The organism is Streptomyces venezuelae, from assembly GCF_008642315.1.
Taxonomy (GTDB): domain Bacteria; phylum Actinomycetota; class Actinomycetes; order Streptomycetales; family Streptomycetaceae; genus Streptomyces; species Streptomyces venezuelae_D.
In genome coordinates this window covers 849,541-964,883 of sequence record NZ_CP029192.1, presented here as the reverse complement: position 1 = coordinate 964,883, position 115,343 = coordinate 849,541, and the positions used below count along the sequence as shown (strand labels likewise).

Genomic DNA, 115,343 nt, shown 5'->3' with positions numbered 1-115,343 from the left:
CAACGTCCTGCTGCCCGGCCTCATCAAGCGCGACTTCCCGGCGAAGGCGGGACTGATGACCGGCCTGTACTCGATGTCGCTCTTCGGCGGCGCCGCGCTCGCGGCCGGTGTCACGCTGCCCGTGCAGCAGGCCAGCGGCATGAACTGGCGCACCACACTGGCCTGTTGGGGAGCGCTCGCGGTCGTCGCGCTGCTCGTGTGGCTGCCGCAGCTCCGCTCGCGCACGCGAGTCGGCGCGGCGGCCGCACGGCAGGCCGCCCACCCCGTACGCGGCCTGTGGCGCTCCCCGCTCGCCTGGCAGGTCACCGCGTACATGGGTCTGCAGTCCCTCAACTACTACGCGGCCGCCGCCTGGCTGCCGACCGTGTTCCAGGACGCCGGAATGGCTCCCGGCGACGCGGGCTGGATGCTGTCCTTCTCCTCGCTGCTCGGCATCGCGGGCTCCTTCCTCGCACCGGTGATCGTCGGCGGCAGGCTCCGCTCGGGCACGCTCGCCGCGCTCGGCGCCGTTCTCTGCGCGCTCGGTTACGCCGGTCTGCTCGCCGCCCCGGTCGGCGGCGCCTACCTCTGGATGACGCTGCTCGGCCTCGGCCAGGGCGCGGCCATCAGTCTGGCGCTGCTGTTCATCGTGCAGCGGGCGCCCGACGCACGGCACGCCGCGCAGCTCTCCAGCATGTCCCAGTGCTTCGGCTACATCCTCGCCGCCACGGGACCGACCCTCCTCGGCGCCGTCCACGACGTCTCGCACAGCTGGACCGTGCCGCTCGTGCTGCTGCTCGTCCTGCTGGTCCCGCAGGTCGTGGCCGGACTGGGCGCCGCACGCGACCGACACGTGGCGGGCATCGGCTGACGTCCGCTCGGGCAGGATGCACCCGGTGCGGTTCTCCACGGCCCACCGTGTCGGATCGAGAAGGGTGCAACGATGACGGATTCGGCCCCCGGGCGACTCGTGATCTCACGGGCGACGCCCGACGACTGGCGCGTGGTGACGGGGTGGGCGGCGGACGAGGGCTGGAACCCCGGCCTCGCCGACGCCCCCTCCTTCCACGCGCAGGACCCGGAAGGGTTCTTCCTGGGGCGGCTGGACGGCGAACCCGTCTCCGCGATCTCCGTGGTCAACTACGGCGACGACTACTCCTTCCTCGGCCACTACCTGGTCCGCCCCGACCAGCGGGGCCGCGGCTTCGGCCTCGCCACCTGGCGGGCGGGCCTCGCACACGCCGCGGGCAGAACCGTGGGCCTGGACGGCGTGCCGGACCAGCAGGACAACTACCGCCGCTCCGGCTTCGAGCGGCGGCACGGCACAGTGCGCCACGTCGGACCGCTGCCCGTGGTCGACGTGCCCGACCGGCACGTACGCCCCGTCGAGGCCGCGGGCCTGCGGGCCCTCTCGGCGTACGACAGCGCATGCCTGCCCGCCGACCGCCCCCGCTTCCTGGAGTCCTGGCTCGCCGCCCCGGGCCACCGCGCTCTCGCCCGTATCGTCGACGGCCGCCTGACCGGGTACGGAGTGCTCCGCCAGGGCCGCGACGCCCGCCGCGTGGGACCGCTCTTCGCGGACACCCGCGCCGACGCCGAAGCGCTCCTCGACGTGCTGGCCGCCGAGGCGGACGGCGCTCCCGTCTCCCTGGACGTGCCCGAGTCCAACGCGGAGGCCGTGGCGCTCGCCGAGGCGCGCGGCATGAAGCCCACCTTCGACACCGCCCGCATGTACACGGGCCCGGTCAGGGAGTACGCCCAGGAACGAGTTTTCGGAGTCACGTCACTGGAACTCGGCTGACCGTTACCCGAACGGGGCCGACGGGCGAGCGGGCCTTGACCTCAAGTTTAGTTGAGGTTCTAACCTTCCCGTATGAGCATGGAAACGACCGCGTGGACGCAGATGTACAGCGTCATGAACGCCCAGCAGGACCGCCGCCCGTTCGCCCGGGCCACCTTGCGCCGCATCGGCACCTTCGCGCGGCCCCACCGTCGACGTATCTGGCAGTTCGTGCTGCTGAGCATTCTCACCGCACTGCTCGCCGTGGCAACTCCCGTACTCGCGGGCAACGTGGTGACCGCCATCGTATCGGGCTCCGACTCCTCGACCGTGGTGAACTACGCCTTGCTCATCGCGGGGATCGCGCTCGCGGAGGCCGGACTCGGACTGCTGAGCCGGTGGCTGTCGGCGAACCTCGGCGAGGGCCTCATCCTCGATCTGCGCACCGCCGTCTTCGACCACGTCCAGCGCATGCCCGTCGCCTTCTTCACCCGCACCCGCACGGGCGCCCTGGTCAGCCGCCTCAACAACGACGTGGTCGGCGCGCAGCGGGCGTTCAGCAACACGCTGTCCGGCGTCGTCGGGAACGTGGTGACGCTGCTCCTGACCCTCGTCGTCATGCTGACGCTCTCCTGGCAGATCACCCTGCTCGCGCTGGTGCTGCTGCCGGTCTTCGTGGTGCCCGCACGCCGCATGGGCACGCGGATGGCCAGGCTCCAGCGCGAGGCCGCGCACCACAACGCCGCCATGGGCACCCGCATGACGGAGCGTTTCTCGGCGCCCGGCGCCACCCTCATCAAGCTCTTCGGGCGGCCCGGTGACGAGTCGGCGGAGTTCGCCGCACGGGCCCACCGGGTGCGGGACATCGGCGTACGCACCGCCATGGCGCAGTCCGCGTTCATCACCGCCCTCACCCTGGTGTCGGCCCTCGCCCTGGCTCTCGTGTACGGCCTCGGCGGGTACTTCGCGCTGGAAGGGTCCCTGAAGCCCGGCGCCGTCGTCTCGCTCGCCCTGCTCCTCACCCGGCTCTACGCGCCCCTGACCTCACTGGCCGGCGCGCGGGTCGAGGTGATGAGCGCGCTCGTCAGCTTCGAGCGGGTCTTCGAGGTGCTCGACCTGAAGCCCCTCATCGAGGAGAAGAAGGACGCGGTGCCGGTGCCCGAAGGGCCCGTCGCCATCGAGTTCGACGACGTCCGGTTCGGCTACCCCGCCGCCGACAAGGTCTCCCTCGCCTCCCTCGAAGAGGTCGCCTCGCTCGACACCCGCGGCGGCGACGAAGTCCTGCACGGCCTCTCCTTCCGCGCCGAGCCCGGACAGACCGTCGCCCTCGTCGGCTCGTCCGGAGCGGGCAAGTCGACCATCGCGCAGCTCCTGCCCCGCCTGTACGACACCGACGAGGGCACCGTACGCATCGGCGGCGTCGACGTCCGGGACCTGTCCGCCGCATCCATGCGGGCCACCCTGGGCATGGTCACGCAGGACGGCCACCTCTTCCACGAGTCCGTCCGCGACAACCTGCTCCTCGCCAAGCCCGGCGCGACCGAGGACGAGCTGTGGGACGTGCTGCGCCGGTCCCGCCTCGAAGACCTCGTACGCTCCCTGCCCGACGGTCTTGACACGGTCGTCGGGGAGCGCGGATACCGCCTCTCCGGCGGCGAACGCCAGCGGATGACCATCGCGCGCCTGCTTCTCGCGGGGCAGCGGGTCGTCATCCTCGACGAGGCGACGGCGCACCTCGACAACACCTCCGAGGCGGCGGTCCAGGAAGCCCTCGCGGAAGCGCTCGAAGGCCGCACCGCCGTCGTGATCGCCCACCGTCTCTCCACCGTGCGGTCCGCCGATCAGATCCTCGTCGTCGAGGCCGGGCAGATCGTCGAACGCGGCACGCACGACGAACTCCTCGCCCTGGAGGGGCGGTACGCGGAGCTGTACCGGACGCAGTTCGCCAAGGGCACGGGGGCGGTGGACCCGTCGGACGTGGTGGAGGCGGCCTGAGGGACGGAGGGGGACGGCGCTCCCGCAAATGATCACCCGTGTCCATTCGTCCACCAGGAGTTCATTGGTTCCCCACCATCGGTCCGCCTCCCCGTGAGAGAAACCCTCCATGTGCGATGACGAGTTGATACCGCCGAGCGCGGACCTGACCGAGGACCAGTGGCTGCGGGCCGAACCGGCCCTGGCGGAAGGGCCGGTGGGGGAGCGTGTCCGGGAGATGCGGGCGCCGCGGCGCCGGACCGTGCTGGGCGGCGTGGTGGCGGGCGCGGCAGCGCTGACCGTCCTCCAGGGCGGCGCGCAGCCCGCCGCGGCCGCCGCCCGCACCGGCAAATTCCCCCTGCCGACGCAGCCGAACCGGGCCGGTGAGTACGCGGTGCTCCTCACCGGCGACGCCGGAACGGGCGAGGACGCGCAGCACGCGGTGGCCGCCGCGGCCCGCGAGGTGTGCCGCGCGGAGGGCGTCGGCCTCGCGGTCGGCCTGGGCGACAACATCTACGAGAACGGCCCCGAGTCCGCCGACGACTCGGAGTTCCGCACCAAGTTCGAGGACCCCAACTCAGGCCTCGACATGCCGTGGCTGATGGTCCTCGGCAACCACGACTGCTCGGGACTGATCCCCGGCAGCGGCGGCGACCCCTCCCGGGGCGACCGCGAGGTCGCCTACGCCCAGGGCTCCCGCCGCTGGTACATGCCGAGCCGCTACTACAACGTCGCCCTGCCCGCGCAGGCCGGCGACGGCAGCGCTCCGGTGGTCGAGTTCTTCGCCATCGACAGCAACCCCGTCTCGTCGTACGTCGCGCAGATGGACCCGCACTACTGGTGGAACGGCCCCTACATGCGCGAGCAGCGCGCCTGGCTGGACGGCGCCCTCAAGGCGTCGCGGGCCCGCTGGAAGATCGTGCTCGGCCACCACCCGTACCTCAACAACGGCAAGCACGGCAGCGCCGGATCGTACGACGGATTCGTGATCGGCAACTACACCAGCGGCATCCACCTCAAGGAGCTGTACGAGGAGGTGGTGTGCGGACGCGCCGACCTGATCCTCTCCGGGCACGATCACACGCTGCAGATCCTGGAGCCGACCGCGCGCACCGGCGGCACCCGCCAGATCGTGTGCGGCGCCGCGGGCAAGGCGGGCGACGGCAAGGCGCACTTCGGCCACCCCTCGACCTGGCAGAACTTCTCCGACCACGGCTTCATGATCCTGAAGGTGTCCGGGCGGGCGATGACCGTCGAGGCGTACACGGTGGACGTCACCACCCGCACCGCACGCCTCGCCCACCGCACGCGTACGGCCGCACCAGTGGGGTGAAAGCCGCGAAAAGGGCGATTCGGGCTACTTTTCGGCCTTGGACGGGTACACCTCCTGTATGGAACCAATGGAACTGGCTGTCAGCCATACCGCGGCCCTGCTGATGTGGGTCGCCGGCGTCGTCGTGGTCGGCGTGCTCCTGGCCGCCTTCTTCTGGGGCCGGCGCGCCCAGGCGCGCGAGACGCGGACGGTGAGCCCGGAGGAGCAGCCCAAACGGCCGTACGACGGACCGGCCAGGGAGGAACGGGAGTACCGCGAGGCGGACGAGATGCCGCACGACGGCCGCCGCCTCCTGCCGCACGAGCTCCACAACGGGTACGGCAGGTCCAGCACGCACCCCAGTGACTCGCAGGATCCGGACGACCACAGGAAGGGAAACAGCGGCAGCTTCGGAAGCGGCGGACTCGGCTGAGTCCGTCCGGCCGTCGCCGGTCGATCCCCTCGGCGATCTGCTCCGGATCGGCCCCCTCCGATCGTCACCCGTGACGGCCCGTCGTGCCCTGCGGCGCACTGCGCCGAACGGTCTGACCTGAGGTCTGCCACCCCGCTCAGGGGGCACTCCTGGGACATGAGCGAGAAGCGGCGGCTGCGCACTAGCCACATCGACGGACCCGGGATCACCCGCGTTCGCTCAGGACGCGGATTCCGCTATACGGATGCCTCGGGCCGTCCCGTCACCGATCCGGCGGAGAAGGAGCGCCTGCGCGCGCTCGTCATCCCGCCCGCCTGGCGGGACGTCTGGATCTGCCCCTGGCCCAACGGGCACCTGCAGGCCGTCGGCACCGACGCCGCGGGCCGACGCCAGTACCTGTACCACCCGCGGTTCCGCGAGCGGCAGGAGACGGCGAAGCACGAGCACGTCCTGGAGGTCGCCGCCGCACTCCCCGAGGTGCGCGCGCATGTGGCGCAGGACCTCGCGGGCCGCGGCCTCGGCCGGGAACGCGTGCAGGCCTGCGCCGCCCGCCTGCTCGACCTCGGCTTCTTCCGCATCGGCAACGAGTCCTACCGGAGGGACAACGGCACGTACGGACTGACGACCCTGCTCAAGGAACACGTCACCTGTCGGCGCGGCGAGGTCTCCGTCACGTATCCCGCGAAGTTCTCCAAGACGCAGACACGCGCGCTCGTCGACCCGCCCGCCTGCAAGGTCCTGCGCGCCCTGCTGCGCCGCGACAGCGCGGGCCCACGGCTGTTCACCTACTGGGAAGGCCGCGCCTGGCACGAGCTGCAGGCCGCCGACCTCAACGACTACCTGCGGGACCGGGCGGGCACCGACATCACGGCCAAGGACTTCCGCGTCTGGCACGCCACTGTCCTCGCGGCGGTCGCCCTCGCGGTGTCGGTGCGGATCGCCGACGAGTCCAGGACGGCCCGCAAACGCGCCGTCGCCCGAGCGGTCCGCGAGGTCAGCGAGTACCTCCAGAACACGCCCGCCGTCTGCCGGGCGTCGTACATCAACCCACGCGTCATCGAGCTCTTCGAAGAGGGCCGCACCATCGCCGACGCCCTCGACCGACTGGGCGACGGAGCCACGTTCGGCCGCCCGGCGACCCAAGGGGCCGTGGAGGAGGCGGTGTTGCGGCTGCTGAACTGACCGGGTCCGCACGACCGCGCCCCGCGGCAGGTGTGCCGCGGGGCGCGGTCGGGAAGGGGAGCGCCCGATCAGTCATGACCGGCGCGGCTCATGCTCCTCCTGCCTCGGACGCCGTTCCTTCCGCCCGACGCGTCCGACTTGTCTCCCGCACGGGCGGCCGCGACGGCGGCCAGGGCGAGGAGAGCGGCCACGGCACCGGTGATGACGTTGTTCAGCACGGTCGTCCTGGTGGTGGCGTCACCCCTGATCACCCAGGGCGCCACGATCGTCCAGACGCCCAGCGCGCACGCGGCCCACGCCATCCCGTGGGTGCGCTCGTAGGCCCGGCCGAAGCCGCCGCTCATCAGGAGCGCGTACGCGACGCCGACGATGAGGTTGACGATCGACAGACGCTGGAACTGGTTGAAGCCCGCGATCCATGGGGACGCGGCCAGGTAGAGACCGGTGAGGAAGGCCAGCGCGTCGATGGCCTGCGCCTTCGGCGTGCTCGCCGCGCGCTCGGCACTCTCGTGACGGGCGCGCATGTCGACGATGTCGGGGTGCGTGTCCATGGAGGACGGCGCCCCGGACATGGGGGTGTGGGCTCCGGACATCGACGACGGGGCGCCGGCCGGCATTCCGGATGGGGACCTGGGGGACGTTGTCACTGCGTCCACCTCCAACTGGGTGGAAGGGCAGGCGTGATGGGCTCTCCGAAGAGAGTCAGGCCCTGGGAGAAGAGACGGGCCGCAAGGTGGAGCTTGTCGCCGCGCTCGGCGGCGGACCGCGCGTTCTCGCCCCACCAGAATACGCTTCGAACCCGGGCCGCGCCTCAGGACTCGAACCCCTGGAGCCACAGGCCCCGACACCCCGCTCGGCCCCTGAAAGGAATCCCCCGGACCCCCCCGAGAATCTCCCGAAAAAATTCTGTCGGCGATGTCGAGAACCAGCGGCTCGCTCCGTCCCAGCAGTGCAAGCGACAACGAGCGACCACAATGGCCGCACGAGCACCGAGGAGAACACCATGGCCAAGTACCTGCTTCTCAAGCACTACCGCGGAGCCCCGGAGGCGGCCAACTGCGTACCGATGGAGCAGTGGACGCAGGAGGAGATCTCGGCCCACATGAAGTACATGCACGACTTCGCGGCCCGCCTCGAGGAGACCGGCGAGTTCGTCGACGGCCAGGCGCTCGCCCCCGAGGGGACCTGGGTCCGGTACGACGGCGAGGGGCGCCCGCCGGTCACCGACGGACCCTTCGCCGAGACCAAGGACCTCATCGCCGGCTGGATGGTGATCGACGTCGATACGTACGAGCGCGCCGTCGAGCTGGCAGGGGAGCTGTCCGCAGCCCCCGGCGCGGGCGGCGAGCCGATCCACGAGTGGCTGGAGCTGCGCCCCTTCCTCGCCGAGCAGCCCACCATCACGGAGTGACGTCACAGGTGAACGAGGCACTGCTGCGCAGCCTCACCCCGAGCGTCCTCGGAATCCTCGTCCGCCGCGGAGCCGACTTCGCGGCGGCCGAGGACGCCGTACAGGACGCGCTCGTCGAAGCGGTCCGCGTCTGGCCGGACGACATGCCACGCGACCCGAAGGGCTGGCTGGTCACCGTGGCCTGGCGCCGGTTCCTCGACGCGACCCGGGCAGACGTGTCCCGGCGCCGACGCGAGGACCGGATCGACGACGAGCCCGCCCCCGGACCCGTGCCCGCCACGGACGACACGCTCCAGCTGTACTTCCTCTGCGCCCACCCCTCGCTGACGCCGTCCTCCGCCGTCGCGCTCACCCTGCGCGCCGTCGGCGGGCTCACCACGCGCCAGATCGCCCAGGCCTACCTCGTGCCCGAGGCGACCATGGCGCAGCGCATCAGCCGGGCCAAGCGCACGGTCTCCGGCGCCCGTTTCGACCGCCCCGGCGACGTCGCCACCGTCCTCCGCACGCTCTACCTCGTCTTCAACGAGGGCTACTCCGGCGACGTCGACCTCGCCGCCGAGGCCATCCGGCTCACCCGGCAGCTGGCGGCCGCCATCGACCATCCCGAGGTGGCCGGGCTGCTCTCCCTCATGCTGCTCCACCACGCCCGGCGCGCCGCAAGGACCGCGCCCGACGGAAGCCTGGTGCCGCTCGCCGAGCAGGACCGCGGCCGGTGGGACACCGGGACGATCGCCGAGGGCATCGGCATCCTGCAGACGGCCCTCTCCCGCGACCGGCTCGGCGAGTTCCAGGCCCAGGCCGCCATCGCGGCCCTGCACGCGGACGCGCCGACCGCGGAGGAGACGGACTGGGTGCAGATCGTCGAGTGGTACGACGAGCTGGCGGCCCTCACCGACAGCCCCGTCGTCCGGCTGAACCGGGCGGTGGCGGTCGGCGAGGCGGACGGCCCGCGCGCGGGCCTCGCGGCGCTGGCGGACCTCGACGACGCCCTGCCCCGCCACACCGCCGCGGCGGCCTACCTCCACGAACGCGACGGCGACCTGGTGGTCGCGGCGCGGCTCTACGCGGACGCGGCCCGCAAGGCCACGAACCTCGCGGAGCGCGCGCACCTGACGCGCCAGGCCGCACGGCTCAACGGGCGCCCGGAACTCCTCGGAAGCCGCGGCGCGGACCCTCGGCCTTCGTGCTCCTGACGAGGGTGGTGCGTCGTGTGACTGGAGTCGGCGTCGCCCCGTGGGTGGCTCTGGTGCGAGGGGGCTGGGCCGAGCCGGGGCCGTCAGTCGGTCGAGAGAGCCGCGATCAGGCGACCGGCCTCGGGCGCGTCGAGGGACTTCGCCGCGTCCGCGAGGGCGACCATGCCGACCAGGTCGGTGCCGTCGATCACCGGGAGGCGTCGCACTTTGTGCCGGGTCATGGTCTCGAAGACCTCGTCGACGCCGTCGTCCGCGCCGATCGTGACGGCCTCTCCCTGCGCCAGGGTGCCCGCCTCGACCTCGGCCGCGTCGAGCCCCTTGCCGAGCACCTTGACGGTGATGTCCCGGTCGGTCACGACGCCGACGAGACGATTGTTCTCACCACAGATCGGCAGGGCGCCGACCTGCCATTCCGCCAGTTTCCGTGCCGCGTCGAGCGCGCTCTCGTGCGCCTGTACGCACTGTGCGCCGCCGGTCATGATGTCGCGTGCCGTCGTCGTGGCCATGGTGATGCACCGTCCCGTCTCTGTGTCTGGGATGCTCCGATACCTACCTTGTGCCGGAGGCTGTCCCCCTCGGGTGACCGAGTCGGACGCGGTCGAAACGGGGAGGGGCGGAAGTTCGTCGCGGTGCGGTCGGCGTGTGTGCAGGGGGAGGATCAACACCGTTGCGGAGCCCGGACCCGCCAACTGACGGCGGCAGCCGCCGAGATGAGCACCGGGACGAGCACGAGCGCCTCCCGGCCATCCCGCACACCGGCAAACTGCGCGAACACGGCCGCCCCCGCCGCGCCGCCGACCATGTCGAGTGTGCTGAGCCAGGACATGGTCTCGGTGACCCGTCCGGCCGGTGCCAGCTCGCCTCCCGTGGTGCGCAGCACGGCGAAGAGCGACCCGATGACCAGACCGGCGACCGGGCACACCAGCAGGACGACCAGGGGTGAGACCCGTACGGCCGCGGCCAGAGCGGCGCAGCCGAGGGCGAAGAGGAACAGAAGGACCGGAAGCACGCGCTCCCGGGGCAGCCGCCCCGCGACCGCACCCAGGGCGAAGCTCCCCACGACGCTGCCGACCGCGAGACTGCCCAGATACGGGCCGGTCAGTTCGGCGGCGTGCGCCTGGCGTGCGTAGATCGGCAGGACGACGTCCACGGCCGTCACCGCCATGACGAAGAGGGCGTCGACGATCAGCAGACGCCGCAGCGGCGACGATGACCAGAGCCCCGACCGGTGGGCGGTCACAGTGCCCGTGGGCGGCGGCGGGAGCGTCCCGGCGGACGCGACGACCAGCGCGACGGAAGCGGTCGTCAGCACCGCGATGATCGCGTACGGCAGGAGGGGCGAGACCGACAGTCCGAGCCAGCCGGCGAGCATCGGACCGACGATCAGCGCGGCGCCCATCATGGAGGCGTCCAGCGCCATGGCCGTATCCAGGGTCGCGCCGGTGGTGATGCCGTGCCACACGGACCGCATCATGACGGCGACGGGCGGCGCGGTCGCGCCGACGAGGGCGGCGAGTCCGCAGATCAGCGGCAGCGCACTGCCGTTGCGCGCCGCCAGGACCACGGCGAGGGTCGCGCTCAGATGGGCGATGAGGCAGCCCGCGAGGACAGGGCGGACCGGGTGACGGTCGACGAGTCGTCCGCGCAACGGCGCGGTCAGGCCCTGGCCGAGGGTGGAGCAGCTCACCGCCAGGCCGGCGGCCCCGTACGAGGATGCACTGCTGACGAGGAGCAGCAGACTCAGGCCGCTCATGCTCGCGGCCAGCTTCGACGCGAGGGCGATGGTGGAGAGACGGCAGAAGTGGGGGAGGCGGGCGAGTGCTCGGTAGTCGGAGAGGAGCCGACTCCGATTCCGATTCTGGTTCCGGCTCCGGTTCTGTGTCCGGTTTCGGTTTCGGGATCGCTGGGACCGGTGCCGGGATGCTGTTCCCGCCGTCACCGCTGCGGCATCCGGACCCGGAGCGCCTCGACGGCCCAGGTGAGCGCGGGCTCCAGGCTGTCGGGTGCGGGCCAGCCGTTGATGACGGCCAGCAGGGAGAGGTACTGGTCGCGGCGCGGGTCGTTCATCTGCTCCAGAAGCGCGGCGAGGCGCCCGTGGAGGGCCGGGGTGTCGTGCGGGGCCTGGCTGCTGCCGAGGATGCGTGCGTAGTGGGCCGAGAGGGCGGCGACGATCGGGTCCGCGGCGGGCGATTCCGGTGCGGTGCCGTTCTCCACGGCCGGTGTCACCTGTGCCCGTACGGCCTCGGCGAGGATCCGGGGCAGAGCCGTTCCGTCGTCCGGGGCGCGGTCTACCGCGAGGTTGTGGGCCATGCCGTGCAACGTCGCGCGGAAGTCGTGGTCCTGGAGCAGTTCGGCCAACTCCACCCAGGCCTCGATCTGCTCGGGCTCGGGGTCGTCGGGCAGCAGAGGGGTCAGGGAACGGGTGACCGCCGCGAAGGCGGGGTGGTCGTGCAGGCCGTCGAACACGGCGCCGAGGAAGTCGTCGACCAGGTGCCGGCGTTGGGCTTCCGAGAGGCAGGCGAGCTGGTGCATGAGGTCGCTCTGGTCCGTTTCCCGACGGGCCGGGTCGCGCCCGACGATCGCCGTCAGCACGGCGCGGCGCTGTCGCAGGACGCGTATCTGTACGTCCAGTGCCTGGGCGTGCGTCTCCGCGACGTCCGGCAGCGACAGCTCCCTGTCCAACACCTTGCGTATCGTGGCCAGATCGATGCCCAGCTCGCGCAGGGTGCGTACGAGATCGATGCGCGCGACGGCATCGGCGCCGTAGCGGCGGTATCCGGCAGGGGTGCGGTCGGTCGGTGGTACGAGTCCGGTGTCGGCGTAGAACCGGATGGTCTTCACCGTCAGACCCGTCCGCCGAGCCAGATCACCGATCGAATGAAGCGTCTCGCCGTTCATGCCCCCACCTTGGTGTCTCCCCTTACTGGAGACTCAAGTCTGCGCGGTGCGGGAGGGCGGTGCCCTCAGTAGATGATGGACACGATCTGGCAGACGGCGACGCCGAGTTCACGGTCGCCGTCGATCCGCGCACGGGCGAGCGCGGTATCCGGATCGATGCCTCGGGTGCACAGCCGCCAGGCGGTCTCCGCGTCCAGGCGTACGAGCGCGGCGGGACGCACGGCGTCCGGTACGGCGAGGGACCAGCGACCCTCCTCCGTGGCGGTCACGGTCCACGCACCGCCCGCCGGCCCGTCGACCTGCACCCGGACTTGCGTGCCGGTCGGCGCGGTGACGTGGCGCAGGGTGTGGGGCAGTGCCCGCATGAAGGTGTCAAGGACGACGGCCAGAGCCTTCGGGTCGGGGTCGGTCTCCCGGCCGACGGCGTGGCGGATCTGCTGCCGGTGGGTCCAGAACTCTGTGAGGTCGCGGGCGCTGTCCAGCCACATGGGCGCGGGATCGACACCGGCCCAGGACACGCCCATGGAGGGTGAGTCGGGGTCGGCGGCCTCGAAGAACCGGGCCACCTGCCGACCGATCAGGTCGATCGTGTCGACGAGCGCGGCCGGGCTCACACGGGAGAACGAGTCCACCCACTCCTGATTGATGCGGTGGATGAACGCTTCGAGGGTCTCACCGGGTGCGAAGGCGGACCCGCCCCGATGCCCGTCGCGGTCCCGGCCGAGCCGCCCGTAGAAGTCCCCCAGAAGATGAGCGACGACATCCCGCACGCGCCACCCCGGCACCGCCTCCCGCTCCCAGTCGGCAGCCCCCAGACCGCGCAGCGTGGCCATCAGCGCGGCGTGCTCGGGGGCGAAGAGGGGGCGTGCGTCGATGGGCGAACCGAGCCACGAATGGCCCGACACGCCACTGAACTGGAAGTCCATCCCCCAAGTCTGCCAACCGACCCCCGCGCCGACCATCGATCAACACCACGCCGCACCGCACTGCGCTGCGCCGGATTCGGGCGGCCGAGGCGGTGGCGTGTGGCAGGCTCCCGCCTCGTGACCCATGACAATGTGAAAGACCAGCTGCACGCGAATCTGCGAGCGATACGCGAGGTGATGCTGTGGAAGCTCGACGGGCTCGGCGAGTACGACATCCGTCGCCCTCTCACCGCCACGGGAACCAACCTGCTCGGGCTGGTCAAGCACCTGTCGGTCTGGGAGGCGAGGTACTTCGGGGAGGTCTTCGACCGGCCATTCCCTGAGCCGCTGCCCCGATGGGACGACGCCGACCAGCGCGGCACCGACCTTTGGGCGACCGAGCACGAGACTCGGGCGGAGATCATCGGACGCTACCGTCGCGTGGCGCAGCACTCGGATGCGACGATCACAGCCCTCGCCCTCGACGCCCCCGGCCACGTGCCCTGGTGGCCGCGCCCCGACGTGCAGCTGAGCAACATCCTGATCCACTTGCTCAACGAGACCAGTCGACATGCCGGACACGCCGACATCCTGCGCGAGCAGCTCGACAACTCCACCGGCACAGCAGCCCAGCACGCGGACGCAGCACACGATGCGGAGAACTGGGAGGCTCATCGGGCGAAGATCGATCGGGCGGCCCGAGCGGCCGCAGCCCTCCCTGCGCCCAGCGCTCATCCGCGCCGCCACTAATGTCCCCTCCCATGGACAACGTTGAACTGAGCGAAGTCATAAGCGACTTCGCGGGTCTCGTCGGTCGCGTCGAGGAGACCGGTGAGCGCGTGTGTGTCGTCGACGGTGGGGAGCCGACGAGTGTGCTGCTGCCTGCGGCGGAACTCGCCGAGCTGGAACACTTCGCCCAACGGGCCCACGGCGGTGGGCACCGGCCCAGGTCCCGATCGGGGCTGGGGCAGCCGTTCGGCCCGGACCCGCAGGGCCCGTACGTCCGGTTCGTGCACGTCGACGGGGGACGGATGACCTTCGTGCGGGACCGGACCGTGGTCGCCGAACTGAGGTCCGTGGCGGAGCTCGAGTGGCTGGAGGACAGGGCGCGCACGGCCCGCCAGGGGTACATGCCTCCGAAGCAGGCGGCCGCGTTCGAGGAGTTCCTGGCCCGCCAGGGCCCGGTGGGCGACGGCGTGGCATGGATCGCCGGCAGTTGGCAGAACCAAGAGCCTTTCACGGAACTCGTGTTTATCAAGGGACGGGCCGCCGAGGACGTCGCCCTCGCCTATGGCGCCGACGCGCAGGACATCGCCGACGGGCTGCTGCTCCACCAGGTCGAGGAGCGGGACGCACGGGAGGGCACCGACGACCTCAGCCGCGTGCTGGTCTTCGGGGAGGAGAACGGATGGACGTGGCTGGGATACCACGACTTCGACCATGCCTTCTCGCGTTCCCTCGACCCGCCTCCCGAGCAGCAGATCACGCTCAACGCGACCATGGCCAAGGCCATCTACGACTTCAGCTACCTCGAGGACGGGGTGTACCAGAACCCCTTCCCGATCGAGGACGGCGCCGAGGACCGGCGGGACATGTACGAGCTCATCTGGTACACCCCGGGCGAGGCGCCGTTCGCCCCCGAAGCGCCGCTCTCGTTCCTCAACCTGCACCTCCGCATCGCGGAGAAGGCAGGCAACTGGACGGACAACATTGCGCTGTTCTTCGAAGGCCTGGAACGGGCCTTCGGCCTCGCCCTGCCCCGGGACGCGATCACCTCGGGGAACGTGCGCTGCGCCCGTCCGGCGGCCCGCCGCTGATCGAAGCAGCGAGCCGGCAACAGCAAGTCGGCGTCAGGAACAGTCCGAGCGGTAGGCGAAGGGTCTGTCGGGGCAGTTGGTGCATTCGAACAGGTAGATGCCGCCCATGTCGCCGAGCATGAGACCAGGAGGGCGTTGGATCTCGGTGCGTTGTTCATAGGGAAGGTCCCAGATCGTTCCCGTGGCCGGCGTGTCCTCGATGGGCAGCCACGTGCGCCAACTCTCGCCGTCGAACTCGCTGCTGCTGATCGTCAGGAGATGCTCCATGCGCACACGGCATGTCGGGCACGTCGGCCAGTCGGGGTCCTGCGTCCACGTCGGATACCCGCCGACCTTGATGCCTTCCGACACGGAGAGGTGGGACCAGTAGCTCCAGCCGGTCTCCTCCTCCAACTGGTCGAACCTGGCTTCGAGCGCGTCGGCGACCTCGTCGGGGAGGTCCCAGTTGGGGTAGTCGGTGACGCGCTCGGGGTGCAGGACGCACGGGTCGGGGAGGTAGTCGTCGCCAGCGCCGGCCGGGCGGGGCGGGTCGGCCGGCCGCAGGTCGCTCGGGTCCCCGCCCCGCCAGTAGATCTCGGGGCGGGGAACATAACCGTCCGCGTGATCGAAGGGGCACCACAGCACCTGCAGCAGATCGGTGGCGCCGGGGAAGGCCAGGTCAGGCACGTCGGCCGCGAAGAGCTGGAGGACCGGGACGAGCGGGACCGACCCCTGGGCGGGAGGGGAGAACGCCGTGCGCGGGTGCTCGTCCTCGCAGTGGGGCCAGGGCTCCGAGAGCGGCCAGAGCACGGGTCCGCCGAGCGAGCTTTCCCGCGCGCCCGGTTCGCCGAGGCGCGGATGCAGGCGAACGGCCGTCTTCCGATGGCCGGCCACCTCAGGGAACAGCGTCTCGACATCGACCGGACGTGGCGGGGTGGTGCGCGCCATCGGAGAGCTCCTCACAGACCCAACAGTTTTCTGCCTGGTCGCGGCCGGGGCCGCGGTGGGCTGAGAGTAGTCGCACGGCCTGTCGGATCGAGCGGTGGGCCCCGTTCCCGGGTACGGCGTTCGGTGATCACGAGGCCGCCGTCAGCACGATCTTGCCCTGGATGTGGCCCTGCGCGGCCCGCTCGTGCGCGCCGGCCGCCTCGGACAGCGGGTAGGTGCTGTCCACCCCGACCCGGAGCTCGCCCTTGTCGAAGAGACGGCCGATCTCGGCGAGCTGGGGGCCGTTGGAACGTACCTGGATGTTCGAGACGGTGATGTCCAGACGCGCCGTCTCTTCCGGGTCGTACTGGGCGAAGAACACCGGAAGCATGGTGCCTCCGCGCTTGAGCACGGTCAGGAAGCGTGAGCTGCCGGGGCCGCCGACGGCGTCGATGACCAGATCGATGCCGCTGACCACGTCCGCGGCCCGCGTGGTCGTGTAGTCGATGAGCTCATCGGCGCCGAGCTCGCGCAGGAACCGCTCGTGCCGGCCCGAGGCCACCGCGATGACGTGTGCCCCCTTCCATTTCGCCAGTTGCACCGCGAAGTGGCCCACTCCACCGGCGGCCCCGTTGACCAGCACGGTCATCCCCGGAGTGATCGGCACCGGCCGGTGCACCTGGCCCGTGAAAGGAGACGGCACGTCGTGGCCGAGATCGATCAGGTACTGCCAGGCCGTGAGCACGGCCATCGGCGCCCCGGCCGCCTGCACGTGGTCGATCGCAGCCGGCTTGTGCGCAAGATCGGACGTCGGCGCTGCCACGTACTGGGCGTACGTCCGGCCGTCGAATCCAGGGAACCGCAGCATGCCGAAGACCTCGTCACCGACGGCGAAATCCACGACGTCCGGAGCGACCGCCTGGACCACGCCCGACATGTCCGTGCCGGGGGTCAGGGGGAACTCCAGCGTCGGCCTGAGCTCGGCAGGCATGACCTTCATGCCCTCACGCAGATACCAGTCCGGCGGGTTGACGCCCACCGCGTGCACCCGGACGAGCACCTCGCCCGGACCGATCTCGGGGACCGGCACCTCGTCGTACCGCAGGACTTCCGGCCCGCCCGCTGCATGGAACTGGATCGCCTTCATCGCGCCTGTCGCTTTCTCGGGGAAACGTTGCTCCCTCAGTGAAGGCCCGGGGATGCACGGCCGTCCAAGACCGGTTCGGCAACCCGGTCATTCCGAAACGGCATGACGCGTACCCTGCAGAGGTGAACGATCTCGGACAGGACCTGGAACTGCGGCTCGTGCGCTACTTCACCGTGGTGGCCGCGCACCAGCACTTCGGCCGGGCCGCCGCCGACCTGCACGTGGCCCAGCCGGCGCTGAGCCGCCAGATCCAGCGGCTCGAGAAGTACCTCGGCGCACGACTCCTGGACCGCACGCCCCAGGGCGCCCGGCTCACTCCGGCGGGCCGGACGTTCCTCCCCCGGGCCCAGGCCCTGCTCCAGGCCGCGCGCCAAGCCGAACTGGCGGTGCGTGAACAGGCCCGTACCGAACGGATCGTCATCGGCTACGTCGAGGATCTGGTGATCACCTCCGCCGTGCGCGAACTGCGCCGCCGGCACCCGGACGCCGAGATCACCACCCGGTATCTGAACTGCGAGGGCGTCGGCGCACTGACCGACAAACGCGTCGACGCCCTGATCGCGCGCACCCCGCTGCCGCTCGTCGCCGACGACGTGGTCACCACGCCGCTGTACGAGGAACCCCGGATGCTCGTGGTCCCGCGCGACCATCCCTTGGCCGGCCGCGCGTCGGTGACCGCGGAGGAACTGGCCGGAGAAGAGGAGGCGCCGTGCGCGTTCGAGACCGCGGACTGGGCTTCCTACCGGATCCTCGGTTCCGGCGTGCCGCCGGTGGAGAGCTACGAGGACAAGCTCGAACTCGTCGCGAGCGGCGGGGCGATCGCCGTGCTGCCGGTCGGCGATCGGCGTAGCTCACTGCGCCCCGACCTCGTCACCGTCCCGGTCGAGGGCGCTCCCCCCAGCCGGGTCGTCCTGGTCAGCCGCAAGGGCGACCCGAATCCGATGATCGGGGACCTCCGGCTGGCTGCCCAGGCGGTCATGGCTGCCCAGGCCGTCGCGGCCGCGCCGGCGTCCTGACGGGGGGGGGGGGGCGGGTACGGGCGACGGCTGTGGACCGCAGGTGCGCCGCGGCCCGCGGGTGGTGAGGGGTTCGGGTCCGGGCAGGGCGACGACTAGACCGCCGCCCAGGACGGCCGCGACGACGGTCGCGCCGAGAACGCTGGAACGGCGGGAGCGCTCGGGCACGACCGCTGCCGTCCCCGCTGCCACGCCCGCACCCCGACGTCGCTCAAGCCATCCTGATCACCCTGGTCACCCGCAAATTCACCGCTTTCGGGCCACCGCCCCGAACTGCGGCAGCACCTCAGCCGTCGCCGACTCCGCGCGCCACCGCGAGCACGACACCAGGCCGGGTTCGAGAACGTCCAGTTCCTCGAAGAACGCGCTCACCTCCGCACGGCTGCGTGCGGTGATCGGAGGGGTCGCGTTCTCGTTCCAGAACTTCATCGCTTCTACGTTGCCCTCGCCACCGAGGTCGGTGTCGGTGGTCGGATGGGTCATGGCGAGGTAGCTCCCGGAGGGGAGCGGTGCCATGATCCGGCGCACGATGTCCTGCGCCTGTCCCGTGTCGAGGATGAAGTTGAGGATGCCCAGCATCATGACCGCGACGGGCTGCTCGAAGTCCAGAGTCACCGACGCACCCTCTATGACGGTGTGAGGATGGTGGACGTCGGCGTCGATGTAGTCGGTGGCTCCCTGGGGCGTGCCGACCAGCAGGCTGCGGGCGTGGACCAGCACGATCGGATCGTTGTCGACGTACACGATCCGGGCATCGGGTGCGATCCGCTGGGCGATCTCGTGGGTGTTGTCGAGGGTCGGCAGCCCCGTGCCGATGTCCAGGAACTGCCGCACTCCGCATTCGGCGGTCAGGAACCGCACGGCGCGGCCGAGGAACTCGCGGTCCGCGCGGGCCACGTCCCGGATGACCGGGAACATCCCGGCCACCTGTTCACCGACCCGCTGGTCGACCTCGTAGTGGTCCTTGCCGCCGATCCAGTAGTTCCACACCCGCGCGTTGTGTGCGACCCCCGTGTTCAGCCTGTCCGACACATCCGACGGCTGCAGTCTCCCGCTCACGTCTTCCCCTCTCCGCACCCACGCGCTGTTCCGGCAGCGCAGCGCCGCCTCCGTGGCGACGATGAACCGTGTGACCATTGTGACGGTCCTCGATCACGGTGTACGCGCATTCGACCGACCCGAGGGGGCACAGGCCGACGCGTACCGCGCCCGGTAGTGCGTGGGCGGCACCCCCACGGCGCCCCGGAAGGCGCGGGTGAAGTCGGCGGGGCGCGGGAACCCCCACCGGCTGGCGATGGAGTGGACCGTGAGGTGGCTCAGGGCCGGGTCGGCCAGGTCGCGCCGGCACTGTTCCAGGCGCCGTCGCTTGATGTACGCACTGACCGACGCGCCGTTCTGCTGGAAGATCCGGTGCAGATAGCGCAGCGATATCCCGTGGGCCGCCGCGATGGTGGCGGGCTCCAAGTCGGGGGCGTGCAGATGCTGTTCGATGTGGGAGGTGATCCGCAGGAACAGGACGCCCGGCGCCGACAACGAGGGTGCGAGCTCCCCGTCGAGGTGGTGTGCAAGGACGGCCGTGGCGAGGTCCAGCGCGGTGTTCCCCACACGCGCGGCGTCCCGCTCGGTGTACGTCATGTGGTCGTCGGCCAGGGTGGACAGGAACTGGGCGAAGAGGCGGCCGACGCCGTGCGTACCGGACATCGTCTCCGCGAGGAGTCCCGCGACCTTGGCCTCGGGCAGGGGCAGCAGCCTCTTGGGGAACTGCAGCAGCACCGACCGGGCCACTCCCTGCCCGGAGCCGACGGTGGCGTCGAAGGGGTGTGAACTGTCGTAGAGGACCAGTTCGCCGGGGCCCAGGAGAGCCTGCCGCCGAACCTGCTCGATGCCCTGGTACCCCCGGCGTATGTAGGCGACCTGGTACTGCTCCGGATCCGACTGCCTGATGAGTCGGCGCGTCCGTCGGGAGTGCAGTGGCCCGTACGACATCTCCGTCACCTGCACGGCTCCCAGTGCTGCCGCGTTCAGCCGGGCACCGAAGGTGTCCGGGTCCAGCAGGACGAAGTCCGTCCTGACGAGGGCCAGGGCCGTCGTCTCGATCCATGCCTCGGCACGGTCGGGGCCGGGTAAGTGCGCGGTGTCGAAAACCGTCTCCATGTCTTCCCCCACTCGTGGACACGCTGGTCGTGCGCGTCCTTCGGCCGTCGTGCGATCGGCGGCAAGCCTGCCCGAGGGGAGGGGGGAGAGGAAGAAGTGTGCGTCGAGCACGTACAAGAGTGCGCCGAGCGCTAACGACCCGTGCGGGGCGCGGCGGCAACATGACTGCCGGCCCACCCGCCGAGCCGGTCCGGCACCGGCCCGGCCCACGGGGCCGCGACCACCTGTCGCTGACACTAACGCGCTAGTACGGCGCGCTCACACAACGGAGGAACCCATGACCATGCGACTCACTCGTGCCCTGAAACGGGCGTCCGTGGTGACCACCACCATGGCCGCGCTCGGCGCGGGCGCCCTCACACTCGCCCCCACGGCGGGCGCCACCTCGTGGAACATCGACAAGTGGCCCTCGTTCTGGCAGCCGTGCGGCACCTACATGTGCCTGTACTACAGCCCGAACCTCGACAACGCGAGCTGGACGCCGACGTCGACCTCCGACAAGGACCTCGGCGGCAACAAGTTCGGCAACCACGGCACGGGCACGGCGGGTGCCGGCCAAGTGGTGCGCAACAACGCGGCTTCCATGGGCAACAACACCACCAACTGCCATGTCGCCACGTTCGTCTCGCCGAACTTCCAGGGCGACGCCAACTGGCTCCACGCCGGGCACGGGGGCAACCTCAACAGCACCCTGCGCAACAACGAGGCGTCGATCCGCGTGGACTCCTGCACCTGAGCGGCTTCGACCGCGGTCCGCCCCCGGATGGCCAGGGGGCGGACCAACCCGCACCGAAGGCCCCGAGGCACCGGAAGAACCGGAGACCCGCCATGGGTGAAGCGCCCGCCGAAGATCCGACCCAGACACACCGCACACACCGCACACACCGCGCGCCCGTCGGACGCCGTGGAGTGCGGCAGACCGCCCTCTGCCTCGGTGCCCTGCTCCTCGCGCTCCCGGTCACCACCGGCTGTGACACGGCACCGAGGATCTCGGCGGCTCCCACTCCGGTCCCGACACCTACACCGACGAGCATGGACCAACTGCGGCTGCCCGTAGACACCTTCACTCTGCGCCCCAAGCAGCAGGCCACCAGCGAATACCTCGTCTACCGCGCCCAGCAGGACTGCATGCGCAGGTTCGGATTCCGCTACCTCCCGCATCTGACCGAGGGATACATCGCTGAGGCAACGGCGACCCAACGCGAGTACGCCTCCCGCCGCTACGGCGTCAGCGACCGTGCCATGGCCGCCGAGTACGGATACCACCTCAGCGACGCGTCCACGGGGAGCCGGGCACCGCAGGCCGTCAACTCGCTCTCGGAGGCGGAACGTACGGTGCTGTCCGGCCGTACGAAGAGCGGCGGTGAGCCGGGCTCGGTCCGGGGCGAGCCCGTTCCTGAGGGCGGGTGCGTCGGAGAGGCGGCCCGTACCGTTCAGGGTGATACGTCGGTGTCGGCCCGCAAGGGGGACGCGCTGGTCGCGCGGCTGCGCCGTGAACTCTTCGTACGTTCGCGCACCGACCCGCGCGTCACCGCGGTGAACAAGAAGTGGGCCGCGTGCATGCACGAGCGGGGATTCACGTACCGCGATCCCGCCGCCGCGGTCGACGACCCCCGATGGGATCTCCAGAACACCGCCCCCACCCGTGGGGAGAGGGCGGTCGCCAGGGCCGACGTCGCCTGCAAGCTGCGGACCAACGTCCTCGGCGTCAACTTCGCCGTCGAATCGGAGCTCCAGAACTCGGCTGTGGCGGAGCACACGGACGAGCTGAACTCCCTGCGGGAGCAACGGGACGCGGAGTCACGCCGGCTCCCCGGACTCCTGCGCCGGTACGCTCGTACACCGCAGGACTGACCGGGCCCGGCAGGTGCCTGACCGGGCCCCGGAGCCTGCGGGAAGGAGCTCTCAGCGGGCGCGCCTGCGCAGCGGCGGAGGCTGGTGGGGCCGCGTGGGACCCGGCCGGTAGCGGAGCATCACGAACCTCGCGTCGATCTCGGGGAGCGGCGTGGCCGCGGACGCGACCACCCAGCCCGGCCCCTTGACGGCGTGGTCGATGCGGTAGACGGCCCCGTCGGGGTGGACGGGATGGAGCGTCGCCGTGGCGAGGTAGATGGGCCCTGCCACCGGATCGCGCCGGACCTCGCTCGCCAGGTCGACCAGCTCGGGGTCGGCGGGGCTCGTCGTGACCGCCTGTCTGAGGGCCGGGCAGGCTCCGCGCGCCCAGTCCTCGGCCCAGTTCAGGAGCGTACGCCGACGGGCCTCCTCGTCGAGCAGCATCCAGCGCATGAGGTTGGACGGTGCCCGGCCGCCCCGGAACAGGGTCTGGAACTCGGCGTTGTGCGCGAGGATGTTCCAGCGCTTGTCCGTGAGGTAGGCCATGGAGCCCGTGATGCCTTCGACAACCGTCCGCCACACCGTGTGCACCGGCACTTCCCCCTTCAAAACCCGCCCAGGCTGGCCGTACTTGCGCGAATCGACTCACCGCCGTGTGTGCCTGTTGGTCGACAGGCGTACGCGGCTCGCGGCCAAGCCTAGCCAGCACCGGAACCCGGGCCTCCGGGCCACCCCGTATCAGTCAAGCCGGAGGTGCCGCGGCGCCGCCGCGCGTCAGCCGGTGGCTGATGACCCGGGCCGTGGCCAGCACCCCCGCGACGAAGCGGTCCCGCATCGCGGTGCTGCGCGCGCCCTGATGGGAGACCAGGAGGCTGACGGCACCCGACACGGTCGAGCCCCGCCAGACCGGCGCCGCGACGATCTCCCAGCCCGCGAGGGGAGAGGGCCCGATCGCGAATCCCTCCTCGCGGATCCGGCGGAGGGGCGGTCGAGCCGCGGTCGAGTCTCCCAGGCAGGACTGAATGACCCACCCGGACGCGTCGGCCTCCAGCGGTGCGCTCCACAGCGCTTGCAGTGAGGCCCGGGGAGCCGCACTCAGCACGTCGGCGTGTGCGCCGAGAGCCGTCTCCGCCGACACGCGTTGCGGCCTTCCCAGGAGAAGCGCCGCATACGCCAGTGCGATTTGACCGGTCCGCGACTGTAGTGTGATCAACTCCGAACGAACTATGGGCAAACTGAGACCAGTTGGCTGTTCGTCAGGAAACTCGGGAGGGAAGTCGGAGACCAAATGCGGAGTTTCTACAAAGGCGTAGTGGCCGCGCGGGCCCTGGCGCACGACGGCGCCCTCGTCGAGCAGCGCCTGCAGATAGCGGTGCGTCGTCGCCGGCGGCAATCCGGCGCGCAGCGAGATGGCCGCCAGCGGATGCGCCCCGGGCCCCGCCTGACGCAGCGCCCGCAGAACGGCGAGCGTGCGCCCCACAGCGCGGCTCGCCCCCTCCGGCGGCGTGACGGCGGCACTGTGCAGCATCGCGAACTCCCCCTCGCGCTCGAGGACCGCCGCGCCTTTCGCAGTGCGGCCGGATCCGAGCGGCCATTGTCATGGTCGATCACCGGGGACCGCCAGGAACGTCTTTTTACGTGGCGAGAAATTCAGGAAAATCAACTTCCGGTATATGGCGTCGCGCATCTCGCGCTCCTCCGCGAAAGGGCGGAAGGTGGACAATAAGGCAGCCCTGCGCGAACTGCTGCAGTGGAAACGGAAACAGCTGGACCCCACCGAGCTGGGCTGGCCCCCGCGCCACGGCCGCGGCCGCCGGGCCCCGGGCCTGTCGCAGGCGCAGGTCGCCCAGCTCCTCTACGTCTCGGAGCGGACGTACGCCCAGCTCGAACGCGGCGAGATGAGCGCGCCCGCGGGCGACTTCCTCGACCGCGTCGTCAGTGTCCTGCGATTGGAAGAGCACGAGCGCATAGCTCTCTACGTCTATTCGCTGGGGCACGAACCACCGCATCCGCAGGACCCGCTGGCCGGCGCGACCGTGCCCGCGATGTGGGCGGAGGCGGTGCGCAGCGTCGTGGGCAACGCGAGTTACGTCAACGATGTCGCGTGGAACGTCGTCGCGTACAACACCGAGTTCGTCCACATGTTTCCGCGCGCCCCGCACACCGAGCCGGCCATCCCCGACCGCAACCTCATGCGGTACATGCTGCTCAACGAAGCCGCGCGCGAGCACCACTTGGTGAACTGGGAAACGGACTGGGCGATGCCGCTCACCGCCCAGCTGCGCAACGCCGTGGTCCTGCATCCGGAGAACGACGACCTGCAGCGGCTCGACGAGGAGGTCAGCGCCGACCCGGTCTCCGGCCCCATCTACCGGACGAACCACTTGACCTACGTCCACCCCAACGGTGACACCCGTCGGATGCGCGCACCCTGGTCCGGCTCCGCCCACGAATCCGCCCACCTGAGCCGCTGCTGCGACGACCACGCGCGCTCCGTGGTGGGCGACGTCACCATGTGCGCCGCCATGCCCCTGGGATCGCCCGGCGCCCGGTTCTTCGTGCTGGTCTTCAAACCCGACCACGTATTCCGCTGAGTGGAACAGGAACACGCAAATTCCGGCCAGTGGAAGCACACGCCGGTCCAGGGCATAACCACGTTGCGCCGCGCCCGCTCATGTCGTTTGCTTTACCCACCTGCAGCGCACCGAATTTCGTACGGGGGGCGTGCGCTCGGGTGCCGCGGGCACGGCCTCCCCCGGTCGTGTTCCTTCGGTGTCGCCCGCACTGCCGTGCGGGCGACACCGCCCCGCTCACGCTGCCGCTGGCGGCAGCGCTAGCGGTACGACCAGGCGGCCGCCTGACCCGCGAGTTCGAGGATGGTGGGCGCCGGTGTACGACCGGCGAGGTGGCTGTACTCCACCGAGATCAGGATCATCAGACGCTCGGGCAGCCCCAGGCCCGGGTAGAACTCCCGCCGGAACAAGTCCTCCATGGCCTTGTCGGCCGTCAGGCCGGCCTCGTACCGCAGGCGCACCTCGCGCTGCACGGTACGGAGATAGACCAGGTGTTCCTCGAGCCCGGCCCGGTCCGTCGGCCGCCCGTGTCCGGGTATGACGATCCGTGGGTCGAAGCCGAGGACGAGCTCGCAGGCATCGATGACGTTCTGCAGCGGGCCCACCCAGTGCGACGGATGGTCACCGTGGAAGAAGACGTCCCCCGTGCACACCACGTCCCCGATGCGGACCACCAGATCGCCGACGTGATGGGCGGGACCCACCTCGTGCAGCTCGACTTCCGTGTCTCCCACGGCGATCGTGCGGTGGCCCGAGAACGTCGACGTGGGCGGGCAGAGCCGGGCCGACGAGAAGTCGAACACGCCGAAATGGTGTCGCAGGTACCGGCCCAGCGGCACATCCGTGGGCGACTCGTGCACCAGCGCGTGCATCTGCTGCGGGGTCGGCTCGTGATGAAGATGTTCGTGCCCGGAACGGGTGGCGACGATATCCGCGTCGGGGAAGAGGTAGTTGCCGAAGGTGTGGTCGCCGTTCGCGTGCGTATTGACCACCGTCCGCACGGTACGGCTGCCGAGCACCGGACGGGCCGCGGCGATCATGGCCTCGGTCATCGGCCCGTCGTACGGGGTGTCGATCACCGCCGCGTCGGACCCGGAGACGATCCACAAGCAGTTCGCGTACCCCCAACGGCCCGCGCCCTCGGGATTCCACAAGAAGAGGCTGTCGGTGCCCGGCACCGCGGTGAGCTGCGTAGGGAGAGTCAGAGGCATAGTCATGGCCGCATTCTGACCGACCCGAGCAGTCCGCCGGAGGTGGGGTCCAGCACCGAGGCCGACACGGCGGCGCGGCCACCCGTCCCGCGCGGTGGCGGACAGTCAGGCTCGCTCTCCTGCCGGTGTCGTCGACGCCGGTGCCGTCGGGGGGAAGTCCTTTCGCGCCGATGCGCTGGAGGACGGTCTTCCGCATGACGCGACTGGGTCGGCCCCCGGTGATCTGAGACGATCCGGCGGGGATCTGAGTGGCCCTCAGAGCTTGCGCAGCTTGGTCGTGAAGACGTGATTGGCGATCTTGTCGCCGAGCGCGAGTCCGTCCTCGGCATCCCAGGGGAAGTGCACGCCGAGCCAGACGCGGCTCTGGGCGTCCTCCTTGGCTGCCTGGCTGAAGCTGGTGAACGAGCGGGACTTGACCGGCGACTGCGGCTCGTCGGTGGTCATGGTGAAGGCGATGTCGTCGTTGCCGAAGTACCGCTTCATCACCCCGGCCCAGGAGGCCCCGAACGTGGCGTGTCCCGAGGCCCACGCCGGGAAGCACGGACTGACGTTCACCCCGGCACGCGTCTTGAGCAGGGGTTTCCAGTCGGGGTCGAGACCGCCGTCCCGGATGGCGGAGACCGGCCGCCACAAGTCGATCGGCGTCAGGTACTTCACATCGCGCACCGCGATGCCGGCGTCCGCCATCGCGATGGAGACGAGCGCGAACAGGCGGGCGTTCTCGTACGTGGTGAGTCTGCGCTGCGTCGCGACCTCACGCGTGGCCTGAAGGAGCTGACCGGGCGGCTTGTACGTGCCGTCCTCGTCGTTCGCCCAGAACCACGCCACCGCTTCCTGCTCCGGGGTCCGCGCGACGTCAGGGGTCGCGTCCGTGGGCCCGTCGGCGCCGACCCTGCGTACCGCCTCGACCTGCTGCTTGTACGCGTCGCTGGCCAGCAGCTTCGCGTAGGTGCCGTACATGCCGGGCGTCGGCGGCCGGAACTGCGAGCCCGACGTCAGCGCGAAGGGTTTGACCTGGCCCCAGAACGGAGTGACGGCCTGGCTGTCCCGGGTGCAGCTGGGGTCGACCATGTCGGGGTAACTCGTGGGCCGCCAGGCGCCCGGCTCGTCGTCCGCGACGTACACCTGGTCGTTGTCGGAACCGTCGCCGTTGCGGGCGTCCCGCATCTGCTTGACCATCGGCCCGACGATCGTGGTGTCGAGGAGATCGAAGCCGGTCGGCTCGGTGCCGAAGCGCTCCCGGAAGCGGGCGTCGAGGTAGTTGGTCTGCGCCGGGTAGAGCCCGAGCAGGATGTTGTACGCCGTGCGGCCGACGACGCGTTCCTCCTCGTCGGGGCCCTCGACCCAGCCCGCGTACTTCTCGGCGCGGATGTAGGGCTCGGACGTGATCTTGCCCTTCCACTTGAGCTGGTACGAGGATTCCGCGTCGTAGACGGCGGCGTTCAGCATCGCGGCGGACCGGGACATCGGCCCCGGACCGCCGCCTTCTCTTCGTACGACCTCCATGAGCACGTCGTTCCAGTAGTGCACCGGGTCCGCGATGGTCTGCGGCGGCAGGGCGGTGGGGGCGGATTGCGGCGGCAACGCCGTGCGGGTGATTTGGGGCGCGGCGTGGGCGGGTTGCGGCAGCGCGGTCAGTGACGTGCTCGCGGCGGCCAGGACCGCAGCCACCGCCAGGGCCCGGCGTCGGCGTGCCGTTCGTCTGCCGGTGACGGTGCGGTTGTCGTTCGCGGTGTGGTTGTCATTGGGGGAGTGGTTGTCGTTCGGGGTGTGGTTGTCGTTTGCGGGGCGGTCGTTCATGAGTCTGGGCATGGGCAACCCCTTCGCTCGCAACTGCTGTGGCACCACCGGTTGGTGGCGGCGAGATCCTCGCGTCGGCGCACCGCTACGGGACCCACACTCCTGGCGGAATGACCGGCCCCGAGCGGCTCCTTGGCCAAAACCCGGCGGCTCCGCCTGGTGGTTGTCGGTCTCTCCGTCTGGAAGCAGGCCGCCTCCGCCTAGAGGTCGTCCCCCTGATGTGTCACCCGGCCGCCGACCACGGTCAACCGCACGGGCACGTCGGCGAGTTCGGTCGCGGGGGCCTCGACCGGGTCCTCGGCGAACACGGACAGATCCGCACGAAACCCGACGGCAAGGGCCCCCGACTCCCGCTCCTCACCAGCCGCAAAGGCCGGGTTGACCGTCATCGCCCGCAAGGCCTCAAGTCCGGTCAGCGCCTGCTCGGGGCCGTGCGGCGGCAGCGACAGGTCTCGGCTGGGGCGCCGGTGCCGGGCCCCGGCCATGACGGTGAGCGGCGGGTACGGGGCGATCGGCCAGTCCGAGCCGAGCACGACCCGCGCCCCGGCGTCCCACAGGTCACGACACCGCCAGGCCCGCTTGGCCCGCTCCTCACCGAGCCGCCGCGACCAGTTGTCCGTGTGGTCGGCCCGGGTGAAGTCGCAGCAGTGCGTCGGCTGCATCGAGGCGACGACGCCGAGCTCGGCGAACCTGCGGACCGTGTCGTCCGGCACCGTCTCGATGTGCTCGACGCGGTGCCGCACACCGGTCGGGCCGCCGCCGCGTGCCTTCTCGACCGAGTCGAGAACGTGCCGCACGGCTGCGTCGCCGATGGCGTGCGTCGCGGTCTGCACACCCGCGCGGTGCAGCTCACCGATGACATGGGTGTACGCGGCGGGGTCCGGCCAGAAGGCGTGCGTGGACTTACCGTGGCAGTCGGGCCGCTCCAGCCATGCGGTGCCGTTGTCGATGGTGCCGTCCATGAAGAGCTTCACTCCGGCTGTCCGCCACAACGTACCTCCGGTGCCTTGGAGTTCGATCAGGTGGCGCAACGCATCGGCGTCGGCGTCGGGCTGGCACCAGGGCGACACCCGCAGCCGGAGGGGTAGTTCACCGGCTGTGTCCAGGTCGGCGTAGAGCGCGAGGCTGTCGCCGTTCGCGTCCATCGCGTGGCCGCCGGTGAGTCCGGCGGCGGCCATCCCGTACAAGGCCCGCGCGAGCCTTGCGCGTTGCTGCTCGCGTGTGGCCTGCGGGGCGGCTCGTTCGACGAGTTCGCAGGCGGCGTCCTCCAGGAGGAGGCCGGTGGGTCGGCCCTGCGCGTCGCAGACGATCTCGGCGGCCTGGTCGAAGGTGCGCGGACCGTCGACCCCGGCGAGCGCCAGGGCGCGGGGGCTCGCCAACGTCGAGTGCGCGTCGAAGAGTTGCAGCAGCGCGGGTACGTCGTCGAGGACGGGCGCGAGTGCGGCGGCCTCGACGGGCCCGTCTCCGAACACGTTCGGGTCGAGCCCCCAGGCGCGCAGCCACGCCCCGGGCGCGAGATCCCGCTTCGCGCGGGCGAGAGCGCGGCGTACGTCGTCCAGGTCGACGCACCCGGACAGGTCGAGCCCGTCGGTGAGTTCGGCCCCGTGCACCGGGTGCAGGTGCCCGTCGACGAGGCCCGGGGTCACGACGGAGCCCTTGAGGTCCAGGGTTCGGGTGCGGGGGCCGGCGAGGGCGCGCACGTCCCGGTCGTCGCCGAGGACGACGATCCGCCCTTCGGCTGCGGCGAGGGCGGTGTGCGGGAGGAGGCCTCCGGCGAGCGGGTCGAGGAGACGGGCGTTGAGGAGGATCAGGTCGGGGGTGGGGGAGAGGGGTGACGAGGGGGTGGGGTGCATGCGGGGTCCTGTTTCTTGGGGCGTTGGGGCGTTGGGGCGTTGGGGCGTTGGGGCGTTGGGGGTTGTGGGGCAGTGGGGTTACGGGGGGTGCGAAGCTTCGGTGCTGGTTTTGGGGGTGCGGGGGGTGCGGGGGGGCGGGGGGTGTGGAGGTGTGGGGTGCTCGGGGCGCGTCGGTTGTGTGGGTTGGGCTCGACGTGGTTCGGGGGCGGATGTCGAGGAACGCGGTCCGGGGGTAGGGGATCGTGGATTGGCGCTCGGCCGCTCGGCCGCTCGGCGTTTGCTGATCGGGGATCGGGGATCGGGGCTGGCGGATTGACGCTCGACTGCTCGACGCTTGCTGATCGGGGACCAGGGTCCGCAGGATCGCGGGCTGGTGCCCGCGGCGTTCGGGGCTCGCGGCCCGCAGAGCGGCGCTCGCGGCTCGCGGCTCTGGGGCGGGCCTGACGGTTCGGCGCTCCCGGATTGGCGCTTGAGGCCCGGCGCCCCGGATCGGCGCTGGGGCTCGAGTCTCCCGAATCGGCGCTCAGAGGGTGTCCCACACGCGACGAGGAAGCCCGGGCATCCGTACACGTGCGTGGGTTGCCCGCGAAGGAGCTGACGTGTCGGCTACGGCCTAGGGCCCCAACGCTCCTCGCTCCAGACCCAGTTCACGCTCCGCCCAAGTCATGGCCATCCGCGCCACCACAGGCGGCAGCATGTCCGCGTCGGCGCCGCCGTCCGCCCCGAGCCCGTCCAGCACGACCAGGATCTGCACCGCCACCACCGAGGGCTCCTCCTGTGTGCGGAACTCGCCCCGCGTCACGCCGTCCTCGATGACCGCGGCCAGTCGTCCCCGCCACGCGGCCTCCTGCAGGGCGATCCGGTCGCGCAGCGACGGGCGGTAGCGGGTCAGGTGGCGGGCGTTGATCCACAGTCGGCTGATGTCGTTCCAGGCGGGACCGGACGTGCGAGCGAAGAACCCGGCGAGCCGCTCAGTCGCCGAGCGTGTGCCCATACCCGTACCCGTACCTGCCCCTGGGCTCAAGCCGCCAGCGGACTCGGCGGGCTCGGCCGGGAGCAACGTATCGAGCTCCCCCGTCGCCGCGCTGCCGAACGCCTCCGCCACCAGCTCCTCCGTCGAGGGGAAGTAGTGGCTCACGAGGCCCGGGCGCACGTCCAGCTCCTCGCCGATGCGGCGCAGCGTGATGCACTCCAGACCTTCGGAAAGCGCAATTTCCGCGGCCTTCTCAACGATTTCCGCACGTCTGGCGGCCGGAGATTTTCGAATTCGCTTGCGCTGAACGCTTGACGACATGCCGGTCACGTTATTGAGTGTGCGACCAATAAGCAAGCAGGTGGGTCGGTCACGCGCCGGCCGGCACTCCGGAGGGCCCATGGCATCCACGCTTCCTGACCCTGTCCCACGCTCCCAATCGGCGGCGCGCGACGGAGGATCCGCTCCGGACGAAGTCCACGAAGCGAACGGAGTCGACGAAGTGTCCCGCCCCGGCGGCGGCCGCATCGAGGCCCACGGCATCGACCACATCCCCGACGCCGAACGGCACGGCAGGGCCCGCGAGTTGTTCCCGGTCTGGGCCGCCGCCAACGTCAACTACCTGAGCCTGGTGATAGGCGGCGCCCTGATCCTGATGGGCCTGACCCTGTGGCAGGCCCTCGCCGTACTCGCCGTCGGCAACCTCTTCTGGACGCTGACGGGCCTCCTCGCCGTGTCGGGACCGGCCGCGGGCGCCCCCAGTGAGGTGATCACGCGAGCCTTGTACGGCGTCATCGGCAACCGCGTGAACAACGCGATCGTCGGCTGGCTGATCTCCGTCTGCTACTTCGCGCTGAACCTGTCGGCCGCCGCGGTGGCCGCCTTCTCGCTGGTCGAGAAGGTCGGCATCACGGCGGACACCGGCGTCAAGGTCGTCGTGATCGTCGTCATCGCCGCGCTCACCCTCACCATCAGCGTCTACGGCCACGCCGTGATCGTGCGGCTGTACCCACTCATCACGCTCGCCCTCGGCGCCGCGTTCGTCGTCGTCGCGGTCTACGTGGTCCGCCACGCCGACTTCTCGTACGCCCCCGCGCACCGCTTGACCGGCATCGACCTGTGGGCGACCGCCCTCGCCGGGGTCACCCTCGTCGCGTCGGGCCCGCTGTCGTACACCACGAGTGCGGACTTCTCGCGCTATCTGCCGCGCGCCACGCCCAAACGGGCGGTCGTCGGCTGGACCGCGCTCGGCGGCTTCCTGCCCAGCATGGTGGTCTGTTCCCTCGGCGCACTCGCGGCGACCACCGTCGACATGACCGACCCGCAGTCGGCCCTGGAGTCGATCCTGCCCGCCTGGTTCACGCCCGTCTTCCTGCTGGCACTCGTCCTCGGCACCATCGCCATCAACGCCCTCACCGCGTACAGCGCCGGGCTCGCGCTCCAGGCCGTGGGCCTGCGCATCCGCCGCTCGGTCAGCGTCCTGTTCGACGGTACGGCGGCGGTCGCACTCACCCTGTACGCGCTGCTCGTCTCCAACTTCCTCGACACGGTCAACAATGTCCTGCAGCTCACCGTCGTCCTGCTCGGTCCCAGCACGGCGATCTACGCCACCGACATCGTCCTGCGCCGTGCCCGCTACGACGGACAGGCCCTCGCCGACGAGACCCGCAGCAGTCCCTTCTGGTACCGCGGCGGCATCAACCCGGCAGGCGCATGCGCCCTGTTGACGGGCTCCACCGCGGCCGCGCTCTGTGTGAACACCCTCTACACGGGCCCACTCGCCACGACCCTCGGCGGCCTCGACCTCACGCTGCCGGTGGGCATGATCCTGGCGAGCGCCTGCTACGCCCTGGTCAGCCGCATGCCCCGGCTGCAGGGGACCGGAAACCGGCGCGGCGATGGGTAATGGGAGATGGGTACTGGGTCATGGGTCATGGGCAGTTCATCAAGGAGTTCCGTAATCCGCTGCTCACATGGTCAACGAAGTCTGCTTCGGCGGCGGTTGATCCTCGAGGAATCTGACGGTCTCCTCAAGTGGTGCCCGGCCCGTGCGCGGGCCGGCCTGCGCTTGATCCTCGAAGCCGATCGACATGCCGCAGAAGAGGATGAATTCGTCCGGGGGCGACACCACCTCCGCGACGGTCCGGCAGCAGCATGACTGTTTGCAGGTACATGCCCGCGTCGGACCACTGGAGAACCCCCACACTGCCCTCCGGCTCCTGACCGCTTCGTAGACGTCCACGGTGATCCGCCTTCCGGGCTCAAGTGGTGGGGATGTCGAGGGGCAGTGCGCTGAGAGGTGATTCGAGGGGGGGTAGGTGTCGTTGTCGAGTCTGCCCAGGGCGTGCCCGTTCTTCATGAGCGAGGCGACGAAGTAGCGGGCCATCAGACTGTGCACGGCCTGGGTCGGATTGCTCATGGTCACCATGTGGACGTGGTCCTTGGCGGGTGCGCCGGTTCCTTGGGGCCAGTCCGCCGCGAGACCGGCGAGGAGCGCGTTGTAGCGGTCGATCACGGGATCGCCGCTGTACACGTTCGGGAGGTCGACCACCATGAAGTACTGCTCGCCCTCGGCACCGGGGGAATCCGACACGATCGCCTCGATCAGTGACCGCGTTTCCGCGACGGCCGGAAAGGCGCCCACCCCGTCCTCGGATTCCTCGGGATGTTCCCGGTGCCAGGTCTGCCAGGCCGAGCAGTCGCCCGTGGGCGGCAGGTTCCGCGCTGTCGTGCGGTCGTGGTCGGGCCGGTCCACGGTGACGAAGTCGTTCAGGCCGGCCCATAGCCCTGGATCACCAGGGGGTCCGGTCCCGGGAGGCGTCGACGGTGCGCGAGGTGGCCACGACACGGTGGCCGAGCGCGCGGTAGGCGGCCGCCAGTTCGGCGCCGACGCGTGTCGGACGGCGCTTCAGCGTTGCCTTCGGGCCGTCAGGACGCGTTCGGCCTCGCCCATGACCTCCCGGACGATGTCTCCCGCGGGCCGTATGTCGTGGACGAGCCCGACGCCCTGCCCCATCAGCCAGGGCATCTCCTCCCAGTCCGCCTCGGTGGCGGGAACGGGCGGCAGTACGTTGAACTTGCGCAGCACAGTCTCCTCGCCCTGCACGACTGTGGTGCCGACCTGCTCGAGCGAGTCGCGGACGGCCGGCACCTCGCCCGGGCGGTCGGACCACTCCTCCACCACCCGGTCGCGCTGCACCCGCATCGGGTTGAACCCCGGCCACTCGGGGCCGAAGATTCCGGTGCGTACCGTGTCCTCGCCCTGCGAGGCGATCAAGCGGCGGTGGTGCTCGGGGTGGACCTGTGCCTCACGCGAGGCGACCAGCCGGGTGCCCACCCACACGCCGTCGGCGCCCAGGCACAGCGCCGCGGCGACCTGGCGCCCGTCGGTGATCCCGCCCGACGCGAGGACGAGCGCGCGGCCCGCCACCGCGTCCACCACGGCGGGAACACCGACCATGGTGGGGAGCCCGCCGTAGTTGTGCCCTCCGGCCTCCCAGCCCTGGGCCACGACGACTTCCACACCCTCGTCCACCGCCCGCCCGGCCGCGTCGGCGGAGCCGACCTGCTCCCACACCGACACCCCGGCCCCGCGCAGCCGCTCGATCTGGTCGGCGGGCGGGTGGCCCCAGTGGAAGGAGACGATGGGCACTTGCTCCTCTTCGCAGACGCGGACGTGTTCGGCGTTGTCGAAGTACGTGATGAGGTTGATGTGGAACGGGGCGTCGCCCACGCCCTTACGGACCTCGTGGATGACCTGCCGGAGCGTGTCCGGGGGCATGAGCCCGGCCCCCACCCCGCCGATGCCGCCCGCGCCGGAGACGGCCACCGCCAGTTCGGACGTACCACCCGCGAAGGCCATCCCGGCGCAGACGAACGGGTACGGGACGGCGAACCTTTCGGTGAGTCCGGTGGAGAGCACACTCATGTCGGCTTCCTCCCTGAACTGTCCCTCTGTGCCTGTGTACCTGTGTGCCTCTGTGCCCAGGGGCGGGCGCGCGGCAGGTCGGCGGCGGGCTCGACCATGGTGGCGACGGACGAGGTGCCGAGTCCGCGCCTTCGCGCGCGTCCGCATTCTCCTGCCGGTCAGGGCGCGGCGTGGACACCGGATTCGGTCACGTGGGAGCGGGGCGAAGTGGGGTGGGGTGGCGAGCGTCTGGACATGTGTGCAGCCCGCAGCACGCCCAACACGCCAACACACCACCACCGCAGGACGATGCGGTCGAACGACGCACACAGATCAGCGCGGACAGCCCTGCGAGAGCCAACTCCGCCGCGCAGCCGTCACGTTGCCGACCCCGACCTCGACCCCGACCGCGTTCACGAACTGTTCGCATTGCGTACATAGACCATCGCTCAACGGACCTTTTTCGGCCAACATCCACTCAAAATACTGACATGTACCTGGTTGAAATGACACGCTCCCACGCAACACGCTGCACGTACAGCAACAAGCTGCACGCCCGCATCGCGTCTTTCTTCTGCTCCGGGCGGCCCTCCATGCCTCCCGGGCCCCCACAGATGGAGCCTGCGTGACCTCTCACATATTCCGTAAGCGTTCGACGCTCGCGATCGCCACCGCCGTCGCGGCCGGAGCGCTGCTCACCACCGGACTGACCTCCGGCGCCTCCGCCCAACCGGGCGAGGACACCGAGCCGTCCGGCGCACCCGTCGCCCTCTCGGCCTCGGCCAGAGCGGACCTCATTCAGGACGCGAGCGCCGAGAGATCGGCGACCGCCGACAAGATCGGCCTCGGCGCCAAGGAGAAGCTGGTCGTCCGTGACGTCGTCAAGGACGCCGACGGCACCACGCACACCCGCTACGAGCGCACCTACGACGGCCTGCCCGTCCTCGGCGGCGACCTCGTCGTGCACACCGCCAAGAGCGGCAAGGTGAAGAGTGTCACGAAGGCCACCGAGGCGACGGTGAAGGTCGCCTCCACCGACGCGAAGCTCGGCAAGTCCTCCGTCGCCAAGTCGGCCGAGTCGACCGCCGCCAAGGCCAAGACCGCCAAGGCCGACGCACAGTCGCCGCGCAAGGTGATCTGGGCCGCCTCCGGCAAGCCCGTCCTCGCGTACGAGACCGTCGTCACCGGCGTGCAGAAGGACGGCACGCCCAGCAAGCTGCACGTGATCACGGACGCCGCGAGCGGGAAGAAGCTGTACCAGTACCAGGCCATCGAGAACGGCACCGGCAACAGCCAGTACAGCGGCAAGGTCAAGATCGGCACCAAGAAGGTCTCGAGCGGCTACGAGCTGACGGACAAGGCCCGAGGCGGTCACCGCACCTTCGACCTGAAGCACGCCGAGAGCGGCTCCGGCAAGCTCTTCAAGGACGCCAACGACGTCTGGGGCAACGGCAAGCCTTCGAATGCGCAGACCGCCGCCGTCGACGCCGCCTACGGCGCCCAGGTCACCTGGGACTACTACAAGTCCGTCCACGGCCGTAAGGGCATCAACGGCGACGGCAAGGGCGCGACCTCCCGTGTCCACTACGGCAACGGATATGTCAACGCCTTCTGGGACGACAGCTGCTTCTGCATGACGTACGGCGACGGCGAGGGCAACAAGAAGCCCCTCACCTCGATCGACGTCGCGGCCCACGAGATGACGCACGGTGTCACCTCGGCGACCGGCAACATGGAGTACAGCGGAGAGTCCGGCGGCCTGAACGAGGCCACCTCCGACATCTTCGCCACTGCCGTGGAGTTCAAGGCCAAGAACCCCAAGGACGTCGGTGACTACCTCATCGGCGAGAAGATCGACATCAACGGCGACCGCTCCCCGCTGCGCTACATGGACAAGCCGAGCAAGGACGGCGGCTCCCTGGACAAGTGGAGCCGCAACGCCGGGAACGTCGACGTCCACTACTCCTCGGGCATCGCCAACCACTTCTTCTACCTGCTGTCCGAGGGCAGCGGCAAGAAGCGGATCAACGGCGTCAACTACAACTCGCCGACCGCCGACGGTTCCAAGGTGCTCGGCATCGGACGCGGCAAGGCCGAGAAGATCTGGTACAAGGCCCTGACGACGTACTTCACGTCGACCACCAACTACAAGGCGGCCCGTAAGGGCACGCTGAGCGCCGCGAAGGACCTGTACGGCGCGAACTCCACCGAGTACAAGCGCGTGGCCGCCGCCTGGACCGGCGTCAACGTCAAGTAACCCCCGCTCGGTCACGTAAGGGGCGGCGTCCGAACCGGGCGCCGCCCCGCCGAGCATCGCGGCCCTCACGGCCACGTCCCGATCTCGCATAGTGGTCGCTCTCTGGACCTGAGCGCCGGACATTGTGTTTACATGCGGGTGATGCTTGCGGTTCGAGCGTCCCGCGCGTGGCGATTGCCGCGCGTGCCGACCGTGCGCTGCACCGAAGTGGGCGGCGTCCCCCGCCGGGTTTCCGGTGCCGACCGTGTCAGAAAGGGCCCTCTTGACCACGCGACCCGAGACGAAGGCAGCGCTCTCGCGGCTGCGCACCGAGATCGAAGACCGCAACCCGGCGCAGCCGGAGTTCCACCAGGCCGTCCGCGAGGTCCTCGAGACGTTGGCGCCGGTCATCGCGGCTCATCCCGAGTACGCCGAAGCCAGCCTGATCGAGCGGCTGTGTGAGCCGGAGCGGCAGATCGTGTTCCGGGTGCCGTGGCAGGACGACCGCGGCCGCGTACGGGTCAACCGCGGCTTCCGGGTGGAGTTCAACAGCGCGCTCGGACCGTACAAGGGCGGCCTGCGCTTCCACCCGTCGGTGAACCTCGGCGTCATCAAGTTCCTCGGCTTCGAGCAGATCTTCAAGAACGCGCTGACGGGCCTCGGCATCGGCGGCGGCAAGGGCGGCAGCGACTTCGATCCGCGCGGCCGCAGCGACGCGGAAGTCATGCGGTTCTGCCAGTCGTTCATGACGGAGTTGTACCGGCACATCGGCGAGCACACGGATGTGCCAGCCGGTGACATCGGCGTCGGCGGCCGGGAGATCGGCTACCTCTTCGGGCAGTACCGGCGCATCACCAACCGCTGGGAGGCGGGCGTCCTCACCGGCAAGGGCCGGAACTGGGGCGGCTCCCTCATTCGCCCGGAGGCGACGGGATACGGCAACGTGCTGTTCACGGCGGCGATGCTGCGTGAGCGCGGCGAGGACCTCGAGGGCCGGACAGCGGTCGTGTCCGGCTCCGGAAACGTCGCCATCCACACCATCGAGAAGCTCGCCGCACTGGGCGCCAACGCCGTGACCTGTTCGGATTCCTCGGGTTACGTGATCGACGACAAGGGCATCGACCTCGATCTCCTCAAGCAGGTCAAGGAGGTGGAGCGCGCCCGGGTCGACACCTACGCCGAGCGCCGAGGTGCCTCCGCCCGCTTCGTGCCGGGCGGACGGGTCTGGGAGGTGCCGGCCGACATCGCGCTGCCGTCGGCCACGCAGAACGAGTTGGACGCCGACGACGCGGCCGCTCTGATCCGCAACGGCGTGAAGGCGGTCTCCGAGGGCGCCAACATGCCGACGACGCCCGAGGCCGTGCGCCTCTTCCAGCAGGCGGGCGTCTCCTTCGGCCCCGGCAAGGCGGCCAACGCGGGCGGCGTGGCGGTCAGCGCGCTGGAGATGGCGCAGAACCACGCCCGTACGTCGTGGTCGGCGGAGCGTGTCGAGGAGGAACTGACGCACATCATGAACGACATCCACCGCACGTGCCACGAGACCGCCGAGCGCTACGGCGCTCCCGCGAACTACGTGACGGGCGCGAACATCGCCGGCTTCGAGCGAGTGGCGGACGCGATGTCCGCGCAGGGGGTCATCTGACGTCAGTCGACATCTGACGTCGGTCGACCCGGTGATCCTGGGGCCGAGGACGCAAGCATACGGCTCGATGTAAGGTGGCAAGACAGCCCTTGACCTGCAAGAACGCAGGCAGGGAGCCTACCTTTCGGGAGCATTGTCATGTTGCGAACGATGTTCAAGTCCAAGATTCACCGCGCCACGGTGACCCAGGCCGACCTGCACTACGTCGGGTCCGTCACCATCGACGCGGACCTTCTCGACGCCGCCGACCTGCTGCCCGGCGAGCTCGTGCACATCGTCGACGTCACGAACGGTGCGCGGCTGGAGACGTACACCATCGAGGGCGAGCGGGGGAGCGGTGTCATCGGGATCAACGGTGCGGCCGCGCATCTCGTCCACCCCGGCGACAAGGTGATCATCATCAGCTACGCGCAGGTCGAGGACGCCGAGGCGCGGGCGCTGCGGCCGCGGGTCGTCCATGTCGACGAGGGCAATCGCGTGGTCGCCCTCGGGGACGATCCGGCGGAGGCGGTGCCGGGGGACACGGAGATGGTGCGGAATCCGCAGAGTCGCCGAATTGCTGTCTGATGGGTGCCTCTGGTGTGTCTGGTGCACGGGGCCTCTCAAGTGTTCTAGGGGTTCTGCATACCTCTCCCGTGCACGTTCCCGTCTTCGACGGTCTTCGTGACGCTGAGCATCCGGGGCTCGAACTGCACCACCACGTGGAGGAGGAGCTCCTGGCGCGGGCCCGGCGGGAAGGACCGGACGCCGTCGTCCCCGCGGTGCGCGCCGCCCTCGTGCGGGTCACCGGGGGGAGTGGTGGGGGCGGGGTCGGTGCCGTGCTCTGTACGTGTTCCACCATCGGTGGCGTGGCCGAGGACCTCGGGGGTGACCTGGGGGTTCCGGTCGTACGGGTCGACCGGCCCATGGCCGCCGCGGCCGTCGCCGCTGGCTCCCGGGTCGTCGTCCTCGCCACGGTCGCGTCCACCGTGGGGCCGACCTCCGTCCTCGTCGAGGAAGAGGCGCGGCGGGTCCGGCGGGATGTATCCGTACGGGCCGTGGTGATCGACGAGGCGTGGGACCGGTTCGAGGCGGGGGATGCCGACGGGTATGCCGAGGCCGTCGCCCGGGCGGTGCGCGACGTGCGGGACGCCGACGCGATCGTGTTGGCGCAGGCCTCCATGGCGGGGGCGGAGGCGCTCGTCGCGGACGTGCGGGTGCGCGTGCCGGTGCTGTCCAGTCCTCGGCCCGGTCTCGCGGCTGCTGCCGCGCTGGTCGCGGGGAGGGGGCGGGAGTAGGGGGACGGTGGCACGAGTGCGGGTCCCGCCTGCGGGTGTCCGTCGCGGGCAGGGCGTCCGGAACCGTGGAAGGCTTGGACGCGGGGCCGTCGGGTACGCGGGGAGGAACCGCTGGCGTACCACTGCTGGAGGAGTGCAATGACTCAACCGTTCCCCGATCCCGCGCCGACTCCGGGGCCGGTCAGGCCCTTCCCGGACCCTGACCCCGTACCGCCGCCGGAGCCGGAGAGGCCCTTCCCGGACCCGGATCCCGTACCGCGCCCGGAGCCGCGGCCCAGCCCGGATCCGCCGCCTCCGTCTCCGATTCCCCAGCCGGGACCCGACCCGGCCCCCGAGCCGCAGCCCGGGCCGATGCGCTGAGGCTGCTGCCGGCGTAGGGGCGTAGGGGCGTAATCAGTAGAAGGGGGCGTGGGTCGGCTGGTCCGCGTCCCCTTTCCGTCCTGCCCAGGCTCTGATTCGGTTCCGCCCCGACTCTGCCCCGCCTCCTCGTGCCCGAGTTGCACCGTCAGTGCGCGTGAGGCCGGGTGGGGCCGGCTGTGCGGGAGTACGTGGGCCTCGGGCAGCGCGCCCTCGTGGGTGCGCGGCGGGCGGGCGGTGTGTGCTGGACCAGGTGTGGGCGGGCGCGCGGCACTGAGGCGAAGGCGGGGGTGTCGTCGGCGAGGCGGCGTATGACCGCTTCGGACACGACGCGACCGCGTGCGGCATGCCGCCCGACGTACACCCGCCGGACTCCCTGTCGGCCGTGCGGGCACTGTCATAGCGTGGCCCCCCAGACCCGCTCAGCCCTACGCTGCCCGGCCCTGCGTCACCCTGCGTCTTCACGGCCAAGCGCAGCTGCCCCGCCTCAGTCGACCCCGACCCCGGCCCCGACCCCGGAATCCAGCTCCCCCCACCCCAAAAGGAGTCGCCCGTGCCCCAGTTCGACCTTCCCCTCGACGAACTCCGCCGATATCGGCCCGACTTGCCCGAGCCCGATGACTTCGACACCTTCTGGGAGAAGACGTTGCTGGAGGCGCGGCAGTACGGGCTCGACGCCCGGTTCGACGTCGTGGAGTCGCCGTTGACCGGGGTGCGGATCTTCGACGTCACCTACGCCGGGTTCGGGGGGCACCCCGTCAAGGGATGGCTGGTCCTGCCCGCCGGGGCCGAGGGAGGCGACCCGCTTCCCGTGGTCGTCGAGTACATCGGGTACGGAGGAGGACGCGGGCTGCCCCATATGCATCTGCTGTGGGCCTCGGCCGGGTTCGCGCACTTCGTGATGGACACGCGCGGACAGGGCAGCGGCGGGTGGGCGCAGGGCGATACCCCCGACCCCGTGGGGAGCGGGCCCGCGCACCCCGGGTTCATGACCCGCGGCATCGAGGACCCGCACGACTACTACTACCGGCGCCTGTACGTCGACGCCGTACGCGCCGTCGAGGCCGCCCGGTCCCACCCGCTCGTGGACGAGACGCGCGTCGCCGTGCTCGGCGTCAGCCAGGGCGGCGGACTCGCCCTCGCCGTCGGCGGGCTCGTGCCCGACCTCGCCGCCGTCACGCCCGACGTGCCCTTCCTCTGCGACTTCCCGCGCGCGACCACCCTCACGGACCGCCTCCCGTACAGCGAGATCGGCGCCTATCTGAAGGCCCGCCGGGGCGGCCAGGAGCAGGTGTTCCAGACCCTGTCGTACTTCGACGGCGTCCACTTCGCCGCCCGCGGGCGCGCCCCCGCCCTCTTCTCCGCGGCCCTCCAGGACATGACCTGCCCGCCCTCGACGGTGTTCGCGGCCTTCAACGCGTACGCGGGAAGGGAACGTTCCATGGAGGTGTACGCCTTCAACGATCACGAGGGCGGCGGCCCCTACCAGCAAGGTGTCCAACTTGAGTGGCTGCAGCAGTACTTGAGGGCGTGAGACGCTCAACCCCGCCCCCTCCCCGCGCTCTTGTCACGGAATCACCGACCCGCTAGCTTGCGGGCTTGTCGTGTGACCGCAGTGCGGCGCACTCGTGCGCAATCCGTGATGACGTGTGTCCGAGGGGGCTCCAATGGCCGTACGCGGCCGGCACCGCCGGTATCAGCCGAACCGCATCAACCGCGCGTCGCTGACCGTCACGGCGGGCAGCGCGGGCATGGCACTCCCGCTGACCGTCGCCGGCACCGCGGGAGCGGCCGACGTCGACACGTGGAACAAGGTCGCGGCCTGCGAGTCCGGCAACAACTGGAGCATCAACACCGGCAACGGCTACTTCGGCGGCCTCCAGTTCAAGCAGTCCACCTGGGAGGCGTACGGCGGCACGGCCTACGCCTCGCGCGCCGACCGTGCCTCGAAGGACCAGCAGATCGCCGTCGCCGAGAAGGTGCTCGGCGCGCAGGGGCCCGGCGCCTGGCCGGTCTGCTCGGCGAAGGCCGGACTCACCCGCGGCGGCGGCTCGCCGGACGTCACGCCCGCCCGCGGCCCCGGCAAGGCCGCGAGCAAGCCCGAGCGGCCCAAGCGCGACGTCAAGGACGTCAAGCCCGAGGTGACCCCGCAGTCCGCCGCGGGCACCGCCGAGATGTACACCGTCGTCCGCGGGGACACGCTCTCCGGCATCGCCGACGACCGGCGGGTCCGGGGCGGCTGGCAGCAGCTGTACGACACCAATCGGCGTGTCATCGGCGACGACCCCGACCTGATCACGCCGGGGCAGCGGCTTTCCGTCCACGGAGGCCGTGGGGGCCAGGGAGGCCACGGGCGGACCGCCGGCGGGCAGAAGCAGACGACGCCCGAGCGGAAGGCCACCGAGACGCGCGCAGCCGAGAAGCGCGCCGCCGAGAGGCGGGCAGCCGAGCAACGCGCGGCCGAGAAGGCCGCCGCCGCCAAGAAACGCGAGCACCAGCGCGTGCAGCAGAAGCGGCCCCAGACCTCCGCCCCGCAGGCGAAGAACGCCGCTCCCCGCGCCTCCTCCGGCGCCTCCGCCCCCGTCGCCGCCTCGCCCAGCACGCCCTACCGCGCGGCGGGCGGGTCCTGGTCCAAGGGCTACCACACGGGCGTCGACTTCCCCGTGCCCACCGGCACGTCCGTCAAGGCCGTCGCCGCCGGCCGCGTCGTCTCGGCGGGCTGGGGCGGCAGCTACGGCTACCAGGTGGTCATCCGGCACGCCGACGGCAAGTACAGCCAGTACGGACACCTGTCGGCGCTCTCGGTGAAGGCGGGGCAGCAGGTCGGCGCCGGGCAGCGGATAGCCCGGTCCGGGTCCACCGGGAACAGCACGGGCCCGCATCTGCACTTCGAGGTGCGGACGGGGCCCGGCTTCGGTTCCGACGTGGACCCGCTCGCCTACCTGCGGGCTCGCGGCGTGCGCATCTGAGGGACGACGAAGCCTCAGCGCGCTTCGAGAACACTCACCTGCACGTCAGGACTGCACGTCAGGACACCATGCGCTCGTGCCGCCCCGGGTGGTGCCGCGGCCGCGTCCTGCGGTGCGCCACCACCGGCTGCTGAGAGGGCACCGCGGGCAGCCCGCCGCCCGGTGCGGAACGCGGCTCTGACTCCTTCCGCGACGGCTCCTCCTCCGCTGAGGAGGCACCCGCCGAGGTGCCCGCCGCTTCGGCGGCGGGCGAAGGGCCGCCCTGCGCCACCGTCACCGTCGACGTCTCCCGGGCGATCCGCTCCGTCGTGAGGAGGATCAGGCCGCACGCGGCCACGACCCCGCTGCCGAGCGCCAGAACCGTGCCCGTGGCGCCGTGCCGGAAGGATTCTCCGAACAGGGTCAGACCGACCGCCGCCGCGACGACCGGGTTCACCACGGTCACCGTCGACAGCGGCGCGGCAAGGCCCGCGCCGCGGTACGACGCCTGCGAGAGCAGCACGCCTGCCGCCGCGAGCACGGCGATCACGGCGAGGCTCGGCAGCTGCTCGACCACCGCGACGTTCTGGTCCAGGTCGACCGCCACCGTCTTCGTGAAGACGGACGCGATGCCGAACGCGCCGCCCGCCGCGCAGGCGAGCAGCACGCTGCGCATCACCGGATGCCGGTGCGCCGCGTGCGCCGCCACCATCAGGCCGAGCACACCGCCGCCCGTGACCAGGGCGAGCACGACGCGCTCCGGGTCGGCCAGGGTCTGGGAGTCGGACGACGAGGTGAGCGAGAGGAGCCCGGCGAGTCCCACCGTCGCCATGAGCGCGCCCCGCCAGGCGGTGGCCCCGGCCCTGCGGCGTACGAACACGGCGGCCATGGGCAGCGCGAAGACGATGGTCAGCGCGCCCAGCGGCTGGACCACGCTCAGCGGGCCGTAGGCCAGCGCCACCACGTGCAGGAGGGCGCCGAGGCCGTTGAGGGCGATCGCGACCCACCAGGCTCCGCGGCGCAGCGGTGCGTACCGCTGCCCGGGGGTCGTTGCCGCCACGCGCTCCTGCAGGATCGCCCCGCCGGCGTACGCGACGGCTGAGACGAGGGAGAGCAGCACGGACAGTGCCAAAGCACTCATGAGGTGCTCCGCGGGGTGCGGTGCGTCCGGTGAACCCGGTCTGGCGAACGGTCTGCTTCCATGATGACAACGATGACGCCGGAACGCCTCTACGTCGTCGTACTTGAGCAGGCAATCCGTCCTACTGCCGATGGAGTACGACCTTGCCGATGTCCTCCCCCGGAGGGGTTACTCCTCGTCGGCGGAGAGTGACCGAAGGGGGACCCCAGGGTCGGACGGCGGGGCGGGCTTGCTGTACTTCTTTCGTGACCACCCTCATCGACCTGGCAGAACTCGGCTCCGTCGGCGGATTCTTCGCCCTGCGCGAAGGATCGCCGCCCGGCGGGGCACGACCGCTCGTGGATGTGTACGCGGAGAGGCCCGCGGCACCGGAATCCGGCGATCCGATCGGTTTCCGCGTCCGCAAGGTGGCGGGCCGGCTCGGCGCCCCCGAAGACCGCATCGCGGTGTCCGTGGCCCAGCTGGGGCTCGCCGCCCGGCTCTGGTCGGTGGCGCTGGGCTCCGCCGCGCTCCACGGGCGGGTGCCGGACCTCGACCCCGCGCTGCTGCACTGGGACGCGGACGGCACCTCGCCCGACGACCTGTGGCTGACCGACGTACGCCCGCTGCGGGGCGACGCCGCGACCGTGCGGGACGTCGTGCAGCACGGCCATCTGGAGCCGCTGTCCGCCGCGTTGCGCGCCCGGTACCGGATCTCCGCCGGACTGTTGTGGGGCAACGCGGGCTCCGCGCTCGCGGGGGCGGCGCGCGAACTGCACGGCTGGGCCCGGCGGTCGGGGCGCCCGGAGGTCGGGGAGCGGGCGCTGGCGTTGGCCGATGACCTCTTCGACCATCCCGACCTGCGCGGCACCGGCACCCTGCGGGGCACCGCCTTCCGGCGCCGCAGCTGCTGCCTCTACTACCGGTGCCCCAGCGGCGGGCTGTGCGGGGACTGCTGCTTCGAACGGCCGCCGCAGCGGTCTTCCCCCGGGGCCGCGTCTGGGTGACCATGAGGTTGCGCGGCCGGCATCGGGCGGACGACGGAGGGTTCTACGTGAAGGTGGGGCTGCTCACCCGGGAGTATCCACCGGACGTCTACGGCGGGGCGGGCGTCCATGTCGAGTTCCTCGCACGGGAGTTGCGCTCCCTCACCGACCTCGACGTGCACTGTTGGGGGGAGGGTGCATCCAACGGGCTGATGCGGCACCAGGCGTGGCCCGCGCTCGACGGCGCGAACGACGCGCTGCGCACCTTCTCCGTCGACCTTTCCATGGCGGCATCGCTGGCCGGGCGTGAACTGCTCCACTCCCACACCTGGTACGCGAGCCTCGCAGGACACGTCGGCAAGCTGCTGCACGACGTCCCGCACGTGATGACCTCGCACTCCCTGGAGCCGCTGCGCCCCTGGAAGGCCGAGCAGTTGGGCGGCGGATACGCCCTGTCCAGCTGGGCGGAGCGCACCGCGGCCGAGGCCGCCGACGCCGTCATCGCGGTGTCCGGCGCGATGCGCGAGGACATCCTCGCCTGCTATCCGGCGATCGATCCGGCCAAGGTCCACCTCGTGCACAACGGCATCGACGCCGAGCTCTACCGGCCCGATCCCGGCACCGACGTCCTGGAACGCCTCGGCATCGACCTCGACCGGCCCTACGTCCTGTTCGTCGGCCGCATCACCCGGCAGAAGGGCGTTCCCCACCTGCTGCGCGCGGCGAAGGAGTTGGACCGGGACGTGCAGCTCGTGCTGTGCGCCGGAGCCCCGGACACCCCCGAGATCGACCGCGAGTTCCGCACGCTCTTCGAGGAGCTGAGCCGGAACCGGGCCGGCGTCCAGTGGATCCCCGAGATGCTGCCGCGCCCGCAGATCATCCAACTCCTCACACACGCGGCGGTGTTCGTCTGCCCTTCGGTGTACGAGCCGTTGGGCATCGTCAACCTGGAGGCGATGGCGTGCGGCACCGCCGTCGTCGCCTCACGGGTCGGCGGCATCCCGGAAGTCGTGAGCGACGGCACGACGGGGCTGCTCGTGCCCTACCGGGAGAGCGAACCCGCCGACTTCGAGCACGACCTCGGGCTGCTCATGAACCGCCTCGCCACCGACCCGGAGCGGTCCGGCGCGATGGGCAGGGCCGGGCGCCACCGCGTGCTCAGGGAGTTCGGCTGGGACGTGGTCGCCCGGCGCACGGTCGAGGTGTACGAGGAGATCCTGCACGCCGACAGATAGCCGGATACGCCCGACAAGTAGGGGGCACGCATGCGCGGTGGACCTTCGGTGCTCGGAATCGTGCTCGCCGGCGGGGAGGGGAAGCGGCTCATGCCGCTCACCGCCGACCGGGCCAAACCAGCGGTCACGTTCGGCGGCACCTACCGCCTCGTCGACTTCGTGCTCTCCAACCTCGTCAACGGGGACATCCTGCGCATCTGCGTCCTGACGCAGTACAAGTCGCATTCGCTCGACCGGCACGTGTCGACGACCTGGCGCATGTCGAGCCTGCTCGGCAACTACGTGACCCCGGTGCCCGCGCAGCAGCGCCTGGGCCCCCGCTGGTTCTCCGGGAGCGCCGACGCCATCCTGCAGTCCCTCAACCTCGTCCACGACGAACAGCCCGACTACATAGCGGTGTTCGGGGCCGATCACGTCTACCGCATGGACCCGCGCCACATGCTGAAGCAGCACATCGAGAACGGCGCCGCCGTGACCGTCGCGGGGATCAGGGTGCCGCGCGCCGACGCGTCGTCGTTCGGCATCATCACGCCCGCGCGGGACGGCACGAAGGTGGCACGGTTCCTGGAGAAGCCCACCGACCCGCCCGGCTTACCCGGCTCCCCGAACGAGGTCTACGCCTCCATGGGCAACTACCTGTTCACCACCAAGACGCTCGTCGACGCCCTCCAGCAGGACGCCGAGGACGAGCACTCGGCGCACGACATGGGCGGCTCGATCCTGCCGCTGCTCACCGAGCGCGGCATGGCGCAGGTGTACGACTTCGACGGCAACCACGTCCCCGGCGAGACCCCGCGCGACCACGGCTACTGGCGCGATGTCGGCACCCTCGACTCGTACTACGAAGCCCACATGGACCTGATCTCCGACCACCCCGTCTTCAACCTGGACAACCGCCGCTGGCCCATCTACACCCACTCCGACGGCCTGCCGCCCGCCAAGTTCTGCGCGGGCGGCATCGCGGGCGAGTCCATCGTCAGCCCCGGCTGCGTCATCCGCGGCCAGGTCACCCGCTCCGTCCTCTCGCCCGGTGTGACCGTCGAGGAGGGCGCGGTCGTCCAGGGCTCCGTGCTGCACGACAACGTGCGGATCGGGCGCGGCGCGGTCGTGCGGGGCGCCGTCCTCGACAAGAACGTCGACGTGCCGCCGGGCGCGACGATCGGCGTCAACCCGGACCGCGACGAGGAGCTGTACACGGTGTCCAAGGGCGGCGTGATCGCCCTGGGCAAGGGCCAGATCGTACCGATGTGAACCGCGGGTCCACGCTCACAGCACCCGGCGCCTGCGCCCCAGCCACGTCTGCGCGATCACCACGACCGCCAGGAAGGCGCCGCTGACCACCTGCTGGTAGGCCGAGTCGAGCGAACCGATCTGGTTGATGACGTTCTGGATGACCTTGAGGAGCAGCACGCCCACCAGCGAGCCGCTGATGAACCCGAAGCCGCCGGTGAGCAGCGTGCCGCCGATGACGACCGCGGAGATCGCCTCCAGCTCCATGCCGGAGCCGAGGATCGTCACCCCGGAGACCAGCCACGCCGCGTTGAGGGCTCCCGCGAGCCCCGCGCAGAGCCCCGACACCGTGTACACGGCGATCTTCGTACGGGCCACGGGGGCGCCCATCAGCGCCGCCGCGTCCTCGTTCCCGCCGACCGCGTACACGTACTGGCCGAACCGGGTGCGACGCAGCACGACCGCGCCCGCCACGAACAGCGCGACCGTGATCCACACCGGGGCGCCGACGCCGAGCACCTTGCCCTGCCCGAGCGTCGCGAAGAAGGAGTCCTTGTCGACGAGGTACGTCTTCGAACCCTCGTCCGTGACCGACAGGAGGATGCCGCGGGCCGCCAGCATCGCCGCGAGCGTCACGATGAACGGCGCGAGCCGCGCACGGGCGATCAGCAGGCCGTTGACGAGACCGATCAGGCCGCAGACCGCGAGGGGCAGGAGCAGCGCGACGGCCGTCCCGTACTGCGAGCCCCAGGCGGCGAGCACACCGCCGAGGGCGAACAGCGAGCCGACCGACAGGTCGATGCCGCCGGTGACGATGACGAACGTCATGCCGAGCGCGACCACCGCGAGGAACGCGGAGGACACCGCCATGTTCTCCATATTGTCGGCCGTCATGAACGTGTCGAAGCCGACCGACGCCGCCACCACCGCGACGATCAGGGTGACGAGCGCGCCGTGCTGCTGCGCCAGGGCGCTCAGCCGCTCCGAGCGGGAGGGGCCCGCGACCTGTTCCTGCTGGGCGGTGTGGTCCACGGGGTCCGCCGGACTCTTCGTGTCGATGGTCATCGCTTGCCCCTCTCGCGTGCCGCGTAGACCGCGAGGACGATCACCACGGCCTGGGCGATCTGCGTCCACGACGGCGGCAGGTCGTGCTTGATGAGCGTGGCCGTGAGCAGCTGGATGAGGACCGCGCCGGCCACGGTGCCGCCGATGCGGACGCGTCCGCCGCTCAGCGGGGTGCCGCCGACCACCACCGCGGTGATCGCGGAGAGTTCCATCAGGTTGCCGAGCGACGTCGGGTCGCTCGCGCTCAGGCGCGCGGTCGCGAGGACCCCGGCGAGCGCGGCGAGGGCGCCGCAGACGACGTACACGACGATGAGGACGCGGCGTACGGGCAGGCCCGCGAGGAGCGCGGCGGGGCGGCTGTCGCCGATGGCGAGGAGCTGCCGGCCGAACGTGGTGCGCCGCACCACGAAGGCGACCAGCAGGGCCAGGGCCGTCGCGATGAGCACCAGGTACGGGACGCCGAGCAGGTCACCCGAGCCGAGCGACGCCATCGTCGGGTCTCGCACGTTCTTGAGCTGGGGGAGGAGGACCAGGGCGAGGCCGCGGCCCGCGACCATCAGGGCGAGCGTCGCCACGATGGGCTGCACCCCGATGAACGCGATGAGCGACCCGTTGGCGAGGCCCACCACCATGCCGCCGAGCAGCGCGACGACGAGGGCGACCCACATCCCGTACCCGAGGTAGAGCGAGACGAGGGAGGTGGAGAGCGCCATCACCGAGCCGACGGAGAGGTCGACGCCCTCGCTGCCGATGGCCAGGGCCATGCCGAGCGCCACGACCAGGACGGGGGCGACCTGGACGGCCTGGGTCCGGAAGTTCTCGCCGGACAGGAAGTGCGGGGTGAAGGCGATGTTGACGAGGAGGAGGACGGCGACGCCCAGATAGACGCCGTAGTTCTGGAGGAGGCGCAGGAGGCGGTCGCGGTCGGCGGCCGGGCGGCCGAGGGCGAGATCGGTCATGGGGAGCTCCGTGGGTGCGGGGCCGGTGCGCTGTTGAGCCGGTCGTCGTGGGTCATGCGTCCGACTTCGCGGGGTCCGTCGCCATGGCGCGCAGCAGGTTCTCCTCGGTCACGGCGGTGCCGGTGAGTTCCGCGACGGCCGTGCCGTCCTTGAGGACGAGGACCCGGTCGGAGCCCTCGATGAGCTCCTCCATGTCCGAGGAGATCAGGAGCACGCCGAGGCCGTCCGAAGCCAACTCGTCGACGAGCGCCTGGACTTCGGCCTTGGCTCCGATGTCGATGCCGCGCGTGGGCTCGTCGAGGAGCAGGACCTTGGGGTGCATCGCGAGCCAGCGGGCGAGCAGCACCTTCTGCTGGTTGCCGCCGGAGAGCTCGCCGACCTTCTGGTGCGGGCTCGACGCCTTGATGCGCAGGCGGTCGATGAAGGTGTCGACGACGGCGTCGATGCCGCGTTCGTCGACCAGGCCGAGCCGGGAAAGGCGGGGGAGCGCGGCCAGGGCGATGTTGTCGCGGACCGAGAGGCCGGGGACGATGCCCTCCGCCTTGCGGTCCTCGGGGAGCAGGCTGATGCCGGCGCGGATGGCGGCGGGCGTGGAGCCCGTACGGATGCGGGTGCCGCCGATCGCGACCGTTCCGGAGTCCGTCGGCAGGGCGCCGGCGATGGCTTTCGCCGTCTCGCTGCGGCCCGAGCCGAGCAGCCCGCCGAGGCCCACCACCTCCCCGGGGCGGATGGTGACCGACACTCCGCGCAGTCGGTGCCGGGCGGTCAACTCCTCGGCGCGGAGCACGGGTTCGGTCGTCGCCTCGTGCGCGCCCGTGAACTGGGTGAGGCCCTCTTCCTGCACGTCCTGGATCTCGCGGCCCAGCATCAGCGCGACGAGCCGCAGCCGATCGAGATCGGCGAGCGCGCCGGTGTGCACCACCTTGCCGTCGCGCAGCACGGTGACCGCGTCGCACACCTCGTACAGCTCGTCGAGGCGGTGGCTGACGTAGATCACCGCGATGCCGCGCTCCCGCAGCATGCGGATCACGCCGAACAGGGTCCGCACCTCGCGCGGTTCGAGGGACGACGTCGGCTCGTCCATCACCACGACGCGCGCGTCGACGGAGACCGCGCGGGCCAGCGCCACCATCTGCTGGGCGCCGAGGCCGAGTTCGCGCAGCGGGCGCCGCACGTCGACGCGGACGCCGAGGCCGCGCAGCGCCTCCTCGGCCTCGCGGTGCATCCGCTTGAAGTCGATGAGGCCGAGGCGGCCGCGGGGCTCGCGCCCGAGGAACAGGTTGCGGGCCACGCTCATCAGGGGGACGAGGTTGACCTCCTGGTAGATGGTGGAGATGCCCGCATGCTGCGCTTCGAGCGGCGTGGTGAAGCGCACCGGGCTTCCGTCGTACGTCACCTCGCCCGCGTCCGGCGCGTACACGCCCGTCAGGACCTTGATGAGCGTGGACTTGCCCGCGCCGTTCTCGCCGATCAGCGCGTGCACCTCGCCCGCGCGTGCGGTGAAGTCGACGCCGTCCAGGGCGCGCACGCCAGGGAAGGTCTTGGACAGGCCGGTCACCGACAACACGTCAGTACGCCTTGTTCAGGTCGGACTTGGCGTTGTCCTTGGTGTACGCGCTGTCCTTGATGACGATGTCCTGGGACACCTTCTCGCCCTTGGTGAACGTGTCCAGCGTCTTGAAGGCGAGCGGGCCGAAGCGGGGGTTGGACTCGATGACGCCGTCGATCCAGCCGTCGACGATGCCGCGCACCGCGCCCTTGGTCCCGTCGATCGTCACGATCTTCACGTCGCCGGCCTTCTTGCCGGCGCCCTTGAGCGCGTTCACGGCGCCCAGGCCCATCTCGTCGTTCTCGGCGTAGATCCCGGTGATGTCGGGCTTGGACTGGATGAGCTGCTCGGTGACCTGCTGGCCCTTCTCGCGGGCGAACTCGCCGGTCTGTTTGAAGACGACCTTGAGGTCCGGGGCCTTCTCCTTGATCCGGTCCTGGAAGCCCTTGGTGCGCTCGGTGGTGACGTTGTTGCCCGCGGCGCCGAGCAGGATCGCGATCTTCCCCTTGCCGCCGGTCGTCTCGATCATCCGGTCCGCGGCACGTTTGCCCTGTTCGACGAAGTCGGAGCCGATGAAGCTCACGTAGTCCTTGCAGGCCGTCGCGTTGATCTTGCGGTCGATGGTGACGATGGGGATGTGCTTGGCCCCGGCGGCGCGCAGCACCGGCTCCCAGCCGTCGGAGTTGAGCGGTGCGATGACGAGCAGGTCGGCGCCCTTGGCGATGAGGTCCTGTACGTCGCTGATCTGCTTGGAGAACTGCGACTGGGCGTTGGCGGTGAGGAGCTTGACGCCGCGCTTCTCGGCCTCCGCCTTGATGGAGGCCGTCTCCGCGATGCGGAACGGGTTGGCCTCCTTCTCGGACTGCGAGAAGCCGACGGTCGCGTTCTTCAGGTCGAGCTTCTTGCCGCCGTACGCGTCGATCGCGCAGGTCTTGCCGCCGTCGTCGCCGTCCGACGCGACCTCCTGTCCGGCGTCGGCCTGGTCCTGCGACGCGGCGCTGTCGCCGCCGGAGTCGTCGTCCTCGGACTTCGCGCACCCGGCGGCGAACAGGAGACTCGCGGCGAGACCGGTGGCGACGAGGGTCCTCGCGGAGGTACGGCGGAGAAGGGTGTTCGGCTTCATCGGATCCCCAAACGGCACGGCCCCGGCACTGAGAGCGCTCACGGGAGAGACGGCACTTGCGGTCAACTCGGCGGTACGGGGAGCTTTTTACATCGTTGAAAGGAGGCTGTAAACCCTCCGCGCACGCTTCTCGGGGACGCCGGCCGCTGGGTCCGCGTGACCCGCGCTCAGCGCCGGCCCAGTGTGCTCTCCCGTTCCACCAGCCGGAAGTCGGCGACGAGTTCACGTCCGCCGGTCCGTTCCGGATGGGCCAGTTTGGTCAGCAGCGACTCGACGGCGAGGCGCGCGATGGCCTGCTTGTCCGGCGCCACCGTGGTCAGCGTCACGGCTCCGAACTGCCCTTCCGCTATGTCGTCGAAACCCACCACCGCCACATCCCACGGCACCCGCAGGCCCCGCTCGTGCAGGACCCGCATCGCGCCGATCGCCACCAGGTCGTTGTACGCGAACACCGCGTCGGGCCGCACCCCCGCGTCCAGCATCCGCGCCATGGCCTTCGCCCCGTCCCACCGGTCCCAGCCGCCGACCGGCCCCACCAAGCTCTCCGGTGCGGCGATCCCGGCCGCCGTCAACTCCTCGCGCCAGCCCTGGAGTCGCAGGTGGGCGGGGCGGTTCGCGGAGTCCGTGCGGGCGCCGAGGTAGGCGATGGAGGTGCGGCCGCGGCCGATGAGGTGGCGCACCGCGGTGCGGCTCGCGGCGATGTTGTCGATCGCGATGTGGTCGTAGTCCAGGTCGTAGCTCCGCTCGCCGAGCAGCACCAGCGGCACGTCGTCCTCGCGGGCCCGCAGGTCCTCCGCCTCCAGCTCCAGCGGGCTGAGGATCAGACCGTCGATGACCCGGGCCCGGAAGCCCTGGCTGACCAGGACCTCCTGCTCGCGCTCGCCGCGGGTGTGGTCGAGGAGCACCGTGAAGTCGTGCTCGGCCGCCGCGTCGATGACGGCGCCGGCGAGCTCGGCGAAGTACGGGTTGCCGAGTTCGGGGACGGCGAGCGCGATGATCCCGGTCCGGCCCTTGCGCAGGTGACGTGCCGTCAAGTTGGGGCGGTAGCCGAGCTCGTCGATGGCTTCCTGGACGCGGGCCCGCATCGCCGGGGTGACGTGCTGATACTTGTTCACCACGTTCGAGACGGTCTTGATCGAGACGCCCGCGCGCTCCGCGACGTCCTTGAGGCTAACCCGCACTGGATCTCCCTGCGTCGGTGGCCGCCCCGGTCCTCCGAGGCGTTTGTCATGACCCTGGACAGCGCGCCGGAACGCGTGCTGTCATGCCAACTGTCGTTCCTTCCAACGTTGTACAGACTCGTTGTACCGACTGCAGCGACAAGCCGCCACCCTTCCTCACCAAGGAGGATCCGTGCGCCTCAGACGACATCCCGGACGCCCCGCACACCTGGGCCGACACCTCGCCCTGCTGCTCGCGGGCGCCCTCGGCATCGCGGGACTCACCGCGGTCCCCGCCGCGACCGCCGCCGACGACCCCGTCGAGATCCAGGGCCTCAAGGGCGAGTACTTCACCCAGTCCGCCCCGGGAGCCTTCGACTTCGACGAGCTCAAGGCCACCGGACTCGACCCCAACATCGACTTCGGCAACCTCGAACCCCGCCTCAAGGCCACCACCGGACAGGCCGACGACGTCAGCGTCCGCTGGACCGGCCGGATCGTGCCCGAGAAGACCGGCGCCACCACCTTCTCGATGATCGGTGACAACGGCTTCCGCCTCTGGGTGGACGGAAGGATCGCCATCGACCACTGGCAGGACGACTGGGACAGGGAACAGACCTCGAAACCCGTAGAGTTGACGGCCGGCAAGGCCTACGACATCAAAGTCGAGTACTTCGAACACTACGGCGGCTCCAACCTGCGCCTGAAGTGGACCCCGCCCGGCGGCGAGAAGAAGGCCGTCCCGCGAACCGCGCTGCGCATCCCCGCGGACTTCGACTACGACGGCGCCATCAACGCCACCGTCCTCAAGGACGGCCGCAGCCTCAAGCTCGACTTCGCCCAGAAGCTCGCCGCCCCGCCCGCGAACCTCACCGACCATCTCGACGCCGTCATCGGCGGCGCCAAGTGGCCGCTCGACACGGTCAAGGCCGACCCCGCCGACGAGCGCAGCCTCCTCGTCGGCCTGAAAGAACCCGCCGTCGGCAACAAGGCGGGCAACGCCCCCGGCCTCGCCGACATCCGCTACGACGGCAAGGGCGGCCTGAACGGCACGGACGGTGACGCAGTCGGCCAGTTCTGGACCAGCGGCCCGAACCACTCCGAGCACCAGCTGCGCACCAAGTGGGCCGACGACGTCACCCCGGGCAACGCCCACCGCGAGTACCCGCGGCCGCAGCTGAAGCGCAAGGACTGGCAGAACCTCAACGGGTCCTGGCAGTTCGCCGCCGCTGAGGCGGGCGAGAAGCCCCCGGTCGGCAAGAACCTCAAGGAGAAGATCCTCGTCCCGTACCCGGTGGAGTCCCAGCTCTCCGGCATCGAGCGGCACGAGGACCGCATGTGGTACCGCCGCACCTTCACCGTCCCCAAGAACTGGCGGATCGGCGACGGCAAGCGGCTGAACCTCAACTTCGGCGCCGTCGACTGGCAGTCCGAGGTGTACGTCAACGGCCGCAAGGTCACCGAACACAAGGGCGGCTACGACAAGTTCACCGCCGACGTCACCGACGCCCTGAAGCCGGGCCGTACGCAGGAACTCATCGTCGGCGTGTACGACCCGACCGACGCGGACGACGGCGCGAACCCGCCCGTCGGCAAGCAGCGCCTGGACCCCAGCGGCATCTGGTACACCCCGTCGTCCGGCATCTGGCAGACCGTCTGGATGGAGCCGGTGGCCGCCGACCACGCGGACTCCCTGAAGATCACACCGGACGTCGAGAACAAGCAGGTCACCGTCGAGGCGCAGGGCGTGCGCGACGGCGTGCCCGTCACGGCGGCCGCGTACGAGGGCAAGAAGAAGGTCGCCGAGCTCAGCGGGCGCACCGGCAAGCCGCTCAAGCTCAGGATCGCCGACCCCCGCCTGTGGTCGCCGGACGCCCCGTTCCTCTACGACCTCCAGGTCCGCGTCGGCAGCGACCGCGTCACCGGCTACTTCGGCATGCGCTCCATCGCCGTCGAGAAGGTGAACGGCACCCCGCGCACCGTACTCAACGGCAAGCCCGTCTTCCTCATGGCCACGCTCGACCAGGGCTTCTGGCCGGACGGCCTGCACACCGCGCCCAGCGACGAGGCCCTCGCGTACGACCTCAAGATGCACAAGGAAATGGGCTTCAACTCGGTCCGCAAACACATCAAGGTCGAACCCGACCGCTGGTTCTACTGGGCCGACAAGCTGGGCCTCCTCGTCTGGCAGGACATGCCCGCCATGGAGGCGGGACGCACCCCTGACGCGGCCGCCCGCGCCCAGTACGAGCGCGAGATGAAGCAGATGATCGACGAGCACGCGAGCAGCCCGTCGATCGTCATGTGGGTGACCTTCAACGAGGGCTGGGGCCAGTACGACATCGGCCGCATCGCCGAGCAGGCCAAGGCCTGGGACCCGACACGGCTCGTCAACAACATGTCGGGGCTCAACCTGGGGGCCGACGGAGGCACCGGCGACATCATGGACGAGCACGGCTACCCGAGCCCCGCCATCCCGCCGCGGCCGGACGGCAAACGGGCCTTGGTCGCCGGGGAGTACGGCGGCCTCGGACTCGCCGTGCCCGGCCACGCCTGGTCCGTCCAGCAGAGCTACGTCGACGTGGACCCGGCGACGTACACGGACGACTACATCGCCAAGCTCGGTGAAGTGCGCGCCCTCGCCTGCAAGGGCAACAACGGCGCGGTCTACACCCAGATCACCGATGTGGAAGGGGAGTTGAACGGCCTGCTCACCTACGACCGCCAGGTCGTCAAGCCGGACGTGAAGCGGGTGAAGGCCGCGCACGAAGCGCTGATCCGTGACGCGTCACAGGCCACGGTGCCGGGCTGCACGAACTCCTGAGACCCCGGCCTCACCGCATCTGCCGCCGCACCAACTCGTGCAACCGCCCGCCCGTATCGGCCAGGAGCCGTGCGGGCGGGCCCTGTTGGACGATGCGGCCCTCCGACATGACGACGACGCGGTCGGCGTCCATGACCGTGGACAGGCGGTGGGCGATCACGACGCGAGTGGCGTTGAGGGCGCGGGTGCTGTCGATGACCGTGCGCTGCGTCTCGTTGTCCAGGGCGCTCGTCGCCTCGTCGAAGAAGAGGACGCGGGGGCGGCGGATGAGGGCCTGCGCGATCATCAGGCGCTGGCGCTGGCCGCCGGAGACCGCGCCGCCGCCGGAGAGCATCGTGTGCAGGCCCATCGGCATGCGCTTGATGTCCTCGGCCAGCCCCGCCATCGCCGCGGCCTCCCACGCCTCCTCCTGCGTGAACGACTCGGCGCCGCAGATGCATTCGAGGATGGACCCGGTGAGCGGCTGGGCGTTCTGCAGGACCACGCCGCACTGCCGGCGCACCGCCGACTGGTCCAGGGCCGCCAGATCCTGCCCGTCGTACAGCACACTGCCCGAGACCGGCTCGTCGAAGCCGATCAGGAGGCGCAGCAGCGTCGACTTGCCGCAGCCGCTCGGGCCCACGACGGCCACGAACTCACCGGGCCGGATCGACAGCGACACGTCGTCGAGGACCAGCGGACCGTCGTCGGTGTAACGGAAGGACAGACCGCGGGCCTCGATCGCGCCCCGCAGCTCGCCCGGCTGCGTGCTGCCGGAGCGGACCTCCGGAGCCTCGTCGAGCACCGGTTTGATCTGCTCGAACATCGGCAGCACGGAAGCCGCCGAGATGAGCGCCCCGGTGAGCTGGGTGACGGAGGTCAGGAGCATCGTCACGGCGGTGCTGAAGGTGAGGAACTCGCCCGCGGTCAGGCTCCCGCGCGCCGGGCCCGCGAGGAGCACGAACATGACGAGCGTGCAGAGCGGCAGATAGACCGCGTTGAGGACCGTCGTGACGTTCTTGATGCGCCCGGCCCGCTGCTGCAACTCCCTGCTGCGCGCGAACTCGCCCGCCCACGCGGCGTACGCGAAGCTCTCCGCGCCCGCCACGCGGAGTTTGGGGAGCCCGCGCAGCGTCTGGAACGCCTGGTTGTTGAGTCTGTTGCCGAGCTCCACGAGCCGCCGCTGCCAGCGCAGTTCCCACAGCCCGAGCGTGAGGAACACGGCGGCGATGACGGTCAGCATCCCCAGCGCGGTCAGGGCGAGGGGGACGCTGTAGAACAGCAGCAGGACCAGGTTCATCGCGCCGACCGAACCGGCCTGGAGCGCGACCGGGCCGATGCCCGAGAGGACCCGGCGGATGGCGCTGACGCCCATCGCCGCGCTGGCCAGTTCGCCTGTGGAGCGCTCGGCGAAGAAGCGCGTCGGCAGCCGCAGCAGCCGGTCCCAGACCGCCGGTTGCAGCGTGCTCTCCATCCGTCCCTCCATCCGCAGCACGGTGAGGTTCTGGAGCAGCATGAACGCGGCCGAGACGATGCTGGTGACCATGACGGCCAGGGACACCTGGACGATGAGGCTCTTCTCGGCGTTCGGCACGAACACACCGAGCACCTGTCCCGTGGCGATCGGCACCAGCGCGCCGATCGCCACCGTCACCAGACCGGCGAGCACGAGGTTGCGCACGTCGCCGCCGGTGCCGCGCAGACTGAAGCGGAAGAGCCGTCCGAGCGTCAACGGCCGCTCGGGCAGCGGCCGGTAGAACATCACGCCCTGCGGTTCGAACTCGTCGGCGTTGTCCGCGTCGATGCGGGTGCGCCGCCCGGACGTCGGGTGCACCGACTCGTAGCCGCCGCGCCGCCACAGCAGCGCGACCGGCGCGCCGCTCGCGGCCCGGTGCCCGACGAGCGGGCCCGCGTCCTGGCGCCACCAGCGCCCGTCGAGCCGCACGGCACGGGTGCGGATCCGGGACGCCACCGCCACCTGCTCGACGGGGTCCATCCGGTCGCTCACCGCCCCGCCGCCCTCCGAGGCGGCCGACAGCGTGATGCCCGCCGCCCTGGCGACGAGCCGGCAGGCGGCGTACGTCGCGTCGTGACCGCCACCGGACTCGGTGCGCCGCGCGCCGCGCCGGCCCGAGCGGCCGATGGAGGCGAGCAGCGTCCGGTCGGCCTGCTCACGGACGCTCTCGCCCGCCTTGATGCCGGCCGCCGTGCGGTCCTCGTGGGCCCGCTCCAGGCGTTCGATCCAGCGGTCGAGCGTGGCCAGGAGCCGGTACTGCTGGTTGACCATCCGCTGCCACATCGCGGCGTCGACCAGCAGGTCGCCCGCGGCCTCGGCGCTGTAGGCGGCGCCGTACTGCACGCTGCCCGGCGCGACCGGCATCCACAGGATGTCGTCGTCGGCCACCACCTCGTCGCCGACGGTCCTGCCGTCGAGCGGCGCCTCGAACAGGACCCGGTGGCCGCGCCCGATGCCGAGCGCGAAGGCGTGCTCCAGCAGGCTCAGCGCCTGGTCCTGCGTGTCGTACTGGCTCGGGTACTGCTGCTCGTACGACCAGGTGTCGCCGTAGTCCGGGCGGTACAGCTCGCGCAGGGGGATGCGGCGCAGCTCGCAGCCCTGGAGGGGGCGGCCGACGAGGGTGTGCTGGGGGCCCTCGACCGGGCCGAGGAGCAGCGTGCCCGGTTCGAGGCGGCCCAGGTAGTGCCAGTGGCCCTGCTGCGCGGCATCGACGGCGAACAGGTCGAGGGCGCCGGCCACGACGAGCCACAGCACCTGCGGCCCCTCCAGGTGCACGTTGCGCAGTCCCGCGCAGTCGACCGGCGTGCCGAGCGCGTTGAAGGCGGCGGCGACCGGGTCGTGGGTCTGGGTGTGCTGTTCCGGTACGGAGGTCACCTCAGTGCTCCTTGACCAGGTCGGCGTAGGGGCCACCGGCCGCGACGAGGTGTTCGTGGCGGCCGCGCTCCACGACCTGGCCGTGGTCGAGCACGACGATCTCGTCGCTGTCGCGCACGGTGCTCAGGCGGTGGGCGATGACGACGCAGGCGCAGCCGCGGCGGCGCAGGTTGTCGATGATGACCTGCTCGGTCTCGGCGTCCAGGGCGCTGGTCACCTCGTCGAGGACGAGGATGCTCGGGCGGCGGACCAGGGCACGGGCGATCTCCAGGCGCTGGCGCTGCCCGCCGGAGAAGTTGCGCCCGTCCTGTTCCACGCGGCCGTGGATGCCGCCGGGCCTGCGGGCCACCACCTCGTACAGGCAGGCGTCCTGAAGCGCCGCCACGACCGCGTCATCGGGGAGGGAGGGGTCCCACAGGGCGACGTTGTCGCGGACCGTGCCCTCGAAGAGGAAGACGTCCTGGTCCACGAAGGAGACGGAGGCGGAGAGCGCGCCGCGCGGGATGTCGGCCAGGCGCTGACCGTCGATGCGGATCGTGCCCTCCCACGGGCTGTAGAGGCCGGATATCAGCCGGGAGACCGTCGACTTGCCGCTGCCGGAACCGCCGACGAGCGCCACCTGCTGTCCGGGCCCGACCGTCAGCGAGAAGCCGGTCAGGAGCGGCTTGTCGAGGGGGCTGTATCCGAAGGTGATGTTCTCCAGCGTGACGTGCCCCTTGAGGCGGCGTGTGCTGGCGGCGGGCTCGGGGCGCGAGTAGAGCGTGTCGACGGGGAAGTTCTCGACGTCCTTGAGGCGGGCGACGTCGGCGGCGAAGTCCTGGATGCGGCCCGCGACGCCGTTGAGGCGGGTGATCGGCGCGGTGAACCGGGTGACGAGGGCCTGGAAGGCGACGAGCAGCCCGATCGACAGGTGACCCTCGACCGCGCGCAGACCGCCGATCCACAGGATCAGCGCACTGTTGAGGGTCGCCAGGGTCGGCGCGACGACACCGAGCCACGCGCTCGGCACCCCGAGCCGCTGCTGCTCCTCCAGTGTGGTGGCGTGCTGTCCGGCCCAGCGCCGGAAGTAGCCGTTCTCGCCGCCGGTGGCCTTCATCGTCTCGATCAACTGCAGGCCGGTGTACGAGGTGTTGGTGAGCTTGGCGCTGTCGGCGCGCAGCTTCTGGGTGCCGGTGGCGCGCAGCCGGATGACGACGCGCATCGCCACGATGTTCAGCAGGGCGATGCCGACGCCGACGAGCGTGAGCTGTGGATCGTACGTCCACAGGAGCGCCGCGTAGAGGAGGACGACGATGCCGTCGACCCCGGCGGCCGTGAGGTCGCGGGCCAGGGTCTCGGCGACCGCGTCGTTGGACGCGAGGCGCTGCACAAGGTCGGCGGGGGAGCGCTGGGCGTAGAACGTGACGGGCAGCCGCAGCAGATGGCGGAAGAAGCGGGCGCTGCCCAGCGTCGAGGAGATGATGCGGCCGCGCAGCAGGTTCGCCTGTTGCAGCCAGGTCAGCACGACGGTGAGCGCCACCATCGCGCCCATCGAGGCGAACAGCGCGCCCAGCAGCGAGGTCTGATGGCCGATCAGGAACAGGTCGATGTACGTCCGGCTGAGCGCGGGCAGCGCCGCGCCGACCGCGACCAGCAGCAGGCTGGCGAGGAGCGCGGCGAGCATCGTGCCCGTGGTGCCGCGCAGCCGTGCGGGCAGCGCCTTCATGACGCCGGGCCTGCGGCCGCCCGACGTGAAGTCGGCGCCCGGTTCGAGGACCAGGACGACACCGGTAAAGCTGGTGTCGAAGTCCTCCGACGGCACGAAGCGGCGGCCCTTGTCGGGGTCGTTGATGTACACGCCGCGGCGGCCGAGGCGGCGTCCCATGCCGTCGTACACGACGTAGTGGTTGAACTCCCAGAAGAGGATCGCGGGCGCCTTCACCTCGGCGAGCGCGGCCGGCTCCATCTGCATGCCCTTGGCGGTCATGCCGTAACTGCGCGCCGCCTTCAGCACGTTGCTGGCCCGTGACCCGTCGCGGGAGACGCCGCACGCGATGCGCAGCTCCTCCAGGGGGACGTGCCGTCCGTGGTGGGCGAGGACCATGGCGAGCGCGGCGGCGCCGCACTCCACGGCCTCCATCTGGAGGACGGTGGGGGTGCGGACGGTCTTGGGGCGCCTTCCCTTCGACGCGGGGCGCGGTGCCGCGCGGCGACGGCGCTGCGGCTCCTCGGGGCGGTGCCTGCGGCGGCCGCCGGGGGGCGGCAGCTGCTGCTGGTGCGCGGGGGAGGGGTGGGGAGCGGTCACGGAAGCAGCCAATCGATCGGGCGCTGCTCGGCGTGGTGGAAGGCGCCGGTGGCCGGGGTCATGGAGTCGAGCGCGAAGGGCGGGCCGGAGGGGGTCGACCACGCGTAGCCGGACTTGGTCGTGGCGGAGCGGTCGAGCTCGACGAGGACGGCCACGGGAGGTCCGTCCTCCGTGAACCGCCCGGCCAGTTCGCTGTCGCCGAGGAAGCCGGTGATCTTCTGGCGGCTCTGCGTGGCCCTGCCGACCGCCTTCACCCGGCCGCGCAGTGTGCCGTACCGCTCCGTGGGCACGGGCTGGACGGTGAGATCGACCGAGGCGCCGACGGGAACGGTGGCCGCGCTGTCGGCGGGTACGTAGAGCATCGCCGTCAGCGGGTCGTCGGTGCCCGCCACGCGCTCCAGGGTCGCCACGTCGGCGCCGGTGGTGACGACGGTGCCGATCCTGGCGACGAGCGCGGTCACGCGGCCCGCGGCGATCGCGCGCACGACCTTGTCGCCCTGCTCGGTGCGGACCTTGAGCACGGGGGCGCCGGAGGCGAGCCGCTCGCCCTCCTCGGCCAGGACGCGGGTCACCTGGCCGGTCACGGGGCTCTGCAGGACGTAACTGCCCTGGCCGTGGGTGAGGATGCCGGGTGCGCGGAGCGTCGAGGAGAGGGAACCGGTGACGGCCCAGACGCTCGACGCGGCCATGACGACGAGGGTGACGGCGAGGACGAGCAGGCCCTGGGGGCGGGCGTAGCGCACCGGCAGGTCGAGTTCCTCGGGCGACTGCAGCTTGGACAGGGCCTGTTGGCGGAACTGCACGGAACGCTTTCCTTACCTTGCGTCCGAGAGCCCCGGAACCTGAGGTTCCGGGGCTCCCGAATGACGGCGTCTCTGTGAGCGGAAAGGCTCAGAGACCGGCGGTCAGGCCGTCGGCGAGGCCGGTGACGGCGCCGGTGTTCAGGCCGGTGGCACCCTCGACCGTGCCGACGACGCCGCCGACGACGCCCGAGACGGGGGCGATCGAGTCAACGGTGCTGGTCACGTTGGACGCGACACCGGCGACGAGGCCACCGGAGACGTTGTCGAGGTCGGCGTCGGAAATCTCGAGGGTCTCGACCTGGGGGACGTTGTTCATGGTGTGAGCTGCCCTTCTCAATGAATGTGCATAGGTATTACCCACGCCGTGGAACCTGGGGATTCGAATTCCGCGGCGAGCCAGGATCAAAGCACGTTCGCAGCTCGTACATCCAATCGACGGGGAGGCGCTCCTGCGCGGTTGTGGCGGCGTATCACCGCTGCGTGCAGGCAGGTTCACCGCGTCACGCCAGCTCCTTCACAAGATTCACAGACGGGAATCAAGGATGCGGAGCGACTCCTTCCAACAAATCGGACACTTTCCTGCCGAGGCGCGGATCGAATGGTCGATGCATGGAAATTCGCGGGCCGCAGGGGCCGAATTCCGTGACCGGAGTGCACATTCGATGTGCAGGTTGTTTGAAGGCGAGTCAGGCGTGCTCAATCGCGACCGAAGGGGACACCCGGGGGCAGGATCGACCTTAATGCGCTGTTAACTCAGCGTAGCTTGATCGTACTTGACCGTAGTCGCTCGGACGGGTTGACTTCTCGTTCGACATCCCCCGCATCGTCCTCGACGCGAGAGCGAGTCCGTGACTTCTACGCCTGCTCAGAGCTCCGACCTGCTCGTCCCTCTCGATCTGGCCTTCTGGAACATCGAGACCGCCGAACACCCCATGCATCTGGGCGCCCTCGGGGTCTTCGAGGCCGAAGGGCCCGACGCGGCGGACCGCGCCGCGGGGCTTCTCGCGGTCCGCGCGGCGGCCGTGCCGGGACTGCGCATGCGGATACGTTCCGTCTGGCTGCCCGTCGGCGGCGCGATACGCGTGCCGATGCCCGCCTTCGACCCCCTGGAGCACATCCGGCTCGCGGCCCCGGTGACGGACTTCCACGCCGCGGCGGGGGAGTTGATGCAGCGTCCGGTGGCGCGCGACCGGCCGCCGTGGGAGGCGCACGTCCTGCCGGGCGCCGACGGCACGTCCTTCGCGGTCCTCTTCAAGTTCCACCACGCCCTCGCCGACGGCCTGCGCGCCCTCACGCTCGGCGCCGCCCTCCTCGACCCCGTCGACCTGCCCGCCTCCCGGCCCCGCCCGCCGGCCCCCGCGGCCTCCCCCTGGTCGCTCCTCGACCCCCGCACCCTGCCGAGCCGGGTCCGCGGCACCGTCGCGGAGGTGGGCCAGGCCCTCGGCATCGGCACCTCCGTGGCTCGCGCCGCCCTGGGCGTACGCTCCTGCGCCGCGCTCTCCTCGGCCGCCACCGGCACCCGCCGCACCGCCGGCGTCGTCCTCGACCTGGACGACGTGCACCAGGTGCGCAAGGCCGTCGGCGGCACCGTCAACGACGTCCTGATCACCGTCGTCGCCGGCGCCCTGCGCCGCTGGCTCGACGAGCGCGGCGACTGCAGCGAGGGAGTCGAGCCGCGCGCCCTCATCCCGGTCTCCCGCCGCCGCCCCCGCACCGCCAAGACCCCGGGAAACCGCCTCTCCGGCTATCTGGTCCGCCTCCCCGTCGGCCGCGAGGACCCGCTCGACCGGCTGCGCGACGTACGCACCGCCATGGACCGCAACAAGGACGCGGGCCCCGAGCGGGGCGCCGGAGCCGTGGCGCTCCTCGCCGAGCACGTGCCGTCGCTCGGGCACCGGATCGGCGGCCCCGTCGTCGCCCAGGCCGCCCGGCTGCTCTTCGACATCCTCGTCACCAGCGTCCCGCTGCCCGGCGTCGGACTGCGGCTCGGCGGCTGCCGCCTCACCGAGGTCTATCCGTTCGCGCCGCTCGCCCGGGGCCAGTCCCTCGCCGTCGCCGTCTCCACCTATCGGGGCCGCGTGCACTACGGCCTTGTCGCGGACGCCGCCGCCGTGCCCGACCTGGAGCTCCTCGCGCAGAGCCTGCGGGACGAGCTCGCGGGACTCGTGGCGGTGTGCGCACGGGAAGCGCGTTTGGTTCCCGGGCCCACCGCTTTGTAAACTTCCGCTTTTGGAGTTCCGCGGACGACCGGATGCGCCGTGGCACGGACAACGAGGACAGCGGCGATGACGGTGACAGACGAAAGCCAGGAGGGGCACGCCGAGCAGGCGACGTACGGCCCCGGCATCGACCCGGACCGCCTCGCCGTCTGCCTCGCCGTGCTCGACGAGCTGGACGAGCTGGAGGTCGACCACCCGGACGCGATCGCCGTGCGCCGCGCCACGGCCGGGATCTACCGGACGGTGAAGCAGCGCCGCCGCCAGGAGCGCCGCGCCGCCAAGACCGCCCACGACAAGGCCGTCACCGAGGCCACCGCCACCGGCTCCGCGCAGCGCATCGACGACGAGACCGAGGGCCTGCTCCCCTCGTCGCAGACTGAGGAGGGCCGGGTCGCGGGGATACTCCAGCGCCCGCGCTCCTGCTACACCTGCAAGACCCGCTACGTGGAAGTCGACTACTTCTACCACCAGCTCTGTCCGGACTGCGCCCGCCTGAACCGCTCCAAGCGCGACGCCCGCGCCGACCTCACCGGCAAGCGCGCCCTGCTCACCGGCGGCCGCGCCAAGATCGGCATGTACATCGCGCTGCGGCTGCTTCGCGACGGTGCCCACACCACCATCACGACCCGGTTCCCCAAGGACGCCATCCGCCGCTTCAAGGGGATGGACGACTCCGCGGACTGGCTGCACCGCCTGGAGGTCGTCGGCATCGACCTGCGCGACCCGGCCCAGTCCGTGGCCCTCGCCGAGCGGGTCGCCGCGGCGGGCCCGCTCGACATCCTGATCAACAACGCGACGCAGACCGTGCGCCGCCTGCCCTCCGCCTACGCCGCACTGGTCGACGGCGAGAGCGCGCCGCTGCCCGCCGGGGAGCTGCCCGCCCACTCCGTCATCGGCGCCTTCAACTCCGGAGCGGTCGACGGCCTCGCCGCGCTGCCCATCGGCACGAGCGGCCTGGACGCGCAGAAGGTGGCCGACCTCGCCCTCGTCGCGGGCAACGCCAGCGTCGCCCGGCACCTCGACGGCACCGCCATCGACGCGGGCGGCCTCGTCCCGGACGTCGTCGACAGCAACACCTGGGTGCAGACCATCGAGCAGATCTCCCCCGTGGAGCTCCTCGAGACCCAGCTGTGCAACTACACGTCGCCGTTCATCCTGATCAGCGCGTTGCGCCAGGCCATGGCCGACGCCGCGAAGAAGGCGTCGAGCGGCCGGGCCCACATCGTCAACGTCTCGGCGATGGAGGGCGTCTTCGGCCGCGGCTACAAGGGCGCTGGGCACCCGAACACCAACGCCGCGAAGGCCGCGATGAACATGGTGACGCGCACCAGCGCCCAGGAGATGTTCCAGACCGACGGCATCCTCATGACCTCGGTGGACACCGGCTGGATCACCGACGAGCGCCCGCACTACGACAAGCTGCGCCTCGCCGAGGAGGGCTTCCACGCCCCGCTCGACCTGATCGACGGCGCCGCCCGCGTCTACGACCCCGTGGTGCGAGGTGAGGCGGGCGAGGACGTGTACGGCGTCTTCCTCAAGGACTACGAGCCGGGCAAGTGGTGAACGAGTAGGACCGTCGTGGTCGGCTGATACCTCCGTCTCAGTATTCGGATGGTTCGCGAAAGCTTTTGGGCAGCCGGTTCGGGGTGCCGCGCTCGGCGCGGTCCGGGCCGGCTGCCGTTTTCTCGCCTCTCGTGACCGGGTGTGCGCCCACGGTGACCGACCCGTCGGTGAGCGGGCAACTCCCGCCTGTGTCACGGTTGGTGGCGGAGGTGCGCCGGTACGTGTCCGTCGCCCGGCGGCGGTGTCGGCCGCGCGTCCCCTCCGGGTCTGCGTCAGCCCGGGCCCCTGAGGCCTCATACGGCCGCTTCGGGGGCGTTGTCCGGATTCCACCCCGACTCCGGTCCCCATCGAGCGCGGCGGCGCTCATTTGGTTAATGTAGTGCGAACGGGCGGCCACGAGAGATCCACAAGCATCCCTCGGCCGCTCCGGGGACAGGCCGGCAACCACGGCCGCGGTCCCGCCAGAGAACGGCGCCACCGCGACCGAACTGCCCTTGCCCTTCCGTTACGCGACACAAAGGAGTGCGCGGTGACACCAGATCTGACGAAGCACGAAAAGCGACCGGCGGAACGCGGCGGCGAGCGGGCCGGACGGCCCCACAAGCTCCGCAACCTGGAGGCGTGGGCCAAGGCGGCCCCCATCCGCCTGGCCGGCTACGAGGACGACCTCGCCGAGCCCCACATCCTCCCCGGCATCGACTGAGTCGACACCGGCCCGGTACCGCACCGGTCCGCTTCGCCACGTGCCCCCTGTCCTGGACGACGGGGGGCACAGGTGTGTCCGGACGCGTTCTCGCCGCTCCGGCCGCGTGATTCATCCGATGGCTGGCTCAAATGTCCAAGTCCCCGTGGCGTGCGATGCATTGACACCCTTGTGGAGCGCTTGAATCATCGGACCTCATGACCGAACTGTGTTCGCGTTCCCTGCCGCGGGTGTCCCGGGCGGTCGGCACGGTCGTGGTGGCCCTGACCTTGTCGATGGCCCCGTCCGTCACCGCCGTCGGCGCCTCCGGAGGGGCCCCTGACGTGCCGACCACCGTCCCCGCGCTCACCGACTGGACCCCCGCCGAGGGCACCTTCCGCTACGGCCCCGGCACCCGCCTCGTCGCGCGCGACGCCGAGTCGCGCCGGGTCGCCGCCACACTCGCCGACGACCTGGAGGCCGCGGGCGAGGGGCGCGCCCCCGTGACGCGCGGCGCCGCGCGCGACGGGGACATCGTGATCGACGTCGACCGCACCCGGAAACCACTCGGCTCCGAGGGGTACGACCTGCGGGTGGGCGACCGCCTGGACATCACCGGCGCCCGTGAGGCCGGCGCCTTCTACGGCACCAGGACCCTGCTCCAGCTCCTGGCCCGCGGCGACCGCGTACCGGCCGGACGCACCGTCGACGTGCCGCGGTACAAGGAGCGGGGCGTCGGAGTCTGCGCCTGCTACATCAACATCTCCACGCCGTGGCTGGAGAACCTGCTGCGCGAGATGGCGTACCGCAAGCAGAACCAGCTGCTCCTGGAACTCAAGGTCAAGAGCGACCGCCACCCCGAGGCCAACTCCTGGGGCTACTACACCAAGCGTGACCTGCGCCGCCTGGTCGCGCTCGGCGAGAAGTACCACGTGACGATCGTCCCGGAGATCAACTCGCCGGGGCACATGGACCCGTGGCTGGAGAAGCGCCCGGACCTCCAGCTCACCGACTCCGACGGCAAGCCGCAGCCCTCGCGCCTCGACATCACGAAGGACGAGTCCTTCACCTACTACAAGAGCCTTGTCGACGAGTACGCCGAGGTCTTCCCCGCGACGTCATGGCACATGGGCGCCGACGAGTACATGCTCGGCTCCGACTTCGCGAAGTACCCGCACATCCTGGAGTACGCGAAGAAGAAGTACGGCGAGAACGCCACCCCGCAGGACGCCTTCATCGGCTTCGTGAACCGCGTGCACGCCTACGTGACGGGCAAGGGCAAACACCTGCGCATCTGGAACGACGGCCTCACCGGTGCCAACACCGTGCCCGTGGCGCCCGGCACGACCGTCGAGCACTGGCTGGACGTGAAGACGAAGCCCAGCAGCCTCATCGCGCAGGGCCACCCCGTCATGAACGCCGCGTACTCCCTCTACCTCGTCCGCGGCGGCTTCCACACCGACACCCGGAAGCTGTACGACGAGCAGTGGGACCCCCGCACCTTCGAGGGCGAGACGCCGGCCTCCGCCGACGGCGTCACCGGCGCGAAGATCAGCCTGTGGCCCGACAACGGGCGCGGCGAGACCGAGAACGAGGTCGCCGCCGCCACGGCCATGCCGCTCGCCCACATCGCCCAGGTCACCTGGGGCTCCGCCCACCCCGACCCGACCTACACCGAGTTCGCTGCCCGCGCCCGGTCCGTGCGTCACGCGCCGGGGTGGCGTGATCTGACGAAGGTGCCGGTCGCCGACGGGACGTACACCCTGCGCGACACCGCAGGCCGCGCCGAGCCCCTCGACGTCGAGGTGAAACGCACCGCCGACGGATACGTGACGCTGAGGACGGCGACCGATGGGAAGTGCCTGGAGACCCGCAGCGGCAGGCTCACCCTGAACGTGCCGCTCCAGCCCGGCACGGCCGTCACCCGGGAGACCTGCGACGCCGCGAACACCCTGCAGCGGTGGCAGATCACGGAGGTGCCCGGCGGCCACCGTCTCACCAACGCGATCACGCGCATGGCCGCGCACGTCACGCGGGACGGGCGGATCGTGCAGTACCCGGTGGATCAACGGCAGCCCGCCGTATGGACGTTGACCGCGGACTGATCACCCCGTCCCGACTGCCCTCCACCCGCTGCCCTCCACCCGTTGCCTTCCATCCCCGAAGGAGACCGGCCCCCGATGACCGTCAGCAGACGTCTCTTCATGGCCGCGGCCGCCGCCGTCACCACCTCCGCCGCGGTGTCGAGCACCGCACTCGCCGCGACCGCGGGCCCGACCACCCGACCCACCCGACCGCCCACCGGAGCCGAACCGCCCCACGGCATCCGCATCGGCCCCGACGACACCCCCGCCTCCCTGGTCGCCAAGGCGGCCCGCGTCCGTCCCACCGCACGCCAGATCGCCTGGCAGAAGCTGGAACAGACCGCGTTCCTGCACTTCGGAGTCAACACATTCACGGGCCTGGAATGGGGCACGGGGGACGAGGACCCGGACGTCTTCCAGCCCTCCGCGCTCGACACCGACCAGTGGGCGCGCGCCCTGCGCGACGGGGGATTCAGGCTCGCGATCCTCACCGTGAAGCACCACGACGGCTTCGTGCTCTACCCCTCCCGTTACACCGACCACAGTGTCAAGAGCAGCAGTTGGCAGGGAGGCAAGGGCGATGTGCTCAGGGCGTTCACCGGTTCGCTGCGGCGGCACGGCATCAAGGTCGGCGTCTACATCTCGCCTGCCGACGAGAACCAGTACCTCGACGGCGTCTACGCCAACGGCAGCGAACGCGCGCCGCGCACCATCCCCACCCTGGTCCCCGGTGATGACCGGTCGGGCTCCCGGCCGCGCTCCTTCACGCTCGACGCCACCGACTACGGCGCCCACATGCTCAACCAGCTCTACGAAGTGCTCACCGAGTACGGTCCCGTCGACGAGGTGTGGTTCGATGGGGCTCAGGGCCGTATCCCGCCGGACAAGGTCGAGACGTACGACTGGGACAGCTGGTACGCGCTGATCCGCGCCCTCGCGCCGGACGCCACGATGGCCGTGCGCGGCCCCGACGTGCGCTGGGTCGGCAACGAAGGCGGTCTCGCGCGCGAGAACGAGTGGAGCGTCGTCCCCGTCAAGGACTCAGGCAACGGCAGCATCGACTACGCCCTCAGGTACGACGCGCCCGACCAGGGCAGCCGCGAGGCGCTCGCCGAGGCGCGGTCCGTCGCCCAGTACCTGCAGTGGTGGCCCGCCGAGTGCGACGTGTCGATCAGGCCTGGCTGGTTCTACCACGAGGGCCAACAGCCCAAGAGCGTCGAGCAGTTGACGGACATCTGGTTCCGGTCGGTCGGACGCAACTCCGTGCTCCTGCTGAACATTCCGCCGGACGAGCGGGGTCTGCTCCCGGACGCGGACGTGGTGCGGCTGCGCGAGTTCCGCGAACGTGTCCGGCGCGAGCTCCCGAAGGACCTCGCGCACGGCAGGCACCCGAGCCACGACCGCGCGGCCGGCACGGTCGCCGTCGACCTCGGACGGGCACGCGAGGTCGACCGGATCAGGATCGCCGAGGACATCCGGCACGGGCAGCAGGTGGAGAACGCGGTCGTCGAGGCGCGGGTGGGCGAGCGGTGGGAGACCGTGACCGAGGTCGACACGGTGGGGGCGAGCCGTGTCCTGAGGCTCGGCGCGCCCGTGACCGCGCGGCGGTGGCGGCTGCGCGTGACGAGGTCGCGGGCCGGGGCGCGGATCGCGGAGTTCGGCCTCTACCGCTCGGAGGTGTGATCCGGTCCGCGGTGTGATCCGGGACGGGGGAGGCGACCCGCGTTGACATGCGGGGGAGTGGGTGACTGTAATGGTGCTCGTGCCGCGTGGCGCCGACCAAAGAGCAGTGGGCAGGTCGACGACCGGGCGAGCACCTTCACTCAAGGACGACGCCTATGAGTACGTCATAAGTACGTCGTGAGTTCTCACCCTCGGGCCATCGCCCGACCCGCGCGCCCCGGCGCGCCTCCGGTCGCGCCGCACGCGTGACCGCGACCTCCCTCCACCATCCCGTACGGAGATGCGACACCGTCATGCCCACACCCTTCAACCAGTCCGTCATCGACGAGTTCCGAGCCAACGGGGGCCAGGTCGGCGGCCCCTTCGAGGGCGGCGACCTCCTTCTGCTCACCACTACCGGCGCGCGGTCCGGCAAGCAGCACACGACCCCGCTCGGCTACGTCCGCGACGGCGGCCTCCTCCTGGTCATCGGGTCGAACCTCGGCGGCCCGCGCCACCCCGACTGGTACCACAACGTCCTCGCGCACCCCACGGTGAACGTGGAGCTCGGCACCGAGACGTTCGAGGCCGTCGCCGTTCCCGCCGAAGGGGAGCGGCGCGACCGGCTCTTCGCGCGGATCGTGGCCGCCGACCCCGGCTACGGCGAGTACCAGAAGCGGACGGACCGGGTCCTGCCCGTGGTCGTCCTGGAACGGCCCGCGCACGAGGCGGACATCCCGGAGGAGGCGTCGAACCTCGCCGACAAGATGGTCCAGGTGCACCTGTGGCTGCGCGGCCAGCTGCGGCACGTACGCGACGAGACCGACGCGTACTTCGCCGCGCTCGCCGGGCACCGGGGGCCGGACGCCCCGCCGGCGCCGGGTCTCGGACTGCAGATCCGCCAGCACTGCCTGGCGTTCTGCGACGCCCTGGAGTTCCACCACAGCGGTGAGGACGCGCACCTCTTCCCGACCATGGCGGGATACCACCCCGAGCTGCGCGACACCTTCGACCGGCTCGCCGAGGAACACCGCGACGTCGCCCGTATCCAGGGCGAGCTGGCCGCGCTCCTCGCGGACGTCGGCGGCGCGGACCCCGTACGGTTCCGTGCCGAACTCGCCCGCATGTCGCAGGAGCTGACCGCCCACCTCGACTACGAGGAGGAGTCGCTGCTGCCGATCCTCGCCGGGCTGCCGTGGCCGCCCGGGCCGCCCGCCTGACACCGGCTCACGCCCTGGCCCGCCCCGTGCTCTCGCGTTCGATGAGCCGGGGCAGCGGGACCTGGACCGTCGCCCCGGGACCGTCGTCCAGCAGGGCGAGGAGCTCGCGGGCGGCGGTCCTGCCGAAGGACACCGTGTCCCGGGAGAGGGCCGTCAGCCATGGGTGCACCATCCGGCACAGCGCCGAGTCCTCCCAGGCGACGACCGACACGTCGTCCGGGACCGCGAAGCCGAGGGAGGCCGCCGCGGCGACCCCGGCGACGGCCATCACGTCGTTGTCGTAGACCAGCGCCGTCGGGGGCTCCGCCGACTCCAGGACCCGACGGGTCGCGGCGGCGCCCTCGGTGTCCGAGTAGTCCGTCGTCACCGAACGGACCCCCGACAGGCCGCGGCCCGCCGCCTCGACGCGCAGGGTGCGGATGCGGCGCTCGGTGTGCGCGAGGCCTTCGAGGCCCGCGATGTGCACGATGCGGCGGTGCCCGAGCGCGTGCAGATGGCCCACGACCGAGGCCATCGCGCCCGCGTCGTCCGCCCACACCGTGGACAGGCCGGGGTGCCCGGCGTCCGGATCGGGCACGCCGCCCGTCACCACCGCGGGCAGCCCCAGCTCGTCGAGGAGCGCGGGCCGTGGGTCGTCCGTGCGCGGGTCCACCACGAGGACACCGTCCACCCGGTGCTCCGCCCACCAGCGTCGGTAGACCGCGCACTCGGCCGCCACGTCCTCCACCACCTGGAAGAGCAGCCCCAAGTGCCGCTCCGCGAGGACCTCCTGGACGCCGGAGATCAGCTGCAGGAAGAACGAGTCGACGCCCAGCGTCGCCGCCGGGCGTGCCACCACCAGGCCCACGGTCGCCGAGCCCTCGCCGGACAGAGCGCGCGCCGCCGTGCTGGGTCGCCAGCCCAGCTGCTCGGCGACCCTGCGCACCCGGTCCCGGGTGATGTCGGAGACGCCGGGCCGGCCGTTGAGCGCGAAGGAGACGGCGCTCTCGGAGACCCCGGCCCGGCGCGCGATGTCCTTCATGGTCGGCCGGCGCGCCGGTGACCGCTTGCCTTGCACCCGTTGCCCCTTTCCTGGCTCCCGGATACTAATGCGCTTGAGCGCTCAGACTCTAAAGCGCATTAGTCATCTGCCGCAAGGTCTTCAACGCACCCGCCTGACCTGCCGAGTTGCCCGAAAGATCGACCGATCCTCGACTTCTTTTCCCCGAATCCATTGACTTTGCGCCACAGTTCCGTGCAGGGTCTGCCTCGGCGTGGATTGCCCGGCTCGGACGGTCGCAGTCACCGCCGTCTCACGCTGGGCCGAGCAAAGGAGCCGTTTCACCGTGCGTATCTCCCGCAACCCCCGCAGAGCCGTCGCCGCAGGCGCCGTCCTCGCCGTCCTGCTGCCGTTGAGCGCCTGTGGTGACGGGGACGACGGCGGAGGTTCGACCGACGCGTCGGGGAAGGTCGAGGGTGAGATCACCTTCCAGACCTGGAACCTGAAGGCGAACTTCAAGTCGTACTTCGAGGGCGTCGTGGACGGCTTCGAGAAGAAGTACCCGGGCACGAAGGTCCGGTGGATCGACCAGCCCGGCGAGGGGTACGCCGACAAGATCAGCGCCGACGCGGCCGCGGGCACCCTCCCCGACGTCGTCAACGTCTCGCCCGACCTCGTCGCCCCGCTCGCCAAGGCCGGCCTCGCCCTCGACCTCGACAAGTCGGCGTCGAAGTACGAGAAGGAGTACCTCCCCGGAGCCTGGAAGAGCCACCAGATACCGGGCATGGACGGCACCTACGCCTTCCCCTGGTACCTCAACACCGGGCCGCTCTTCTACAACAAGCGCCTGTTCAAGGACGCCGGCCTCGACGAGAACAAGCCCCCGACGACGTACGACGCGCTCTTCGACGACGCCCTGGAGCTGGCCGACAAGAGCGACGGCAAGGTCGCCACGCTCGCCAACGTCCCCACGATCGAGGACTTCGGGCGCTACGGCGTCCCGCTGATGAACAAGGAAGGCACCGGCTTCACCTTCAACGACGCCAAGGGCGTCGAACTCCTCACCAAGTACAAGAAGCTGTACGACGCGAAGGCCCTGGACGGGCAGGCGCTGACCGCGACACCCGAGTCCACCGGCAAGAAGTTCCTCACCGAGGCCGTCGCCATGAACCCCGGCAGCGCCCTCGACCTGGAGAAGTTCAAGAAGGACGCGCCGCGGCTCTACAAGAACATCGGCATCACGCCGCAGATCAGCAGCACCGGCAAGGACAACATGTACGTCATGGGCGTCATGGTGAACACCAAGACGAAGCAGACGCCCGCCGCCGTCGCCTTCGCGCACTACGTCACCGACGCGCAGCGCCAGATGGAGTTCGCCAAGAAGGTCGCGATCTTCCCGAGCACCGAGGGCTCCCTCGACGACCCGTACTTCACCAAGCAGGACGGCAAGGACGAGACGCGCGTACGCGTCGCCGCCGCCAAGTCCATCAAGACCGCGGTGAACTACACCCCCGTGCTCTTCAGCGAGCAGATGAAGGTCGAGCTGCGCAACTCCGTCGCCAAGGCGCTGCAGGGCAAGCAGAGCCCCAAGGAAGCACTTGACAACGCTGTCAAGAACTGCGACCGGCTGCTGCAGCAGAGCTGAGACCAGGAACCGGTACCGCCATGAAGAGCACCACCGCCTCCCAGGCCGCCCCCACCGACATCTCGACCACCGGCACCGCACGCAAGGAGCCGCGCCCCGCCGGGCGCGGCCCCCGCCGCGGGATCCGACGCCAACTGCCCACCAGCCCCTGGCTGTTCGCGGCACCCGGCCTCGCGATCGTCGGGATCTTCATCCTCTATCCGTTCCTCAGCACCCTGAACAACGCGTTCACCGACAAGCGGACCCTCATCGAGGGCGACTACGTCGGCTTCGCCAACTTCCAGGAGCTGTGGCACGACGAGATGTTCTGGATCGGCCTGCGCAACAGCACGTTGTACGTCCTCGGGGTCGTGCCCGCGCTCGTCGTCCTGCCGCTGCTGCTCGCGATGCTCGTCCAGAAGCACATCCCCGGCATCACGTTCTTCCGCTCCGCCTTCTACACCCCGGTGGTCGCCTCCATCGTCGTGGTCGGCCTGATCTGGGTGTGGATGCTCGACGAACGGGGCCTGGTCAACGCCCTGCTGGAGGCGGTGGGCGTCGGCAAGGCCGGTTTCCTCAGCGACCAGTGGCTCCTCCTCCTGAGCGCCATGACGGTCACGGTCTGGAAGGGCCTCGGCTACTACATGATCATTTATCTCGCGGCGCTCGCCAACGTGCCCCGCGAGCTCCACGAGGCCGCGGCCGTCGACGGAGCGGGCGCCGTACGCCGCTTCTTCAGCGTCACCGTCCCCGCCGTGCGCTCCACCATGGTGCTCGTCGCCGCCCTCTCCTCGGTCGCCGCCTTCAAGGTGTTCTCCGAGGTCTACCTGATGGCGGGACCCACCGGCGGCCCCGCGGGCGAGGACACCACGCTCGTCATGCTCGTCCAGCGCGTCGGCACCGGCCTGACCGGCCGGGTCGGCTACGCATCGGCCATCTCCGTCGTCGTCTTCGTCGTCACCGTCGCGCTCATGCTGCTCGTCCTGCGGGCGGACCGGAAGGAGGACGCGTGACCACCATCGACGGCGGTGCGCGCCGCGAGACCCGCACGGACAAGGCCGGCAAGCCGCGCCGTACGAGCCGTGGGCGGATCACCGACGAGAACGGCCGCAGGATGCCCGTCTGGGAGATCGTCCTGCGCTATCTGCTTCTCGTCGCGGTCCTCGCGCTGATGATCGGCCCGTTCCTCTGGCAACTGTCGACCGCCCTCAAGGGCCCGCACGAGAACATCTTCAGCTCACCGCCGAAGTTCCTGCCCTCCGACCCGACCCTGCACAACTTCGAACGCGTCGCCGACACCATCCCCGTCTGGGACTACGCGCTCAACTCGCTCAAGGTGGCCGCCGCCAACGTCGTCACCAACTGCGTCGGCGCCGCCCTCGCCGGCTACGCCCTGGCCCGCCTGCGCTACCGCGGCCGCAAGGCGGCCACGATCGTCTTCATCCTGGCCATGCTGGTGCCCGTCGAAGGCATCATCATCGCCCAGTTCACCACCATGCGTGAGCTCGGCCTGAACAACACCCTCATCGGTGTGCTGCTGCCCGGCTGTGTCTCCGCGCTCAACGTCCTGCTGATGCGCAACGCCTTCCTCAACGTGCCGTACGAGATCGAGGAAGCCGCCTTTGTGGACGGCGCGAACGTCTGGCAGCGGTTCCTGCGCATCGCGCTGCCCGCCGTCAAGGGCACCCTCGCCGTCGTCGCGATCTTCGCCTTCATGGGGGCCTGGGACGACTTCCTGTGGCCGCTGATCGTGCTGAGCGACCCGGACCGGTTCACGCTCACCATCGGCCTGAACTACCTGCACGGCACGTTCGCCAACGACGAGCGCCTCGTCGCCGCGGGCACCGTCATCGCGGTACTCCCGCTGATCATCCTCTTCGCGTGCCTCCAGCGGTACTTCTTCCGCGGCGTGGGCGAGGGCGCGGTCAAGGGCTGAGCCCCGCCCCACGATCCGCCGCGCCCCCTCTCATCTCTTCCCCCCAGAACCAGGATCCGCCTTGCCCTTCTCCGCCTTGCCCTCCTCCGCATCGCTTTCCTCCGCATCGCCTTCGGGCGCGCCGCGCTTCGGCGCCAACTACACGCCCGGCCAGGGGTGGTTCCACCACTGGCTCGACTTCGACCTCGACGCCGTACGCGCCGACCTGGACGCCATCGCCTCGCTGGGCCTCGACCACATCCGGGTCTTCCCGATCTGGCCGTACTTCCAGCCGAACCGCACCCTCATCCGCCCGCGCGCCGTCGAGCAACTGGTCCAGCTCGCCGACGCGGCCGCCGAACGCGGCCTCGACGTCAACGTCGACGGGCTCCAGGGGCACCTCTCCAGCTTCGACTTCCTGCCCGCGTGGACGCAGACCTGGCACCGGCGGAACATCTTCGCCGACCCCGACGTGATCTCCGGGCAGGCCGATTACTTGCGGACGCTGGCCGCCGCGTTGGCGGACCGGCCGAACTTCATCGGCATGACCATTGGCAACGAGATCAACCAGTTCTCGGCGGGCCCGCACCCCGACCCCGACCGCGTCACCGAGGAGCAGGCGGAGAGCTGGCTGCGGACCGTCCTCGCCGCCTGCGAGGAGGGCGCCCCCGGCAAGCTGCACCTGCACGCCGAGTACGACGCCGCCTGGTACCAGGACGACCAGCCCTTCACCCCGGCGCAGGCCGCGCGGCTCGGCGCGGTGACCGCCGTGCACTCCTGGGTGTTCAACGGCACGGCCCAGCGCCACGGACGTACCGCGGCGGCGACGCGGCACCACGCGGCGTACATGATCGAACTGTCCAAGGCGTGGGCGACCGACCCGCGTCGTCCCGTCTGGCTGCAGGAGGTCGGCGCGCCCGCGCCGCTCATACCCGCCGAGCACGCGGCGGAGTTCACCGAGGACACCGTCCAGGCGGCGCTCGACTGCCAGGACGTGTGGGGCGTCACGTGGTGGTGCTCCCACGACGTCTCGCGCGACCTCGCGGATTTCCCCGAACTCGAATACAGCCTTGGTCTGTTGACCAACGAGGGCAAGGTCAAGCCCGCGGGGGAGGCGATCGCCCGGATCGTGCGGGAGTGGCGCGGCCGTCCGTACGCGCCGGCGTCACGGACGACCGCGGTGGTCGTCGACGACGACCTTTCCCGGCGCTCGGAGTGCGCCCCGGGTGGAGCGGTCTTCGAGGCGTTCGCGCGGCTCGTGGCGGACGGGGTGCGCCCCGCGGTGGTCCTCGCCGGACGGGCGTCGGACACGGAGCACCTCGCTGCGCGGGGCATCACGGAGGTCGTGACGCCGGGGGAGGTCGGATAGGCCGTAACGCTTCCTGTTCCCCGACCCCGCCCCTTCCCGAAACCAAGGGGCTCCGCCCCGGACCCCGCTCCTCAAACGCCGGACGGGCTGGATGATCCCCGGCGCGAGCTGCATCTTTCAGCCCCTCCGGCGTTTGAGGAGCGGGGTCCGGGGCGGAGCCCCAGTTTCGGGAAGGGGCGGGATCGGGGAAAGTTCACCGCCCCCCACCCACTCGCACTGAAGAACCCCCGGGAGACCCCTCATGCATGACGACCGCACCCTGGTCGAAGCCCGCCTCAAGCGCGTACTCGACGAGCGCATCAGGCCCGCCGTCTACCCCGCATCCGTACCCCTCGACGTGGCCGTGTGGAACGCGCCCGGCGAGCCCGTGCCGGTCGCAGAAGGGCTCGCCGCCGAGCCGTCGCCGACAGCCGTCGGCGAGAAGTGGGGCGCGCCCTGGGGGACCAGCTGGTTCCGGGTGACCGGGACCGTGCCGCGGGAATGGGCGGGCAAGACCGTCGAGGCCGTCCTCGACCTCGGCTTCGACGAGAACATGCCCGGCTTCCAGTGCGAAGGCCTCGTCTACCGCCCCGACGGCACCCCGGTGAAGGGCCTCAACCCGCGCAACCAGTGGGTGCGGATCGCCGCTCCCGCCGAGGGCGGCGAAGAGGTGCGGCTGCACATCGAGGCCGCGTCCAACCCCGTCATCCTCGACTACCACCCCTTCCTGCCCACGCAGCTCGGCGACAAGGAGACCGCGGGCAGCGAACCCCAGTACAAGCTGGAGCGCATGGACCTCGCCGTCTTCGACGAGACGGTGTGGCAGCTCGTCATCGACCTCGAAGTCCTCGGCGAACTCATGCAGGAACTGCCCCAGGACTCCGGGCGGCGCTACGACATCGTGCGCGCAGTCGGCCGCGCCCTCGACGCCGTCGACCTCCAGGACGTGAACGGCTCGGCCGCCGCAGCCCGGGCCGAGCTGGAGAAGGTGCTCGCCACTCCCGCCGAGCCCTCCGCGCACCGCATCAGCGCCGTCGGCCACGCCCACATCGACTCGGCGTGGCTGTGGCCGCTGCGCGAGACGGTGCGCAAGGTGGCGCGCACGACGTCGAACATGACCGCGCTCATCGAGGACGAGCCGGACTTCGTCTTCGCCATGTCGCAGGCCCAGCAGTGGGCGTGGATCAAGGAGCACCGCCCCGAGGTGTGGGCGAAGGTCAAGAAGGCCGTCGCCGACGGGCGGTTCGTGCCCGCGGGCGGCATGTGGGTCGAGTCGGACACGAACATGCCGGGCTCGGAGGCGATGGCCCGTCAGTTCGTGCACGGCAAGCGGTTCTTCCTCGACGAGTTCGGCGTCGAGAACGACGAGGCGTGGCTGCCCGACACGTTCGGCTTCGCCGCCGGGCTGCCACAGATCATCAAGGCGGCCGGCTCCAAGTGGCTGCTCACACAGAAGATCTCGTGGTCGCAGACGAACCGCTTCCCGCACCACACCTTCAACTGGGAGGGCATCGACGGCACCCGGATCTTCACGCACTTCCCGCCCGTCGACACGTACAACTGCTCGATGAAGGGCAGCGAGATCGCCCACGCGGCGAAGAACTTCAAGGACAAGGGCGTCGCCCGGCACTCCCTCGCCCCGACCGGCTGGGGCGACGGTGGCGGCGGCACCACCCGCGAGATGATCGCCAAGGCCGCACGCCTCCGTGACCTGGAGGGCTCGGCGACCGTCGAGTGGGAGACGCCCGCCGACTTCTTCGAGAAGGCCGAGGCCGAGTACCCGAACGCCCCCGTCTGGGTCGGCGAGCTCTACCTCGAACTGCACCGCGCCACTCTCACCAGCCAGGCGGGCACCAAGCAGGGCAACCGCCGCAGCGAGCACCTCCTGAGGGAGGCGGAGCTGTGGGCCGCGACGGCGGCGGTGCGGGGCGACTTCGCCTACCCCTACGAGCAGTTGGACCGCATCTGGAAGACGGTCCTGCTCCACCAGTTCCACGACATCCTGCCGGGCTCGTCCATCGCCTGGGTGCACCGCGAGGCCCGCGCGACCTACGCGGCGCTCGCCCAGGAGCTGAACGGCATCATCGACGCGGCGCAGCGCGCACTCGCGGGCGAGGGCACGGGCGCCCTGGTCTTCAACTCCACCCCGCACAGCCGTGCCGGCGTGCCCGCGGGCGGCGCGCGGCCCGCCGCCGTCGACGCACAGGCGGCGATCGCCTCCCGCGCCGGCGGCGGCTACATACTCGACAACGGGCTGCTCCGCGTGGAGATCGACGGGCGCGGACTGGTCGTCTCCGCGTACGACCTGGTGGCCGACCGTGAGACCGTCGCGCCGGGCCGGGCGGCGAACCTGCCGCAGATCCACGCCGACTTCCCGAACATGTGGGACGCGTGGGACGTCGACGAGTTCTACCGCAACACGGTGACCGACCTCGTGGAGGCGGACGAGGTCACAGCCGGTGAGGGCGCGTCCGTGCGGATCGTGCGCACCTTCGGCGACTCGCGCCTCACGCAGGTGCTCACGCTCGCGCCCGGCGACCGGCGGCTCGACATCGACACCGAGGTCGACTGGCACGAGACGGAGAAGTTCCTCAAGCTCGCCTTCCCGCTGGACATCCACGCGGAGCGGTACGCGTCGGAGACCCAGTACGGACACTTCTACCGTGCCACGCACACCAACACGAGCTGGGAGGCCGCCAAGTTCGAGGCGTGCAACCACCGCTTCGTGCACATCGAGGAGCCGGGCTGGGGCGTCGCGCTGGTCAACGACTCGACGTACGGGCACGACGTGACCCGCACGGTCCGCGCCGAAGACTCCGGTACGACCACGACGGTCCGCGTCTCGCTCCTGCGCGCCCCGCGCTTCCCCGACCCCGAGACGGACCAGGGCGTCCACCGGTTCCGGCACGCCCTGGTGCCGGGCGCGGCGATCGGCGACGCGGTGCGCGAGGGCTACCGCGTGAACCTGCCCGAGCGCACGATCACCGGGGGCGCCGAGGTGGCGCCGCTGGTGACGGTCGACAACGACGCGGTGGTCGTCACGGCGGTCAAGCTCGCCGACGACGGCAGCGGCGACGTGGTCGTCCGCTTCCACGAGGCCCACGGCGGGCGCGCGAAGGCCACGCTCGCCACGGGGTTCGCCGTGGGTTCGGTCGCCGTGACCGACCTGCTGGAGCGGCCGCTCGACGGGGTGCCCGCGCCGGAGCTCGCGGACGACGCGGTGGCGGTGACGCTGCGGCCGTTCGAGCTGGTGACGCTGAGGTTCACGCGGGGCTGAGCCCCGGGCGGGGGTGCGTCATCCGTCGGTCCGCAGCCATACGCGCAGCGGGCCGACGGGCTCGAACCCCTGCCGGATCGCGGCCGCGAGGTCGTCGCCGTGCTCGTACCCGACGACGGGCACGCCCGGCCACAGCCGGCCCGTGGCCTCCAGACAGGAACGCCACGCGGCGTCGGCGTCGGGGTCGTCGTCGGCGGCGAAGAGGTTGGATACGCCGATGGCTCCGGCGCCGGGGTACGCGATGGCCCCCGCGGTGACGGGGCCCGTGCCCGCGGGTGCCAGGAACACCGCTCCGTCGTCGAGCAGCGCGGGCCGGAACAGCCCCTCGCTCTCCCCGTCACCGCTCCACGCGGCCTCCCACGCGAGCAGCCGTCCGGTGCCCTCGACCGGCTCCCAGCCGTCGGCTCGTGACGGTGCGGGTTCCGTCGCCGGGCGGTGGATCCACCGTGCCTCGAACAGCACCTCGAAGCCGGCCCCGGAGAGGTCCAGCATGCCGAAGCTGTCCTTGACCGACGCGCCGGGGGAGGTGAGGTCGATGCGGGGCAGTACGTCCTCCGGGGTCACCGCGGGCGACAGCGTCACGGCGTCGGGGTACAGCGGGGGAGTGCGCAGCGCGCTCGCCCATACGCCGCCCTCTACGGTGCCTCCCACTCCGTGCGAGCGGCAGACGGCATCGCACCAGGCGGCGTTGTTGCGTACGGCCGCGGTCAGGGGCGGCGGCGGGGTGGCGCGGGAATCGGTGATCACGCGGGGATGCTGCCAGGACCGGCCCGTGCCCGTCGCCTGAATATCTTTCGGCCGCCTTGCGGGGAGAGGGATGTCATCGGTGGTCCGGTGCAACATGATGAGCTCCTGAGGCTGTCGCGCAACGGGGGTGTGGCATGGAGTCGTCGGAGCTCGCGATGCTCGCGGTGGGGGTCGCCACCGCGGTGGCCAACGGGGCGTCGACCGGGGTGGGGGAGGGCGCGGGGGCTGCCGTCACCGATCTTGTCCGGTCACGTCTGGCCCGCACGGAGCGGGGGCGCGCGGCGCTGGAGGGGATCGACGGGGGCGGGGCGGGCGGATCCGCGCGGTCGGAGTCGCGGGCTCGGGCGCAGGCCGTCCTGCGCGAGGAGATCGACGCGGACCCCGAGCTGGGGCGGCAACTGGCGTTGCACCTCAACGCCCCCACGACGTACAACCGCGACGCGGTGGTCATCGACCACAGCACGATCACGCGCAGCCACATCTCGCTGGGACCGATCACGGTCAAGAAGACCCCGGGCGCGCTCACCGTCCTCGCGCTGACCGGCGTACTGCTGCTCGCGCTGGTGGCGCTGGGCGTCTACGGGGGGACGCGGCTCATCGCCGACGACGGCACTCGGGACGCGTCGGCGCAGGGGAGCGGGGAAGGTGGCGCGGGCAAGGAGGACGAGGATGCGCCCGAGGAGGGCAAGGCCGCCGACACCGGCGGCGATCCGGGCAACCGCACGCGCGCGCTGACCGTGGCGCAGACGCGCGCCGCGCTGCCCGTGCGGGGGGATCTGCCGCCCGGCTGGACCCAGCAGGGCGAGGCCGGTGCCGCTGCGGCCTCGGGCCCGGGCGGCTGCCACCAAGGGGGCACGAAGTACGCGTTGTCGTCGGCGGGGGCCGGATACGTCAGGGCCGAGTATTACGTCTTCGGCTGCGACTCACCCGCCCAGGCGGAGCGCGTACGCAAGCAGCTCGTCCAGGACCAGTCCGGCTACGACGGGACCACACCGCTCTCCCTGCCGACCCTCGGCGACAAGAGCTCGACCTTCACGTACTACAAGGAGCCCGAGGACAGCACCAACGCCATGGCCGTCCTGCGGGTCGGCAGTACCGTGGGGTGGCTGCGTCTCGGAGAGGTCGACGACCTGCCGAATTACGAGGCGCAGCTCGACGACCTCGCCCGCGCCTTCGTCGACCGGATCGAGCGGACCTTGGCCGACGGCTGACGGCCGTTCCGCGGCGCGCGCCTCACCCCTCCACCTGCGCCCGCAGCCACTCCTCGACCTCGCCCACGTGTGCCGCCGCCGCGGCGCGGGCCGCCTCCGGGTCCCGCGCGACGAGAGCGCGGTGGATGCGGGCGTGCTCGCGGCGGGTACGCTCGAACGCGTCCTCTTCCTGGTAGCCGCGCCAGACCCGTGCGCGGAACGTCCTGGACGACAGGCCCTCCAGGATGGCGGCCATCGTGTCGTTGCCCGCGGCGAGGGCGATCGTACGGTGGAACGCCAGGTCGTGGGAGAGGATCTCCTCGGGGTCGTCGGTGGCGTTCATGGCCTCCAAGTGCTTCTCCACGTCCGCCAGTTGGCCAGGTGAGATGCGGGCGGCCGCCAGCGCGGTCGCGGTGGACTCCAGTACCCGGCGTACTTCCAGGAGCTCGACGAGGCGGGCTCCCCGGGAGAGGTCCGCGACCACTCCGAAGGTCTCCAGGAGGTCGCCGGCCTCCAGTTGGGTGACGTAGATGCCGGAGCCGTGCCGGGCCTCGAGCACGCCGAGCACCGTCAGCGCCCGGATGGCCTCCCGCATCGAGCTGCGCGAGATGCCCAGCTGCGCCGCCAAGTCGCGTTCCGTGGGCAGCCGTTGTCCCGGTTCGAGCCTGCCCTCGCCGATCATCGCCTTGATCTGCTCGATGGCCCGCTGCGTCACGGTGCCCTTCTGCGGGGCGGACTGGTCTGGCTGGTCCACGTAACGCTCCTCCACTGGCCGGGTCGCCGCAGTCTAGCCAGAGATGTGGTCCGACCACTACGGCCGGAAACCGGGGAAAGTCGGCGCCGAGGGGTGTTGTGGGCGGCAAGTGGTCTGATAAATATTCGCGTCATCAGGTCCCGATCAGGTCCCCCTTCGTTCCCCCCTGTCGATGAGGAGCCCGCAGATGGCCAGCCGGACAGTGCGCAGCAAACCGAGCAACAGGACCGGCGGGAGGGGGACGTCGCGTGCCGTGCGCGCCGCGGCCGTCACCGGCTGCGCGGCCCTCGTGCTCGCCGCCTGCGGCAGTACGAAGGACACCGCGTCGCCCGGCGCGGGTGGTGGCGGCGAGGGCAAGGTCGGTGTGGTCCTGCCCCTGCTGACCTCGCCGTTCTGGCAGTCGTACAACGACTACGTGCCGAAGATGGCGGAGTCCGAGGACGTCGACGCGATGAAGACCGTCAACTCCAACAGCGACCCCTCGCAGCAGATCACCGACATCAACAACCAGCTCAACCAGGGGGTCAAGGGGCTCGTCGTCGCGCCGCTCGACAGTGCCGCGATCGCTGCCGGGCTGGACCAGGCCGAGCGCAAGGGCGTGCCCGTGGTCGCCGTCGACGTCGCCCCCGAGAAGGGCAAGGTCGCGATGGTGGTCAGGGCGAACAACGTCGCGTACGGCGAGAAGGCCTGCGACTACCTCGGGAAGAAGGTCGGGACCGGCGAGGTCGTGCAGATCATGGGTGATCTGGCCTCCGTCAACGGACGCGAGCGCTCCAAGGCCTTCCGGGATTGCGTGAAGAAGAAGTACCCGAAACTGAAGGTCCTGGAGATCCCCGCCAAGTGGGAGTCCGACACGGCCGCCGCCAAGCTGGACACCCTGCTCAACTCCCACCCCGACATCAAGGGGATCTACATGCAGGCCGGCGGCGTGTACCTGGCGCCCACCCTGCAGACCCTCAAGTCCAAGGGGATGCTGAAGAAGGCGGGGGAGAAGGGGCACATCACCGTCGTATCCAACGACGGCATCCCGCAGGAGTTCGACGCGATCCGCAAGGGCCAGATCGACGCGACCGTCTCGCAGCCCGCCGACGCCTACGCCAAGTACGGCATGTACTACATCAAGGCCGCGATGAACGGGAAGAAGTTCGAGCCGGGGCCGACCGACCACGGCTCCGAGATCGTCAAACTGCCCAGCGGCATCCTGGAGGACCAGCTGCCCGCCCCGCTGGTCACCGAGGAGAACGTCGACGACTCCGAGCTGTGGGGCAACACGGCCACATGACGACGACCGAACCCCCCACCGGCCGGACCGGCGTGACTCCGCTCGTCGAGGCGTCCGGCATCGTGAAGCGGTACGGACCCACCGTCGCCCTCCAGGACGGTCGGCTGTCCGTCCTGCCCGGCGAGTCCCACGCCCTCGTCGGCCGCAACGGCGCGGGCAAGTCCACCCTCGTCACGGTCCTCACCGGACTCCAGGCCCCCGACGCGGGCACGGTCCGCTTCGACGGCGACCCCGCGCCCCCGCTCGGCGACCGCGACGCCTGGCGCCGCAAGGTCGCCTGCGTCTACCAGAAGCCCACCGTCGTCCCCGAACTGACCGTCGCCGAGAACCTCTTCATCAACCGGCAGCCCTCGGGCCGCGGCGGCTTCATCAGCTGGCGCAGGCTCCGCAACGAGGCAGCGGACGTCCTGGCGCAGTGGGACGTACACGTCGACCCCGACGCCCGCACCGCCGACCTCAAGGTCGAGGACCGCCAAATGGTCGAGATCGCACGGGCATTGAGCTTCGGGGCGCGCTTCATCGTCCTCGACGAGCCGACCGCGCAGCTCGACAACCGCGAGATAGAACGCCTCTTCACGCGCATGCGCGCCCTCCAGGAATCCGGCGTCACGTTCCTGTTCATCTCTCACCACCTCCAAGAGGTGTACGAGGTGTGCCAGACCGTCACCGTCCTGCGCGACGCCCGCTGGATCACCAGCGCGCCCGTCGCCGACCTGCCGCGCGGCGCCCTCGTGGCGGCCATGGCGGGCGAGGTCATCGCCGAGAAGGCCGACGCCGAGGAAGCCGTGGCCCGCTCCGGAGTGCCGACGGACGCCCCGGTGCTGCTCGACGTGCGGGGTCTGACCAGCGAGTCGTACAACGGCATCGACCTCGCCGTGCGCGCAGGCGAGGTCGTCGGGCTTGCCGGATCCAGCGGCAGCGGCAAGATCAACCTCGCGGAGAGCCTCGCCGGACTGCACACCCCGACCGCCGGCACCGCCCGGCTCGACGGGCGGCCCCTGCCCTTCGGCGACGTGACCGCGGCCCTGCGGGCCGGGGTCGGCTGCGTACCGCGCGACCGGCACGGCCAGGGCCTGGTCCTCGGCATGAGCATCGGCGACAACGCCACCATGAGCGTCCTCGACCGCCTCGGCCGGTACGGATTCATCGGCACCGACACCAAGCGCCGCTTCGCCGACGACCTCATCGACCGCCTCGACATCCACGCCGAAGGCCCCGGCCAGCTTGTCTCCGACCTCTCCGGCGGCAACGCGCAGAAAGTCGTCATGGCCCGCGCCCTCGCCTCCGACCCGCGCCTGCTCGTCCTCATCAACCCGACCGCGGGCGTCGACGTGAAGTCCAAGGAGTCCCTGCTCGCCCGCGTCGACAGCGCCCGCGACGACGGCACGGCCGTGCTCGTGGTCTCCGACGAACTGGACGACCTGCGCCGCTGCGACCGCGTCCTGGTCCTGTTCCACGGCCGCATCGTGGCGGAACACGAGGCGGGCTTCACCGACCACGACTTGATCGCGTCGATAGAGGGGGTGGGCGCCGAGGGCCCCGACAGGGGCGCGGGGCACTGCGCGAACAACCCCCACCGGCCCGCGGCCGAAACCGAAGGAGACCACCATGGCTGACCTCAAGGCCGCGCCCGCACAAGCCGCCCCCGAATCGCCCCGCACCTCCGAAGCCCGCGCGGCGAAAGGTCTCATCCTCCGCCGCGCCCGCGAACTCGCCCTCGTACCGGCTCTGTTGCTCCTCATCCTCCTGGGGGCTCTGCTCAACGACTCCTTCCTGACCGAGCGCAACCTCGTCTCGATCCTCGGCGCGTCCGCCGCGCTCGCCATGGTCGTCCTCGCCGAGTCGCTCGTCCTCATCACCGGCAAGTTCGACCTCTCGCTGGAGTCCGTCGTCGGCATCGCGCCCGCCGTCGGCGCGCTCCTCGTCCTGCCCGCCGCCCAGGCCGGCTTCGGCACGGACCTGCCCGCCGCCGTCGGCATCCTCGCCGTCGTGCTGGTCGGCGCGGCCATCGGCGCCTTCAACGGCGTCCTCGTCGTGAAGCTCAAGCTCAACGCGTTCATCGTGACGCTCGCCATGCTGATCGTGCTGCGCGGCCTCCTCGTCGGCGCCACCGAGGGCAAGACCCTCTTCGGCATGCCCGACGCCTTCTACACCCTCGCCACCACCACCTTCCTCAGCATCCCCATGTCCGTGTGGCTCGCGGGGGCCGCCTTCGGCATCGCGGGCTTCGTCCTCAAGTACCACCGCGTGGGCCGCGCCCTGTACGCGATCGGCGGCAACCCGGACGCCGCACGCGCCGCCGGCATCCGCGTCGACCGGGTCATGCTCGGCGTGTTCGTCGTCGCCGGGGCCCTCGCCGCGGTCGGCGGTCTCATGCAGACCGGCTACGTCGGCGCCATCAACGCCAACCAGGGCCAGAACATGATCTTCACGGTGTTCGCCGCCGCCGTCATCGGCGGCATCAGCCTCGACGGCGGTAAGGGCACGATGTTCGGCGCCCTCACCGGCGTCCTGCTGCTCGGCGTCGTACAGAACCTGCTCACCCTCGCCCAGGTGCCGTCCTTCTGGATCCAGGCCATCTACGGCGGAATCATCCTCGTCGCCCTGATGATCGCCCGCGTCACCACCGGCCGCGCACAGGACTGACCCACCGCGGTCAGCCGCTGCCCCGCCCCCTTCCGGAAAGGCCTCCTGTGTCCCCGACCCCCGCCCGCATCACCGCGGTAGACACCTACGACATACGGTTCCCCACCTCGCGGGAGCTCGACGGGTCCGACGCGATGAACCCGGACCCCGACTACTCCGCCGCCTACGTGGTGCTGCGCACCGACGCCGACGACGGCCTGGAGGGGCACGGCTTCACCTTCACCATCGGCCGCGGCAACGACGTCCAGGTCGCCGCGATCCGCTCCCTGCGCCACCACGTGATCGGCCGCCCGGTCGACGCCGTCTGCGCCGACCCCGGGACCGTCAACCGCGACCTCGTGGGCGACAGCCAGCTGCGCTGGCTCGGCCCGGAGAAGGGCGTGATGCACATGGCGATCGGCGCGGTCGTCAACGCCGTCTGGGACCTCGCCGCCAAACGCGCCCGCAAACCCCTGTGGCAGCTGCTCGCCGAGGCCACGCCCGAATGGCTCGTCTCCCAGGTCGACTTCCGCTACATCGCCGACGCCCTCACCCCGCAGGAGGCCCTCGACCTGCTGCGATCCGGCCGGGCGGGCGCGGCGGACCGGACCGCCGCCCTCCTGGAGCGGGGCTTCCCCGGCTACACCACCTCGCCCGGCTGGCTCGGCTACAGCGACGAGAAACTCACCCGCCTCGCCCGGCAGGCCGTCGCCGACGGCTTCACGCAGATCAAACTGAAGGTCGGCGCCGATCTCGCCGACGACGTCCGCCGCTGCCGCACCGCCCGCGCGGCCATCGGCCCCGACATCCGCCTGGCCGTCGACGCCAACCAGCGCTGGAACGTCGACGAGGCCGTCCAATGGACACGCGCGCTCGCCGAGTTCGACCCCTACTGGGTCGAGGAGCCCACCAGCCCCGACGACGTCCTCGGCCACGCCGCCATCCGTGCGGCCGTCGGACCGGTCAAGGTCGCCACCGGCGAACACGTACAGAACCGCATCGTCTTCAAACAGCTCCTCCAGGCCGACGCCATCGACATCCTCCAGATCGACGCGGCACGCGTCGGCGGAGTCAACGAGAACCTCGCGATCCTGCTGCTCGCCGCCAAGTTCGGCGTCCCCGTCTGCCCGCACGCGGGCGGCGTCGGACTCTGCGAACTCGTCCAGCACCTGTCGATGTTCGACTACGTGGCGCTCGCCGGGACGACGGAGAACCGTGTCATCGAGTACGTCGACCACCTCCACGAGCACTTCACCGACCCCGTCGTGCTGCGCGCCGGCCACTACACGGCCCCGACCGCGCCCGGCTTCTCGGCGACGATGCGCGCCGAGTCCCTCGCCGAGTTCACCTACCCCGGCGGCACGTTCTGGGCCGCGGACCTCGGACGGGAAGAGCGCGCGCAGGACGCCCCCGCACACGACCACATCACACGGGACAAGGGAGCAGCCGCATGACCGACTTCCAAGGCCTCAAGGCCCTCGTCACCGGAGGGGCCTCCGGCATCGGACGGGCCACCGCCGAGCTCCTCGCCGCCCGCGGCGCCGACGTCGCCGTCCTCGACCTCGCCCCGGACGGCGTCGACAAACCCCTGCGCGCCTACGCCGCCGACCTCACCGACGACACGGCCGTCCGGGACGCCGTCGCCGCGGCCGCCGCCGATCTCGGCGGCCTCGACGTCCTGATCAACAACGCGGGCGTCGGAGCCCAGGGCACCGTCGAGGACAACGACGACGCCCAATGGCACGCCGTCCTGGACGTCAACATCCTCGGGATCGTCCGCACCACCCGCGCCGCCCTGCCGCACCTGCGCCTCTCCACGGACGCGGCGATCGTCAACACCTGCTCCATAGCCGCGACCGCGGGACTCCCGCAGCGCGCCCTGTACTCGGCGTCGAAGGGCGCGGTGCTCTCCCTCACCCTCGCCATGGCCGCCGACCACGTACGCGACGGGGTGCGCGTCAACTGCGTCAACCCCGGCACCGTGGACACCCCATGGGTCGGCCGGCTCCTGGCCGCCGCCCCCGACCCGGCCGCCGAGCGGGCCGCGCTGGAAGCCCGGCAGCCCACCGGACGGCTCGTCACGGCCGACGAAGTCGCGGGCGCCATCGCCTATTTGGCGAGCCCCCTGTCCGGCGCCACCACCGGCACCGCGCTCGCCGTCGACGGCGGCATGCAGGGCCTGCGACTGCGGCCGGTGCAGCAGTGAGCGGCCCGGCGCGACGCCGCCTCGGACCCGGCGGCGTCGAGGTGACCGAGCTGTCCTTCGGCGCCGCCGGCATCGGCAACCTCTACGCGCCGATCACCGACGCGCAGGCGGCCACCGCACTCGACCACGCCTGGAACGCGGGCATCCGCTACTTCGACACCGCCCCGCACTACGGCCTCGGCCTGTCCGAGCGCAGGCTGGGCGAGGCACTGCGGGGCCGGGACCGCTCCTCGTACGTCATCTCCACGAAGGTCGGCAGGCTCCTGGAGCCCGCGAACCTGCCCGGAGACGACCTCGCCGACGGCGGCTTCGCCGTGCCGAGGACCCACCGCAGGATCTGGGACTTCAGTGCGGACGGCGTGCGCCGCTCCATCGAGTCCAGCCTCACCCGGCTCGGCACCGACCGTGTCGACGTCGTCTTCCTGCACGACCCCGACAACCACGAGGAGGAAGCCTTCCGCGAGGGCTATCCGGCCCTGGAGAAACTGCGCTCCGAGGGCGTGGTCGGCGCGATAGGCGCGGGCATGAACCAGGCCGAGATGCTCACCCGCTTCGTCCGCGACACGGACGTCGACACCGTGCTCTGCGCCGGCCGCTACACCCTCCTCGACCACCGGGCCCTCGCCGAGCTGCTGCCCGCGGCGAGCGAGCGCGGCGCCTCGATCGTCATCGGCGGCGTCTTCAACTCCGGACTGCTCGCCGACCCCAAGCCGGGCGCCCGCTACGACTACGTCGAGGCGCCACCGGACCTGCTGGCCCGCGCCCGCGCCCTGCGCACGCTCGCCGAGCGGCACGGCACCACGCTCCGCGCCGCCGCCCTGGCCTTCCCCTTCGGTCATCCCGCCGTCGCCAGCGTGCTCGTCGGCATCCGCGCACCGGAGCAGGTCACCGACGCGGCCGAGCAGTTCGCCGCCGACGTGCCCGCCGACTTCTGGGCGGAGGCGCGGGAGACCGGGCTGCTGCCCCCGGAGGCGCCGGTCCCCGACGGTGCGCGAGGAGGCAGCCGGACATGAGAGTCGCCCTGCACACCAAGGTTCGCGCGGACCGCGTCGAGGCGTACGACGCCGCGCACCGCGAGGTGCCCGCCGAGCTCACCGCGGCGATCCGGGCGGCGGGCGCCACGTCCTGGACCATCTGGCGCAGCGGCACCGACCTCTTCCACGTCCTGGAGTGCGAGGACTACGTGCGTATGCTCGCCGAGCTGGAGAAGCTGCCGGTCAACGTCGCCTGGCAGGCCCGCATGGCCGAGCTGCTGGACGTCGTCCACGACTACTCGGACGCGGGCTCGGACGCGGGCCTGCCCGTCGTATGGGAGCTGACGTGACAGGGACCGAGCCGGGCCTCGTCGACGCCCACCACCACGTGTGGGACCTCTCCGTCCGCGACCAGGACTGGATCACCGGGGACGCGCTCGCCCCGATCCGCAGGAGCTTCTCCCTCGCCGACCTCGCACCCGAGGCACGCGCGGCCGGTGTCGGCGCCACGGTCGTCGTCCAGACGGTGACCGTCCCCGAGGAGACCCCGGAACTCCTGGCGCTCGCCGCCGCGAACGACCTCGTCGCGGGCGTCGTCGGCTGGACGGACCTCACCCGCCCCGACATCGCCGACACACTGGCGGCCCTGCGGGAACTCCCGGGCGGGGAGCACCTGGTGGGCATCCGGCACCAGGTGCAGGGCGAGCCGGACCCCGAGTGGCTGCTGCGCCCGGACGTCCGCAGAGGCCTGTCCGCGCTGGCCGAGGCGGGCCTCGCCTACGACCTCGTGGTCCTGCCCCACCAGCTGCCCGCCTGCGCCGATGCGGCGGCCGACCTTCCCCAACTCACCTTCGTCCTCGACCACTTGGGCAAGCCGCCCATCGCCGGTGGAATCCTCGAACCCTGGGCGTCGGCGGTCCGCGCGCTCGCCGCCCGCCCCAACACCGTCTGTAAACTCTCCGGCATGGTCACAGAGGCCGACCATGCGACATGGACCGTGGACGACCTGCGGCCCTACGCGGACACCGTGCTTGAGGCCTTCGGTCCACGGCGCCTGCTGTACGGCTCCGACTGGCCGGTCAGCACCCTTGCGGCGGCGTACACCGAAGTCCTGGACGTGGCACGCCTGTTGACCGACAGTCTCGACACCGACGGGCGCCGGGAGGTCTTCGGCGGCACCGCCCGGCGCGTCTACTCGCTCCGCGCAGGCGGGGCCAGCCGCGTCGGCCCGAGGAACTCACGGACGTAGGTGCGCTCCCAGCAGGCGCCCGTCTCGCGCAGCTCGCGCCAGGTCGTGTACCGGTAGCGGTACAGCCTGGCGCGGATGTACGCGGGCGGGGACCCGGGCGGGAACGGTGAACTCCGCAGCAGACGCAGGGTGTCACGGTCGTCGTCGAGCAGGCGCTCCACCAGCGGGCCGAACCACGAGCGCGCGTACGCGGGGGAGAGACCGGCGAACCACATCATCCAGTCGAGCCGCAGATGGTAGGGCGCGAACTGGCGCGGCCAGCGGTGTACGTCGCCGGGCTTGCCCTTGAACTCGTAGGCACGCCAGTCCGAGTCCTCGCGGGGCACCGTGTCCGCCGTGCCCTCGATGACGATCTCCTGGCGCACCCGGCTGACGCTGCCGAACGCGCCGTACGCGTTGACGAGGTGCAGCGGATCGAACGAGCGGTTCATGACCTGCCGACGGGACAGCAGATTGCGCACCGGCCGGTAGCTCATGGCCAGGAGCAGTGCCGCCACGGCGGTGACCACCACCTCGTACCAGAGGGGCGCGGCCGCGACGTCGGGTGCCGAGTATCGGGCGGACAGGTCGAGGGCGGAGACCGCGAGCACGATGGTGATCCAGTTCAGCCACGAGAAGTTGCCGGAGAGGACCAGCCAGAGCTGGGTCAGGATCATCAGGCAGGCGGCGCACGTCGCCACCGGCTGCGGGGTGAACAGCAGGAACGGCACCACGAGTTGGGTGACGTGGTTGGCGGCGACCTCGATCCGGTGCGCGGGCTTCGGCAGGTGGTGGAAGAACCAGCTCAGCGGCCCGGGCATCGGCTGCGTCTCGTGGTGGAAGTCGAGACAGGTGAGCTGGCGCCAGCACGCGTCCCCGCGCATCTTGATCAGCCCGGCGCCGAACTCCACGCGGAAGAGCACCCACCGCAGCAGGAGGAGCACGAGGACCGGCGGGGCGACCCGGTCGTTGCCGAGGAAGACCGCGAGAAAGCCCACTTCGAGGAGCAGCGACTCCCAGCCGAAGCCGTACCAGGTCTGCCCCACGTTCACGATGGAGAGATACAACGCCCATGGCACCAGCCACAGCAGCATCGCGCCCCACAGCGGCAGGAGCCCGTCCACCCCTGCGAGCAGGGCCACCGCGACCGCGCATCCCGTCCACGCGCAGAGCGCGAAGAACCGGTCCGAGAAGTGCAGCTGGAACAGGCTGGGGGCGCGGCGGAACGGCACCCGCTCGACGCACCGCGGCACCGGCAGCATCCCGCGCTCCCCGATGAGCGCCCGGAACTGCAGGGCGGCACCGAGGAAGGCCGTCACGTAGAGCGCGGCCAGGGACCGCTGGAAGATCAGCCGACTCAGCCAGTACGCATCCGCCGTGAACCACTGCACGCCTCCATTGTGCTGCCGACCAGGGCCTTCCGTACGCCGACCGGGCCGCTCGCCCGACTCGACCCGGCTTGCGGGCCCTCGGGAACGCCCGCAGACAATGGCGGAACACCCCCTTGAGCGGGGGCACACTGCACGGCAACGGCGGGAGAACCGGTGCGCACATCCACCAGGACCCACGCGCTCGTCTTCGCGATATCCGCGGCCCTAGCGGTAGCGGGCTGTTCGGGCGACGGCGACAAGAAGACCGCCGACGGCGGCAGCGAACTGTTCATGCAGCCGGTCGCCGCCCAGGGCCCCGATCCGTTCACCGAGTCCACCGCGAACACCGACGCCGCTCCGCCGCCCGTCACCCGTTCGCCGCAACCCTCGCCCACCGGATCGGCCACCCCGCAGGGCACCCGGTCGATCCCTGGCGGTACGCCGGGGCTGTACGGCGGCACGCACAACGTCGGCAGCTGTGACGTCGACCGGCAGGTCCGTTTCCTCACCACCGACCGGGCGAAGGCCCGCGCGTTCGCCGAGGCGTCCGACATCGCCGAGGCCGATGTGGCGAGCTATCTGCGAGGGCTGACCCCGGTCGTGCTGCGGGCCGACACGCGCGTCACCAACCACGGCTACCGCGGCGGCTCGCCCACGAGTTTCCAGTCCGTCCTGCAAATCGGCACGGCCGTCCTCGTCGACGACCGGGGCCTGCCGCGGGTGCGGTGCGCGTGCGGCAATCCGCTGAAGCCGCCGGTCGCGTTCAAGAGCTCGCCCCGGCACAACGGGCAGGCGTGGAACGGCTATCAGCCGACGCGCGTCGTCGTGGTGACCCCGGCGCCGCAGCCGATCGTCAACATCACCATCGTCAACATCGTCAACAACACCTGGATCGAGCGGAAGATCGGCGACGGCAAGGCGCACCACGACCGCCCGACCAAGCCGCCGACACCCACCCCGACGCCGACTCCCACGCCGACGACGCCGAGCCCCACGTCCCCCTCGCCGTCCAGTCCGACGCCCACGGACCCGGACGAGACCACTCCGGACGAGACGAGCCCGGACGCGACGGAGCCCGACGAGACGAGCCCCGATCAGACGAGCCCGGACGAGACCGGCTCCGGTCAGACCGATCCGGACGGAACGAGTCCTGAGGAGACCGGTCCTGACGAGAGCAGTCCCGACGGAACCAGCCCCGACGAATCCAGCCCGGACACCTCGAGCCCGGGCGACTCCCCGTCCGACTGCCCCACCCGGACAGGCACGCCCGCGCGCCCCGCGTCGCCGGTCCCGCCCGGCTGCCCCTCGCCGGTGCTGCCCTCGTAGGCGGCGCCGAGTCATACCGGTCAGACGGCGGGTGAGAGGGCCATGCGGAACGCGCCAATCGTTCCCGGGCCCTCTCGTCGCTGTCGCCCCTGCCGCCACGGACGTCCTTTCCCCGGCTCGCAAGCGCGTTCTGAAATATCGCCGAGTTCAGTCATCAGGCAAATGCGCAAGAGTTTCCGAATGATATGGAGCGGGCCCGTCCGATTTGTTGGGGCGTGGCGCATTCACGTCGGTTATGACGTGGCATTGAGTCAAATGGCGCTGGTAGTTGATTTTCAAATATGGCAGAGTCGTGCGTCGGGTGGCCGGTCAAGTCCAAGCATTGGAGCCAGTCGGTCTTCCGGTCACCCCGAGGACCAGCCATCAGCCGCGGGGGAGAAGTCGGCTCATGAACTTGGTGGATCGTGGTGAAGAACTCTCGGTCATGGAACACATGCTCGTCTCAACCGAGAGCGGGCATGGCGGCGTCCTTATGGTGAGCGGCGCCGTCGCCAGTGGCAAGACCGCGCTGCTGCGTGCCTTCGGTGCGCGCGTCACATCCAAGGGCGCACTGTATCTGCAGGCCACAGCGTCCGGTGCGGAGACGGACCTGCCTCTCGGGGTCATGGGGCAGCTACTGCTCGGCGCCGGTCTGCCCGGGGCGGACGCACGCCGCGCGACACGGCTCGTGGCGCTCGTCGCGGACTCGGCCCGCTCGCGACGAGCGGCCGGCGAACGGCCCGCCGTGGCGATGGACGGGATTCCCGAGCTCTGCGGACTGCTGCTCGAAAAAGCCAGGGAAAGGCCCCTGGTGCTCAGTATCGACGATGTTCAGCATGCCGACGAGGACTCGCTCGAATGCCTCCTCTACCTGTCGCGCCGACTGGCCGTGAGCCGCATTCTGGTCGTGCTGGGGGAGAACAGCGACTTCCTGGCGGGCAATGCGAGATTGCGCGTCGATTTACTGCGTCTGCCCGGCTGCCGAAATATCAGGCTCGGCCCGCTCCAGCGGTCCGGAGTCGCAGAAATGATCTCTGCATTCGGTGCGCCGGGGTGGGGGACGCGCAAGCTCGTTCCCGAACTGCTGCACATGGGAGGCGGCAGCCCGCTCCTGACCCGCGCGCTCATCGAGGACCACCGCGCCGCGGGCGCCGCCGACGCCGCCTCCGGCGATCCCGTACCGGGAGAATCCTTCGTCCGTGCCGTCGCCACCTGCCTCTACCGCAGCGACCTCGCCACCCGCCGCACCGCATGGGCGCTGGCGGTCGCGGGCCCCGACATGTCGCTCGCCGAACTCGTGGAGGTCCTCGGCACCAGCAGGGAATCGCTGCTGCGCAGCCTCCGCGCGCTGAACGAGGCGGGGCTCCTCGACGCGGGCTGGTTCCGGCACGAGGCGGGGCGCACCGCGGCCCTGCGAAGCCTGGAGCCCGCCGACCGCGCCCGCGTCGAGGCGCGTTGCGCCCGGGTCCTGCACGAGCACGGAGGGGCCCCGTCCGCGGTCGTACGGCACCTGATCGCCGCCGAGACCGTCGACGCGCCCTGGGCGCGGCGCACCCTGATCGACGCCGCCGAGCGCGCCCTCGCCGACGACGAGGTCGACCTCGCCCTCACCTGTCTGCGCATCGCCCGCGACACCAGCACCGACGCCCACCAGTCCCTGGAGATACGGGCCGCCCTCACCCGGGCCCTCTGGCGCGTCAACCCGGCGGGCGTCGCCCAGCACCTGCCCGAACTCACGGCCGCCGCCCTCGACGGGCGGCTCGGCACCCGGCACGCCGACGCGCTCGTCGGCCACCTGCTCTGGTTCGGCCGCCCGGAACGCGCCCTGGACGTCCTGCGCGCCGTCGAGCGGCAGAGCGCCGCGCAGGCCGGCCGGAGCGGGACCGGCACACCCCACCGGCACGACTGCCCGCACCTCTGGCTGACGTACGCCTACCCGGGGCTCGCCGCGGCCGACTGCACCGCCCCCGGGGGGACACCGGAGCACACGACCGCGCAGGACACCACCCCGCAGCACGCGGCGGCCCTGGCCCGCAGCCCGCACCGGCGGGCGGCGAGCCTGGTGAAGTCGCTCCTCGACGGGCCGGGCAAGGACGTGGTGGTCAGGGCCGAACAGATCCTGCAGAGCACCCGGCTCGACGACGACACCGTGACGGCGCTCCTCGTCGCCGTCGACTCCCTCGTGCTCGCCGACCGCCTCGAAGCGGCGGCCTTCTGGTGCGAGACGCTGCTCAACGAGGCCGCCGAACGGCGCGCGCCCCTGTGGCAGGCGCTGCTGGCCGCCGCCAGAGCCCGCATGGAGCTCAGGGCGGGCGCCCTCACCACCGCGCGGAAGCTGGCGCGTTCGGCGCTCGCCCTCGTACCGGCGGAGGGGTGGGGCGTGGCCGTCGCCGCGCCCGTCGCCACCGCGCTGTTCACCGGCACCCTGATGGGCCGGCTCGACGAGGCGGCGGCGCACCTCGCCGTACCCGTACCGGACTCGGCCTTCCAGACGACCGACGGACTGCTCTACCTCCGGGCCCGCGGCCACTACTTCCTGGCCGCGGGGCGCCCCTATGCCGCGCTGGACGACTTCCTCACCTGCGGGGACCTCATGCGGCGCCGGCGCTTCGACCTGCCCGCCCTGGTGCCCTGGCGCACCGACGCGGCCGAGGCCCATCTGTCGCTGGGCGACGTCGAGCGCGCCCGCGCCCTCGCCGAGGAGCAACTCGCCCTCGCGGGCGGGCGGAACGGCTGGGTGCGCGCCGTCTCGCTGCGCGTGCTCGCCGCCACGTTGAAGGCCGTGCACCGGCCGGCGCTCCTCGGCGAGGCCGTCGAGATCCTGCGGGACGCCGGACACCGCATCGAACTCGTCCGCGCCCTGGACGAGTTGGCCCGGACGCAGCGGGAGCTCGGGAAGGTCGGGCAGGCCAGGGCGCTGGCCCGCAAGGCGCAGCGACTGGCGGGGGAGTGCGGCATGCCCGTGCCGCCGTCCGCGGCCGACCAGGGCAGCCCGCACCCGGCCGAGCAGCCGTGGTCGGCCGGGAACCGCCGACACCCCGACGAACTCAGCAACGCCGAACTGCGTGTGGCCACGCTCGCCGTCCGCGGCCACACCAACCGGCAGATCGCCGACAAGCTCTGCATCACCATCAGCACCGTCGAACAGCACCTGACGCGTTCCTACCGCAAACTCGCCGTCCAGCGGCGCGCGGACCTCGCGGCGAAGATCGGCCCGGTCGCGGGACCCGGCGACGACGAGGAACCCGCGACGCACGACGCCTGCGACCGGCTGCACGTGGGCTGACGACCGGACATCCGTCATGTGCCCGTCTCCCCCTCGATGCGGCTCGTGCGGCTCGGTGAGTTGCCGGCTGCCGTTGCGGTGACGCGGTTCCGTTTCTACGCGGCGGGCGGTCACACCGCGGTCCGAAGATCTGCGACCGCCTCACAGGAACCGGCCCGCACGAGACCGCGCCGGCTGTGACCCGTGCGTGACGGGCGTTCGGGCACCGTGGACTTCATGATCAGCTCCACTCCGACGAGGGTTCTGGTCGCCGAGGAGCACGCCGGGCCCGCCCGGTCGGCGGCGCGGGCGCTCCGCCGCGAGGGCATGGTGGTCGAAGTCGTCCCCGACGGCGCCGCTGTCCTAGCCCGCACATCGGTGACCGACTACGACGTGGTCGTGCTCGCCCGGGACCTGCCCGGCATGTCCGGCGACGAGGTCTGCCGAAGACTGGCGAAACGGCCGACACACGCCCGCGTGCTGCTCCTGGCCGCATCCGACACGGTCGCCCACGCCGAACTGGTGGCGCGTGTCCGCGCACTCGGCCGCCGCTCGCGGACCGCGCCGCCCCCGGTGCTCGTACGCGGAGACCTCAGACTCGACCCGGCACGACGGGTCGCCACGCGCGCCGGCGAGCGGCTGGCGCTCACGCCCAAGGAGTTCTCGGTCCTGGAGTACCTGCTGGCGGCCGAGGGCCGGGTCGTCCCGGCCGACGAACTCCTGCGACGGGTGTGGGACGAGACGACGGACCCGTTCACCACCACGGTCAAGGCGACGATCAGCCGCCTGCGGCCCAAGCTCGGCACCCCGCCCGTCATCGAGACCGTTCCCCGGGGCGGCTACCGGATTTGAGGGGCCCATGCACCTGCCCTCGCGGCGTGCGGGCGTACGCCTCACGCTGCTGTACGGCGCGCTGCTCGTCGCCTCCGGGGCGGTCCTGCTCGCGCTCACGTATCTGCTCGTCCTGCGCTTCCCCGCGGACCGCGTCCTCGTCGACGGGGCGGGCGCGGACGCGGGGACGGATGTGAGCGGCGGCCGCTCCGGCGGGGGGCTCCCCGGTGTGCGGCCGACGGCCGGCTCCGGCGACGTCTTCGCGCTGCTCCAGGAGCAGGCGGTTCGTCAGCACGCCGACCAGTTGCGGCAGTTGCTCATGCAGTCCGGTGTCGCGCTCGCCGTCATGCTGGTGGTCTCGGCCGTCCTCGGCCGGCTGGTCGCCCGGCGTGTGCTGCGCCCGCTGCGGGCGATGACCGGCACCGTCCGGCACATCTCCGCGCACACCCTCCACGAGCGGCTCGCCGTCGCGGGACCGGCCGACGAGCTCAAGGAGCTGGCCGACACCGTGGACGGGCTCCTCGGCCGCCTGGAAGGGGCCCTCGACTCCCACCGGCGATTCGTCGCCGACGCAGCCAACGCCCTGCGCGCCCCGCTCACCCAGGAGCGCCGGCTGCTGCGGGAGACGCTCGTCGACCGCGACGCCACCGCGGAAACGTTTCGCGCGAACTCCGAGCGGCTCCTGGAGATCAGCGAGCGGCAGGCCCACCTCCTGGAGTCCCTGCTGGCGCTCGCGGGCAGTCACCGAGGCCTCGTCCACCGCGAGGAGCTGGACCTCGCGCCCCTGACCGAGTCGGCGCTGCACGTCGCGCGCCCGGACAGCGAGCGCCTCGGACTGAAGGTGGCGGCGGCCGTCGGGCCCGCGCCCGTCACGGGTGACCCGGCGCTCGTCCAGCGGCTCGCCTCCTGCCTCGTGGACAACGCGGTGGGCCACAACCGCCCCGGCGGCCGGGTGGAGATCAGCACCGCCGTACGGGGCGGGCACGCCGTCCTCTCCGTCGCCAACACCGGCGATCGCGTCGCGCCCGAGCAGGTGAACCGGCTCTTCGAACCCTTCCGGAGCCCCGGCCGAACGGCCGCCGACGGCCACCCCGGCCTCGGCCTCGCGATCGTGCACGCCATCGCCCTCGCCCACGACGCGGTGATCAGCGTCCGCGCACGCCCCGACGGTGGACTCGCCGTGGAAGTCGCCTTCCCGGCACGGACCGGAGATCCACGTGAAGGTGCCGAAGATATTGGGCAGTTGGACAAGAGGACCGGACTTCATTGAGGAATGGCACGGACACCTCCTACCGTGGTCGCCCGACGTAATTCCCCGAAGGGTCCCGCACGACGGGCCCGAGACAATTCCGGGGAATATCACGTATCCGCGATCGGTCCCGCTCGTCGTCGCGGCCTCATGCCCGGGAGGAACCCTTGGTTGTCGTGATGGCCCCCGAGGCCACGCAGCGCGATGTGGACGCCGTCGTCGATCTGGTGCGCACGGCAGGCGGGGACGCGTTCGTCAGCCGGGGCGTGACCCGCACCATCGTCGGGCTCGTAGGGGACGTGGCCGCTTTCGGCGCCCTGAACCTCGCCCACCTGCGCGGAGTCCTGGACGTCGTGCGCATCTCGGCGCTGTACAAGCTGGTCAGCAGGGAACACCACCTCGACCGCTCCGTGGTGAGCGTGGCCGGCGTCCCCATCGGCCCCGGCACGCTGACGGTGATCGCGGGACCCTGCGCGGTGGAGACCCCCTCGCAGACCCTCGCCGCCGCGCGCATGGCCAAGGCGGCCGGCGCCTCGCTCCTCAGGGGCGGTGCCTTCAAGCCGCGCACGTCGCCGTACGCCTACCAGGGGCTCGGCGAGAGCGGACTGCGCATCCTCGCCGACGTGCGGGACGAGACGGGGCTGCCCGTGGTGACCGAGGTCATCGACCCGGCCAGCGTCGAACTCGTCGCTCCCTACGCCGACATGCTGCAGATCGGCACCCGCAACATGCACAACTTCGCCCTGCTCCAGGAGGTGGGCGCGGCGGGCAGGCCCGTGCTGCTCAAGCGCGGCTTCGGCGCCACCGTCGAGGAGTGGCTGATGGCCGCCGAATACATCGCCCAGCGCGGCAACCTCGACATCGTGCTCTGCGAGCGCGGCATCCGCACCTTCGAGACCGCCACCCGCAACACCCTGGACATCAGCGCCGTACCGGTCGTCCAGCGCCTCTCCCACCTGCCGGTCATCGTGGACCCCTCGCACTCGGGCGGCCGCCGGGACCTCGTCCTTCCGCTGACCCGCGCCGCGCTCGCCGCCGGCGCGGACGGCGTCATGATCGACGTGCACCCCGAGCCGGGGACCGCACTCTGCGACGGCGACCAGGCCCTCACGCGGACCGAGATCGACGACGTGGCGTACGCCGTCCGGGCCCTGTCGCCGCTGATGGGCCGCACCCTCGCGCGGTCCGCGGCCGGTGCGCAGGCCGGTAGGGGTGAATAGGGGTGGCGCGGCCCGTGGCGTGCCACTAGTGAGGGGTACCAGGCCGGAAAACGCGTTGTTAAGGTGAACATGACCGGCCGTGGAAATGCATTCCGCGGCCCGACGGTACGGATTCCGTGAATTCCCGGAATCCGGATGCGGTGGTTGAAGACGGCGAAGGGCGCACCCGTGCGCGCCGCACCTTTCGCCGTGATCCGGGAGAACACACCCGCAGAGCGCGCAACGCGTTCACTTCAGGGCCCTCGACCAAGGGCGAACGCGTACGCGGCGCGGCGGTGTGGCGTGACCGGTCGGCATGCCGGGACACGCACACGGGGGAACATCAGAGCTTGAGGGGGAGTTGAGTTGGCAACACCCGAGCACGCAGAGATCGACCGATTAATGGTCGTCGAAGTCGAGATCGGCTCGCTTTCGACGGCTGACTCACCGCGGACGGCCGGAGTCGATCCGGAGCACGTCCAGGCACTGGCGGTCGTACAGACCCCGCTGCCGCCCATCACGGTGCACCGCCCGACGATGCGGGTCATCGACGGACTGCACCGCCTGCGCGCCGCCGAACTCCAGGGGCAGCGCAAGATCGCAGTGAAGTACTTCGACGGGGCGGAGGACGACGCCTTCGTCCTGGCCGTCGAGTCCAACGTCACCCACGGCCTGCCGCTGACCACGGCCGACCGCAAGCGGGCGGCCGCCCGCATCATCGCCACCCACCCCCAGTGGTCGGACCGGATGATCGCCTCGGTCAGCGGCATCGCGCCCGGCACCGTCGCGGACATCCGCAGGCGCGCGCCGGGCGGCAGGGACGGCGAGGAGAGCAGGATCGGCCACGACGGCCGTGTGCGGCCCATCAACGGCGCCGAAGGGCGCAGGGTCGCCAGCGAGCTCATCGCCCGGAACCCCGCCCTGTCGCTGCGCCAGGTGGCCCGGGTCGCCGCCATCTCGCCGGAGACGGTACGGGACGTACGCAACCGCATGATGCGCGGCGAGGACCCCGTCCCGCGGCGCGGGAAGCGGACCGACCACGACAGCCACGTCGCGGCACCGCGGGTCGCCCGCCCCTCGGCCGTGCCCGACCGGGACGCGGCCCAGGACCGTGCCGCGGCGGTCAAGCGCCTCAAGGCCGACCCCGCGCTGCGCTTCAGCGAGATCGGCCGCACCCTGCTGCGGCTGCTCAACATCCACACGATCAGCATGGAGGAGTGGGACCAGATCATCGAGAAGGTCCCGCCGCACTGCCGGGGCATCGTCGCCTACCTGGCGGGGGAGAGCGCGGAGATGTGGACGGAGGTGGCGGTGCGGGTCCAGAGCAAGGTCGCGGAGACGGCGTAACCGCTGCTCCGCCGCACGGTGTCCGGGTGAGCGGGGCCCGCGGTCGGCCGCACGGTGTCCAAGTGGGCGGGGCCCGCGGTTGGACGGCGGAGCCCTGCCCGCCGTCCCCGCGCCCCGCCCCGGGCGCCGTGCTCCCGCGTGCGGCGGCGGGAGCCTCCGCCTAGCGTGATCCCATGGAGCACGACCCGGCGGGACCATGCCGCTGCGGGCGGCAGCCGGCCGGGGAACCGTCCGGCTGTTTCCTCGCGCTGTACGGGGCCGCGCTGCGCACGGGCCGCTTCGACTGGGACCTCGACACGGGCCTCATGACGATGGACGCCACCGCCCACGAGGTCTTCGACGTACGCCCCGAGCAGTACGACAACCGGCCCGAGACCCTCGCCTTCCGCGTGCCGACCGTCGAGGCGCACCGCCTGGACCAGATCGTCTCGCACGCCCTGAAGGACGGCAGCGAGACGTACGGCGCGTACTTCCGGATCCGCTGCCACACCGGGACCCTGCGCTGGACCCACACGCAGGGCTGCATCCAGCGGGACGCCACGGGCCGCCCGCGCCGCATCGTGGGCCTCGTCAGGGACGCCACCCGGGAGCTCGGCGACAGCCCGGCCGCACTGCGCGAGCGCGCCGACGACGAGGCGGAGCGCCGCCGCACCACGAGCCTCGTCCAGGGCACCACGGCCGCGCTCGCGCACGCCCGCACGGTCCGGGACGTCATCGACGTCCTGCGCGACACCCACGGCCTCGCCCACCTGGGCGCGTCGAACCTGGTGATGGGCCTCGTCGAGGCAGGCCGCATCCGGCTGGTCGCCGAGGGCCCCGCGGGCAGCTTCGTGCCCGGCACGCGCCTCACGGGCGTCGACGAGGACTACCCGATGAGCGAGGTCGTCCGCACCCTCGCGCCGCGCTACATCGAGACGGCCGACGACTTCGCCGAGTCCTACCCGCTGCTCTGGCCGCACATCGGCGAGCTCGGCATCACCGCCGCCGCCTATCTGCCCCTGATCGCGCAGGCCCGCCCCATCGGCGTGCTCGGCCTGCTCTACCAGGACAAGACGGGCTTCACCGAGGACGAACGCAACGTCCTGGTCGCCCTCGGCAGCAGCATCGCGCAGAGCCTGCAGCGCGCCATGTTCTACGAGCAGGAGAAAGACCTCGCACAGGGCCTCCAACAGGCGATGCTGCCCCGCACCATCCCCGGCGTGCCGGGGGCGGAGATCGCCGTCCGGTACCGCTCGGCGGCTCTCGGAAGGGACATCGGCGGCGACTGGTACGACGTGATCCCGCTGCCTGGGGGCACCCCCTCCGGGGGCGGCCACGTCGGCGCCGTCATCGGTGACGTCCAGGGCCACGACACGCACGCCGCCGCCGTCATGGGCCAGCTCCGCATCGTTCTGCGCGCCTACGCCGCGGAGGGCCACACGCCCGCCACCGTCATGGCCCGCGCCTCCGGGTTCCTCCACGAACTGGACACCGACCGCTTCGCGACCTGCCTCTACGCCGACGCCGACCTGTCCACCGGAGTCGTCCAGCTCGTCCGTGCGGGACACCTCGACCCGCTGCTTCAGCACACCGACGGCTCCTGCCACCGGGTGTCCGTGGAAGGCGGCCTGCCCCTCGGCCTCTCGGCGGAGTTCGGCCGCCTCGACTACCCCGTCACCACCCTCGAACTCGACCAGGGACAGACCCTGTTGCTCTGCACCGACGGCCTCGTCGAAGTGCCCGGCGCCGACCTGGACGACGGCATGCGCGCCCTCGCGGATCTCGCCGCCGTCGCACCCCGCGACCTGCAGCGGCTCGCCGACCGGCTCTGCGGCATCGTCGACGGCCGGGGCGGGGACGACGACGCGGCGCTTCTGCTGCTGCGCCGCCGCACCGACGACACGCCCCGCTCCGGCGGCCGCCTCCAGCAGCACGTCGCCCCCAGCGACCCGGAGGCGCTCGCCGAGGCCCGGCACATGATCACCGCCGCGGTGCGGGCCTGGGGCGCGGGCGAGCGCGCCGACGAGATCGAGCTGGTGGCCGACGAGGTGATCACCAACGCGCTCATGCACACCGACGGGGCCGCGATCGTGACCCTGCGCGTCCTGACCGGCACCGACCGGCGGCTGCGCGTCGACGTCGAGGACTCGTCGAGCGCCCTGCCCCGCCGCCGCGACGCGGGCGAGTCCGGGGTGTCGGGCCGCGGCCTGCTCCTCGTGGACCGGCTCGCGGACGGGTGGGGCGTGGAGGCGCGCGGCGGCGGCAAGTGCGTGTGGTGCGAGTTCGTCGTGCCCGACCCGGAAGAGCGGGAGTGAGGGAAGAGCCGTGCCCGAACTGCCAGAAGTGGAAGCGCTGCGCGAGTTCCTGACGGACCATCTGGTCGGCCGGGAGATCGAGCGGGTGCTGCCCACCGCCGTCAGCGTCCTCAAGACGTACGACCCGCCGCCGGGCGCCCTCGAAGGCCGCACCGTCACCGGAGTGGAACGGCATGGCAAGTTCCTCGACATCGACGCCGAGGGGACGCACCTGGTCACCCACCTCGCCCGCGCGGGCTGGCTGCGCTGGCACGACAGCGTCCCGGAGGGCCTGCCGCGCCCCGGCAAGGGGCCGCTGGCGCTGCGCGTCGCCCTGACGACGGGGGAGGGCTTCGACCTCACGGAGGCGGGCACGCAGAAGCGCCTGGCGGTGTACGTCACAAAGGCGCCACTCGAACTGCCCGGCATCGCACGGCTCGGCCCCGACCCGCTGGCCGCCGACTTCGACGAGAAGCGGTTCGCGGACCTCCTGGCGGGCGAACGACGGCAGATCAAGGGGGCGTTGCGCGACCAGAGCCTGATCGCGGGCGTCGGGAACGCGTACAGCGACGAGATCCTGCACGCGGCCCGCATGTCCCCGTTCCGGCTCACGTCGCGCCTCACCGAGGAGGAAGTCCATGGGCTGCATGTGGCGCTGCTGGCCACGCTGACCGAGGCGGTGGAGCGTTCGCGCGGTGTCGCGGCGGGCCGCCTCAAGGCGGAGAAGAAGAGCGGCCTGCGCGTGCACGGCCGCACCGGCGAGCCGTGCCCGGTGTGCGGCGACACGATCAGGGAGGTGTCCTTCGCCGACTCCTCGCTGCAGTACTGCCCGACCTGCCAGACGGGCGGGAAACCGCTCGCCGACCGCAGGATGTCGAAGCTGCTGAAATAGCGCGCGTCAGGGGCGCCGCGAGGTCATGGGCGCCGCAGGGTCAGGAGCGGCTTCCCGTGCGCCGTGCGCACCTCGTACCGGTCGGTCCGCGCGGTGCGCAGGGCCGCGGTGCCCTCCGTGTGCATCGTCGGCGCGGGCACCCGCCACGACATGACGGTCTGCTCGGACCCGTCGACGTCGACGGCGACCAGCTCGCAGACCCGCCCGCCTGCCGTCGCGCCCGCCGTGTCCCGCACCGTCAGCCCGATCTCCGACCCCCAGGGCCGGTCCCGGGCGGTGAGCGTCGCGGATACCCCGCTGCGGGCGTCACGCGCGGTGATCCGCACCGGCCCCGGACCGTCCGCCGGCGTGAGGGTGACGGCGGGCACGCCGAGGGCCAGGACGGCGCCGACGGCGACCGCGCACAGCCGACGCCCGCGCCGTTCCCCGGAAAGCCGCCCCGCCCGGCCCAGAAGGCGGTCCAGGAGGCCGGTGGAGGGCGCGGCGAACGGTTCCACGGGAGCCGGGGTGGCGCGGCCGTAGAGCGCCAACTGGAGCGTCGCGGTGTGGAGTTCGTCGATCTCCAGCAGGCACGCCGGACAGTCCATGAGGTGATCCTCGAAGCGGAAGGTGTCCGCCGCGTCCAGGACGCCGAGCGCGTAGGCGCCCGCGTCACGATGCCGCTCCAGGGGCCCCATGGCGTTCCCTGCCGTTCCGTGTCGGTGCGGAGTGCTGTTCCTCCTCCGATACGCGGCGGAACGCGGATTCACTCAAGGGCCGAACGGTCTCAGAAGAGGTGGATCGCCAGATGTCCCAGCGGCAGCCCGAGCCGCCACGCCGGGGTCCACACCTTCGGCCCGTCGTCCTCGCCCTGGACGGCGCGGCCGGGCACGGAGTCGAGGTCGGGTGCCAGGAGTTCGGTCTCCTGCAGCCAGCGCCACGCCTGGTCGGCGAGGTCCAGATCGGGTCCGGGGCCCGCGGCGGCGCCCGCCGTGAGCAGCGCCATCCGCTCGCGCACCCAGTCCTGCCAGGGCTGGCCGTAGGCGGTCAGGCTCAGCCAGGTCTCCAGCTGGGAGACCACGCGGATGCCGGACAGCTCGTTCTTGGTGTCCGACAGGAAGATCGTCAGGGCGAGGGCGTCGCGCCCAGCCCGGTACTCGAAGGAGGTCGGCGGCATCAGATCGCCGGTGCGCAGCAGCTCGTCGGCGATGTATTCGGCGTACAACCACGCCATGGGGACGACCAGTTCACCGTCCCGGGGGCCTCCCGTGCCGTCGGGGTTTCCTCTGCTCTCATGTCGCATCCTGCTCCGCCTTCCTCCGGGCCGTGCGCGTCACCGGCTCTGGCCCCCCAATCCGGCACACGGTGAGGACAGCCGATTACCCGAGAGGGGTGTCGAGCAAGGCGCTTTACGGAGCCTTGACCCGGGCGTCGGTTTCACCGCAGGTGGGCCGCCCTGTGTTGTTCGCGTCACAGGTGGAATTGTATGACTCCGTTTCAGGTACTTGGACGGCAATGGTCCTTGCTTAACCGTTAGCTCCGTATGTGGATTCTTCTGGCCGAATATCGTCCCAGCCAGGGAGTCCGACCGATGAAGCAGCGCGCACGGATCACACGGCACACACGCCCCGTCCCCACCTCCCACAACGCGCGGAAGGCCCCGCGTCCGCGTCCCGCGGCGGCCGCCGCGGCGGCCCTTCTGATCGTCGGCCTCGCGGGCACCACCGCCTGCACGGCCCAGCGGCCGACGGCCGAAAAGGAACCCGTCCGGCACGGCGACTCCCACCGCGCCGACGAGGGCGCGGCCCCGGCGCACTCCCCGGCCGGCGGATCCGCGGCGGGCAAGCGCGGCTTCACCCTCGCCGCCTCCGGCGACGTCCTGCCGCACGCATCGATCATCCGCAAGGCCAACGCGGACGCAGGCGGCGACGGCTACGACTTCAAGCCGATGCTCGCGGGCGCCAAACCCGTCATCAGCAAGGCCGACGTGGCGATCTGCCACATGGAGACGGTCTACGGCGCGGACGGCGACTACAGCGGCTACCCCAGCTTCAAGTCCCCGCCCCAGGTGGCCCGCGCACTCAAGGCCACCGGGTACGACGCGTGCTCCACCGCCTCCAACCACACCCTCGACGACGGCGCGGCCGGCGTGCGCCGCACTCTGGACGCGCTCGACAAGGCGGGCGTCAAGCACGCGGGCTCGGCCCGCTCGGCCGCCGAGGACAAGACCCCGGCGTGGCTGCGGGCCGGTGACGCCAAGGTCGCACAGCTCGCGTACACCTACGGCACGAACGGCTATCCGCTGCCGAAGGGCAAGCCGTGGACCGTCGACCTCATCGACCGCGACAAGATCGTGGCGGACGCCAGGGCGGCCCGCAAGGCGGGCGCCGACGTCGTGGTCGTCAGCCTGCACTGGGGCAGCGAGTGGCAGGACGCGCCGGACAAGCAGCAGCTGCGCCTCGGCAAGCAGCTCACGGCGTCCCGCACGGACGGGCGCCCCGACATCGACCTCATCCTCGGCACCCACGCCCACGTCCCGCAGGCCTACGAGAAGGTCAACGGCACCTGGGTCGTCTACGGCATGGGCGACCAGGTCGCAGGCGACATGATCAATCACGAGGGCGCGCACGACCCGCGCGGCAACCAGGGCACCATCGGCCGCTTCACCTTCGCGCCGCCCGCCGAGCCGGGCGCCCGCTGGCGGGTGAAGAAGGCCGAGTTCCTCCCGATGCTGTTCGACACCGACTCCGTCCGCGTCGTCAACCTCAACACCGCCCTGGACCGGGGCGCCGACGTCAGCGACGTCCGCGACCGCATCCGCCGTGTCGTCCTCAGCCGCGGCGCGGGCAAGGACGGCCTCGTCATGGGGAAGTAGCCGCGCCGGCATCCGCCGAGGGCGAGTCGACGCGCAGCAGCCAGCCGCGTCCCGGAGCCACCGGGACCGGCTCGCCCTCGGCGAACGACCGCTCCGGCTGGAAACCGTCGATCGCGGGGGCGTAGGCCGCCACCGGCCCCGCCTCCGTGCCCAGCACCACCTCGACGGGCTCCGGTGCCCACGACGCCAGCGCGGTCGCCGTCCCGCCGGGGCCCCGCCACGTGGTCGCGAGGACGTCGGCACGCCCCGTCCGCACCGGCGGATCGCCCGCCCACCAGCCGGTGATCTCCGCCTCGGGGAGCCGCAGCAGGTCGAAGGCCCGCCACAGCGGCCGTACGTCGGTCATCGGGGCCCGTGCCGTCATGCCGAACACCAGACCGCGCCACGGATTGCCGCCGCCCTCCAGCATCTCGCCCATCAGCCCGAACGGGACGCCGGACATCTCGACGAGCCAGTACGCGGGGTCGGCGCCGTCCGCGCCGTCACGGCCCTCGTAGTCGAAGAGCTCGCCGAGCCAGAGCCGGTCGACGTACGGCAGCAGCTCCGCGTACAGGTTCGCGCTCGACGCGAAGCCGTCCGGCGCACGGAACTGGTTGCACGAGTGGAGGTCGACGAGCGGCGCGGACGCGGCGGACCGGGCCAGCGCCTTGCGGACCCTCTTCATCGTGGTCCTGTCGTAGGCGACGTCGTCCAGATAGAGCCCGTCCACGCCGACGATCCGGCGCAGCCGGTCGATGCCGCACACATAGGAGTTGTGCCACCGCGAGTCGCCGGACGTGACGACCGCGACGTCACCCACGTCGGGCGCCACCCAGCCGGGGACGTAGCTGTCGCCCATGTGCTCCCGCAGCCACGCGTGCCCACCGCCTGGGCCCGGCGCGAAGATCTCGTCGCCGAGCGCGGCGAGGACCGGCAACTCCGGCGTGTGCCGCGTGAGTTCGCGGATCGTGTCGTACACCTTCACGCGCACCCCGAGCCGGTGCGCCTCGTCCGTGTAGGCGCGCAGTGTCCCGGCGGCGAGCAGCGGGTCGTTGATGTACGGGTTCGGCGGCGTCGCGTGGTGCAGGTTGACGACGTTCGCGCCGTATGCCGCGACCTCGCCCGGGGAGGCGTACGCGTGGAAGTACCGCTCGGTGAGCTGGCGCGCCGGGTCGAGCGGTTTGAACGGGGTGAGCAGCAGCCGGCAGGTGAAGCGGCGGCTCTCGCCCGCGCGCAGCCGCAGCGGGCCGCTGAAGGCGGTGAGCGTCCGCACGCCGTCGTGCGTGCGCAGCCGCACCCCGCCGTCCCCGTCGCCCGCCCAGGAGCGCGGCGTGACCAGGGGCTTCTCCCGGTAGTAGTTGGTGTTGAGCGGGCGCGCGTAGTGCTCGTCGCGCAGCGAGAGGTGCAGGCCGGCCGCCGGGTCGCCGAGCCAGCAGGCGTCCTGGTTGCGGGTGGGGGTGTCCCACGTCCAGTCGTACGTCGCCGGGCACGCGCGGCCCGTGAGGCCGAGTCCCATGGCGTACCGCGCGATGTCCTCGCGCAACGGCACGTCCAGGCGCACGTCGAGTTCGGTGTCGGCGGTGGCCTCTAGGGTGGCGTGCAGGGCGAGGAAGCCGTCGGACTCCAACTCGCCGTCCAGGCACAGGTGTACGGCCTCGCCGGTCGCCGTCGTCGACCACCGCGCGCGGGCCGGGCCCGGCTGGTCGACGGCGAGCGGCCCGTACTCCAGGGTGCGCCCGACGCCGAACGTCACGGGGGCGGCGAGCAGTTCGCGCTCGGGGCCGTCGGCGCGGGTCACGGACGGCGTGAAGGCCGAGGAGATCCGGTGGGGCAGGCCGTCGGGGCCGAGCTCCACGGCGCGTCCGAGGATCGCGAGCCGCTGCCCGTCGACCTCGACGGGCGTGAACGGCGGGACCACCTCGTCGTCCTGTGCCAGCGTCGAGTCGAGCCAGCGGAGCCGGGCAAGCCGGGCCGGATCGCCCGCGCCGTGTCCTTCGACCACGGTCTCGCGCACGGTGAGCCGCAAGGGCAGTGTGCGCTCCGGGACGCCCCGCGCGCTGACGGCGATCTCACCTTCGTAGAGGCCGGATCGGGCTTCCTCGGGCACGTCGACGCCGCACCACAGCGCCGTCACCCCGCCCTCGACGACCTCGACGTTCCGCTCGAAGGCGGCGCCGCGCGCGTCGACGCCACCCGTGCTCAGGCACCGCACGGCGAAGGGCAGCCCGCGCACCTCGGCCCGCACCTCCGTGAGGTCGGCGAGCGCGTACACGCCGACCTGCACCGCGTAGAACTCCCCGCGGTCCGCCGCACCCGTGAACGCCGCGCCGGGCGCCGTCCGCGCCCAGCGCGCGGGCAGACTCCCGTACCGGCCCAGCGGGTACGCGCGATCCTCGGCGAAGACCACGAACCGCTCGCCGGAGTGCGCCTCGCGCAGCGCCTCGCACTCGGCCCCGGTCGCGGCGAAGCCCATGGGGGCGAACGAGTCGAGAGCGCTCGCCGCTTCGTAGCGGAACGCCTCGGCCCGGGGGAGCCGGGCCCAGCCGCCCGCCCTGGTTCCTGTCGCCCCGGGCCCGTCGGTGCCCGCTCCTTCGACGCCGCCTCCGTCGAGGCCGCAGCGGTGCGCCCAGCCGGGGTCGGCGGTCCGGGTGGGCGGCCGGTAGGCGGCCTGCGGGTAGTAGGGCTTGCCCGTGTGCGCGTACGGCAGGTAGTGCACCGCGTACGCCCCAGGGCCCTCCACCGGCTCGAAGGCGATACGGCCGCGTTCCCCGGTCGCCTCGACGGTCACGGTGTTGTGCACGCGCAGCCCGGAGGGCGCGAGGACGATCACGTCCACGTCGCCCATGACGGAGCGTACGCTCACGCCCTGGCGGCGCCAGGGGAGTTCGGCCGCGACGGCGGGGGCCGCGTCGGTGACCTCCACGAGCAGGCGATGATTCCCGTAGACGTCCTGATCCCAGATGCCGACGCCGCACGCCAGCTCGGGGTGGCCGGCCCGCGGTTCTGTCTGACCCATCCGTGCTCCCAGGGCGCTGTTTGTTAGGTAAGTTTCTGAATCGCTCCGGGTCACCCTGGGAGCAACCGATTGTGCTGTCAAGGGGGAGGGACCCATGAGTGGCGACCCGTTGAGTGGCGATCCGTCACTGCTGCGACGGCTGAACGCGGCGGCCGCCCTGCGCGTGCTGCGCGAGCGCGACGAGATCACCGTGCCCGAGCTGGCCGCGCTGATCGGCGTCTCCCGGCCCACGGCCCAGGACCTCACCGCCCAACTCCTGCGCGAGGGCAGGCTCGTGGAGCTCACGCCGGGCAGTGGCGGAGTCGGCAGACCGGCCCGCAGGTTCCGGTTCCGCGCCGAGGCCGGGCACGTACTCGGCGTGGACATCGGCGCGCACAAGGTCCTCGTGCTCGCCGCCGACCTGCTCGGCCGCACCGTCGCGGCCCAGCGCGTCGCCGTCACGCCCGAACTGCCCGCGCACGCACGGCTCGACGCTGTGCGCGCCGCGATCGCCGGCTGCCTCGCCAAGCCCGAGGCGGCCGGGGTGCGCCCGCTGGCCACCGGCATCGGCACCAGCGGCATGGTCGACACCGAGGGGCGCGTCGCGGTCAGCGACTCGCTGCCCGAGTGGACGGGGCGCGACCTCGCACGCGACCTTGCGGACACCGTCCACGGACCCGTTGTCGTCGGCAACGACATCCAGCTGGCCACCCTCGCCGAGTGCACCGGCGGCGTCAGCGTCGACGTGCGCGACTGCGTCTACCTCTACGTCGGCAACCGCCTCGGCATCGGCCTGTGGCTCCGCGGCGAACTCCACCGCGGGCACCACGGTGCGGCCGGCGAGATGGCCGCGGGCGACGGCTGGGGACGCTCCTACCAGCGGCTTCTCGACTGGTTCGCCGGTCACCAGGGCGCGGAACGGCCCACTCGCGAGAACGCGGCACGCGCGGTCGTCACCGCCGCTGCCGCCGGTGACGGCGGCGCCCGCTACACCCTGCGCGCCTTCGCCGAGTGCCTCGCCGACAGCCTCACCCGCCACGTCGCCGTGCTCGACCCGCGCGCGGTCGTGCTCGGCGGCGGCATCTCCCGCGCGGGCGCCCTCCTGAGCGAGCCGTTCGCGCGGCGCCTCGCCGAACGCTGCCCGTACGCACCCGAGGTGCGCACCTCCGTCCTGGGTGAAGAATCCACCGCAATCGGGGCGGCCCGCCTCGCACTGGACCACCTGGAACAGACGGAACACATCGACCGCGCCACGCAGAAAAGTCCAACCCCTTAGGACTCACAAGTGGTTGACGGGCGCGGGCGGCGCTTCCATGATGTGGCTCACTTTCGGAAAGTTGGCTTCTTTATTCGCCGCATTCGCCGCCAGGCCAGGGAGCACGAGTGACATCCCCTGCAACGCGACGCAGGCCACAGGCCGCGTCACCGCCCGCGTCCGAGTCCAGGACGACGTCGAACTCCCCGTCGCCTGGCCCCGGTTCGCAGCTGCGCCTGCGCGCCCCGCTGCGTGTCCGGCTGCGCAACAACTGGGTGATGCTCGCCCTCATGGCCCCGGGCGTGCTCTTCTTCATCGGCTTCTTCTACGTCCCGATGCTGGGCAACGTCATCGCCTTCCAGGACTACCAGCCCTTCATCGGCTTCAAGGACAGCCCGTTGGTCGGCCTCGCCAACTTCCAGGAGCTCTTCGCCGACCCGGCGTTCTGGGAGTCGGTCCGCAACACCCTCGCCTTCGCCGCACTCCAGCTGATCTTCTTCTTCCCGGCCCCGCTGGCCCTCGCACTGCTGATCAACAGCCTGGTCAGCCCGCGCGTGAAGAAGTTCGTGCAGAGCGTCGTGTACCTCCCGCACTTCATCTCGTGGGTGCTGGTCGTCGCGCTCTTCCAGCAGGTCCTCGGCGGCGCCGGCCTCTTCAGCAACTACCTGCGCGACCACGGCATGTCGCCGCTCGACGTGATGAGCGACCCCAGCACCTTCCCGCTCCTCATCACCGGCCAGGTGATCTGGAAGGACATCGGCTGGGGAATGATCATTTACCTGGCTGCGCTCGCCAACGTCGACCAGAGCCTGTACGAATCGGCGGCCGTCGACGGCGCGGGGCGCTGGCGCCGCATGTGGCACGTCACCCTGCCCGCCGTCCGGGGCGTCACCATCATGCTGCTCGTGCTCCGCCTCGGTGACGTGCTCTCCGTCGGCTTCGAGCAGTTCCTCCTCCAGCGCGACGCGGTCGGCGCGAGAGCCGCGGAGGTCCTCGACACGTACATCTACTACCACGGCGTGGTCTACGGCGACTGGGGCGTCGGAGCCGCGGCAGGACTGGTCAAGGGCGTCATCGGCGCCCTGATGATCTGGGGCGCCAACAAGGTCGCCCACGCTTTCGGAGAGCACGGGGTGTACAGCAAATGACCGGCTTCGGATTCCCCCTGCGCACCACCCGGGCCCGCGAGGAGCGGCCCGCCTGGGAAGAGCCGCCGACGAAGATCGGCTCGGCCGCCAAGGCCGTCGTCATCACCGTCATCTGCGCCGTGATGATCCTGCCCTTCCTCACGGTCCTCTCCACCAGCCTCGCCTCCCGCAAGGAGATCACCGAGTCCGGGGGCTTCGTCCTCTTCCCCACGGACCCGACCCTGGAGGCGTACCGCACGATCCTGTCCGGCGGCATCGTCTCCCGCGCGGTCGTCGTGAGCGTCCTCATCACGGTGGTCGGCACGGCGCTGTCGCTCCTGACGACGATCGCCCTCGCGTACGCCCTGAGCAAGCGTGGCGTCCCCGGCAGCAAGCCGATCCTGCTGATGGTCCTGTTCACGCTGCTGTTCGCGCCGGGCATGGTCCCGATGTACGTGGTGGTCAAGGAGCTCGGACTCCTCGACTCCTACTGGTCGTTGATCCTGCCGGTACTCATCAACGCCTTCAACCTCGTCGTCCTGCGGGCGTTCTTCATGAACATCCCCGAGGAGCTCTACCAGGCCGCCCGCATCGACGGCGCGGGGGACTGGCGCATCCTCACCCGCATCGTGCTGCCGCTCTCCAAGGGAGTCGTCGCCGTCGTCGGCCTCTTCTACGCGGTGACGTACTGGAACGCCTTCTTCAACGCGATGCTCTACCTGAACGACTCGGGCAAGTGGCCCATCCAGCTGGTCCTGCGCACCTACGTCGTCCAGAACAAGTCCATGACGAGCGACCAGCTCGGCATCGCCCACATGCCGCCGCAGCAGTCCCTGTCCATGGCCGTCGTCATGCTCGCGCTGCTGCCGATCCTGGCGCTCTTCCCGTTCCTGCAGAAGTACTTCACCAAGGGCGTGCTCACCGGCGCCATCAAGGGCTGACCCACCCCCCCCAGGGCCGGCCCCGCCCCGTCTTCCCCACCACGACCACATCCGCGGAGATCCCCATGCCCGGCATGTCCCGACGCACCTTCCTGAGCCTCTCCACCTCCGTTGCCGCGGGCGCGGCCGTCACCTCCCTGACGGGGTGCGGCTCGTCCGCGAAGAAGACCGGCGAGGCCGCGTCGTCGAAGGTGAAGCTGCCCACCCACGTCCCCTTCGACAAGATCAAGCCCGACCTCGCCCCCAACGCGAAGGGCCTCTCGGCGGGGTTCCTCTCCTACCCGAAGGACCTGGTCCGCAGCGTCGCGAAGACCCCGGGCGACGGTTCGAAGATCACCATGCTCACCGAGATCTGGACGCAGCCGCCGACCCCCAAGGGCTCCAACGCGTACTGGCGCAGCCTCGACAAGGAGCTCGGCGTCGAGCTCACCGCCATCCTCGGCACCGACCCCGGCTACGAGGAGAAGTTCTCCGCGACCATCGCCGGCGGCGACCTGCCCGACCTGCTCTGGATACCGCCGAACCAGGGCATCCAGCACGTCGCCGAACTCCTCGAGGCCAAGTGCGCGGACATCACGGAGTACGTCTCCGGGGACGCGGTGAAGCAGTATCCGAACCTCGCCGCGATGACCCCCGCGCACTGGAAGACCGCCGTCGTCAACGGCAAGATCTGGGGCGCGCCCGTCCCCTACCCCTCGTTCGGCCAGGTCTACGCGGGCAACCCGAAGGTCTGGGAGAAGGCGGACGGCATCGCGTCGAGCGGCCCGGAGGAGTTCCTCGCCAAGTGCAAGGAGGTCACCGGCGGCAAGACGTGGGCCCTTGAGCCGATCTACGTCAACGCCGTCAGCGTGATGAGCCAGTGCTTCGGCGCGCCCAACAAGTGGCGGCGGAACAAGGACGGTTCGCTGACCTGGTTCCAGGACACCGACGAGTACGAGGCCGCCCTCGACTTCGTCCT

Annotated in this window: 92 protein-coding genes (2 of these 92 only partly in view); 58 read left to right on the top strand and 34 right to left on the bottom strand. The window is 71.2% G+C overall.

Features of this window, described 5'->3' with window-relative positions:
• The 6 genes from DEJ48_RS04130 to DEJ48_RS04105 all read left to right on the top strand — a co-directional run.
• Window positions 1-850: the 3' portion of a CynX/NimT family MFS transporter gene (locus tag DEJ48_RS04130; RefSeq protein WP_223831887.1), read on the top strand. 458 nt of this gene lie to the left of the window's left edge; only the last 850 of its 1,308 coding nucleotides appear in the window; the start codon falls outside the window, past its left edge; it ends in the stop codon at window positions 848-850.
• Between the two features lie 72 nt (window positions 851-922).
• Window positions 923-1,780, top strand: coding sequence for a GNAT family N-acetyltransferase (locus DEJ48_RS04125; RefSeq protein WP_150214550.1), 858 nt, complete (start codon window positions 923-925; stop codon window positions 1,778-1,780).
• Window positions 1,781-1,852: 72 nt separating this feature from the next.
• Window positions 1,853-3,754, top strand: a complete 1,902-nt coding sequence (locus DEJ48_RS04120; RefSeq protein WP_150214548.1) for an ABC transporter ATP-binding protein — start codon at window positions 1,853-1,855, stop codon at window positions 3,752-3,754.
• Between the two features lie 109 nt (window positions 3,755-3,863).
• A complete protein-coding gene (locus tag DEJ48_RS04115; RefSeq protein WP_150214546.1) occupies window positions 3,864-5,066 on the top strand; it encodes a metallophosphoesterase in 1,203 nt (400 codons plus the stop codon).
• A 58-nt stretch (window positions 5,067-5,124) separates the two neighbouring features.
• Window positions 5,125-5,478, top strand: a complete 354-nt coding sequence (locus tag DEJ48_RS04110) for a DUF6479 family protein (RefSeq protein WP_223831886.1) — start codon at window positions 5,125-5,127, stop codon at window positions 5,476-5,478.
• A gap of 156 nt (window positions 5,479-5,634) precedes the next feature.
• Window positions 5,635-6,660, top strand: coding sequence for a DNA topoisomerase IB (locus DEJ48_RS04105; protein ID WP_150214544.1), 1,026 nt, complete (start codon window positions 5,635-5,637; stop codon window positions 6,658-6,660).
• Between the two features lie 68 nt (window positions 6,661-6,728).
• On the opposite strand, the gene DEJ48_RS04100 is transcribed toward DEJ48_RS04105, so the two are convergent.
• Entirely contained in the window at window positions 6,729-7,232 is a 504-nt protein-coding gene (locus tag DEJ48_RS04100; protein WP_223831885.1) for an SPW repeat protein, read from the bottom strand.
• A 431-nt stretch (window positions 7,233-7,663) separates the two neighbouring features.
• Here DEJ48_RS04100 and DEJ48_RS04095 point away from each other — a divergent pair, with 431 nt between their 5' ends.
• Together DEJ48_RS04095 and DEJ48_RS04090 are read left to right on the top strand one after the other, a co-directional pair.
• Window positions 7,664-8,071 carry a YciI family protein gene (locus tag DEJ48_RS04095; protein ID WP_150214542.1) on the top strand — a complete coding sequence of 136 codons (408 nt, stop codon included), beginning with the start codon at window positions 7,664-7,666 and terminating at the stop codon, window positions 8,069-8,071.
• Between the two features lie 8 nt (window positions 8,072-8,079).
• Window positions 8,080-9,264, top strand: coding sequence for an RNA polymerase sigma factor (locus DEJ48_RS04090; RefSeq protein ID WP_150220945.1), 1,185 nt, complete (start codon window positions 8,080-8,082; stop codon window positions 9,262-9,264).
• An 83-nt stretch (window positions 9,265-9,347) separates the two neighbouring features.
• Here DEJ48_RS04090 and DEJ48_RS04085 read toward each other — a convergent pair whose 3' ends face one another.
• The 4 genes from DEJ48_RS04085 to DEJ48_RS04070 form a co-directional block, all read right to left on the bottom strand.
• Entirely contained in the window at window positions 9,348-9,770 is a 423-nt protein-coding gene (locus tag DEJ48_RS04085; protein ID WP_223831884.1) for a CBS domain-containing protein, read from the bottom strand.
• Between the two features lie 152 nt (window positions 9,771-9,922).
• Window positions 9,923-11,029, bottom strand: a complete 1,107-nt coding sequence (locus tag DEJ48_RS04080; RefSeq protein ID WP_362822515.1) for an MFS transporter — start codon at window positions 11,027-11,029, stop codon at window positions 9,923-9,925.
• Window positions 11,030-11,199: 170 nt separating this feature from the next.
• On the bottom strand, window positions 11,200-12,162 hold the full coding sequence (locus DEJ48_RS04075; protein ID WP_150214539.1) for a MerR family transcriptional regulator: 963 nt from the start codon (window positions 12,160-12,162) through the stop codon (window positions 11,200-11,202).
• Between the two features lie 65 nt (window positions 12,163-12,227).
• Entirely contained in the window at window positions 12,228-13,088 is an 861-nt protein-coding gene (locus DEJ48_RS04070) for a maleylpyruvate isomerase family mycothiol-dependent enzyme (RefSeq protein ID WP_150214537.1), read from the bottom strand.
• Window positions 13,089-13,205: 117 nt separating this feature from the next.
• Between DEJ48_RS04070 and DEJ48_RS04065 the strand changes: the two genes are divergently transcribed.
• On the top strand, window positions 13,206-13,817 hold the full coding sequence (locus DEJ48_RS04065) for a DinB family protein (RefSeq protein ID WP_223831883.1): 612 nt from the start codon (window positions 13,206-13,208) through the stop codon (window positions 13,815-13,817).
• An 11-nt stretch (window positions 13,818-13,828) separates the two neighbouring features.
• Complete coding sequence (locus tag DEJ48_RS04060) at window positions 13,829-14,884, top strand: type II toxin-antitoxin system prevent-host-death family antitoxin (protein ID WP_150214532.1); 1,056 nt, start codon at window positions 13,829-13,831, stop codon at window positions 14,882-14,884.
• 33 nt (window positions 14,885-14,917) lie between these two features.
• On the opposite strand, the gene DEJ48_RS04055 is transcribed toward DEJ48_RS04060, so the two are convergent.
• A complete protein-coding gene (locus DEJ48_RS04055; RefSeq protein ID WP_150214531.1) occupies window positions 14,918-15,811 on the bottom strand; it encodes a DUF1963 domain-containing protein in 894 nt (297 codons plus the stop codon).
• A gap of 127 nt (window positions 15,812-15,938) precedes the next feature.
• The gene (locus tag DEJ48_RS04050; protein WP_150214529.1) at window positions 15,939-16,937 is read right to left on the bottom strand and encodes an NADP-dependent oxidoreductase; all 999 of its coding nucleotides are present in this window, start codon (window positions 16,935-16,937) and stop codon (window positions 15,939-15,941) included.
• 122 nt (window positions 16,938-17,059) lie between these two features.
• Here DEJ48_RS04050 and DEJ48_RS04045 point away from each other — a divergent pair, with 122 nt between their 5' ends.
• Complete coding sequence (locus DEJ48_RS04045) at window positions 17,060-17,953, top strand: LysR family transcriptional regulator (protein WP_150214527.1); 894 nt, start codon at window positions 17,060-17,062, stop codon at window positions 17,951-17,953.
• A 246-nt stretch (window positions 17,954-18,199) separates the two neighbouring features.
• Here the strand turns inward: DEJ48_RS04045 and DEJ48_RS04040 are convergent, their stop codons facing one another.
• Both DEJ48_RS04040 and DEJ48_RS04035 read right to left on the bottom strand, forming a co-directional pair.
• Window positions 18,200-19,090: an SAM-dependent methyltransferase gene (locus DEJ48_RS04040; RefSeq protein WP_150214525.1), complete on the bottom strand. Its 891-nt coding sequence runs from the start codon at window positions 19,088-19,090 to the stop codon at window positions 18,200-18,202.
• Between the two features lie 15 nt (window positions 19,091-19,105).
• The gene (locus DEJ48_RS04035) at window positions 19,106-20,107 is read right to left on the bottom strand and encodes a helix-turn-helix domain-containing protein (RefSeq protein WP_150214523.1); all 1,002 of its coding nucleotides are present in this window, start codon (window positions 20,105-20,107) and stop codon (window positions 19,106-19,108) included.
• Window positions 20,108-20,390: 283 nt separating this feature from the next.
• Here DEJ48_RS04035 and DEJ48_RS04030 point away from each other — a divergent pair, with 283 nt between their 5' ends.
• Together DEJ48_RS04030 and DEJ48_RS04025 are read left to right on the top strand one after the other, a co-directional pair.
• The gene (locus tag DEJ48_RS04030; protein ID WP_150214521.1) at window positions 20,391-20,843 is read left to right on the top strand and encodes a hypothetical protein; all 453 of its coding nucleotides are present in this window, start codon (window positions 20,391-20,393) and stop codon (window positions 20,841-20,843) included.
• 296 nt (window positions 20,844-21,139) lie between these two features.
• The gene (locus tag DEJ48_RS04025; RefSeq protein ID WP_150214519.1) at window positions 21,140-21,961 is read left to right on the top strand and encodes a hypothetical protein; all 822 of its coding nucleotides are present in this window, start codon (window positions 21,140-21,142) and stop codon (window positions 21,959-21,961) included.
• Between the two features lie 51 nt (window positions 21,962-22,012).
• Here DEJ48_RS04025 and DEJ48_RS04020 read toward each other — a convergent pair whose 3' ends face one another.
• Complete coding sequence (locus tag DEJ48_RS04020) at window positions 22,013-22,522, bottom strand: XRE family transcriptional regulator (protein WP_223832426.1); 510 nt, start codon at window positions 22,520-22,522, stop codon at window positions 22,013-22,015.
• Window positions 22,523-22,682: 160 nt separating this feature from the next.
• Window positions 22,683-23,468, bottom strand: coding sequence for a helix-turn-helix domain-containing protein (locus DEJ48_RS04015; protein ID WP_150214515.1), 786 nt, complete (start codon window positions 23,466-23,468; stop codon window positions 22,683-22,685).
• Between the two features lie 187 nt (window positions 23,469-23,655).
• Between DEJ48_RS04015 and DEJ48_RS04010 the strand changes: the two genes are divergently transcribed.
• Window positions 23,656-24,534 carry a helix-turn-helix domain-containing protein gene (locus DEJ48_RS04010; RefSeq protein WP_223831882.1) on the top strand — a complete coding sequence of 293 codons (879 nt, stop codon included), beginning with the start codon at window positions 23,656-23,658 and terminating at the stop codon, window positions 24,532-24,534.
• 239 nt (window positions 24,535-24,773) lie between these two features.
• On the opposite strand, the gene DEJ48_RS04005 is transcribed toward DEJ48_RS04010, so the two are convergent.
• The 4 genes from DEJ48_RS04005 to DEJ48_RS03990 all read right to left on the bottom strand — a co-directional run bounded on the left by DEJ48_RS04005 (window position 24,774) and on the right by DEJ48_RS03990 (window position 30,671).
• Window positions 24,774-25,730, bottom strand: a complete 957-nt coding sequence (locus tag DEJ48_RS04005) for an MBL fold metallo-hydrolase (RefSeq protein WP_150214511.1) — start codon at window positions 25,728-25,730, stop codon at window positions 24,774-24,776.
• A gap of 249 nt (window positions 25,731-25,979) precedes the next feature.
• A complete protein-coding gene (locus DEJ48_RS04000) occupies window positions 25,980-27,536 on the bottom strand; it encodes a vanadium-dependent haloperoxidase (protein ID WP_223831881.1) in 1,557 nt (518 codons plus the stop codon).
• A 188-nt stretch (window positions 27,537-27,724) separates the two neighbouring features.
• Window positions 27,725-29,377 (bottom strand): amidohydrolase, encoded by a 1,653-nt coding sequence (locus DEJ48_RS03995; protein ID WP_150214509.1) that lies wholly within the window; start codon window positions 29,375-29,377, stop codon window positions 27,725-27,727.
• A 613-nt stretch (window positions 29,378-29,990) separates the two neighbouring features.
• Window positions 29,991-30,671: a TetR/AcrR family transcriptional regulator gene (locus tag DEJ48_RS03990; RefSeq protein WP_150220942.1), complete on the bottom strand. Its 681-nt coding sequence runs from the start codon at window positions 30,669-30,671 to the stop codon at window positions 29,991-29,993.
• A gap of 79 nt (window positions 30,672-30,750) precedes the next feature.
• Here DEJ48_RS03990 and DEJ48_RS03985 point away from each other — a divergent pair, with 79 nt between their 5' ends.
• Complete coding sequence (locus DEJ48_RS03985) at window positions 30,751-32,256, top strand: purine-cytosine permease family protein (RefSeq protein ID WP_150214508.1); 1,506 nt, start codon at window positions 30,751-30,753, stop codon at window positions 32,254-32,256.
• 63 nt (window positions 32,257-32,319) lie between these two features.
• Here DEJ48_RS03985 and DEJ48_RS40895 read toward each other — a convergent pair whose 3' ends face one another.
• Together DEJ48_RS40895 and DEJ48_RS03975 are read right to left on the bottom strand one after the other, a co-directional pair.
• Entirely contained in the window at window positions 32,320-33,105 is a 786-nt protein-coding gene (locus DEJ48_RS40895; protein WP_317850899.1) for a hypothetical protein, read from the bottom strand.
• A gap of 153 nt (window positions 33,106-33,258) precedes the next feature.
• Window positions 33,259-34,278: an NAD(P)H-dependent flavin oxidoreductase gene (locus DEJ48_RS03975; RefSeq protein WP_150214506.1), complete on the bottom strand. Its 1,020-nt coding sequence runs from the start codon at window positions 34,276-34,278 to the stop codon at window positions 33,259-33,261.
• Between the two features lie 604 nt (window positions 34,279-34,882).
• On the opposite strand from DEJ48_RS03975, the gene DEJ48_RS03970 reads away from it, so the two are divergent.
• From DEJ48_RS03970 to DEJ48_RS03945, 6 genes are all read left to right on the top strand, one after another.
• Complete coding sequence (locus tag DEJ48_RS03970) at window positions 34,883-36,514, top strand: M4 family metallopeptidase (RefSeq protein WP_150214504.1); 1,632 nt, start codon at window positions 34,883-34,885, stop codon at window positions 36,512-36,514.
• A 262-nt stretch (window positions 36,515-36,776) separates the two neighbouring features.
• Window positions 36,777-38,135, top strand: coding sequence for an NADP-specific glutamate dehydrogenase (gdhA, locus tag DEJ48_RS03965; RefSeq protein ID WP_190537195.1), 1,359 nt, complete (start codon window positions 36,777-36,779; stop codon window positions 38,133-38,135).
• Window positions 38,136-38,273: 138 nt separating this feature from the next.
• Window positions 38,274-38,702, top strand: coding sequence for an aspartate 1-decarboxylase (panD, locus tag DEJ48_RS03960; protein ID WP_150214500.1), 429 nt, complete (start codon window positions 38,274-38,276; stop codon window positions 38,700-38,702).
• Window positions 38,702-39,412 (top strand): aspartate/glutamate racemase family protein, encoded by a 711-nt coding sequence (locus tag DEJ48_RS03955; RefSeq protein ID WP_150214498.1) that lies wholly within the window; start codon window positions 38,702-38,704, stop codon window positions 39,410-39,412. Before panD ends, DEJ48_RS03955 begins: the two co-directional genes overlap by 1 nt.
• Before the next feature lie 910 nt (window positions 39,413-40,322).
• Window positions 40,323-41,303 (top strand): acetylxylan esterase, encoded by a 981-nt coding sequence (locus DEJ48_RS03950; RefSeq protein ID WP_150214496.1) that lies wholly within the window; start codon window positions 40,323-40,325, stop codon window positions 41,301-41,303.
• Window positions 41,304-41,436: 133 nt separating this feature from the next.
• Window positions 41,437-42,738 carry a transglycosylase family protein gene (locus tag DEJ48_RS03945; protein WP_150214494.1) on the top strand — a complete coding sequence of 434 codons (1,302 nt, stop codon included), beginning with the start codon at window positions 41,437-41,439 and terminating at the stop codon, window positions 42,736-42,738.
• Window positions 42,739-42,796: 58 nt separating this feature from the next.
• On the opposite strand, the gene DEJ48_RS03940 is transcribed toward DEJ48_RS03945, so the two are convergent.
• Window positions 42,797-43,858, bottom strand: a complete 1,062-nt coding sequence (locus DEJ48_RS03940; protein ID WP_150214492.1) for a DMT family transporter — start codon at window positions 43,856-43,858, stop codon at window positions 42,797-42,799.
• Between the two features lie 245 nt (window positions 43,859-44,103).
• Here DEJ48_RS03940 and DEJ48_RS03935 point away from each other — a divergent pair, with 245 nt between their 5' ends.
• The 3 genes from DEJ48_RS03935 to glgC are packed head-to-tail and all read left to right on the top strand — an operon-like array spanning window position 44,104 to window position 47,309.
• Window positions 44,104-44,844: an IucA/IucC family C-terminal-domain containing protein gene (locus DEJ48_RS03935; RefSeq protein ID WP_223831880.1), complete on the top strand. Its 741-nt coding sequence runs from the start codon at window positions 44,104-44,106 to the stop codon at window positions 44,842-44,844.
• A gap of 47 nt (window positions 44,845-44,891) precedes the next feature.
• A complete protein-coding gene (gene glgA / locus DEJ48_RS03930; protein WP_150214488.1) occupies window positions 44,892-46,058 on the top strand; it encodes a glycogen synthase in 1,167 nt (388 codons plus the stop codon).
• 30 nt (window positions 46,059-46,088) lie between these two features.
• The gene (gene glgC / locus DEJ48_RS03925) at window positions 46,089-47,309 is read left to right on the top strand and encodes a glucose-1-phosphate adenylyltransferase (RefSeq protein ID WP_150214486.1); all 1,221 of its coding nucleotides are present in this window, start codon (window positions 46,089-46,091) and stop codon (window positions 47,307-47,309) included.
• Window positions 47,310-47,324: 15 nt separating this feature from the next.
• Here glgC and DEJ48_RS03920 read toward each other — a convergent pair whose 3' ends face one another.
• The 5 genes from DEJ48_RS03920 to DEJ48_RS03900 form a co-directional block, all read right to left on the bottom strand.
• Complete coding sequence (locus DEJ48_RS03920) at window positions 47,325-48,353, bottom strand: ABC transporter permease (protein ID WP_190537193.1); 1,029 nt, start codon at window positions 48,351-48,353, stop codon at window positions 47,325-47,327.
• Window positions 48,350-49,312 carry an ABC transporter permease gene (locus DEJ48_RS03915; protein ID WP_150214484.1) on the bottom strand — a complete coding sequence of 321 codons (963 nt, stop codon included), beginning with the start codon at window positions 49,310-49,312 and terminating at the stop codon, window positions 48,350-48,352. Before DEJ48_RS03915 ends, DEJ48_RS03920 begins: the two co-directional genes overlap by 4 nt.
• A gap of 52 nt (window positions 49,313-49,364) precedes the next feature.
• Window positions 49,365-50,879 carry a sugar ABC transporter ATP-binding protein gene (locus DEJ48_RS03910; RefSeq protein ID WP_150214482.1) on the bottom strand — a complete coding sequence of 505 codons (1,515 nt, stop codon included), beginning with the start codon at window positions 50,877-50,879 and terminating at the stop codon, window positions 49,365-49,367.
• Window position 50,880: 1 nt separating this feature from the next.
• Complete coding sequence (locus tag DEJ48_RS03905; RefSeq protein WP_150214481.1) at window positions 50,881-51,984, bottom strand: ABC transporter substrate-binding protein; 1,104 nt, start codon at window positions 51,982-51,984, stop codon at window positions 50,881-50,883.
• Window positions 51,985-52,151: 167 nt separating this feature from the next.
• The gene (locus tag DEJ48_RS03900; RefSeq protein ID WP_150214479.1) at window positions 52,152-53,165 is read right to left on the bottom strand and encodes a LacI family DNA-binding transcriptional regulator; all 1,014 of its coding nucleotides are present in this window, start codon (window positions 53,163-53,165) and stop codon (window positions 52,152-52,154) included.
• A gap of 172 nt (window positions 53,166-53,337) precedes the next feature.
• On the opposite strand from DEJ48_RS03900, the gene DEJ48_RS03895 reads away from it, so the two are divergent.
• Window positions 53,338-55,968 carry a PA14 domain-containing protein gene (locus tag DEJ48_RS03895; protein WP_223831879.1) on the top strand — a complete coding sequence of 877 codons (2,631 nt, stop codon included), beginning with the start codon at window positions 53,338-53,340 and terminating at the stop codon, window positions 55,966-55,968.
• Window positions 55,969-55,978: 10 nt separating this feature from the next.
• On the opposite strand, the gene DEJ48_RS03890 is transcribed toward DEJ48_RS03895, so the two are convergent.
• The 4 genes from DEJ48_RS03890 to DEJ48_RS03875 all read right to left on the bottom strand — a co-directional run bounded on the left by DEJ48_RS03890 (window position 55,979) and on the right by DEJ48_RS03875 (window position 62,240).
• Window positions 55,979-58,837 (bottom strand): NHLP bacteriocin export ABC transporter permease/ATPase subunit, encoded by a 2,859-nt coding sequence (locus tag DEJ48_RS03890; RefSeq protein ID WP_150214477.1) that lies wholly within the window; start codon window positions 58,835-58,837, stop codon window positions 55,979-55,981.
• A gap of 1 nt (window position 58,838) precedes the next feature.
• Window positions 58,839-61,121 (bottom strand): NHLP family bacteriocin export ABC transporter peptidase/permease/ATPase subunit, encoded by a 2,283-nt coding sequence (locus tag DEJ48_RS03885; protein WP_150214475.1) that lies wholly within the window; start codon window positions 61,119-61,121, stop codon window positions 58,839-58,841.
• On the bottom strand, window positions 61,118-61,924 hold the full coding sequence (locus DEJ48_RS03880) for an HlyD family efflux transporter periplasmic adaptor subunit (RefSeq protein WP_150214473.1): 807 nt from the start codon (window positions 61,922-61,924) through the stop codon (window positions 61,118-61,120). The genes DEJ48_RS03885 and DEJ48_RS03880 overlap by 4 nt, the downstream gene beginning before the upstream one ends.
• Before the next feature lie 88 nt (window positions 61,925-62,012).
• Window positions 62,013-62,240 (bottom strand): type A2 lantipeptide, encoded by a 228-nt coding sequence (locus DEJ48_RS03875; RefSeq protein ID WP_150214471.1) that lies wholly within the window; start codon window positions 62,238-62,240, stop codon window positions 62,013-62,015.
• Window positions 62,241-62,772: 532 nt separating this feature from the next.
• On the opposite strand from DEJ48_RS03875, the gene DEJ48_RS03870 reads away from it, so the two are divergent.
• The 6 genes from DEJ48_RS03870 (at window position 62,773) to DEJ48_RS03850 (ending at window position 71,354) form a co-directional block, all read left to right on the top strand.
• Complete coding sequence (locus tag DEJ48_RS03870) at window positions 62,773-64,143, top strand: wax ester/triacylglycerol synthase family O-acyltransferase (RefSeq protein ID WP_150214469.1); 1,371 nt, start codon at window positions 62,773-62,775, stop codon at window positions 64,141-64,143.
• A 66-nt stretch (window positions 64,144-64,209) separates the two neighbouring features.
• Window positions 64,210-65,706, top strand: coding sequence for an SDR family NAD(P)-dependent oxidoreductase (locus DEJ48_RS03865; RefSeq protein WP_150214467.1), 1,497 nt, complete (start codon window positions 64,210-64,212; stop codon window positions 65,704-65,706).
• 529 nt (window positions 65,707-66,235) lie between these two features.
• Window positions 66,236-66,409: a hypothetical protein gene (locus DEJ48_RS39615; protein WP_165283318.1), complete on the top strand. Its 174-nt coding sequence runs from the start codon at window positions 66,236-66,238 to the stop codon at window positions 66,407-66,409.
• Window positions 66,410-66,606: 197 nt separating this feature from the next.
• Window positions 66,607-68,493 carry a family 20 glycosylhydrolase gene (locus DEJ48_RS03860; RefSeq protein ID WP_150214465.1) on the top strand — a complete coding sequence of 629 codons (1,887 nt, stop codon included), beginning with the start codon at window positions 66,607-66,609 and terminating at the stop codon, window positions 68,491-68,493.
• A 75-nt stretch (window positions 68,494-68,568) separates the two neighbouring features.
• On the top strand, window positions 68,569-70,155 hold the full coding sequence (locus tag DEJ48_RS03855) for an alpha-L-fucosidase (RefSeq protein WP_150214463.1): 1,587 nt from the start codon (window positions 68,569-68,571) through the stop codon (window positions 70,153-70,155).
• Between the two features lie 293 nt (window positions 70,156-70,448).
• Window positions 70,449-71,354 (top strand): nitroreductase/quinone reductase family protein, encoded by a 906-nt coding sequence (locus tag DEJ48_RS03850; RefSeq protein ID WP_150214461.1) that lies wholly within the window; start codon window positions 70,449-70,451, stop codon window positions 71,352-71,354.
• Between the two features lie 7 nt (window positions 71,355-71,361).
• Here DEJ48_RS03850 and DEJ48_RS03845 read toward each other — a convergent pair whose 3' ends face one another.
• Complete coding sequence (locus tag DEJ48_RS03845; RefSeq protein WP_190537191.1) at window positions 71,362-72,411, bottom strand: LacI family DNA-binding transcriptional regulator; 1,050 nt, start codon at window positions 72,409-72,411, stop codon at window positions 71,362-71,364.
• Window positions 72,412-72,679: 268 nt separating this feature from the next.
• On the opposite strand from DEJ48_RS03845, the gene DEJ48_RS03840 reads away from it, so the two are divergent.
• The 5 genes from DEJ48_RS03840 (at window position 72,680) to DEJ48_RS03820 (ending at window position 80,497) form a co-directional block, all read left to right on the top strand.
• On the top strand, window positions 72,680-73,978 hold the full coding sequence (locus tag DEJ48_RS03840; RefSeq protein ID WP_150214460.1) for an extracellular solute-binding protein: 1,299 nt from the start codon (window positions 72,680-72,682) through the stop codon (window positions 73,976-73,978).
• Between the two features lie 20 nt (window positions 73,979-73,998).
• The gene (locus DEJ48_RS03835; protein WP_190537188.1) at window positions 73,999-74,970 is read left to right on the top strand and encodes a carbohydrate ABC transporter permease; all 972 of its coding nucleotides are present in this window, start codon (window positions 73,999-74,001) and stop codon (window positions 74,968-74,970) included.
• Window positions 74,971-75,071: 101 nt separating this feature from the next.
• Window positions 75,072-75,893, top strand: coding sequence for a carbohydrate ABC transporter permease (locus DEJ48_RS03830; protein ID WP_150220937.1), 822 nt, complete (start codon window positions 75,072-75,074; stop codon window positions 75,891-75,893).
• A 76-nt stretch (window positions 75,894-75,969) separates the two neighbouring features.
• A complete protein-coding gene (locus tag DEJ48_RS03825; RefSeq protein WP_150220936.1) occupies window positions 75,970-77,241 on the top strand; it encodes a glycoside hydrolase 5 family protein in 1,272 nt (423 codons plus the stop codon).
• A 241-nt stretch (window positions 77,242-77,482) separates the two neighbouring features.
• Entirely contained in the window at window positions 77,483-80,497 is a 3,015-nt protein-coding gene (locus DEJ48_RS03820; protein WP_150214458.1) for an alpha-mannosidase, read from the top strand.
• 18 nt (window positions 80,498-80,515) lie between these two features.
• Here DEJ48_RS03820 and DEJ48_RS03815 read toward each other — a convergent pair whose 3' ends face one another.
• Window positions 80,516-81,244, bottom strand: a complete 729-nt coding sequence (locus DEJ48_RS03815) for a hypothetical protein (protein WP_223831878.1) — start codon at window positions 81,242-81,244, stop codon at window positions 80,516-80,518.
• Window positions 81,245-81,378: 134 nt separating this feature from the next.
• On the opposite strand from DEJ48_RS03815, the gene DEJ48_RS03810 reads away from it, so the two are divergent.
• A complete protein-coding gene (locus DEJ48_RS03810) occupies window positions 81,379-82,455 on the top strand; it encodes a hypothetical protein (protein WP_150214456.1) in 1,077 nt (358 codons plus the stop codon).
• 22 nt (window positions 82,456-82,477) lie between these two features.
• Here the strand turns inward: DEJ48_RS03810 and DEJ48_RS03805 are convergent, their stop codons facing one another.
• Window positions 82,478-83,188 (bottom strand): FadR/GntR family transcriptional regulator, encoded by a 711-nt coding sequence (locus tag DEJ48_RS03805; protein ID WP_150214454.1) that lies wholly within the window; start codon window positions 83,186-83,188, stop codon window positions 82,478-82,480.
• Between the two features lie 187 nt (window positions 83,189-83,375).
• Here DEJ48_RS03805 and DEJ48_RS03800 point away from each other — a divergent pair, with 187 nt between their 5' ends.
• The 8 genes from DEJ48_RS03800 to DEJ48_RS03765 are packed head-to-tail and all read left to right on the top strand — an operon-like array spanning window position 83,376 to window position 91,524.
• On the top strand, window positions 83,376-84,470 hold the full coding sequence (locus DEJ48_RS03800) for a sugar ABC transporter substrate-binding protein (protein ID WP_150214453.1): 1,095 nt from the start codon (window positions 83,376-83,378) through the stop codon (window positions 84,468-84,470).
• Window positions 84,467-86,086, top strand: a complete 1,620-nt coding sequence (locus DEJ48_RS03795; protein WP_150214451.1) for a sugar ABC transporter ATP-binding protein — start codon at window positions 84,467-84,469, stop codon at window positions 86,084-86,086. The genes DEJ48_RS03800 and DEJ48_RS03795 overlap by 4 nt, the downstream gene beginning before the upstream one ends.
• Window positions 86,079-87,116, top strand: a complete 1,038-nt coding sequence (locus DEJ48_RS03790) for an ABC transporter permease (protein WP_150214450.1) — start codon at window positions 86,079-86,081, stop codon at window positions 87,114-87,116. Before DEJ48_RS03795 ends, DEJ48_RS03790 begins: the two co-directional genes overlap by 8 nt.
• A 47-nt stretch (window positions 87,117-87,163) precedes the next feature.
• Entirely contained in the window at window positions 87,164-88,549 is a 1,386-nt protein-coding gene (locus tag DEJ48_RS03785) for an L-fuconate dehydratase (RefSeq protein WP_150214448.1), read from the top strand.
• A complete protein-coding gene (locus DEJ48_RS03780; protein WP_150214446.1) occupies window positions 88,546-89,301 on the top strand; it encodes an SDR family NAD(P)-dependent oxidoreductase in 756 nt (251 codons plus the stop codon). The genes DEJ48_RS03785 and DEJ48_RS03780 overlap by 4 nt, the downstream gene beginning before the upstream one ends.
• Window positions 89,298-90,314: an aldo/keto reductase gene (locus tag DEJ48_RS03775; protein ID WP_150214444.1), complete on the top strand. Its 1,017-nt coding sequence runs from the start codon at window positions 89,298-89,300 to the stop codon at window positions 90,312-90,314. The genes DEJ48_RS03780 and DEJ48_RS03775 overlap by 4 nt, the downstream gene beginning before the upstream one ends.
• Window positions 90,311-90,625, top strand: coding sequence for an L-rhamnose mutarotase (locus tag DEJ48_RS03770; RefSeq protein ID WP_150214443.1), 315 nt, complete (start codon window positions 90,311-90,313; stop codon window positions 90,623-90,625). The genes DEJ48_RS03775 and DEJ48_RS03770 overlap by 4 nt, the downstream gene beginning before the upstream one ends.
• Window positions 90,610-91,524: an amidohydrolase family protein gene (locus DEJ48_RS03765; protein ID WP_150214441.1), complete on the top strand. Its 915-nt coding sequence runs from the start codon at window positions 90,610-90,612 to the stop codon at window positions 91,522-91,524. Before DEJ48_RS03770 ends, DEJ48_RS03765 begins: the two co-directional genes overlap by 16 nt.
• On the opposite strand, the gene DEJ48_RS03760 is transcribed toward DEJ48_RS03765, so the two are convergent.
• Window positions 91,467-92,894, bottom strand: a complete 1,428-nt coding sequence (locus DEJ48_RS03760; protein WP_150214440.1) for a lipase maturation factor family protein — start codon at window positions 92,892-92,894, stop codon at window positions 91,467-91,469. The genes DEJ48_RS03765 and DEJ48_RS03760 overlap by 58 nt on opposite strands.
• Window positions 92,895-93,047: 153 nt before the next feature.
• Between DEJ48_RS03760 and DEJ48_RS39610 the strand changes: the two genes are divergently transcribed.
• The 8 genes from DEJ48_RS39610 to DEJ48_RS03720 all read left to right on the top strand — a co-directional run bounded on the left by DEJ48_RS39610 (window position 93,048) and on the right by DEJ48_RS03720 (window position 105,234).
• Window positions 93,048-94,199, top strand: a complete 1,152-nt coding sequence (locus DEJ48_RS39610) for a DUF6777 domain-containing protein (RefSeq protein WP_190537184.1) — start codon at window positions 93,048-93,050, stop codon at window positions 94,197-94,199.
• A 388-nt stretch (window positions 94,200-94,587) separates the two neighbouring features.
• On the top strand, window positions 94,588-97,464 hold the full coding sequence (locus tag DEJ48_RS40735) for a helix-turn-helix transcriptional regulator (RefSeq protein WP_150214436.1): 2,877 nt from the start codon (window positions 94,588-94,590) through the stop codon (window positions 97,462-97,464).
• Between the two features lie 216 nt (window positions 97,465-97,680).
• Window positions 97,681-98,295, top strand: a complete 615-nt coding sequence (locus DEJ48_RS03745) for a response regulator transcription factor (protein ID WP_150214434.1) — start codon at window positions 97,681-97,683, stop codon at window positions 98,293-98,295.
• 7 nt (window positions 98,296-98,302) lie between these two features.
• Window positions 98,303-99,544, top strand: coding sequence for a sensor histidine kinase (locus DEJ48_RS03740; protein WP_150214433.1), 1,242 nt, complete (start codon window positions 98,303-98,305; stop codon window positions 99,542-99,544).
• Window positions 99,545-99,699: 155 nt separating this feature from the next.
• Window positions 99,700-100,743 carry a 3-deoxy-7-phosphoheptulonate synthase gene (gene aroF, locus DEJ48_RS03735; RefSeq protein WP_223832423.1) on the top strand — a complete coding sequence of 348 codons (1,044 nt, stop codon included), beginning with the start codon at window positions 99,700-99,702 and terminating at the stop codon, window positions 100,741-100,743.
• Between the two features lie 381 nt (window positions 100,744-101,124).
• Window positions 101,125-102,069 carry a ParB/RepB/Spo0J family partition protein gene (locus tag DEJ48_RS03730; protein ID WP_150214429.1) on the top strand — a complete coding sequence of 315 codons (945 nt, stop codon included), beginning with the start codon at window positions 101,125-101,127 and terminating at the stop codon, window positions 102,067-102,069.
• 173 nt (window positions 102,070-102,242) lie between these two features.
• Window positions 102,243-104,363 (top strand): SpoIIE family protein phosphatase, encoded by a 2,121-nt coding sequence (locus DEJ48_RS03725; protein ID WP_150214427.1) that lies wholly within the window; start codon window positions 102,243-102,245, stop codon window positions 104,361-104,363.
• 10 nt (window positions 104,364-104,373) lie between these two features.
• Window positions 104,374-105,234: an Fpg/Nei family DNA glycosylase gene (locus DEJ48_RS03720; protein WP_150214425.1), complete on the top strand. Its 861-nt coding sequence runs from the start codon at window positions 104,374-104,376 to the stop codon at window positions 105,232-105,234.
• 23 nt (window positions 105,235-105,257) lie between these two features.
• Here DEJ48_RS03720 and DEJ48_RS03715 read toward each other — a convergent pair whose 3' ends face one another.
• Both DEJ48_RS03715 and DEJ48_RS03710 read right to left on the bottom strand, forming a co-directional pair.
• A complete protein-coding gene (locus DEJ48_RS03715) occupies window positions 105,258-105,911 on the bottom strand; it encodes a zf-HC2 domain-containing protein (protein ID WP_150214423.1) in 654 nt (217 codons plus the stop codon).
• Between the two features lie 89 nt (window positions 105,912-106,000).
• Window positions 106,001-106,516, bottom strand: a complete 516-nt coding sequence (locus DEJ48_RS03710; protein WP_150214421.1) for a hypothetical protein — start codon at window positions 106,514-106,516, stop codon at window positions 106,001-106,003.
• Between the two features lie 288 nt (window positions 106,517-106,804).
• On the opposite strand from DEJ48_RS03710, the gene DEJ48_RS03705 reads away from it, so the two are divergent.
• Window positions 106,805-108,088 carry a CapA family protein gene (locus DEJ48_RS03705; RefSeq protein WP_150214419.1) on the top strand — a complete coding sequence of 428 codons (1,284 nt, stop codon included), beginning with the start codon at window positions 106,805-106,807 and terminating at the stop codon, window positions 108,086-108,088.
• On the opposite strand, the gene DEJ48_RS03700 is transcribed toward DEJ48_RS03705, so the two are convergent.
• Window positions 108,075-111,083, bottom strand: coding sequence for a glycoside hydrolase domain-containing protein (locus tag DEJ48_RS03700; RefSeq protein ID WP_150214418.1), 3,009 nt, complete (start codon window positions 111,081-111,083; stop codon window positions 108,075-108,077). The genes DEJ48_RS03705 and DEJ48_RS03700 overlap by 14 nt on opposite strands.
• A gap of 94 nt (window positions 111,084-111,177) precedes the next feature.
• Between DEJ48_RS03700 and DEJ48_RS03695 the strand changes: the two genes are divergently transcribed.
• The 4 genes from DEJ48_RS03695 to DEJ48_RS03680 all read left to right on the top strand — a co-directional run.
• Window positions 111,178-112,338 carry an ROK family protein gene (locus tag DEJ48_RS03695; protein ID WP_150214416.1) on the top strand — a complete coding sequence of 387 codons (1,161 nt, stop codon included), beginning with the start codon at window positions 111,178-111,180 and terminating at the stop codon, window positions 112,336-112,338.
• Window positions 112,339-112,445: 107 nt separating this feature from the next.
• A complete protein-coding gene (locus tag DEJ48_RS03690; RefSeq protein WP_411757417.1) occupies window positions 112,446-113,465 on the top strand; it encodes an ABC transporter permease in 1,020 nt (339 codons plus the stop codon).
• Entirely contained in the window at window positions 113,462-114,385 is a 924-nt protein-coding gene (locus DEJ48_RS03685) for a carbohydrate ABC transporter permease (RefSeq protein WP_150214414.1), read from the top strand. Before DEJ48_RS03690 ends, DEJ48_RS03685 begins: the two co-directional genes overlap by 4 nt.
• Window positions 114,386-114,459: 74 nt before the next feature.
• Window positions 114,460-115,343: the 5' portion of an extracellular solute-binding protein gene (locus DEJ48_RS03680; RefSeq protein WP_190537180.1), read on the top strand. 748 nt of this gene lie beyond the right edge of the window; the window shows 884 of its 1,632 coding nt (coding positions 1-884); its start codon is at window positions 114,460-114,462; its stop codon lies beyond the right edge, outside the window.

Coding starts and splice junctions, on each gene's coding strand:
- DEJ48_RS04125 (WP_150214550.1), top strand. CDS start 923: ATGACGGATTCGGCCCCCGGGCGACTCGTGATCTCACGGGCGACGCCC.
- DEJ48_RS04120 (WP_150214548.1), top strand. CDS start 1,853: ATGAGCATGGAAACGACCGCGTGGACGCAGATGTACAGCGTCATGAAC.
- DEJ48_RS04115 (WP_150214546.1), top strand. CDS start 3,864: ATGTGCGATGACGAGTTGATACCGCCGAGCGCGGACCTGACCGAGGAC.
- DEJ48_RS04110 (WP_223831886.1), top strand. CDS start 5,125: ATGGAACCAATGGAACTGGCTGTCAGCCATACCGCGGCCCTGCTGATG.
- DEJ48_RS04105 (WP_150214544.1), top strand. CDS start 5,635: ATGAGCGAGAAGCGGCGGCTGCGCACTAGCCACATCGACGGACCCGGG.
- DEJ48_RS04100 (WP_223831885.1), bottom strand. CDS start 7,232: ATGTCCGGGGCGCCGTCCTCCATGGACACGCACCCCGACATCGTCGAC.
- DEJ48_RS04095 (WP_150214542.1), top strand. CDS start 7,664: ATGGCCAAGTACCTGCTTCTCAAGCACTACCGCGGAGCCCCGGAGGCG.
- DEJ48_RS04085 (WP_223831884.1), bottom strand. CDS start 9,770: ATGGCCACGACGACGGCACGCGACATCATGACCGGCGGCGCACAGTGC.
- DEJ48_RS04075 (WP_150214539.1), bottom strand. CDS start 12,162: ATGAACGGCGAGACGCTTCATTCGATCGGTGATCTGGCTCGGCGGACG.
- DEJ48_RS04070 (WP_150214537.1), bottom strand. CDS start 13,088: ATGGACTTCCAGTTCAGTGGCGTGTCGGGCCATTCGTGGCTCGGTTCG.
- DEJ48_RS04060 (WP_150214532.1), top strand. CDS start 13,829: ATGGACAACGTTGAACTGAGCGAAGTCATAAGCGACTTCGCGGGTCTC.
- DEJ48_RS04055 (WP_150214531.1), bottom strand. CDS start 15,811: ATGGCGCGCACCACCCCGCCACGTCCGGTCGATGTCGAGACGCTGTTC.
- DEJ48_RS04050 (WP_150214529.1), bottom strand. CDS start 16,937: ATGAAGGCGATCCAGTTCCATGCAGCGGGCGGGCCGGAAGTCCTGCGG.
- DEJ48_RS04040 (WP_150214525.1), bottom strand. CDS start 19,090: ATGGTCACACGGTTCATCGTCGCCACGGAGGCGGCGCTGCGCTGCCGG.
- DEJ48_RS04035 (WP_150214523.1), bottom strand. CDS start 20,107: ATGGAGACGGTTTTCGACACCGCGCACTTACCCGGCCCCGACCGTGCC.
- DEJ48_RS04030 (WP_150214521.1), top strand. CDS start 20,391: ATGCGACTCACTCGTGCCCTGAAACGGGCGTCCGTGGTGACCACCACC.
- DEJ48_RS04025 (WP_150214519.1), top strand. CDS start 21,140: ATGGACCAACTGCGGCTGCCCGTAGACACCTTCACTCTGCGCCCCAAG.
- DEJ48_RS04015 (WP_150214515.1), bottom strand. CDS start 23,468: ATGCTGCACAGTGCCGCCGTCACGCCGCCGGAGGGGGCGAGCCGCGCT.
- DEJ48_RS04005 (WP_150214511.1), bottom strand. CDS start 25,730: ATGACTATGCCTCTGACTCTCCCTACGCAGCTCACCGCGGTGCCGGGC.
- DEJ48_RS04000 (WP_223831881.1), bottom strand. CDS start 27,536: ATGCCCAGACTCATGAACGACCGCCCCGCAAACGACAACCACACCCCG.
- DEJ48_RS03995 (WP_150214509.1), bottom strand. CDS start 29,377: ATGCACCCCACCCCCTCGTCACCCCTCTCCCCCACCCCCGACCTGATC.
- DEJ48_RS03990 (WP_150220942.1), bottom strand. CDS start 30,671: ATGTCGTCAAGCGTTCAGCGCAAGCGAATTCGAAAATCTCCGGCCGCC.
- DEJ48_RS03985 (WP_150214508.1), top strand. CDS start 30,751: ATGGCATCCACGCTTCCTGACCCTGTCCCACGCTCCCAATCGGCGGCG.
- DEJ48_RS03975 (WP_150214506.1), bottom strand. CDS start 34,278: ATGAGTGTGCTCTCCACCGGACTCACCGAAAGGTTCGCCGTCCCGTAC.
- panD (WP_150214500.1), top strand. CDS start 38,274: ATGTTGCGAACGATGTTCAAGTCCAAGATTCACCGCGCCACGGTGACC.
- DEJ48_RS03955 (WP_150214498.1), top strand. CDS start 38,702: ATGGGTGCCTCTGGTGTGTCTGGTGCACGGGGCCTCTCAAGTGTTCTA.
- DEJ48_RS03945 (WP_150214494.1), top strand. CDS start 41,437: ATGGCCGTACGCGGCCGGCACCGCCGGTATCAGCCGAACCGCATCAAC.
- DEJ48_RS03940 (WP_150214492.1), bottom strand. CDS start 43,858: ATGAGTGCTTTGGCACTGTCCGTGCTGCTCTCCCTCGTCTCAGCCGTC.
- glgC (WP_150214486.1), top strand. CDS start 46,089: ATGCGCGGTGGACCTTCGGTGCTCGGAATCGTGCTCGCCGGCGGGGAG.
- DEJ48_RS03920 (WP_190537193.1), bottom strand. CDS start 48,353: ATGACCATCGACACGAAGAGTCCGGCGGACCCCGTGGACCACACCGCC.
- DEJ48_RS03915 (WP_150214484.1), bottom strand. CDS start 49,312: ATGACCGATCTCGCCCTCGGCCGCCCGGCCGCCGACCGCGACCGCCTC.
- DEJ48_RS03905 (WP_150214481.1), bottom strand. CDS start 51,984: ATGAAGCCGAACACCCTTCTCCGCCGTACCTCCGCGAGGACCCTCGTC.
- DEJ48_RS03875 (WP_150214471.1), bottom strand. CDS start 62,240: ATGAACAACGTCCCCCAGGTCGAGACCCTCGAGATTTCCGACGCCGAC.
- DEJ48_RS03865 (WP_150214467.1), top strand. CDS start 64,210: ATGACGGTGACAGACGAAAGCCAGGAGGGGCACGCCGAGCAGGCGACG.
- DEJ48_RS03860 (WP_150214465.1), top strand. CDS start 66,607: ATGACCGAACTGTGTTCGCGTTCCCTGCCGCGGGTGTCCCGGGCGGTC.
- DEJ48_RS03855 (WP_150214463.1), top strand. CDS start 68,569: ATGACCGTCAGCAGACGTCTCTTCATGGCCGCGGCCGCCGCCGTCACC.
- DEJ48_RS03850 (WP_150214461.1), top strand. CDS start 70,449: ATGCCCACACCCTTCAACCAGTCCGTCATCGACGAGTTCCGAGCCAAC.
- DEJ48_RS03835 (WP_190537188.1), top strand. CDS start 73,999: ATGAAGAGCACCACCGCCTCCCAGGCCGCCCCCACCGACATCTCGACC.
- DEJ48_RS03830 (WP_150220937.1), top strand. CDS start 75,072: ATGCCCGTCTGGGAGATCGTCCTGCGCTATCTGCTTCTCGTCGCGGTC.
- DEJ48_RS03820 (WP_150214458.1), top strand. CDS start 77,483: ATGCATGACGACCGCACCCTGGTCGAAGCCCGCCTCAAGCGCGTACTC.
- DEJ48_RS03810 (WP_150214456.1), top strand. CDS start 81,379: ATGGAGTCGTCGGAGCTCGCGATGCTCGCGGTGGGGGTCGCCACCGCG.
- DEJ48_RS03800 (WP_150214453.1), top strand. CDS start 83,376: ATGGCCAGCCGGACAGTGCGCAGCAAACCGAGCAACAGGACCGGCGGG.
- DEJ48_RS03795 (WP_150214451.1), top strand. CDS start 84,467: ATGACGACGACCGAACCCCCCACCGGCCGGACCGGCGTGACTCCGCTC.
- DEJ48_RS03790 (WP_150214450.1), top strand. CDS start 86,079: ATGGCTGACCTCAAGGCCGCGCCCGCACAAGCCGCCCCCGAATCGCCC.
- DEJ48_RS03780 (WP_150214446.1), top strand. CDS start 88,546: ATGACCGACTTCCAAGGCCTCAAGGCCCTCGTCACCGGAGGGGCCTCC.
- DEJ48_RS03770 (WP_150214443.1), top strand. CDS start 90,311: ATGAGAGTCGCCCTGCACACCAAGGTTCGCGCGGACCGCGTCGAGGCG.
- DEJ48_RS03765 (WP_150214441.1), top strand. CDS start 90,610: ATGGGAGCTGACGTGACAGGGACCGAGCCGGGCCTCGTCGACGCCCAC.
- DEJ48_RS40735 (WP_150214436.1), top strand. CDS start 94,588: ATGAACTTGGTGGATCGTGGTGAAGAACTCTCGGTCATGGAACACATG.
- DEJ48_RS03745 (WP_150214434.1), top strand. CDS start 97,681: ATGATCAGCTCCACTCCGACGAGGGTTCTGGTCGCCGAGGAGCACGCC.
- DEJ48_RS03740 (WP_150214433.1), top strand. CDS start 98,303: ATGCACCTGCCCTCGCGGCGTGCGGGCGTACGCCTCACGCTGCTGTAC.
- DEJ48_RS03730 (WP_150214429.1), top strand. CDS start 101,125: ATGGTCGTCGAAGTCGAGATCGGCTCGCTTTCGACGGCTGACTCACCG.
- DEJ48_RS03725 (WP_150214427.1), top strand. CDS start 102,243: ATGGAGCACGACCCGGCGGGACCATGCCGCTGCGGGCGGCAGCCGGCC.
- DEJ48_RS03715 (WP_150214423.1), bottom strand. CDS start 105,911: ATGGGGCCCCTGGAGCGGCATCGTGACGCGGGCGCCTACGCGCTCGGC.
- DEJ48_RS03710 (WP_150214421.1), bottom strand. CDS start 106,516: ATGCGACATGAGAGCAGAGGAAACCCCGACGGCACGGGAGGCCCCCGG.
- DEJ48_RS03705 (WP_150214419.1), top strand. CDS start 106,805: ATGAAGCAGCGCGCACGGATCACACGGCACACACGCCCCGTCCCCACC.
- DEJ48_RS03700 (WP_150214418.1), bottom strand. CDS start 111,083: ATGGGTCAGACAGAACCGCGGGCCGGCCACCCCGAGCTGGCGTGCGGC.
- DEJ48_RS03695 (WP_150214416.1), top strand. CDS start 111,178: ATGAGTGGCGACCCGTTGAGTGGCGATCCGTCACTGCTGCGACGGCTG.
- DEJ48_RS03685 (WP_150214414.1), top strand. CDS start 113,462: ATGACCGGCTTCGGATTCCCCCTGCGCACCACCCGGGCCCGCGAGGAG.